Genomic DNA, 82,607 nt, shown 5'->3' with positions numbered 1-82,607 from the left:
TTCATTGCTGCCTGACCAAGTGTTTTGCGGCGTTGAGTTAATGCACTTGGTGCGACAAATGCTTTCCCTGTTCTATCAACAATATCAAGTTGATTAACTAGGTCTTTCATGGACTTATCATTATAAATAGCCATACCGACGAGTAACCATACCATGGATTCCAAAGTTAATTTGCGTTTACGCATGGTCACAGTGGCAGTCAGAGAATAGGCTTCATCAATAAGCTCTAGAGGAAGTAAGTCAGCCAACGTTTCAATATTATTCGGCTTCCAATCATTGATGATATTAAGTGCTTGAGATACGTCCATAAAAAAATCCGAGTGTTTAAAAACACTCGGATTTTGCCATCTTATAAAGATCGGTCAACCGATCAATAAACTGCTAAATGATCGGCATTACAGCCTATTGGCTGCTTTTTATAACGTTAATACAGGCGCTATACTTTTAGACCAACGAGCAGTTTATCTAATTGCTCGGCTGTCGCATGCAGTTCATCACAGCCTGAAACGGATTGATTGGCTGATTGCTCCACATCATGAGACTGATTGCGAATATCCATTAGATTGGTTGCGATTTCATTAGCGACCGCTGATTGCTCTTCAGCAGATGTCGCAATTAAAACGCTCATCTCATAAACTTTAGCGCTGTGATGAGCAATCCCTTGTAGATCTTTGCCTGTGTCAAGTACGTGCTTCTTGCCGTCCTCAGCCTTCTCTACGGTACGACTCATTACCTGTTTTAAGTCGCGGGCACCTGACTGAAGCGCTTCAATCATGGTTTTAATTTCAACCGTTGCAGCCTGAGTTCGACCAGCCAGAGTTCTGACTTCATCGGCAACGACAGCAAAGCCACGCCCTTGCTCTCCGGCTCGGGCAGCCTCAATGGCTGCGTTCAATGCGAGTAAATTAGTTTGCTCGGAAATGGCATTAATGGTGGTGACGACCTCGTCAATTTTAGCTGCGTTTTCATTGAGGTTATTAACAGCATCAGAGGCATCTGCAATTTCATTTGATAAGCTGCCTATCGCGTCAACAGTGATGGCTATATCACGAGAACCTGCATCAACTTGCACATTGGCTTCTTGGGTTTCACTTGATGAAAGCTCAGCATTACGTGAAACTTCTATGACGGCTGCGGTCATCTGCTCCATCGCGGTTGCTAAAGAATCAATGTGCTGGCGTTGATTCATGGCTAACGATTGGCCCTCTTCAGCAGTATTTCTAAAGGCTTGCACAATATTACGGATCTGTGAACTGGCGTTGGTCATCTCGCTTACAAGCTTATGCTGACGCTCAACTAGCGTATCTATGCTAATCGCAAGAATGCTAAATTCGTCTTTAACTTCAAAAAAGTTGAGTCGACCCGTTAAATCGCCATCAGCGGCTCTTTTAAGCGCCATCACATTGGTAAACAGTGCACCACCAACGAAGCTAGAGATATAGTAACTGGTGATTAAGATTATCGAGATTAATATCGCTAAGGCGATATAGGCGACATACTCGTTATGTATGTCGTTGATTTGTTCGCCATACAGGGTTGTAATCAGACCGTTTGGGCTCACCGGACTGACACTTTCTATTCTATTGCCATTAATCTTGATGTTGCCGCCGCTTTCTGCAAGCGAGACTAATTGGCTGGACCCCGTCTGCTGGTGGGTGACAGTGAGCTCACCTTCAATGGAGCTTAAGAATGCGCTTCTGTTTGCTTCGGGAATATATTGATAAGCGCTATCGAGTGCTTCATTGAGTGTCTGGTTGAATACTTGGGTTTGAGAGAGCTGAGCATCAAGTAGGTTTTGTTTGTATTCGCTATTTAACAAAACAGCCAAACCAACTAGCGTGATGATAGGAATTATCGCCATTAGAGCGAATTTGGTTTTTAGTGTCATATGGATAAGGTACTTATCTACCCAGCGGAACTTAACTTCTTTCATAATGTTCTCTTATTTATAAATCGCATACCTGACTATTTATCGGAAGATTATGCCGTTTCTTAACTCTTTTTTTGCTCATTATCGGTAATTTGCTTGTTTGTTGTTCACTATTATTTTTAAGTGATTGAATATTAATGTTTCTAATTTGTAGCGGCTTGGCAGTCAAATAGTGTGGCTATCATTAGGTTTTCAGTAGTTGTTGTGATTTAGGTTGTACTTTTACCGCTTCACTAAGTGGCAGTTAGATTAACAATTGATGGATTTAATGCTCATTGAGTAAAGCCTTGTATAAGGACTAAACAAAATAGACAGTTAGCAGGGGAAAAGGTGAATTAGTCCTAGTCAAATCATCCTGTCTAACGTAAAATTTTAGTCTTTTTCTATTTTCACTAAGAAAATACGTTAGCCCAAAAGTCGTAGGTCTAGCACTTACTTGCACTGGAAGAGATGATGTCACAGTTAACAGAGATCGTAGAACAGGCTTTAGCCGCCATCGAAGGAGCTACAGATTTAAAAGCTCTCGATGACCTCCGTGTCGATTACCTTGGTAAGAAAGGTAAAATCACCGACATGATGAAAATGATGGGGAAACTTCCTCCGGAAGAGAAGCCCGCTTTTGGTCAAGCCGTGAATCAAGCAAAACAAGCGGTTCAACAACAACTGTCAATTCGTATTGATGGTCTTAAAGCCGCTGAACTTGAAGCGCAATTAAAAGCTGAGAGTATCGATGTGAGCCTGCCGGGTCGTCGCATTGAGAACGGTGGACTGCACCCTGTAACTCGCACGATTGAGCGTATTGAAGCTTTCTTTGGTGAGCTAGGCTTTACGGTTAAAGACGGCCCAGAAATCGAAGATGACTTTCATAACTTCGATGCATTAAACATCTCTGAGCATCATCCTGCACGTGCAGATCACGACACTTTCTACTTTAATCCGAAAGTGATGTTGCGTACGCAAACATCTGGTGTACAGATCCGTACCATGGAGCATGAAAAGCCACCTTTACGCATTATCTCTCCTGGTCGTGTATATCGTAACGATTATGACCAAACGCATACGCCAATGTTCCACCAGGTAGAAGGTTTACTTGTCGCTGAGAACGTTAACTTTGCAGAACTAAAAGGCATTTTGCACGATTTCTTACGCAATTTCTTTGAAGAAGATTTAGAAGTGCGTTTCCGTCCTTCTTACTTCCCATTTACTGAACCGTCAGCAGAAGTTGATGTAATGGGTAAAAATGGTAAGTGGTTAGAAGTACTTGGTTGCGGAATGGTTCATCCAAATGTGCTTCGTAGTGTAGGCATCGATCCAGAGAGATATTCTGGTTTTGCGTTTGGTATGGGCGTTGAGCGTCTTTCTATGTTGCGCTATGGCGTTAACGATTTACGTTCATTCTTCGAAAACGATCTACGTTTCCTGAAGCAATTTAAATAAACGGAGCTGTAATAGCATGAAATTTAGTGAATCTTGGCTTCGTGAGTGGGTTAACCCGAGTGTCAATCGCGAAGAGTTATCACACCAAATTACTATGGCCGGTCTTGAAGTTGACGGTATTGAGCCTGTAGCTGCTGAGTTTAGCGGTGTTATCGTCGGTGAAGTTGTTGAGTGTGGTCAGCACCCAGATGCTGACAAACTACGTGTAACTAAAATCAATGTGGGTGGCGAAGAGCTAATCGACATCGTATGTGGCGCATCAAACTGCCGTCTAGGGCTTAAAGTTGCAGTTGCTATGGTTGGCGCTGTGCTACCTGGCGATTTCAAAATTAAAAAAGCTAAGCTACGCGGTCAACCGTCATTTGGTATGTTGTGTTCGTTTGGCGAGCTAGGCGTTGATATTGAAAGCGACGGCATTATTGAATTGCCACTTGATGCACCCATTGGCCAAGACGTACGTGAATACTTAGATCTTGATGACGCAGTTATCGATGTGGATTTAACGGCTAACCGCGCTGATTGTCTTGGTATGGCTGGTCTTGCTCGTGAAGTTGGCGTATTAAACCGCCAATCAGTAACTGAGCCGACTTGGGAAGCGGTTGCTGCGACTATCGCTGATGAAGTGAGCATTGACGTACAAGAGCCACAAGAGTGTGGACGTTACCTAGGCCGCGTTATCAAAAACGTTAACGTTAAAGCTGAAACGCCACTATGGATGCAAGAAAAGCTGCGTCGTAGTGGTATTCGCTCTATCGACCCGATCGTTGATATCACTAACTATGTATTAGTTGAGTTCGGTCAGCCAATGCACGCATTTGACTTAGCTAAGTTAGATGGCGGCATTCAAGTTCGTAAGCCTAAAGGCGAAGAGAAGCTGACACTACTTGATGGCAATGAAATTACTATTCCTGAAGGTATGTTGATTATTGCTGACCAGGCTAAGCCATTAGCACTTGCTGGTGTATTTGGTGGTGAGCAATCAGGTGTTACCACTGAAACTACCGACATTCTTTTAGAATGCGCATTCTTTGCTCCTTTAGCTATTTTAGGTAAAGCCCGTAAGATTGGTTTGCATACTGATGCATCGCACCGTTTTGAGCGTGGTGTTGACCCACAGCTGCAACAAAAAGTCATGGACCGTGCTAGCCGTCTAGTGCTAGACATCTGTGGTGGCGAAGCAGGCCCAGTCGTTGAAGCTAAATCTGAAGACAACTTACCAAAACCTGCACATATCGTATTGCGTCGAAGCAAACTAGATAAGACTTTAGGTCATCATATTGAAGATGCTGAAGTCAAAGAAATTCTAGAGCGCTTAGGCTTTAATGTTGAAGTGAGTGAAGGGCAGTGGAATGTAATCACAGCCACTTACCGTTTCGATATGGCGATTGAAGAAGACTTGATTGAAGAAGTTGCCCGTATTTACGGTTACAACAATATTCCAAATATTGCGCCTGTTGCGCAATTAAGCATGTCTGATCATAAAGAGTCTGATATCAGTCTTAAGCGTGTTCGTAGCATGTTGGTTGCCCGTGGTTTTCAAGAAGCGGTAACATACAGCTTCGTCGACCCTAAGCAGCAAGAGTTGCTCCACCCTGGTGCAGAGGCGATGATTTTACCGAACCCAATTTCGGTTGAAATGTCAGCAATGCGTCTGTCTATGTTCACCGGTCTTTTGACTGCGGTTGGTTACAACCAAAGCCGTCAACAAAACCGTGTAAGACTGTTTGAAACTGGTCTGCGTTTTGTTCCGAATGAAACCGCTGAGTCAGGTGTGTCACAGCAACCTATGCTTGCAGCTGTTATTGCCGGAAACCAAAACGATGAACATTGGTCAATGGAGTCAAAAACGGTTGATTTCTTCGACCTCAAAGGTGACTTAGAAGCGGTCATCGGTTTGACGGTTGCTGAAGCTGAATTTAGCTTTAGAGCGGCAAGCCACCCAGCGCTTCACCCGGGACAATGTGCTGAAATCTTAAGAGATGATCGCGTAATTGGCATTATAGGCACCGTTCATCCAAGCCTAGAGAAGCCATTTGGCCTAAACGGAAAGACAATTATTTTCGAACTAGAATTAGACGTGTTATTGCACGCTAATTTGCCGCTAGCCCAGACTGTATCTAAGTTTCCAGCTAACCGTCGTGATATCGCAATCGTAGTTGATGACGTTATTGCAGCAGATGATGTTGTAAAATTGATAAGAAAAGTTGGCGAAAATCAGTTGGTTGGCATAAACTTGTTCGATGTATACCGAGGTAAAGGTGTAGAGGAAGGCAAAAAGAGCCTTGCAATAGCACTCTTATTACAAGACAACGCTCGTACACTGGAAGAAAAAGAAATCGCTGAGATGGTAGACGTCGTGGTTTCTGCTCTGAAAGACGAGTTCAACGCATCGTTGAGGGACTAAAAGTATGGCACTTACCAAAGCTGAAATGGCAGAACATCTTTTTGAAACGCTAGGTATCAACAAGAGAGTAGCGAAAGAGATGGTTGAGACGTTTTTCGAAGAAATTCGTCTAGCTCTTGAAAGTGGTGAGCAGGTCAAGCTGTCTGGCTTTGGCAACTTTGACCTGAGGGACAAGAATCAAAGACCGGGAAGGAACCCAAAAACGGGAGAAGATATCCCAATTTCGGCACGTCGTGTAGTCACGTTCCGTCCGGGACAGAAGCTGAAAAGCCGCGTCGAAGAGGCTAACGCAAAGAAGTAATTGCTTTAGCGTTATAATGAAGAGGCCACTCAATCGAGTGGCTTTTTCTGTTATTCATTTGCAGTAGAGGTTTAATTCCTTGTCTAGAAAGCCAAAATATTTTGATCGACGTTTTAGCTTTAGCCTGTTACACCCTAAATATTGGCTAACCTGGGTCGCGATTTTAGTGTTGTTAATATTTGGTCTTATGCCTGCCTGGCTCAGAGATCCCATTGCACGCACACTTGCCAGACTAGTGATGAAAATTGCTAAGAAGCCGATTAATGTGGCAAGGGCGAATCTAACGACCTGCTTTCCTGAAAAATCCCATGATGAGATTGAAGCGTTAATAAAAGATAACGTGGAAAATTTTGTGATGATTTTACTTGCGCAATCCGAGTTGTTAGCGAAATCTCGCGCGAATATGAGACGCCGTGTACAACTTCATGGATTTGAACATGTAGAAAAAGCACGTGCTGCAGGTCAGCCTGTGATTTTTATCATGCCGCATGTGTGGGGTATTGAGTATGCAGGACTTAGGCTCAATCTTGAACTGCCTATGGTTTCGATGGCAAAAGCCCATAAAAATGGATTATTTAACTGGTTCAATAATCGTATGAGAAGCTCCCAAGGCGGCAATATCTACATGCGTGAAGCAGGGATCAGAGCTTTGCTGACAGAGCTAAAGCGAGACAATAGTTTTTTTTATCTACCCGATGAAGATCTTGGTCGTGAGAAGAGTGTCTTTGCGCCATTTTTGGGGACGACTAAAGCAACCTTGCCAGTAGTGGGGCGTTTAGCTCAGGCGGGGAACGCTCAAGTCATGCCGGTAAAGATTGGTTATGATCAACACAAGCGTCATTTTGATCTAACGGTTATGCCTGCCATTGATCCCGATACCATGCAAGGTAAAGAAAATGAGGCGATCGCCTTAAATAAGGCGGTTGAGCAAGTTATTTTAGCGTACCCTGAGCAATATATGTGGTTCCTTAAGGTGCTAAAAACCCGCCCCGAAGGCGAAGCATCGATCTATAATTAATCTGGTTGCTAAAAATAGCGCTGCAATTGTTATTAACCATGGCTATACAAAAAAGCCGCAATGGATATTGCGGCTTTTCTATATCTAGCGCTTAGCTTTATAGCTAGCGTTTAAGGGCAGTGTTTGATTGGCTGAGCTACTTATTCATTACGCGCTTGCATACATCTACCCATTTTTGCGCTAAATAAAGCACTTAACCAGCACTATAGCAGAGCGGATAACTAAACGATTAGCTGATATTCATCGCGTAAAATATCAATGATCTCTTGTTTAGGTGTGTCGCTGATATGTAGCTTCTTACCAATCACTTTCTCAGCAATTCCAACATAAGTGTTAGAGATATCCATCATGACAGATTCTGGTAGTTTATTATCTTTCGCTAGCGCAAAGCGCTCTTCCATGCGGTTCTTGTTGAGTAAGATATCAGCGTCTGGGAAGTGGTTAAGTAGCCACTGTCTGAAACCTTCTTTTGATTGCTCGATAATTTTGCCATCACGGTGAGCTGCACCATCCCAAATACGCGAGCTATCAGGCGTGCCGACCTCATCCATATAGATAAGTTTTTCATTACCAGCAGCATCGTTTACGTAGCCAAATTCAAATTTGGTATCAACAAAGATCTGATCATGCTCAGCGAGTGCGTCACTGATGACATCAAAGCCTTCTTTAAGCAGCTTCTCGTAAAGATCAACGTCTGCAAGCTTACTAAAGTTGAAACCTTGAACATGACGTTCAATATCGCTACGAGATACATTCACGTCATCAGCTTCAGGTACGCCTTCTAGGCCCGTTAATACACCTTTTGTCGACGGGGTGATTAATAGCTCAGGTAGCTTTTGATCTTTCTCTAAGCCTTCAGGGATAGTGATGCCACAAAACTCGCGCTCACCTTTAGTGTATGAACGCCACATAGAACCCGTAATGTATTGGCGTGCAATCGCTTCAATCATCACCGGACGTGCTTTTTGCACAATCCACACCAATGGGTGAGGGATGTCTAAGATGTGACTATCAGCAAGGCCTTTATCTTTAAAAAGTTTAAACCAATGATTTGAGATAGCATTTAGTGCCGTTCCTTTTCCTGGAACGCCATCTAAACCGTTCTCACCTTGCCATACGCAATCAAATGCTGAGATGCGATCGCTAATGACCATAATGGCTAGTGGTGCATCGGCAGGTACATCGTAACCTTTATCTTTAATTAACCGTGCGCTATCTTCCTCGGTTAACCAGTAAACACTGCGGACCTTACCTGAGTGAACAGGTTTGTTGGTACGAATTGGGAGGTTGTCATTTACGACTAAAACTTTATCTGCAAGATTCATAGGGCACACTTTTATTATTGAGAAGCTTAATTTTAGTGGCGCAGATTGTATCAGAAGTTACCTATTGCAACACCCTAGCAATAACGGATTTACTCTTTGTAAAAACAGTGTTTTCTATTGCGCAAAATCAGCAAGAATAAGATGGCAAAATTGAAGCAATGCGCTACTTTTGGTTTTAAATACCGATTGATTATCTTTTAAGTCGTCAATCCCTTTTATGATAATGCTTGCCCGTCAATTAAGCGTTTCATTGTTTCAGAGTGCAGTTATAAGCTCGTTTCATCTTTGCTGAAGAGTAAATTTTCAGCAGGAATAGCCGTGGCTAAACAGGAAATAAAATGGCCGCAGAGACTGCGACCATTTCCTACTCGTTAAGGCGGAGGTTATTTTTCTACTTTGCCTTATTGTGACGTTTCATCAAATTGAGATTGATGTCTTGCATGCTTAACTCTTGATCTTCAAGTAGCACTAACAAGTGATAGATCAGATCAGAGGCTTCATCAATCAATTCCGGTTTGTCATGGGTTGCAGCGGCTAATGCCGTTTCTAACCCCTCTTCTCCGACTTTTTGCGCGATACGTTTAGTGCCGCGCTCAAACAGGTGAGCGGTGTAGCTTGACTCTGGGTCTTGGCCTTTACGTGATGCGATTAAGCCTGACAAGTTGTCGATAAAACTGTGGGCGTTACCGTCTTTCCAGCAACTCTCTGTGCCCTTATGGCAGGTCGGTCCGTTGGGAATAACTTGCACGAGTAAACTGTCATCGTCACAGTCTTTATCAATCGATACTAAGTCGAGGGTGTTGCCTGAGGTTTCGCCCTTAGTCCAGAGTCTTTGTTTACTGCGGCTGAAAAAGGTGACTTTTCCTGTCGATAAGGTTTGATCTAATGCTGCCTTGTCCATATAACCGAGCATTAAGACTTTGGCAGTGAGGTGATTTTGCACTATCGCCGGAATTAAGCCGTCGGTTTTCTCCCAGTCCAATTGACTCAGTAAGTCGCTACCCAGTGGGTTTTGGTTAAAATTAGTCATGTTACATCCTTAATGTGAGTCAACGTCTAACTTATCTAAATGCGTACAGCAATTTGCTGGCTGTTGAGATAACGTTTTAGGGCCTGTATATCTATGATCCCTTTATGGAACACACTTGCGGCTAATGCCGCATCCACGTTTGCCTGGCTAAACACCTCTTTAAAATGCGCCATAGTGCCAGCGCCACCCGATGCAATTAACGGTACATCGCAGATAGCGCGGATCATCGACAATTGCTTAATGTCATAACCTTGTCTGACGCCATCTTGATTCATGACATTGAGTACGATTTCGCCGCAGCCCTGATTTTGCACTTCTTCAACCCAATCTTGTGTAAACCACTGAGTGTCTTTAGTTGCCGCTTCATCGCCAGTAAATTGCTTAACCATGTAGCTGTCGCTATTGGCGTCATAATAGGAATCGATACCTATCACGATACACTGACGTCCAAACTCATCTTGCAGTCTGGCAATCAAGCTTGGATCTGTTAATGCTGGTGAGTTAATTGAAATTTTGTCGGCGCCAAAGGCCAGCTTTTCTCGTGCTTGCTCTATGGTTCTTATCCCACCGGCAACACAAAAAGGAATATCAATTTTTTCGGCGACTCGACTTATCCATGACTTATCAATGACTCTATCGTGAGCGCTGGCCGTGATGTCATAGAAGACTAATTCATCAGCACCTTCTTCAGCGTAGCGCTTAGCGAGCGGCACAATATCGCCTACAATTTCATGGTTTCTAAATTGAACCCCTTTAACCACTTTGCCCTCTTTGACATCAAGGCAGGGGACTATGCGTTTGGCCAACATGCAATCGCCTCCTGGACGGTGAATTGGTTGATAAGTAGGGCTTTACCAATAATAATGCCATTGGCACCGCTGTCTTTTACTGCATTGACATCGGCTAATGTCGCGATGCCTCCAGAAGCTTGCCATTGGATCTCTGGGTAAGTAGCGGCAATCTCACGGTAAAGCTCGGTATTAGCGCCTTGCAGTGTGCCATCACGGCTAATGTCAGTGACTAATGCATGCTTAAGGCCAACAGCTTTAAACTCTTCTACCAGCGACTCCAAGCTCTTACCACCGCCACTTTGCCATCCCGATACGGCCACTATTTTTTCGCCTTGCTCATTGATATTGACATCGAGTGCGAGACAAATGGCTTCATTACCATATTTTTCAAACCAGCTTTTTACAAGCTCAGGCTCTTTTACGGCCAATGAACCGATAACCACACGGCTTACACCAATTTCCAGTAGTTCATTTAACTGGGCTTCAGTGCGAATACCACCGCCAACCTGGATCGGAGTGTCTAGGTGATTAACTAATTCTGAAATTAATGCCGTTTGACGCTTAGTTGGCTCTTTTGCTCCGGTTAAATCGACGATATGCAGTAAGTTAGCCCCTTGAGCCTTATAAGATTTAAGTTGATCTAATGGACTTAAATTAAAGGTTGTTTGCTGCTCGTAATCACCTTGATAGAGGCGAACAACTTGGCCGTCGATAAGATCGATTGCTGGAATAATCATTACAGTGCCTCCGGTTCATTACTTAGGTTAATCGTTAGCTTATTAGCGGGTTCATTGCCAGCTTGGCAAAAGGTATCTCTATTCATGTTGAGGAAGTTTGCCAGTATCTTAGCGCCGACCTCTGCACTTTTTTCTGGATGAAATTGCAGTCCAATAAAATTATCTTTTGCAATGGCAGCGCTAAAGTACTCACCATGCTGGGCAGTTGCAATGGTGAAGTCGCTAACGGGGGCGCGGTAGCTGTGGACGAAATATACGAAGCTACCGGCAGTCACTCCCTCGAAAATAGGGTGGTTTGAAGGCGTAATTTGATTCCAGCCCATATGCGGTAGCGGTAAGCCTTGAGTATTAAGCAGGTCGATATCGGTTGGAATGATATTAAGACATTGGCAGTCATCGCTTTGTGTGCCGCGCTCTTTTGAAGCACGTGTCAGCATCTGCATACCTAAGCACACGCCGAGTAATGGCTGGGTGAGCGAGGGGATAACCTGGAGTAAACCTTTGTCATTTAGCGCCGTCATTGCAGCCCTTGCAGTACCTACACCGGGTAAAATAACGCGTTCAGCCGAGTTAATCAGCTCAATATCATCGCTTACAAACAGGCACTCTCGCTCTGTATCAGTCATTAAACGCTCAAAAGCGTAGCGGACCGAGCTTAAATTGGCGCAACCGGTATCGATAATAACGGTATTACCTTTGATGCCGTTTTTGTTATCTAGATTGACTTGGCTCATAACACACCTTTACTTGAGGGCAGCGTGTCTCCTTCAACTGCCACAGCTTGTCTTAGGGTACGACCTAACACCTTGTATAAGCTTTCAACTTTGTGGTGGTCGTTATTGCCCTGGGTACTGATGTGTAAAGTACAGCGCAGACCATCGGCAAAGGAGCGGAAGAAGTGCGGCACCATCTCAGTTGACATTTGGCCAACAAGTTCACGGTCAAAGTCGCCGCGATACTTGATAAATGGACGCCCCGATAGATCTAACAAACACTCAGCACTGGCTTCATCCATAGGAATCGCTTGCTCAAAAACGTTACTGATTTGTGCATTGCCAAAGCGGGCTATGCCGCGTTTGTCACCTAGAGCTTGACGCAGGGCATCACCGATTGCCAGTGCGGTATCTTCAATGCTGTGGTGATCATCTATCTCCAAATCACCATCAACCTTGACATCCATTTTAAAGTTGCCGTGGGTTGAGATCTGCTCAAGCATATGGTCGAAAAAGCCAATACCTGTGTTGATTTCGCTTTTATCATTTGAATCTAAATCGACAGTGACGCGAATATCGGTTTCTTTAGTGGTACGAGTGACTGTGGCGCTGCGGTTCTTATTTAAAAGCTTATCGGCAATGGCGTTCCAGTTAAGATTTTCTGGGTGATATTGCAAACCTAATATGCCCATCGAGTCGGCAAGACCTAAGTCAGTTTCACGATCTCCTATGACAGCGGACTGGGTAAAATCAATTTTCCCAGAGGTGAGATAGTCTTTAACTAAGCCAAGCTTAGGTTTACGACAGCTACAGTTCTCATCATTAAAGTGAGGGCAGATAAGTACATCATCAAACAGCACGCCTTGGCTGTTTAAGATCTGCATCATCATATTTTGCGGTGCATCGAAATCATCTCTTGGGAACGAAGGCGTGCCCAGACCATCTTGGTTACTGACCATAACTAATCGATAACCGGCGTTTTGCAGTTTCAGTAGAGCAGGGATCACATTAGGCTCAAAAACGAGTTTGGCTAAGCTATCGACTTGCTTATCTGTAACTGGTTCTTCGATGAGCGTACCATCACGGTCGATAAATAAAATTTTCTGCTTCATAGCGGTTATACCTTTCAGATTCTGGCTTTACTGAGTTTAAACAAATCGGAACGCATTGAACATTCATTCAAATCTCAGCGCACTGTATATTTTTATTGTTGAAATAGTTGGATCAGATAGTCCGTTTGTTCCTGGTTTGTAAAGCTAAAACGAATCGCCTTACTAAGGCGGGGATCGTTGTAACTTCTGGCAATCACGCCAGCAGATATTAACTTTTGCTGCACTAGCGCTTTGTCCTCAAACTCTGCGAGTACATAGTTACCATGTGCTTTGATAACCTTAGCGCCATAGCCGCTCAATGCGTCCGCCAGTCTTAACCCTTGTTGCTTCATCAGACCCACTTGCTGCTGCATTGTTTCAAGGCCTTTTGTGTTGAGGGCTTTGATGGCAAGTTCGCTTACGGGAAGCGGCACGGGATAAGGGGCGATTACACGCATGCAGATTTCGATAATGTCAGGGTTTGCCAACAAAAAACCACAGCGTGCGCCAGCTAAGGCAAAGGCTTTTGATAAGGTGCGAAGCACCACTAGGTTTGCACAGCTATCGACTAAATCGGCGACACTGTATTCGGGACTAAATTCAATGTATGCCTCATCGATAACCACTATGGCTTCAGGGCAAGCGTTAATGATCTCAATGATTTTGTTTCTTGCGATGACACTGCCTGTGGGGTTATTCGGATTACAGATAAACACCAATTTTGCGCCACTGACACTGGAGATAGAGTCACTTGGCAGCTGAAAATCATCAGTTAAAGACAGCGCTTTTACCCCAACATTAAAGGTCTTGGCACTGATGGCATACATTCCATACGTAGGGCCAAAGGTTGCGATATTATCTAGACCTGGTACACAAAAGGCTCGAATTAACAGCTCAATCGCTTCGTCGGCGCCGCGACTAGTGATAATACTGTTCTCATTGACACCACTATATTGGCTATATGCGCTGATTAATGCAGGTGGCTGGCATTCTGGGTAACGGTTAAGGCCCATAAGCTCACTATTGTTAAAGGGGGACTCATTGGCATTGATCCAGATATCCCCTTGGCCGCCAATACGCCTTGCTGACTGATAAACCTGTAACGCTAACAGTTCTGGTCGAGCGAGGCGCTCGGCTAAATTTAGCTTGCTTGATGTTGTCATAAGGCCTCCGTAACTGAGCTATTGCTAGCTAACGCTTCATTACCTGCGTTAGCATCAAGGCTGGCCATTCGAACTGCAATTGCATTTTTGTGTGCATCAAGCTGCTCAGCTTCGGCAAGGATCATTACGCTATTGCTTAAGGCTCTAAGTCCTATTGCTGATAACTCTTGCACAGTGAATCGACGGCTAAAATCTGCAAGTGATAAGCTCGACACCGTTTTACTGTAACCGTAGGTCGGCAAGACGTGATTCGTGCCGCTGGCATAATCACCCACAGATTCAGGCGTATACGCCCCTAAAAATACAGAGCCCGCTGCTCGAATATTGGCTAGCACTTCTCGTGGCTGCTGAGTTTGAATGATCAAGTGCTCAGGTCCGTATTGATTAGAAACTGCCGCTGCGATGGTCATATCGTTAACGATAATAGTGCGGCTGCTTTTAAGGGCTTGATTGGCAATATCAGCACGTGGCAGCTGCGCCAGTTGCTTTGCTAAGGCTTGATTAACCTGCTTAGCTAACACGTTGCAATCGGTGACTAACATAACTTGTGAGTCAGCGCCGTGCTCGGCTTGTGATAACAGGTCTGCGGCAACAAACTCTGGATTAGCCTCAGTATCGGCAATGATGAGCACTTCTGATGGGCCGGCAGGCATATCGATGCTCACTGTGCAGCGGTTATCTTGACTAACGGAGCGTTTAGCTTCAGTCACAAATCGGTTACCTGGGCCAAAAATCTTATCGACTTGAGGTACAGAACCAGTGCCAAATGCAAGTGCAGCAATAGCTTGGGCGCCGCCAACTTGATAGATCTCTTCAATACCACATTCTTTTGCCGCATAAATGATGGCATCATTAATTGGTGGAGGGCTTACGAGAACCCGCTTATTACAACCGGCAATTTTAGCGGGTAGGGCTAACATCAGTACGGTTGAAATAAGTGGCGCGGTGCCTCCTGGAATATACAGGCCAACGCGCTCTATCGGCTCAGAGCGGAGTTCGCAGCGGATCCCTGCTTGAGTTTCTAGAACGATGTGTGGCTGGATCTGTGCCTTGTGAAAAGTCTCAATGTTGGCCTTTGCTTGAGCAATTGCTTGCTTTACCTCACTAGAAACTTTGGCGCAGCTCTGCTCAACTTGGGCGCTCGACAACCTTAAGTTATCGATATTGACCCCATCAAATTTTTGATTAAATTCAAATAACGCCTTATCGCCATCAGCGATGACGGCATTAATGATATCTGCCACACTTTGCTCAAGACTGTTATCACCTATTAGTGGTGAGCGCTCAAGCGTGTTAGCTTGAGCTTGAGAGTCGAGAGATTGCCAATTGAGGATCTGCATGACTCTACCCCATCATTTTTTCAATAGGCATAACAAGAATTGAGCTGGCGCCCAGCTGCGTTAATTGCTCCATAGTGTCCCAGAACAAGTCTTCAGTGCTAACGGCGTGGATAGCCACTCGGTTAGTATCGTCGTTGAGTGGCAAAACAGTCGGGTTTTCTGCGCCAGGAAGCAGTGCAACAATCTGCTCTAACGTTTCCGTTGGTGCGTGTAGTAAGATGTATTTACTCTCTTTGGCACGTACAACGCCATTAATTCGAGACAGTATTTTGTTTATTAGTGCTTGTTTATCATCAGGTTGCGATTGGGTTGATTGAATGATGCAGGCCATAGAACGGTAGATGACTTCCGTTTCATATAATCCATTTGCTTCAAGTGTTGCCCCTGTTGACACTAAGTCACAAATACCGTCTGATAAACCTGCACGTGGTGCAACTTCAACAGAACCCTTCAACATGCAGTCACGATAATTAATGCCTTTCTTTTGCATGTAGCGGCGTAGCAAGTTGGGGTAAGAGGTCGCAATGCGAAGCCCTTCTAATGAGCTTGCATCTTGGTAACTAAATTCAGTTGGCACGGCCAATGATAGGCGGCAAGCACCAAAGTCAAGTTCACGTAATTTGATGCATTCAGCTGGTTTGCCTAGGCTTTGGCGTTCGATCTGTTCTTCTTCCAGCACATTTTCGCCAATAATACCTAAGTCCACCACACCGTCCATGACAAGGCCTGGAATATCGTCATCACGTACACGTAATAGGTCGATTGGCATGTTGTCTGAGTGGGCGATTAGACGTTGTTCGTTGACATTAAATTTAACGCCACAGCTTTTAAGTAACTTCTGTGACTCTTTTGATAAGCGGCCAGATTTCTGGATGGCGATACGTAATCTTGTTGACTCTGACATGAGATACTTCCTATTAGTTAATTTAAAAATCTTATAAAACAATCTGTTAAGAAAAAAACAAAAAACCCTTGGAATTCCTTCCAAGGGTTTTGATATTTTTAAATCAACCGCCGGAAGGAAAATAGTCCTTCGGCAGTGAGCTTCCGAAGGCTACCGCATATGGTGATGATGATGCATAGTGTTCAAAAGCTGTGTCATATTCGTTTCTCTCAATCTGTTTCTGTGGGCCAAGTGGCCTGTCATGATCCAACGCTTGCTGCTGTGCTAAGCCATTGATGAATCATTTCGTGTTGTTGGTATTTAAATTAATCAGTTTTTAAAATGATTGCAACCTCTTATTTAAGCAGTTGAGTAAACTTCATCTAAATGTCATTATTTTTCATTTTTGGTTGCCTAAAGTCGATTTATACCGACATTTGAGAGTCTTGTGTTCTCAACTGAGAACAATTAACCGCACATGCGGGAGTGGCTTTTGTTAAGGCCGCTAGAGCGCATTTGTCCTGAACTTGCTCTCAGTCCGCCAACAAAAGCTAATCTTGTATATTTATTTAAGATAAACTGCCATGCATTTTTATATGCCCGTATCACATATTGAAGCTAATAACTGAATCTGGTAACCGAAGTCGATCACTGAGTCTTTCTCTGCACTCGCTTAAAAGGGAGTAACTATTCCTAATCTAAGCGCCTAGAATAGAGCTCACACAAGGCCTGTGAAACGCGCATTTCAAGTCGCTTGGGTATATGCATCATCAACATTTTTATTAAAGGTTTAATGACTCTTGAGCAGTAAACTCATACAGCAAGTCGCTGCTGCATTTTCAAATGATGGCGTACTGGCACATTCAATTAAGGGTTTTAGCTGCCGTGATGTGCAGGTGACTATGGCCAAGGCGGTGACTGAATCTATCAGTAGTTGCAATAACTTGGTGGTGGAAGCTGGGACGGGGGTGGGGAAGACTTTTGCTTACCTAATTCCTGCTTTATTGAGTGGCAAGCAAGTTATTGTCAGTACAGGCAGTAAAAATTTACAAGAGCAGCTATTTTACAAAGACCTTCCTGCATTATTATCCATGCTTAAGCTCACGCCTAAGGTTGCGCTGCTAAAGGGGCGTAATAACTACCTGTGCCAACACCTAATGGAAAAAGAGCTATCGGGAGCCAGCTCGATGGACACACAAGTATTAGATGACTTGCTGCGTATAAATCAGTGGGCAGGGCAGACTACTGACGGCGATATTGGAGGGTTAACCTCGGTTACGGAGAATTCTCAGGCTTTACCGCTGATCGTTAGCGCAAAAGAGACCTGTATTGGTCAACGCTGTGATTACTATGATGACTGTTTCACTCGCAAAGCCCGTAATAGAGCCATGGATGCACGGATCATTGTGGTTAATCATCACCTTTTTCTAGCCGACAGAATTTTAAAAGAGACTGGTTTTGCCGAATTACTGCCAGATTCTGATGTGGTTATTTTTGATGAAGCGCACCTATTGCCTGATATTGCTGTCACTTATTTTGGTCAGCAATGCTCTACACGACAGCTCATAGCGCTATTTGATAACTTGATTGAGATTTATAGACTCGAACTAAGAGATGCTAAACAGATAGAGTTGTTAAGTGCACGATGTTCATCAATGTTAAATGAGTGGCATCAAATACTGTTTAATATTGGCGAGTCTGACTGGCGTCGGCTATTGGCCAATAAAGACTTATCAGTCCTTTCATGGGGGCTGCTCAAAGAGATTAAGGTATTACAACAGCTATTATTAGGCCATGTTGGTCGCAGCAATAATCTAGATGATCAAATAGAAAAACTTGAGGTTTTAGCCAATAAACTAGAGCTGTTTTTCTTATGTGAGAACAATCAAGCCGCTTATAGTATCGACTTCGGCCATCGTTATTTGGTACTGCGCATTGCGCCAATAGACGTTGCTAAAGAGTGTCGTAAACTGTTTGATTCTAATGTGGCGTGGATATTTACCTCGGCAACATTACAAATCAACCGTGATTTAAGCTTGTTCACCCGACAACTAGGCTTACGTCAATGCCAAGAGATGTTACTGGAAAGCCCATTTGATTATCAAAATAATGCGCTTTTTTGTGTGCCAAGACATTTAGCGAGTGTCAATAATCATCATGTGGCATTAAATCAATTTGTTGATGTTTGCGTAAAAGCGGTGAATGCTGCTAAAGGGCGCACCTTTATTTTATTTACCAGTCATAGAATGCTTAATTTGGTGGCACCTGCACTTCAACGGCGCGTCGCTTATCCACTTCTTGTGCAAGGGCAGGCGAATAAGCAAAGCCTGCTTAAAAAATACCGCCAACTTGGTAATGCTGTATTACTCGGTACAGGCGCTTTTTGGGAAGGGGTCGATGTTCGTGGTCGACTGTTAAGTTGCGTCATCATCGATAAATTGCCATTTGTGTCACCCGATGACAATCTGTTTCGCGCGCGTAGCGAAAGTGTTGAGCGTGAGGGCAAAGATGCGTTTAGCGAGATCTCACTGCCGCAAGCGGTGATCAGCCTAAATCAAGGGGGAGGTCGGTTAATTCGAGATGAAAAAGATAAAGGCGTACTCATTTTATGCGACAACCGTATCGTCAATAAACCCTACGGACAGGCATTTTTAAATTCGTTACCGCCAATGTCTCGAACTCGTGATTTAGACAAGGCGATAGACTTCTTAGCGAAGATTAAGTAGCGTAAATTAAGTGATAAGTAAAATAACAAAATAAATACTGGTGAGTAAGATAAGGGCTAATAAGCAGCGGCGCCGGTAAAGTAAACCTTCAGAGTTCAGTAAGCTTGGAAACAATAAAAAGTTTAATGGGTTAAACAGGGTCTTATAGCTGATGATTGCGACGCCTGGGTTTCGTCCTCGATACAACATTTTGGAAAAGTAATAGAGGAAGCGAAAAAGTAGCACTGGAAAGCTAATATAGATGAGCAGGGTGAGTGTTAGCTCAGTAGTCATTTCAAGTTCTGCTAACGTCAACATTAAACCTTTTTGCCAAGCTTCCTCTAAACTGTTTGAAAACCATAGCAACATGAAAACTGTCATTAGCATAGAGAACACGATAAATAGCAAGGAGTAACGAAGTAGCCTAAACCAATCGATTCTGATTTGTTGCATCCCCCCCCTTGATTAGGACTTCAAAGCAAGCTTAAATTGAGTGCTTTAGAGTGAGTACAGTCACTGATATGTACTAAATTTATGTATAGTCACTTAATTTATAGTCACTTAATTTATCGTCACTTAATTTATAGCCACTTATAAATTTAGGACAAACCGCGATTTTTGTATCTATTTAACCTCATTTTATTGGGCTATGACTTGAGTGTGTCTGGATTACATCACACTCAGTAGTTCCGAACGTAAGTTGACGCTATTACTTAAGTCGCTATTTGCCTGTGGATCACTCATGAGGCCTGCAAAAGGCAAGTATTTTAACTATAAGACTTAATGCCAAAGCGTGACTTAGGGTATAATCATAAAAACAGTCTATTTACTCGGTTAAGCATTAAACTCCAGGCTTTTAAGGTGCACGTGGCCGATATTACCGCTTAAATAGTCTCCTAACATATACTGTCGTCGCCAAGTTTTTAATCGGCGGTAGTTGATTTAAATAACAAGTTTGGTAAGTAATTAATGACAGATAAATCTAACGATGCGACGCCGTTGAGCATTTTAGCACTCGATACTTGTACTGAGTCGTGTTCAGCAGCAGTTAGCCATAAAGGTGCAACGTACAGCGAGCAAGCCGATGCACCACGTGAACATAGTCAACGTTTGTTGCCTATGGTTAAGGCTGTTTTGTCTGAGGCAAACTTAGCACTGAAAGATGTCGACCTGATTGCTTATGGCAGAGGTCCAGGTAGCTTTACTGGCATTCGTATTTGTACCAGCATTACTCAAGGTTTGGCTCTTGGCCAAGAGTTGCCTGTTATCGGGATTTCTACATTAGCGGCTATGGCTCAATCAGCTATTGAGCAAGGCGCGAGTCAAGTTCTCGCTGCAATAGATGCTCGTATGGGAGAGGTTTACTGGGGCCAATATATTGCAGTCGATGGGTTAGCGACGTTAGTAAACGAAGAAGTGGTTAGTGCACCAGAAGCTATAGTGCTAAGTTTAGATTTAACTTTGCCTGTTATTGCTTGTGGTACTGGTTTTGACGCTTATCCGCAAATACTTGAATTGACTACGAATATGAGCATTTGTGAAAAGGCTAAGTTTCCTGAAGCTAAGTATATGCTAGCACTTGCTCAAGATGGAGTGAGTAAGGGCCATAGCACTTCGGTCGATGAGTTAACGCCGGTTTATCTTCGTGATACAGTAACCTGGCAAAAACTGCCGGGTAGAGAGTAATTTAAGACCGTACTCCAGCATTTTTTACGGACTGTAATCGCGGACTAGATATTTGTGAACTGGATATTTGCAAGCTAATATTCGCGAAAGGTATTAGTGCTCTGATATTAAGGTCTACGATAAAGCGAATGTATTAAGGACGATTTGATGCAGATTAATTCAAGCCCGCTTGCAACAACTCAAGCTGCAATTAATACAACAAGTAGGGGGGAAGTTAACAAGTCTGTTGCTTCAAACCTAACCAGTGCTTCAAATCATATTAGTGCTTTGGCTTCTGGCGGCGTTGAGCCGTCTCAGACAACCAAAGCGCCGCAATCGTTCGTGACTCATGATTACCAAGAAGATGAGTTTGCGTTACAGTCAAGGTTAGGTGCTCATGTTGAGTATGAGGATCATACGGGTGGACATCGCGGCGCGGTGGCTGAGTATTTAGTTAATCAACATGCTGCTAAGCGAGAAGAGATTAAGCAGATGGTGGGTATAGATACCTATGCATAAACCTCAATCCAATTCTCAACCTGGTGCTCAACACAATACGGCATCAGCCTCGCAATACAGTAATCACATATCATCTTCAGGAGTTCCGGGGCGGACCCGATTCTTAATTGAACTCTTCATTGCTTTTATGGTAACGAGATTGCCTTTTGTAAGCGTACCTTTCAAATGGTTAGAAAGTTATTTTCATGAACTCTCACATGGGTTAGCAACCATCGTTTCTGGTGGTGTTGTTAGCCATATCGAACTCTTTCCCAATGGTGCAGGTTTGTGTTTTAGCCAGGGAGGGTGGCCAATCCTAATCGGCTTTTCTGGTTACTTTGGTGCGGCTCTTTGGGGCTACTTGATCTTTATGTTTGCCACCTGGGCAAAAGGGATCCGCTTGAGTTTCGCACTACTTGGCGGCGTAGTGGTATTAACGATTATACTCTGGGCTCGGGATCTATTGACCGTGGCGATTTTAGCAAGCTTAGCAGTGCTATTTTTGTTGCCTTTAAAGCTTAAACAAAATCGTTTCTTAGCCAGTGGTCTGCGCGTGATGGCATTGATGATTATCTTAAATGCATTGGCGAGCCCGATGGTGTTGTTAGGGCTTGACGGCCAAGGCGATGCAAATATGCTCGCGGGAGAAAGTTGGTTGCCAGCTTGGTTTTGGGTATTCGGTTGGTTAGCAACGAGTGCCTTCATGCTATATTTATGTTGGCGTAGAGTCGATGCTGCGGCCTCGCGTTTGACTAAGATAACGTGATCGTTAAACTCGCCAGTTAACGCCATATTTGGCACCTTATTTTGTTTTAGTTAAATTATAAAATGTAAATCTCTGTTTATATGGGTTGGTTTTTTGTTAACCGACTGCTAGGTTGATGCCTGTCATCTTAGGGAGAATTACAATGAAAAAGAAAATCTTAGCAGCAAGCGTTTTGCTTGCAAGCACATGTAGCTTATCATTATTTAGCACAGCTGGAATTGCCCTTGAACACGAAAATAATGGGCTAGAAGCTGCCGTTAACAGTGATTTTAGGCCTGCTCAAAACACCGCTCGCGATGAGTATCGTCACCCAGAGCAAACCCTTTCTTTCTTTGATATCAAACCATCCGACACGGTTATTGAACTTTGGCCCGGTGGTGGTTGGTATGCTGAAATTCTCGCGCCATATTTAGCCAATGAAGGCCAATATATTGCGGGGAATTTTGATACACACCCTGAAGATGAGAAGGCGCGTAACAGCTATCGTCCTAAAGCGGGTAAGAGATTTGAGCAGTGGCTCGAAGATAATAGCGCCAAGCTAGGTAGTGCCAGTACCGTCACCTTTGATCCACCTGCTTACTATAAAATGGGGGCTGACAATAGCGTCGATGTGGTGCTCACTTTCAGAAACTTGCATAACTGGGCGATGAAAGGTTATCTCGAACCTGTATTTGACTCCGCTTATAAAGTGCTAAAACCAGGTGGAATATTTGGTATTGTTGAGCATAGAGCTAATCCTGGAATGGATGTGAAAACGGGCTATATGGAACAAGCTGAGGTGATTAAACTTGCTGAAAAAGCGGGGTTCACTTTTGTCGCAAGCTCAGAGGTCAATGCCAATGCAAAAGATACTAAGGATTACCCTAAAGGCGTTTGGACACTTCCTCCAAGACTTGCCCTTGATGAGCAAGACAAAGAAAAGTATCTCGCTATTGGTGAAAGCGATAGAATGACGCTGAAATTTATCAAAAAGTAAGAGTCTACATGCGCTTGGCCTGCGAACCCGATAATGAAATAACCTTGGTGCTACCCCATATCACGCTAGCTGGACGATTGTGGGGAGTACCAGATAAGCCCGTTATTTTAGCGTTACATGGCTGGTTAGATAATGCCAATAGCTTTGAGCCCTTGAGTCAATATTTAACGGATTATCAAATCTTAGCCATTGATTGGCCTGGGCACGGCGCATCGCAGCATCGACCTGGTCGCTATCCTCTGCATTGGGTCGATTACCTCTATGATTTAGATATCTTGCTTGAAACACTCCCTTTAACGTTGAAACCACATGCTATTTTAGGCCATTCTTTAGGCGGTATTATTGCGTCGGCTTATACTGCAGCATTTCCTGATAAAGTCAGTAATTTGCTGTTAATTGAAGCGCTCTCACCGTTATACGAAGGGGAGGGGAAATCAAAAAAACGCTTACAAAATAGCTTTGCAGATCATCGACGCTATCTTGCTAATTTGGCTAAACCTGCAAAGAGTCATCGAGATATCGCACTTGCTGCACATGCACGGCACAAATTTACGGCACTAGACCTGCAATGGTGCGAATTATTGACTCAGCGCAATATGCAAAACCTTGATTCTGGGGTATGCTGGCGCAGTGATCCTCGCTTAAAATTAGATTCCCCTTTAAGACTGACTTATTCTCAAGTCGATGCCTTAATGCAAGCCCATAAAGTCAATACGCTATTAATTTCAGGTAACCGAGGTTTCCCTCAGTTACGAGAAGCGATCCCAATGGCGAATCGCTGGTTTAATCAATTACAAACCATAGAGCTGGAGGGTGATCATCACCTTCATATGGGCAATGCTGAAAAGGTGTCAACAGCGATTAGTGCTTTCTTAAATAGTTAAGCAAAAAAAGGGGCTAGGTTTTTTGTTTCGTTTATGTGATGATAATCAAAATTTAAACGCTCGTATGATTTACGGGCGTGCCCAATAAATATAAAGAATAGACAGTGTTTTAGCTTGCTTATTGGCAAGCTGCTAACGACCATAGCGGTATAGTTCTTACCGCTGGTGGAGATATTAGGAGATTTTTGTGGACCAACTTTGGATTAATAATCTACCAGATGACGTACCTTCTGAAATTGATATAGAACAATATGCATCGCTTGTCGATCTGTTCGAAACTTCAGTGGCTAAATATGCGGATCAACCAGCGTTTGTGAATATGGGCGCGACCCTGACTTACCGTAAACTGGAAGAGCGAAGCCGAGCTTTTGCTGCCTATCTCCAAAACGAGTTAAAGCTGAATAAAGGCGACCGTGTCGCAATTATGATGCCTAACCTTTTACAATATCCTATCGCATTGTTTGGTATTTTACGTGCGGGCATGGTGGTGGTGAACGTTAACCCACTGTATACCCCACGTGAACTTAAGCATCAACTGACAGACTCTGGCGCTAAAGCCATCGTTGTGGTGTCAAACTTTGCACATACTTTAGAAAAAGTGGTTGATGATACACCTGTAGAGAGCGTTATTTTAACGGGTCTTGGCGATCTATTAAGTGCTCCTAAGCGTACCGTGGTTAACTTTGTCGTTAAGTACATTAAGAAAATGGTACCTAAGTATCATTTACCACATGCAATTTCTATGCGTAAGGCTTTGTCTAAAGGTCGACGTATGCAGTACGTGAAGCCTGTTGTTAAAAGAGAAGATTTAGCCTTTTTACAGTATACCGGTGGAACGACCGGGGTATCTAAAGGTGCTATGTTGAGCCACAGCAATGTCGTCAGTAACCTTTTGCAAGCTGATGCAGCTTATGGGCCTATGCTTGATCAAGGTAAAGAGTTCGTCGTTACTGCATTGCCGCTGTATCATATTTTTGCGTTAACAGTTAACTGTTTACTGTTTATCCATAAAGGCGCTAATAATTTACTTATCACTAATCCTAGAGATCTTCCTGCTTTCATCGCAGAGTTACAGAAGCATCCGTTTACGGTGTTAACTGGGGTTAATACGCTGTTTAATGCGTTAGTTAATAACGAAGATTTCGGTAAGTTGAATTTCTCAGATCTTAAGTTGTCGATTGGTGGCGGAATGGCTGTTCAGCGTGCTGTTGCCGATAAATGGCAGGGTTTAACTAAAACCCGCTTGCTAGAAGGCTATGGTTTGACTGAGGCGGCGCCACTTGTGACATGTTGTCCGTATAACCTTGATGGTTATAACGGCTCTATTGGCTTTCCTGTGGCTAATACCGATGTGCAAGTTCGTGATGATGACGGTAAGGTACTTGCTCAAGGCGAGACTGGCGAGTTGTTTGCTAAAGGACCACAGGTGATGGTGGGTTATTGGCAGCGCCCTGAAGAAACGAGTCAAGTTATCGATAAAGATGGCTATTTAGCGACTGGTGATATTGGCTATATGGATGAACAAGGTTACTTCTTTATTGTCGACCGTAAGAAAGACATGATCTTGGTCTCTGGCTTCAACGTTTTCCCAAATGAAGTTGAAGAAGTGGTAGCCTTACATCCTAAAGTGATTGAAGTTGCAGCCGTTGGTGTCCCTCATGAGGTATCTGGCGAGTTGGTTAAGGTATTTGTTGTCGCAAATGACAAATCTTTGACCAAAGAAGCAGTAATCAAGCACTGTCGTGTGCATTTGACGGGCTATAAAATTCCTAAGCTGGTAGAATTTAGAGATGAACTGCCTAAAACCAACGTAGGTAAAATCTTACGTAGGGAATTGAGAGATGAGGTTAAGCAAGCTTAACTTTATTAGTCATTAAGTGGTGATTGCCACTTTTGATTAAATTTAAAGCCGGCGATTGCCGGCTTTTGCATATTTATGGAGTAGACAACTTTGTTAGCGTTTCAATATATTGAAGATGATGCCAGTTTAGCGGCCCTTGTAGAGCAATACCAAGAAGCTGATTTATTGGTGCTAGACACAGAATTTGTTCGTACTCGCACCTACTATGCAAGACTAGGTCTGATCCAGGCTTATGACGGTAAGACGCTTGCATTGATTGATCCATTAGCCATCAGCAATCTTGACTTGTTTTGGCAATTGCTTAATAAAGAAAGTAGCGTAAAACTACTGCATTCTTGCAGTGAAGACTTAGAAGTCTTCGCGCGTTATGGTCAATGCCAGCCAACAAACTTGTTTGATAGTCAAATCGCCGCCGGTTTAGCGGGGATGGGGCATGGATTAGGGTATGCCAAGCTTGTTGAGCAAACCTTAGACGTGAGTCTAGATAAAGGTGAGTCACGCACCGATTGGTTAAAGCGACCGCTGACTGAAGCTCAGTTAAACTATGCTGCTAACGACGTGTATTACCTGTATAAACTGTATGCTCAATTAGTTGATAAGCTTGAAGAGCAAGGCAGGCTTGACTGGGTGTACGAAGAGGGCATTCGTATGACTCAGGGGCGTTTGGATATGCCGGACCCTGAACTTGCTTATTTAAAAGTTAAAAATGCCTTCCAGCTGACATCGAATCAACTTGCCATTTTACGAGATCTAGCTAAGTGGCGCCTACAGCGTGCTTTGCAAAAAGATCTGGCACTGGGTTTTGTTGTCAAAGATCACGCATTAATCGCGTTGGCAAAGAAACAGCCTAAAACGAGTAATGACCTCTATAAGCTGACAGAGCTGACCGAGCAAGAGAAGCGTATTCATGGTAAAGAGCTTATTAAGCTGATTGCCAATGTAAACTATGATAACCCACCTAAGCCTTTAGATGTGATTGCACTTAAAACGGGTTACAAAGTGGCATTTAAGAGCATCAAAAACTGTATTACAGAGCAGGCAGAAGCGAACGCTATTCCGATTGAACTGCTTGGCTCTAAAAAGTATATCCATGAATATTTGGAGTGGATATGGGCTAATAAGAAAGGTGATAAACCGCTTATTCTTACTGGTTGGAGAGAAGCGATTGTTGCAGAGGCTTTAGCCGCGCTGAAATTGTAGCTGCTCAGGTTTTAAATACCAATAAAAATGCCCGTATATGCGGGCATTTTTATTTAATATCGCTATTAGTTTTGCTCTGGTAGCGTCACATTTAGTTCTAACACTGAAAAATGGTCATCTGTCTGTTCAAGTTGCACCGATACTTGATCGGGGCCGACTTGCACATATTTACGGATCACTTCGATGATCTCTTGCTTCATCTGAGGAAAGTAATCTGGAGCGCCGCGCTCACCACGTTGGTGTGCGACGATAATCTGCAGTCGTTCTTTTGCTGTAACTGCAGTGCTTGGTTCCTTTTTCGTTTTGAAATAATCAAGAAGAGACATAATTAGCTACCAAATATTCGTTTTAAGAAACCTTTCTTCTCTTCCGTAAGAAATCGGAAAGGCAGTTCTTCACCTAATAACCTTGCTACAGCATCGCTATAGGCCATACCTGCATCGCTCTCTTGATCGATAATTACAGGTACACCAGAGTTAGAGGCTTTTAATACGGCTTGTGATTCAGGGATCACGCCGAGCAATGGGATCGCTAAGATCTCTTCAACATCTTGTACACTTAGCATCTCGCCTGTTGTTACACGGGCAGGAGAGTAGCGAGTCAGTAACAAGTACTCTTTAACTGGCTCTAAACCTTCTTCTGCACGCTTAGATTTACTTTGTAGCATGCCTAAAATACGGTCTGAATCGCGCACAGAGCTGACTTCAGGGTTGGTCGTTACAATCGCTGTATCGGCAAAATATAGCGCCATCATAGCGCCAGTTTCAATGCCCGCTGGTGAGTCACAAATAATATATTCGAAATCTTTGGCTAGATCTTCTAAGACTTTACCAACACCTTCTTTGGTTAAGGCATCTTTGTCGCGAGTTTGCGAAGCGGGTAATACGAAAAGCTGCGGGCAGCGCTTATCTTTAATCAGTGCTTGATTTAGATTTGCTTCACCATTAATAACATTAACAAAGTCATACACCACACGACGCTCACAACCCATGATTAAGTCTAAGTTGCGCAGACCAATATCAAAATCGATAACCACGGTTTTATGGCCTTTCATCGCAAGACCTGTGGCAATAGCAGCACTTGAGGTGGTTTTACCCACGCCACCTTTACCCGATGTGACAACAATAATTTGCGCCATTTATAATAATCCTTTCAATTTTGCGCTCTTACAGAGGCAATGATTCAACCGTAAGCGATTCGCCCTCTAGGCGAATACAACCGCTTGGAGCGGCTCCGTTTTGCTGAAGATTTTCAGTTAGCCAGTATTGACCTGCAATCGATACGAGCTCTGCTTCAATTTTTTGTGCCATGATTATCGCGTTTCTGTCGCCAGCAGCGCCAGCCATCGCCTTACCACGTAATGTGCCATATATATGGATACTGCCGTCGGCTATCACTTCTGCACCATTGCCCACCGCACCGACAATAATCAAATCTGCATTCTTGGCATAGATTTGTTGCCCTGAGCGGACATTTTGTTTAACGATTTTGGTCGTTTTAGGCATTTGAGGCTGTGAAGTGGCTTCTTTACCTGATTTGACTATGGCTAGACCAATCGATTTAGCTTGTTTAGTTAGCTCATTAGACGCACTGGTTATGCCAACAATAATCAATTGACGACTGGTTAAAATTTCTTTTAAACCCAGTATGTCAAAATCTGGAGCTTTTATAGCGCTAAGGTTGACCACTAAAGGCGCACCAATAAAAAATTGTGGTGCAATGGCAAGCTTAGCATCTAACTCTGCGGCAATAACTGCCATATCATTATTGTTGATATGCAGTACAGAAAGAGTAAAAGAAGAGCCTTTTAATTCGAGGCTAGGTGTTTGCATTCCTGAATCGCTCTCTAGAAAAAATTCAGCACAGGGCCGATATCCATTATATTCCTAACGGTCCATGTTATAGTGTGCATTCGTAGCTGGCAAGTTGAATAGTTTGGAATTTGAGTCGTATATGATCTGTGCAGTATATAAAAGCCGTAGAAAGGCTGAAAGTTATCTTTTCGTTGAAAAACGTAATGATTTTGAACGTGTTCCTGAAGCATTAATGGCCATGTTTGGCGAGCCGCAGTTAGTGATGATGCTACCCATCGAAAAGCGTGATCATTTAGGTTTTGCCGATATAAAAAAAGTAAGATCTGAACTGAAAGAAAAAGGATTTTATTTACAGTTACCACCTCCTGTTGTTAATTTATTAGAACAACATAAAAAAGACATCGGTTTTAATCCGGATTAAAAAGGGTTAATGCCATAAAAGATGTAACACAAGGGGTATTATGGTTTTTGGAAAACATGTTCTAGCACTGGCTTGCTGTTTAAGTTTGTCGCCTAACGTCGTCAGTGCGGCAAGTGAGCCTAAAGGTAGTTTTAGTGATTACGTTAACTCGCTACAACAAGATGCCATTGATAAAGGCATCAGTAAACAAACGATAGATGATGTTTTTCCAAAAATTAAATTGTTTAAAAAAGCGATGTTAACTGGACAAAACCAGACTGAAGTCCCTGTTACGCTTGAAACCTATCTCCCCAAAGCCGTGCCGCAATCAACTGTTGATGCGGCGCGTGCTTTGTATAAACAACATTATCCTGAACTTGAGAAAATGGGTCAACGTTATGGTGTGCAGCCACGCTTCATTGTGGCGTTATGGGGCGTAGAGTCTAACTTCGGTCAATTGCGCGGTGAGTTCCCTGTTTTATCGGTAACCGCATCGTTAGCCTATGAAGGGCACAAAGAAGACTTTTATCGTAAAGAGTTCTTTGCCGCATTAAAAATTGCACAGCGTGACGATATTGGATTTTCTGAATTAAAAGCCTCGTGGACTGGCGCAATGGGCAAAACTCAGTTTATGCCTAGCTCGTATCTTGCCTATGCTCAAGATGGTGATGGGGACGGTAAGAGGGATATATGGAATAACATCAGTGATGCATTTGCATCTACTGCTTATTATCTTCAGCAAGCTGGTTGGAAAGAGTCTGAAACCTGGGGTCGGCAAGTTCAGCTACCTAAGTCATTTGAAGCAAGTCTTGCAGACTTAAAGATAAAGAAAAGCTTTAATCAATGGCAGGAACTTGGCGTGCGCCGTTTTGATGGTAGTGATTTACCTAAGCGCGATGATATGCAGATATCACTGGTGATGCCTGATGGGGAAAAAGGGCGTAAGTACCTGGTTTATGATAACTATCGCGGTTTACTACGTTGGAATGACTCAGATTACTTTGCTATTACTGTCGCTTATCTTTCAGAGAGAATTAAGTACCCGGCGATCATTTAAGCATTCACTTAAACGGTAAAAGAGAGATTTTATCGTGGTTGTTTGTTATCACCTCCGCGCTAGGCCCATATTTACGCTAACTTTGCCGTTAACTCGGCAGCGTTAGCGCTAATAATCCTTTTAAGGATACGCAGTATCTTTTCTAATCATAATCACAGATTTTAATAATAAGCCCATCTAAAAGGTGTAAGTAGGGCAATGCCCTAGTGCGAATGACAGCCATAGCGTTGTATAATAGCCAGCTAACTGATTTGGATGAGTGAATGATTTAAGCATGGCGTTTTGGAATGAAAAAACCTTAGCACAGATGACGACCGAAGAGTGGGAGTCATTATGTGATGGTTGTGGTAAGTGTTGCCTAAATAAATTGATTGACGACGAAACTGAGCAACTTTATTACACGAATGCCGCTTGTCAGTTACTCGATAATAAAGTGGGCCATTGTCAGAATTACGATCAACGCTTTAGCTTTGTGCCATCGTGTACCAAAGTCACCGTTGACAATATCGCGTCGTTAACTTGGTTGCCCGATAGCTGTGCATATCGTCGCCTGTTTTTGGGGCGAGAATTGCCTACTTGGCATCCTTTAAAAACGGGCTCGAAAGAGGCGATGATTTTAGCGGGAATGTCGGTAGCTGGTAAGGTAACGTGTGAAACTAAGATCCGAGATATTGAAGATCACATAGTGCTTTGGCCAATGAAAGATGTTGATTAATACTCAGGTATCAATATCTATATAAATAACAAAAACGCTCTAATAGAGCGTTTTTGCTTTGTAAGCCTGCATTATACCAGTCAGTATAAAGAATTACTGATAGGAGCGCCTAGGTAGCTAGATTGACTTCTTTAATGATGGGATGATAAAAATCAGTAAAGCGAGCAGGTAGCAGCTAAATGCCACAATCATCCATTGCCCCATAGTGACGCCCATAAACTCCCATGGAATATCAGTACACATGCCTGTAGGCAAAAAGATAGCAGGTAACCATTCATGGAGTGGTAGCCAAGTTGGGAATTCAGGTAGATATGAGCAGGTTGCAAAAGGAGAGGGATTCATCTGCATATCGACAAGCTCCAGCGCTAACTTTAACCCCCAAGCCGCGCTAACCCCCCAAACAATAACTCCGAGCGCACGAGCGATACGTGAGCGATGACCGATAGTACCAATTAGGCCTGCAAAGACGACTCCAAATACTGCAACGCGCTGATAAATACACATAACACAGGGATCAAGTTTCATGACGTGTTGAAAAAAGAGCGCGGCAAGCTCAAGTGCAACAGCTGAGAGCATTAAGGTTAGCCAAGCTGTTCTTGAGTGGGAAAAACGAATTAGTGCATTCAACGATAAAGTCTCCATTGCAAATAAAAAAACGCCCTATTGAATAGGGCGTTTTATATGACTAACTATTTAAAAAATAGTTCAGATAATGCTTATCAATGTGCTGATATTACACCATCCGCCGCTGCTTGAGCAGAGTGGTGGATTAACATTTGACTGTCATAAAAATACTGAGTCATCTGTTCTAGGCCACCTAATTGAATTGCCAGCACACCTACGATAGACAATACGATAGTGTACGGCAATGCCATCCACACCATTCTGCCGTACGAAAGGCGAATAAGCGGTGCAATCGCAGAGGTCAGTAGGAATAGGAACGCAGCTTGACCATTTGGTGTTGCAACAGAAGGTAGGTTAGTACCGGTGTTAATAGCAACAGCAAGTAGATCGAACTGATCACGAGTGATTTGGCCGTTAAGTAGCGCAGCTTTCACTTCGTTAATGTAAACCGTACCAACGAATACGTTGTCACTTACCATCGACAATAGACCGTTAGCAATGTAGAAAATGACTAACTGAGTGTTGCCTTCATAGCTTAGTGCCCATTGGATTACTGGTGCGAACAGCTGCTGATCAATAATGACTGCAACGATAGCAAAGAAAACCGCTAATAGTGCTGTAAATGGCAGAGCTTCTTCGAATGCTTTACCCAGTGCGTGTTCATTAGTGATACCGTTAAATGCTGTTGCAAGAATGATAACAGATAGACCGATTAGACCAACAGAAGCTAAGTGCAGTGCAAGACCTGCGATTAACCACACACCAATAAGTGCCTGAATAAGTAATTTAACTTTATCGTGTTTAGTACGGTTAGCATCTTCATGAGCATCGTAATCAGATAAGATCTTATGAACTGCCTCAGGCAGCTGTTGACCGTAGCCAAAGACTTTGAACTTCTCAACTAAGAAACAAGTCGTAATACCAGCAAAGAATACAGGTACTGTCACTGGAGACATGCGGATAGCAAATTCAGCAAATTGCCAGTTTGCCTGGGCTGCAATGATCAGGTTTTGTGGCTCGCCAACCATAGTACAAACACCACCAAGAGCGGTACCCACACCAGCATGCATCAGCAAGTTACGTAAGAAACCTCGGAAAGACTCGAGTTCTTCTTGACATAGCTGCTCATGGCCATCAGATGTATGATCATGACTATCGCCAAAAGTTTTACCCGACGCTACCTTGTGGTAAATAGAGTAGAAACCGACAGCGACGGTAATGATAACTGCGATAACAGTTAATGCATCTAAGAAAGCAGACAAAAATGCCGATGCCATACAGAACATCATCGATACAGCAACTTTTGAGCGAACCTTAGTAATCATCTTGGTAAAGACAAAAAGTAGCAGCTGCTTCATGAAGTAAATACCGGCGACCATAAAGACCAGCAGTAACACTACTTCAAGGTTTGCTTCGATTTCATGTAGCACTTGGCTCGGCGAAGTCATGCCGATAGCCACAGCTTCAATCGCTAATAATCCACCCGGTTGTAATGGGTAGCACTTAAGGGCCATAGCTAAGGTGAAAATAAATTCAACAACTAACAGCCAGCCTGCAATAAACGGGTTAAAGTAAAATACGATTGGGTTGATCACCAAAAACGATATGATCGCGAGTTTGAACCACTTAGGTGAATTACCCAAGAAGTTGTCAAGAAACGCCCGACTCATTGTCACAGGCATGGAATCCTCTCTATTGATTTTTTATAGTTTCTAGTAGCCAAAATGGTTGAATTTTCTACTAGAGATAAATAAGCCAATGCTAAAGGTAAAACCTTTTCGATAACTTAAAAAGCCCCTAATGACGAAACAGCTATCTATATCAAAAAAATATCACTTAAACTGAACTGTTAGCGCAAAAAGTGAGCGGTTCGACAGCTTTATTTCGCTAGTCATCGTCTAATAAGCCTGTTTTAGTTTTCATTTCCTACCGCTCTGGTATGATCAGTCACAGAACAACACTAATAATCGGATAGAGTAGGCTTATGATCATCAATGCCAAAGGCCCTGCAAGCTTTGCAGAGAAGTATATTGTACGATCCATTTGGGAAAATAAGTTTCCTCCAGGCTCTATTCTGCCCGCTGAACGTGAGCTTTCAGAATTGATTGGTGTCACCCGTACGACATTGCGTGAAGTACTGCAGCGTTTGGCTCGAGACGGATGGCTTACGATTCAGCACGGTAAACCAACCCGTGTTAATAATTTCTGGGAAACGTCAGGACTAAACATTCTAGAGACGATTGCTGATCTTAACCCGGATGGTTTTCCTGAATTAGTAGACCAGTTGCTGTCTGCGAGAAGCAGTGTCAGTGCAATTTATTTTAGAGGTGCTATTCGCAATAGTCCTGATAAAGCAGTTGCAGCACTGGCAACGATTAATGAGCTTGAAGATACTGCTCAGGCCTATGCGGATTTCGATTACGAACTACAGCACACCTTAGCATTTTCGTCAGGTAATCCACTTTATGTTTTAATCCTAAATGGATTTAAAGGCTTATATAGCAGAGTGGGGCGTTACTATTTCTCAAGTGCTGAAGCACGAGCATTGGCGATGGATTTTTATAAGCAGTTGCAGCAACTTGCTATCGATAAAAACTACACTGATGTACCTGCGTTAATGCGCACTTATGGTATTAATAGTGGCGTTATGTGGCAGAGCCTACGTGATGACATGCCAAAAGAACTGGGTCAATCAGATACCTAGAATGTCACGTATATCAAATTAATTAAAAAGCCATCGTAACGATGGCTTTTTGCTTTTAGTATTAACTGGCAACAGATAGTGATTATTGGGCTACAGGTCAAAGCGGTAATAGAGATCGAGAGACTGCTCAATGGAGCCTGACACACTTTCTAGGTACAATTGAGATAACAGGTAGTATCTAACTGTCATTTCATAACCTGGGTTAAATACGCCAACACCATATTTGATCATCAGTTTGTCACCGATAAAGCCACTGATAGCGAAGCGACCATCATCATTTGCATCGAGTTGCACATTAGAGAAGCCAATCTTCTCAATAATGCTGGTGGCGGTATTACCTATGTTACCAATAGCGCCGCCGTCAATTTGACTGCTCAATGAAAGGGCGGCTCCCATCATTAAGCCGCTATTTTGATCTATGCTGTTGTCACTCAATCCAGTCCCTCTGACAATATAGTTGAGAATTTCAGCCTGCTCTTTGGCAGGATTTGAAAATAGATTAACAATGGGTTTCATCGGGGTGCCGGTGATGCGCACGCCTGCAACAACATCTTCATCCTTAATGACTCTAACCGCTTCAATATTAAGGTTTGGCACGTCAATAGGACCAACAAACTGCATTTCGCCTGCTCGTATTTGTAGAGTTTGCCCCATAAATTTGTAATTGCCGTCGACGACCTTGATTTCTCCAAATAGTAAAGGAGGTCTAAAAGGATCTTGTTTTAATTCTAACTGACCTTGCAGTTTACCTGTTAACCCCATGCCATCGACGCGTAGATTATTGCCAACATTCAAGTTTACTTGGGCTGACACGGCGAGCGGTGATACTTTTGCTTGCTCAGATGCTTGGCTGTCGGTAAAGACGACATCTTTTGAAAGGGCAACACCGCCTTCTGGCAGTTGTACTATGGTTATGTGCCCTGATGGCACATTGATATCACCACTAATATCGAAAGAATGATCGGTGAATTTTACTTGTAAATCCGTTCCTACATTTAAAATAGCAAGCGGCGGTTGGATCACGGCTAAGTCTTTACCCTTTAAACCGAAAGCACCTTTGAGCTTTTGTTGTGCCCAATCTAGCTGGCCGTCGACGTAGGCTTTTCCTTTGCCCATTTTGAGTTCGCCATCAATTTTTGCTTTTTTGCCCGAAAAGATAAAATCGAGATCGATATCTTCTAATAATGTCGGGTTTGCTGTAGCCATGATTGACCCCTTATTGAGTGATACTTCACCTGATACTTGAGGTTCGTTTAAGCTACCGCTTATTTGCAATTTACTTGAGATTTGTCCTTCGAGGACTTCAAGCTCAGGTAGTAATTCAGCTAAAGCTTGTAAGTTAATTTGTTGTAGCGACAGTTGTCCTTGCATTTTTCTATCAGGGCTGACATTAATCGCCAGATTGGCATCCATACTGGCGATGTCGTGGGATTCCAGAGACAGTGAGCTAACCAGCTGCTTTTCATCTAACCGGCTACGTAGCAGTAGCGACTTATAGCCAATAGCGACATCACTATTATTGGTTGCTTTAAAGTCGATATGGCCTTGTGATAGCGATAATTCTACATTGCCGGTGGGCTTTTTATCTTCAAACCATTGTAAGTTTGAGGTTAATGTCGCTGGGCCTTTCCAATCAAGGCTTTCAGGTAACCAAGGTTCGACTAAGACGCCTAGATCACCAACAAATTCGATTCCAGCCTGGCCAGTTAGGCCGAGTTGAATTGGCATCTTTGCACATAATTGCCCACCGATGTGGGACAGGCAAAATGGTGCGATGTTGCCTTCATTTTTATCTAAACTATATTCAGCAGTCATCGGTGCTTCAAGGCTAATATCACCGAGTTTAGAATTTAGTGAAAGCCGATTAACCCGCGCGTTAATACGTTGTTTAAGCTCGTTGTACTGACTGCTAATATCCGTTGTCAGTTTAACATCGCCATCTGATTTGAGAGTGAGTGACTGTTGGATTAAATCCCCCTCTGTGTTTACCACGATACTGGAGAGGTCGAGATCTTGGTAGCTAAACTCTTGCAAGTTGAGTGCAGCCTTAAAAGCTTGTTTATCGAATGGTTTGTAGTGTCCAGCTAGCGACAAATTTGCAAGCTCTAGCGCTAAAAACTGCAGTTCGTTAGCATTGAGCGAGACCGCAATATCGGGATGTTCGTTTTCACCCGATACATTAATATCTGCGTTAATGGTCCCTTTGGCGTCAGGCTGCCATAGACTTAAATTGGGCACATTAAGCTCTCCAGTCAACGCCCAGCGCTTATCGACTTCTCCTTGGATAAATAGTCGGCTCTGTAAAGCAGTAACATTGAGGCCATCAGAGCTTAAATACCATTTATTGTTAATGGCGATCCCGCCGTCAACATTGAGCGGGTAATGCATAACATGCCCACTAAGGTTAGCTTGTTCAATATCGATAGACCAAGTCTTGTCGGCGAGGCTGAACTTACCGCTAGTATTTAAAGGGCCAGTAATATCACTGTTAGGCAAGACTTGGCTCTGTGTTACTTTTAGCTGACTAATATCGAAGTTTTGCGCAGCAACTTTGGCGTCCCAACTTAATTGCTCACCATATTTAAATTGGCCTTGTAGGATGACTGAGCCAAGGGCGTCGTTATAAGCGTGTAGTTTTTCAATATCAACACGACTATTAGCGTGTTTCAGTACAGCGTCAATCTCGAGCGTTGGTTGGTAGTTTGAGGAGAATAAACTTCTCATCGTTACACTTTGAGTGCCTAAGTCGCCTTGGCTGGTGAGCGTAATATTGGCGGCACTATACTCAGCGTCTTTTAGTGGCCATTGTAACTTTTTAGCGTTCAAACTTAGTTGGTAGGGAATATTTGGCTTAGTGAGGTCGATTGTCGAGTTGATGTCGAAACTGAATTGACCGCTACCGACGATATGGCTTGTAAGATCCTTAAAGCCTTGCTTGACGGTAATGTTGACGTTTTGTTTTTCAAGTCCTGGCAATTCAGTGACTTGGTGAAGTGATATGGAGGACTTTATATCCATTGGATAATCGTCAATAAGCGACATTTGTCCTATAAGGCTAACGTCACCGTAACTGTGGCTAGCTTTAAAATCATCAATATTGATCAAAAACTGTTGGTAGCTGCCACTTAAGTGCAGGTGGCTAAAATGATCTTTACGCGGCCCAAGCACCAAGTCACCATTGTCGATATTTAAGGCTTCAACAAAGACTGGAATAGGCATAAATACTGGTGGAAGATTTGCCATAGCCCAATCTTCAGTCGCTTTATTTATATCTGGATTTGTCTGTTTTGCTTTGGTTTTGTTGCTCTCTTTCGGCGAGATAGTCGTGGTCAGTGCTTGTTCCGGTGTGGTCTCTTCGAAAGGAATAGAGACAAGTAAGCCTTCAGAATAAATGGAGCTTGCACGGATCCCCGTTGCAAGCCACTCGGCACTTAAATTGAGCTGATTGGCGTTAAAGTCCATATCATTCACGCGAACAGTGACGTTTTGTAGGGCTCCGCTGACTAAGGTAATCGCAAATGGCAGAGTGATCTCTTGGTTTTCTGTTTCATCACTCTTAGTTTTATCGGGTTCAGTTTCATTGCTCTTAGTGTTACTGCGCTCAGTTGAATCACTCTGTGTTGAACCAGTAGTAAGGGCGTTATTATTGACGTTGCTGGCAAGGGTATTAGGGGCTACGGTTAACGATGAGTTCTGGATATGGTCATTGTTAAGTGCGAGCTCTGTCTTAGCTTGTGTTGGGGATTCTTCACCAAGAAGTGCAGTGTCTATTTCAACATTGACTTTTGAGCTAGTTAACTGCTCTACGCAAAGTTGTTTTTGCATTAAGCACATGGGATTCCAAGCAAGCACCAGATCTGAGATCTCTACTTTAATGCCATGCATTTGCCAAGCGGCATAATTGAGTTCAAGTTGGCGGTTAATTTGACCTGACTTGTAATCAAGTTCCAAATCAGGCACCAAGGTGTCGGCCAACTTTACCGCAATATGACTGCCAAACTGTGTACCAATTAATATTGCGGCGCAGACTAAAATAAGCAGTGGCGTGTAAATAATCACCCGACTTATTCGTTTAAACCAACGCCATACTCTAGCTTTCAAACTGAGTTTATTTGCTGCTGGTTGCTGGGGGAATGTGGTTTGTGACTGTTGTTCAGAAGTCGTCATAACACCGACCCCATAGTGATATGAATTCGCCAAGGGCGACTAATAGTATCAGTCTCTTTCAAACCGATACCGATATCGAGTTTAACGGGGCCGATAGGTGAGATCCAATGAATACCTGCACCGACGGAAGTCACAAGTTCTACTTGGTTAACGTCAAAAGCATTACCGGCATCGATAAATGTTGCAACCCGCCAATGTGGCGTTAAATAGTATTGATATTCCAAGCTGCCGACCATCAAGTAACGCCCACCAACAACCTCCCTGACAACTTCTCCTTCGGCATTAACACTGTCAATATAAGGGCCTAGCTCATTGTAACTATAACCACGAATACTTTGGTCTCCACCTGCAAAGTAACGTAATGAAGGCGGGATCTCTGCCAGTGAATTGTTACTGGTTAAGTTGGCTGCCATATCTAAGCGGGAAACTATCCTGTGCTTTTCAAAAAATGTATCTATCCATATGAACTTGGACTGTAAACGTGCAAGCCTAACTTCCGAACCTAAATTAGGGTCGGCATATTCGAGACTATAGAATTGGAAGAAACCTGATTTCGGATCGAGAGAATTATCACCACGAACCGTTTTAGAGAGGCTAGTGCCAAATAAAACGTATCTAGGATCATAGTCAACCCCCGATTGAGTGTAGTTCTCGCTCATCACTTCGGCTGAATAGTTAAACAGCCATTTACTTTCAAGGCGTTGATGTCTTATCACCGCTAATACTGTTTTGGTCGATTCAAGTTGCCCGGTATTATTAAATTGGCGCTCGTCGGCATTGTATACCTGTGTAACACCGTACTTGTCCCGTAGCATTCCAACTCGGATCTTTAACTGATCGTCAATGGGATGGGTGAGGGGGATAGTATAAGTCGTTAAAAACTTAGGTTTATCCGGTGACCACTCGGCAGTCGTTTCCTGTGAGTGACCATATTTATTAATTTGTGGGGTACGCCAAGTGACTCGTACTCTAGGTTCAAGATTGTTATCGACAGTGTTACCGATATCTGCACCTAGACCTAACTCTATTGAATGATAAGGTCGAGAGCTCAGTTCGACACGAATCGGAACTTGTAAGTCTTTTACTTGATCAACAAGAGGCAACACCTTGATATTAGAAAAGTAACCGGTATCTAACAGTTGTCTGTTTAATTGACCTAAATTAGCGGTGCTATAGGGGGCATCAAGTTTAAAAGGGATCAGCTGTTCTAAAATTTGTGGCTCTAAGGTAGAGCCTGTAAAACTGACTTTACCAATGTGATATCGCTTACCTGAGTCATAATAAAGTGAGATTTCTGCAGTGTTAAAGTCACGATTGACGGCGATTTGAGCTAAATCAAACTTACCATCAAAGTAGCCTCTAGCCAGAGCGAGAGTCAGTAGTTGAGACTTGATATCGTCGTAAGTACCTTGATTGAGTTTATCTCCAGGACGGATCGTTAATTGACTGAGCCATTTTTCAAAAATGGGGTCATTACGCATTTCACCTTTAACTTGAATATCAACCCAACTGATTAATGTCGGTGGTCCCGCATCAATATTAATCTTGAGCACCCAGGCTTTCTTTTCATTGTTGATGATCTGCTGGGATATTTTACTGTGGTAATAGCCCATAGAGTGCATCGCGGCGTTAATGTTATCTTCGGCGTTAAAGATATAGGCTCGGCGTTGTACGCTGGAGTCGGGTAAGGTGCCTAAGTGAGCTTGAACATTACGTGCAAGGCTTCCCTCAACACCTTTTATGTTAAGTGTTAACCAGTCATTTGCCTGGGCGGAAAACGTTGTTACTGTCAGAGTGACAAGTATCAAGATTAAGCTCAGCATTCGGATTAAACTTATCAACAAAATTAGACTCTTATTATTAGGACAGCCTATTGTCACTAGAATAGTGCACTCAAGCAAGTTGCTGATTGTAATTATGGCCGAAAATAGTTACAAAGAGAGCAAATAAATATAATTGGGTGCGGTTTGTGAAGTATCAGTCGTTCAGTTCTACAATGTTGGTTGTTTTATCGTCATTCTTGTCTGTAAATGTGGTGGCCAGTGATAAACCATTCTCAATTGCGATTCATGGTGGTGCGGGCACTATTTCCAAGGCCAATTTAACCGCTGAGCAGCAAACTGCGTATCGGGAAAAATTACAACAAGCTGTGGATGCTGGCTATGATATTCTCGCTAAAGGTGGCGACAGTTTAGTTGCTGTTCGAGCGTCAATAAATATCCTAGAGAATAGCCCACTTTTTAATGCTGGACTTGGCGCTGTGTACACTTATGATGGCAGCCACGAAATGGATGCCTCTATCATGGACGGTAAAACCATGAATGCTGGGGCTGTCGCAGGGGTAAGACACATTAAAAACCCTATCGATTTGGCTGTAACCGTCATGGAGAAATCTCCCCATGTGATGCTTGCGGGTCAGGGCGCTGAAGAGTTTGCCTTAACTCAAGGCTTCACGTTAGTACCGGCTAATCACTTTGACACAGAAAGTCGTTATCAACAGTTAAAAACTGCCAAAGGAAAAATCCAAAAAGCGGAGTCGAATCCAGATTATCAAGCCAGTACTGGCGCTAATATGCACCATAATTATCAGCAAAGCGCCCTTGATTACAGTGAGTTTGACTATAAATTTGGCACGGTAGGCGCAGTAGCCTTAGATCAAGACGGTAACCTTGCAGCCGGCACCTCTACGGGCGGTATGACGGCTAAACGCTTTGGCCGTATTGGTGATTCGCCTGTGATAGGTGCGGGAACTTATGCTGAGAACGGTGTTTGCGCAGTCTCGGCAACGGGCCATGGTGAGTATTTTATACGTTACCACGTGGCAGGCGATATTTGTGCAAAAGTGAAATACCAAAACAAGTCCATTATTCAAGCGGCCGATGAAGTGATAAATCAACGTTTGATCACGGCTGGTGGCACAGGCGGTGTGATTGCAATCGATCAACGAGGTAATATCGCAACCCCTTTTAATACCGAAGGCATGTACCGAGCGACTCGAAAAAACAACGAACCTGCGCAAGTGATGATTTGGTCAGATCTTTAATGTGAAGTGATGTGCACGGAAGGTAAACGATTTCCTATCGTGCACCTCTATTTACGATATTTTAAAGCGAAGCAATATTATTCCTATAGAGGGTTAAACCTAGAGAAAATGGCTAGAACAAGGAAGCTAGAAAAAGGGATTTAGGTAAAGGGAAAAACGCGACGACTCACTTAAGAAACTCGCTCATAAATACCTACGTAAATAAGTGACTGCTAAAGTGAGTGTTTGCTTAAACGAGTACGAGCTCAGATAAGCGAGTGTTTTAGTAAATAAGTACTTAAATAAATATTCACTAATGTAAAGAGCCACTAGCTTATATAATGTAGCTAGATTTTGACTGTTTAAGCATTTTATGACGAAGCAAACTATAGCTGTTGAAACCGCTCCTAAAACAGCTCCTACTCCTAATAAAGAGACTAAGCCCGATCGTGCCACGGCTATGCTAAACATTATTGAGCAGGTTAAGCAGCAGCTCCCATTATATGAACCTGAAACTTTTGTCTGCGGCCCAGATGGCAGCTGTATAGGTTGTCCGAAGAAACTCATAGAGTTAGTGGATAGCGAATTAAGCTACTGGGAGTCAGCAATATCAAATGGCAGAACCCCCCAATTTGATGAAATACGCCGCTTTGGAAAATTGTGCAGCAGTGTAAAGCGTGGCCTGGCCCGTAATGGTGTATTAGACAAATATCAACAATTAAAAAGTGCTGATCTAAAATAGCTTACCCATGCCTAGCAATTTTTAGCGCAAAATACTCATTTCCTAAACCTCGGCTCAACGTGTTTATAATCATGGCACCAACAAATTGATTAACAAATATCTATACAATGAGACCGATAGATTAACGCTTTGGCATTAACGCGAGTCGTTAGCTGATGTCCAATGACCCGTTAGTTAAAATATGTGAATTGGGTCACGAACTTATATTTGTATGGTTTTGAATAAAAAGCCAAAATGCCGCGCAATCTCTTTCCCCTAAAATAGCGTATTCGCATAAAAAGGTTGCACATGAGCAAGAAATTTCTGATCACTTGGGATCAAATGCAAGGTTATACCCGTGAGTTGGCTGAGCGCCTGTTACCTGCACAGCAGTGGAAAGGCATTATTGCAGTTAGCCGCGGTGGTTTAGTACCTGCAGCCATTTTGGCTCGTGAATTGGGCATTCGCCATGTCGATACGATCTGTATTTCAAGTTACGATCACGACCACCAAAGAGAAACGAAGATCATTAAGCAAGCGCCTGGCGATGGCGAAGGCTTTATTGTAATCGATGATCTTGTTGATAGTGGCTCAACGGCTAGAATCGTACGTGATATCTACCCTAAGGCTAAGTTTGTCACCGTTTGTGCAAAGCCTGCGGGTAAACCTTTGGTCGATGACTATATTGTCGATATCGCTCAAGATACCTGGATTGAGCAACCGTGGGACACTGGCGTAAGTTTCAGAGAGCCACTTTGTAAATAGCTCAAGCTTATCGTTATTTTAAAACCGAGTTGATAACAACTCGGTTTTTTATTGCCCAAATCTTAGCTCACTAAGCATTCGTTTGTTTTTAATCAGTTACGTTTAAGTTCATTACAGTAATGCTTTCTATGGATAGTTTATTAATCGTTTTCTTTGTTATTCCTATGGAATTGCTTGCAACTGTTAATCTTATCTGTTTGATCCTGCCCTGAATTGGCAAATGTTAGCTAAACTAAAAAAGAGTAGCTAAATAGGGGACTGAAATGGATTCAATCAATGTAGAAGAACATATGGATCGCCAGCCAGTGTTGTTATCGCCTTCCATGTCACTAGCAACAGCAGTAGAACGTCTTTTGGATAACAAGAAACTGGGCGCCGCAGTGGTCGAAGATGATGGTCGGTTAGTGGGTTTTTTATCGCAGCAGGATTGCCTTGCTGTGATGCTCAAAAGTAGTTATCACTGCGATTTAACTGCAATCGTCAAAGATTGTATGCGTACCGATGTATTATCTGTGACTCCAAGCACCAGTGTATTGCAGTTAGCGGAGCAGATGTTAGGCCCTAAGCCAAAAGTATACCCGGTAATTGAAGATGGCAAAGTGGTTGGCACCATTAATCGGACCAATGTATTGCAGGCGATTAATACCTACATGCAGCAGTGTTATCTAACGCCAGCTTAAAAACTTTAGCACCGAGTTTATGGGTCTGTGATATTGAGAGTTGGCGGCATTGCGGACTCTCTTTTCGTTTTAGCGACAGATCATACCTCATTAGCTCAAAATCTGCCGAGTTAGCCTTACTAAGACAAAGTATTTTTAAGCCAGCTATACCAACATCCTGCGTTCCTTGCTAGGATCACTCTCCTTCGTCCTGGCTATGGAATTTGCACTTGAGTTCGCAACAGCATCCTTTATCTAACGCATTCTTAAAACACTGTTATGAAGCTGACGCCGCCAAAATTAGGCGTCGTCTTTTTAGGCTTAGAAAAGAGCCTGACTCAGAGGCAAAAACAGCCACTCTTGAACAGCTCGAGCTGTTAGCACTAGAGTCGCGTCAAAAAGTCGAACTGCGTTTGGCTAATCGCCCAAAAATCAGCTACCCAGATAGTTTACCTGTATCGCAAAAACGTGATGAGATCAGCAATGCGATTTCAGGCAATCAAGTGGTGATTGTCGCGGGCGAAACGGGCTCAGGTAAAACCACTCAGCTGCCTAAAATTTGTTTAGAACTGGGTTTAGGGTCTCGTGGCCTTATTGGTCACACCCAGCCGCGTCGATTGGCTGCGCGAAGTGTTGCTACGCGAATAGCTGAAGAGATGAATACACCTCTTGGTGAGGCGGTGGGCTTTAAAGTACGTTTTGCCGATGCGATTAATAATGACTCATATATTAAGTTAATGACTGACGGTATTTTGTTGGCTGAATTAACCAATGATAAATACCTCAACCAATATGACGCCATCATTATCGATGAGGCTCACGAGCGAAGCCTTAACATCGACTTTATCTTGGGCTATTTGAAAAACGTCTTAAGTAAACGTCCCGATCTTAAAGTGATTATTACCTCTGCAACCATCGATGTTGAGCGTTTTTCAAAGCACTTTAACAATGCCCCCGTGATTGAAGTCTCAGGACGTACTTATCCTGTTGAAACGCGATATCGCCCGTTGGTGCAAGACCAAGATGAGGATCTTGATCTTATTGAAGGTATTTTTGCCGCCACCGATGAACTGATAAATGAGGGTCTAGGCGATATCTTGATCTTTATGAACGGTGAGCGAGAAATTCGTGATGTTGCCGAGCAGCTAAACCGGCGTCAGTATCGCGATACAGAAATTTTGCCACTGTATGCGCGTTTGTCTTATGGCGAGCAATCAAAAGTCTTTAAGAGCCATGTGGGCCGTCGCATTGTACTTGCAACGAACGTCGCCGAAACCTCGTTAACGGTTCCGGGTATTCGTTATGTCATTGACCCGGGTACAGCGCGTATTAGCCGATATAGTTACCGCACCAAAGTACAGCGACTACCGATTGAACCTATCTCGCAAGCAAGTGCCAACCAACGACAGGGGCGTTGTGGTCGTGTCGCGCCAGGTATTTGTATTCGATTATATAGTGAAGATGATTTCATCTCACGCCCAGGCTTTACCGATCCTGAGATCCTACGGACCAACTTAGCCTCTGTTATTTTAAAGATGCTGTCGATTGGCCTTGGCGATATCGAGGGGTTCCCGTTTATTCAGCCACCTGATGCGCGCTACATTCGTGACGGCTTTATGTTGCTTGAAGAGTTACAGGCGGTAGTTAAGAAGAAAGATCAGCTAAGTTTAACACCACTTGGGCGTCAGCTTGCTCATATCCCTGTGGATCCGCGTCTTGCACGTATGGTGATTGAAGCGCAGCAAAATGGTTGCTTGCATGAATCACTGGTGATCACTGCGGGCCTATCTATTCAAGATCCACGCGAACGGCCAATGGACAAGAAGCAAGCGGCAGATCAGGCCCATAATCGCTTTAGTGATAAAGACTCAGACTTTGTTTCATGGCTAAACCTGTGGGATTACCTAAAGCAAAGCCAGAAAGAGTTGTCGAGTAGCCAGTTTAGAAAGCAGTGTAAGAGTGAGTTCCTCGCCTATTTACGCGTTCGTGAGTGGCAAGACCTTTACACCCAGCTCAGGCAAGCGACCCATGAGCTGAAATGGAAGCTAAATGCGCCGACTGAAGAGCTCAATTACGAAGCGTTGCATCGCTCATTACTGACAGGGTTACTGAGTCACATCGGCTTTAAAGATAAAGATAAAGAGTATTTAGGTGCGCGCAATCGTAAGTTTTTTGTGTTTCCAGGATCGCCGTTAGCGAAAAAAGGCCCTAAATGGATAATGGCAGCAGAGCTGACTGAAACCTCACGTTTATTTGCCCGTTGCTGCGCTAAAATTCAACCTGAGTGGGTTGAGCCTTTGGCTACGCACTTGGTGAAGAAGAACTATGTCGAGCCGCATTTTGAATCCAAGCTTGGCTCCGTAGTCGCGCTAGAAAACCAAGTGCTCTATGGCCTGCAAATAGTGAACCGTCGTAAGGTGCAATATGGCCCTGTGGAGCCGGTTGAAGCGCGCGAGATTTTTGTGCGCTCGGCACTTGCTGATGGTGAACTCAGAACTAACGAAGCTTTTTTCATAAAAAATCAAAAGTTGTTGTTAGATATTGAATCGCTAGAGCACAAATCACGTCGGCGTGACATTTTGGTAGACGAACAAGCTTTGTATGCGTTTTATGAGCCGAAAATCCCTGATGGCATTTACAATGCGCCTAAGTTTTTAAAGTGGTGGAAAGACGCTAAAAAGACTACGCCCGATCTATTGGATTTCGAACGTGAAACCTTGATGCAGCGTAGTAGTGATCATATCTCGCTATTGGATTTTCCTGAGAAATGGCATAAAGGTAATTTAATCCTCAAGGTGAGTTACCACTTTGAACCATCGACAGCCGATGATGGTGTCTCTGTGCATATTCCTGTCGCGTTGATCAACCAAGTCGATGAGACGGATTTTGACTGGATTGTACCAGGGCTGCGTGAAGAGAAATGCATCGCGCTAATTAAGTCTTTGCCTAAGGCGCTTCGACGTAACTTTGTGCCAGCACCTGACTATGCAAAGGCGTGTTTACAAGCGATGACGCCGTTTGAGTTGCCATTAATCGAGGCTATGTGTAAGCAACTGCTGCGAATGAGTGGTACCCGTATTTCGCCCGATGATTTTGACTCGACTCAGTTTGCTAAACACCTTTTAGTTAACTTTAAGGTTGAAGGTGACAAGGGGAAGTTGCTCGCTGAAGGGCGAGATTTAGAGACGTTAAAAGCGAGCATGCAGGGCCAAGTTGTAGAGGCTATTCGTCAAGTTGCTGACTCAGGTATTGAGAAAAAAGGACTTGAGCTATGGAGCTTTGGCGATCTACCTAAACAGTTTGAACAAAAGAAAGGTAACTTTGAAGTTAAAGCGTTTCCGGCACTGGTGGACGATAAAACATCGGTATCGATCAAATTATTTGATGACGAATTTGAAGCACAAAAACAGCATCGAATTGGTTTGCAACGTTTACTGTTACTCAATATTCCATCACCGGTAAAACATCTGCAGAAATCACTGCCAAATAAAGCCAAACTGGCGATGTATTTCAATCCCTTTGGCCAAGTGAATATCTTAATTGATGATATCTTGTCGGCAGCTGTGCAGCAGTTACTGGATGAGAAGGGCATTGATGTGCGCTCACAATCCGCCTTTACCGAGGCTAAGGATTGGGTTAGGCAAGAACTGAACCCGACAGCAGAAAAGATAGCGTTAAAAGTTGAAGAGATCTTAACGATTTTCAACCGCATCAAAAAGCGCCTTAAAGGTAAAATCAGCTTGGATATCGCTTTTGCGATGAGTGATATTCAAAGCCAATTAGACCAACTGGTGTTTAAAGGGTTTGTTGAGCAGTCTGGCTGGCAGCGTCTTGGTGATCTTAATCGTTACTTGAAAGGGATTGAAAATCGCTTAGAGAAGTTGCCGGTTGACCCAAATCGCGACAGGATCCACATGCACAGCATCAATAAGGTGCAAGAGGTACTTAAGGCGCAAATGGCAAAGTTGCCTAAATCTATGCCGGTACCAGATGAGCTGATAGAAGCGAGATGGATGATTGAAGAGTATCGAGTATCTTGTTTTGCACAGGTTTTAGGTACGGCTTATCCTATTTCGGAGAAGCGTATTTTGAACCAGATAGCGCAGGTATAAGTTAACTCAGTAGCACCTGATTAGCACTGAAAAACGCACGGCTCATAGTCGTGCGTTTTTTTATAGATAAAAGTCCGCTTCCCCATCGTTTTTGCCCCAGCTTTATTTTCTTGCTTCAACTCTGCTGCAATACGGTTGTCCATTCGCCTTTAACCACATCCCCTAATAGTCACCTGTACGTTTTTTGCCCATTATTAAAATATGCTTAATACCTCTTAGTGAATACTTTGTTAAAAAACTAAGTGGTTTGTTCGATATTCAACCTGGTTTGCATCGTTATTTAGAATCTTATGAATAGCTTAATGAGTGGTTTTGTTGGTTAATTAATCGGTTTATGTGCTTAGGAAGGGTGTTCTTGATAATTCTGGTTTAAAAATGATGATCTAGATCAACTCGGGTATGGTTTTACCGAATTGTGGGTATACATAACATTGTTAACTTATTGATATCATTTTAAGCAAGATGAAAGTACATAGTGAATGGCTGTGATAGGTCGTTAATTTTCTAGCTTTAACCTAAATCAGTGCCCAATAAAAATGTTAAATAGCCCCACTTGCTGGAGGATTTATGAGTTCCACACCAAATGATGAGAAAAAACTAGAGTTTAGAATATTCATTTTTCTAACTGTGTTTCTCGCCCCACTTTTATCTGTTTTGCTTGTATCAGGCTTAGGCTTTGCGATTTGGTTTAGCCAAATTCTAACCGGTCCACCGGGTGCTGGTTAAACCCATAAAATTAAATATATAAATAAATGAGTGATATTGATGAGCATTGAACTTCACGTAACAAGCTTGGTACTCCAAGTGCAACCAGAGCAGATGTCCGAGGTTAGGCAAGCCATTATAAAAATGGCAAATGCAGAACTATCGGTTAATAACGAAGTTAAATTGGTCGTAGTGCTAGAAGGTGCAAGCCAGAAGTCATTAATGACAGATATCGAAACGATTAATGCTATCCCAGGTGTGCTATCGGCTGCAATGGTTTATCACCAAAGTGAAGTGCTTGAAGAGGGGAAACAATGAAAATGAACAGACGTGAATTTATGAAAGCTAACGCCGCATTAACAGCTGCGAGCGTAGCAGGTTTAGCTTTACCCGCAACGGCGAGTAACCTGATCACAAGTTCTGAAGAAACAAAACTCGAATGGAACAAGGCACCGTGTCGTTTTTGTGGTACGGGCTGCTCGGTGATTGTCGCGACACGTGACGGCAAAGTGGTTGCAACACACGGTGATGCAGAAAGTGAAGTGAATAAAGGCCTGAACTGTATTAAGGGCTACTTCCTATCTAAGATCATGTACGGTAAAGATAGACTTCAAACGCCGATGCTGCGTATGACAGATGGTAAGTACGATAAAAACGGCGAGTTTACGCCAGTTTCTTGGGATACTGCGTTTGATACCATGGCACAAAAGTGGAAAAAAACCATTAAAGATAAAGGGCCAACAGCTATCGGTATGTTTGGCTCAGGTCAATGGACTGTCTGGGAAGGTTATGCCGCTTCAAAATTAATGAAAGCGGGCTTTGGCTCAAACAACATCGACCCTAACGCACGTCACTGTATGGCATCTGCGGTAGGCGGTTTCATGCGTACCTTCGGTATCGATGAGCCAATGGGTTGTTATGATGACATGGAAGCTGCCGATGCATTTGTGCTTTGGGGCTCTAATATGGCTGAAATGCATCCTATCTTATGGAGCCGAGTGACCGATCGTCGCTTAAGCGCGCCACATGTGAAAGTTTCAGTGCTATCGACCTTCGAGCATCGCTCATTTGATTTAGCCGATTTGGGAATTGTATTTACGCCGCAAACTGATTTAGCCATGCTGAATTTTATTGCCAACTATATTATTCAAAACGATAAAGTTAACTGGGACTTTGTTAATAAGCACGTTAACTTCCGCAAAGGCGAGACCGATATTGGTTATGGATTGCGCCCATCTCATCCACTGCAACAAGCGGCTAAAAACGTTAAAACCGCGGGCGACTCAACGCCAATCGACTTTGAGGCATTTAAAGAGTTTGTAGCAGATTATGATGTGAAATCTGTCAGTAAACTTTCTGGTGTACCAGAGCATAAATTGATTGAACTGGCTGAGCTGTACGCCGACCCTAATACAAAAGTCACCTCATTTTGGACCATGGGCTTTAACCAGCATACGCGGGGAGTGTGGTGTAATAACCTTATCTACAATATTCACCTATTAACGGGCAAAATCTCAACGCCGGGTAACAGCCCATTCTCGCTAACCGGTCAACCATCAGCATGTGGTACAGCGCGTGAGGTTGGTACGTTCTCACACCGGCTACCTGCTGACATGGTTGTTAAAAACCCAAAGCACAGAGCGATTGCTGAGAAGATTTGGCGGATCCCAAGTGGCATTATTCCGCCAAAGCCGGGCTATCATGCTGTCGAGCAAAATCGTCGCTTAAAAGATGGCGATATCAATGCTTATTGGGTGCAGGTAAATAACAATATGCAGGCAGGCCCTAATATTAACGAAGAAGGTTTACCGGGTTATCGTAACCCTGAAAACTTCATTGTGGTGTCTGATGCTTATCCAACTGTGACCACGCAGGCTGCCGACTTAATTTTACCAACAGCGATGTGGGTAGAAAAAGAGGGCGCTTACGGTAACGCTGAACGCCGTACTCAGTTCTGGCATCAGATGGTTAAAGCGCCTGGTGAGTCTCGTTCAGATCTTTGGCAGTTAATGGAGTTCTCGAAGCGTTTTACCACTGATGAAGTGTGGCCAGCAGATGTGCTTGCCGCTAATCCTGAGTTTAAAGGCAAAACGCTATTTGAAGTGCTTTATCAAAATGGCAATGTTGAGAAGTTCCCATTGTCTGATCGTGATAGCAAATACATGAATGATGAAGCTGAAGACTTTGGCTTCTATGTGCAAAAAGGCCTATTTGAAGAATATGCCACCTTTGGACGAGGTCATGCTCATGACCTAGCCCCATTTGATACCTACCATGAAGTGCATGGTCTGCGCTGGCCGGTAGTGAATGGCAAAGAAACTAAATGGCGCTTTAGAGAAGGAAGCGATCCGTATGTGAAGCCAGGTTCTGGTTTTGAGTTCTACGGTAAGCCAGACGGAAAAGCGGTTATCTTCGCATTGCCATACGAACCCGCAGCAGAGTCGCCAGATGAAGAGTTTGATATCTGGCTATCAACCGGTCGAGTGCTTGAGCATTGGCACTCAGGTTCAATGACTCAGCGAGTCCCAGAACTGTATCGTGCTTTCCCTGATGCGGTTTGTTTTATGCACCCACAAGATGCTAAGAAGCGAGGGTTACGCCGTGGCGATGAAGTTAGAGTCATCTCTCGCCGTGGTGAGATTAAGACCCGGGTTGAAACACGTGGCCGTAATAAGCCACCAGTTGGATTAGTTTTTGTGCCTTGGTTTGATGCAAGTCAGTTGATTAACAAAGTGACCTTAGATGCTACGGATCCTTTGTCAAAGCAAACAGACTTTAAGAAGTGCGCAGTGAAAATCATCAAGGCATAAGGAGAAAGATCATGAAAACATTAACACAAGTCTCTGTCGCTGCTTTGATGAGTTTCTCTTTAGCGAGTGGATTTAGCGTAGCTGAGCAGGCAATTCCAGCCGATAAAATAGCAACATTACGTGATGCACCGCTCAATGCTGAGCCTACACCACCGGCAATGCAAAAAGTGATTAACTCAGATGTTAAGGAAGTGCGTAACTATCCAATGCAGCCGCCTGTCATCCCCCATAAGATTGATGGTTATCAGGTCAACTTAAAGGTGAATAAGTGTATGTCTTGTCATGCTCGCAGCCGAACGGGTGACTCACAAGCGCCTATGGTCAGCGTGACCCACTATATGGATAGAGAGAATAATTTTCTCGCGACATTATCACCAAGACGATACTTTTGTACTCAGTGCCACGTACCACAACTGGACGCTAAGATTTTAGTGCCGAATGAGTTTGTGGATATGGACCAGTTGATGAAAGCCGATTCTAATAAAAAAGCGCACTAGGAGCCGTTATGCTAGCAAAATTACGTTCCTCCCTTAATCAGGTTTGGACAGTGCTTAGAAAGCCTAGTGTTCATTATAGTTTAGGCTTTTTAACACTCGGTGGGTTTGTTGCTGGGGTGATTTTCTGGGGGGGATTTAACACAGCCCTAGAAGTGACCAACCAAGAAGCGTTTTGTATTGGTTGCCATGAGATGGAAAACAACGTTTACCAAGAGATGCAATCTACAATTCACTTTACTAACCGAAGCGGAGTACGTGCAACCTGTCCTGATTGTCACGTGCCTCACAACTGGACCGATAAGATAGCCCGTAAGATGCAGGCGTCTAAAGAAGTTTGGGGCAAGGTGTTTGGTACGATCAGTACCCGCGAAAAGTTTGAAGAGAAACGCCGTGAACTTGCAGAGCATGAGTGGGCGCGTTTAAAAGCAAATGACTCGCTAGAGTGTCGAAATTGCCACAACTTTGACTACATGGACTTCACTCGTCAATCACCGCGAGCGGCTAAGATGCACTCCACCTCTTTAGCCAGTGGTGAGAAGACCTGTATCGATTGCCATAAAGGCATCGCCCATCACCTTCCTGATATGCAGGGGATACAAGGCTGGTAAGCTTTGTATGAAGGGGATGGTCTGAAAGTAAAAAGCCAGCGCAAATTGCGCTGGCTTTTTACTTATTTTCCTTTACTTTATTAAGTTATCATCGGATGACTTTGTTTTTTAACAATAGACAAAACAATTCATTTCAAATCACTATCAGGGAGCAGATAGGTGATTCAACAGTGCTTATTACGCAATTCTTTATTCAGTCTGTCTTTATTTTTAGGCCCCGCTTTTGCCAGTGACAATCAAGATGCCGCTGAAGGTTGGGTTGCTAAATCGTTTCAGCCATCGACTCTGACGAAAGCTGAGCAGATGCAAGAGATGCAGTGGTTTATTGATGCTGCTGAACCTTATCGACACCTCACTATCAGAGTGACCTCTGAGCGGATAGCTACGCATATTTATGAATCAGAAGTCTTAGCAAAAGCATTTTATGAGATAACTGGGATCCATGTTATTCATGAAGTGACTGGGGAGGCTGATGTTTTGCAAAAAATGTCGATACAAAATACCACTAATCAAAATTTGTATGATGGCTATATCAGTGACAGTGACCTCATTGGTACCCATTTCAGGCAAAACTATGTAGTGCCTTTAAGTGACTTTATTATTGGTTCGGGTAAAAAAGTCACCTCTCCCACAATTGATTTATCAGACTTCATTGGTTTGAGCTTTACAGCCAGTCCGGGTGGTAAGTTATATCAGTTACCCGATCAGCAATTTGTGAACCTGTATTGGTACCGAAAAGATTGGTTTGCTAGACCAGAACTTAAAAACTTATTTAGCAGCTTGTACGGCTATGAGCTAGCAGTGCCTCAAAATTGGCAAGCCTACGAAGACATTGCCGAGTTTTTTAGTGAAAAAGTTAAAGTTATCGACGGCAAGCGAATTTATGGCCATATGGATTATGCTAAAAAACATCCTTCCTTAGGCTGGCGAATATCTGATGCTTGGCTTTCCATGGCGGGGGTAGGTGATAAGGGACTCCCTAATGGTAAACCAGTCGATGAGTGGGGGATCCGTGTTGAAGACTGTCACCCCATTGGCGCGAGTACCTCAAGAGGTGGCGCGCTCAATAGCCCAGCAGCTGTTTATGCGGTTGAAAAATATGTCGATTGGCTTAAATATGCGCCACCAGAGGCGAAGGAGTTGTACTTTTCACAATCTCTTGGCTGGGCTGCGAAAGGGGTGATTGCCCAGCAAATATTTTGGTATAGCGCTGGCATTGAAAATTTTGTCATACCGGGCTCAACGCTCATAAATGAAGATGGTACGCCAAAGTGGCGCGTAGCCCCCTCGCCAGTAGGAAAATACTGGCAAGAGGGGATGAAGTCGGGTTATCAAGATGCAGGTGCTTGGACTTTTTTAAAATCGACACCATTAGAAAGGCGGCAAGCTGCTTGGCTCTACGCCCAATTTGTTGTTTCAAAAACCGTGAGTTTAAAGAAGTTTCTTAAGGGCTACACTCCAGTAAGGTTATCGGATCTTGAGTCGAAGCAAGTTACTGAACTCGCTCCCTATTTAGGTGGCTTAATTGAGTTTTATCGCAGTCGTGGGCGCCAAGTCTGGACTCCTACAGGTAATAATGTTCCCGATTACCCTGGTATTGCTAAATATTGGTGGCGCCATATCGCAATGGTTGTCGAGGGCGATAAGACCGCTCAGCAAGCGTTAGATCAAATGGCGCAGGTCGTTGACGAGCATTTAGCCAGTCTTGAGCATAGTGATATGCAACGGTGTGAACCTAAATTAAATCCCATCACAAGTATTGAAGCTTGGCTTGAAAGTCCAGGCGCACCTAAAATGATAAACAATGACAAACCAAAGGGACGGACATTACCTTATGAGGAGGCTATACGTGTTTGGCAATAATATTTGCTGGCCAGTCTTATTGCTGATGGCTTTCTCTGTGCAGGCCCATAGTGTGGTGACACCAAGCGATAGTTTCACGGTTAGCACTACGCAGCAAATGACCTTGCCATTTGATGCAGAACAGGGGGCGAAACAGTTTAGTTTGCAGGTATTAACCTATCAAGCACAGCCATTTGCTTATATAGAACTCGGGGCGCAAAAAGGCTTATTGGTCGAGTTACTCGCAGAGTTATTTGAGCGTGCGCAGTTAGATTACCAATTGACGTTTGTCCCGTTAAAGCGGGCATTATTGACGACGCTACAACATGATAATTACTGCGTTACTCCGGTTGAGCGGAGCCAAGAACGAGAAGCAAAATATCAATGGATAAGCCCTATGCTGATCTCTCGATACGGGCTTTTTAGTTCAGACAGTCAAAAACTTTCGTTGGCTAATTTAAGTGATGCAAAATCGTTGACCATAGGTTCTTACTTAGGCAGTGGCATTGCTGAATATTTATTGGATTTAGGTTATAACGTCGAATTGGCATCGTTACGAAGGCAAAATATTAAAAAACTGCAATATAACCGTATTGACTTAATGGCGTCGGAGTTAATGAGTGCTCGAGAAGATATGCGAGTGATGAATGTCGAACTGGGTGAGCCGGAGTTGGTATTTTATACTTCAATACAAGCAATGGCGTGTAATATAGGTTTAACTCCTAGGGTAAAAAACCACCTCGACGCAGCCTTATTGGCAATGTATCAAGATGGTTTTATTGATGCTTTATACTTACGCTATGGTGTCAGAATTAGTTTATAGCGGTCTTACTGCCAGCGTGACTATTTAAGCTGCGCCATGATGTTACCTGATAGATATTCTGCAAAGTTATGACCGTGGTTTTGCAACATCTTAGGGAACATAGAGATCTGTGTTTGCCCTGGAAAGGTATTGATCTCGTTTAACAAGATCTCATTGTCATCAGTTAAGAAGAAGTCAATTCTCGACAGGTGTCTTAACTTCATGCCTTTAAAGACTTTTATTGCATAGTCTTGAATTTGCTTAGCAATAACCTCATCAACATCGGCTTCAATCACTGTTTGTGCTTGGCTATTTTCAGCATACTTTTCATCGAAGCTATAGAAAGTGTTACTGGCACAAATGATCTCACCCGGTTTAGTGGCGATGATTTCACCGTTCACTTCATAGGTGGCGACTTCTAGCTCACGAGCGTTAATGGTTTTTTCAACCACAACATAAGGTGAATACTTAAATGCCTCTTCTAAAGAGCTTGATAGTTGCTCTTTATTATCAACGCGATAGCAACCAACCGATGAACCTTGTGATGCAGCTTTGATGAAAATAGAACCCCACTTTTCTAGTGCAAGTTCAGTCTCTTCAATGGCTTGTTGATTAAACTCGTTTAGGAAAATATACGGCGTATTAGGGATCCCCAGCGCAGTGAACCACATTTTGGCGGTGACTTTATTGAAGCAGTTACTGCTCGCCTCTGAGTCACAGCCAAAGTAAGGAAGGTTGATTAACTCAAAATAAGATTGAATATCTCCCGTTTCGCCTGGATAGCCGTGAATGCAAGGAATTACGTAATCAACATCCCAAGGTGTTTTGCTCTCATCGTTGAAGCGAATTTGTTTACTGTTAGTCAACTCGCAAAGCTCACCCGATTGAGTGTGGTATTGGCCTTTGGCATTGAGCTCGACTCGCAGCACATTGAAGTGTGGTTGAGTCGCTAATTGAGCTTCGAAAAAATTGGCTGATAAGAGTGAGATACTGTGCTCATCGCCACCGCCGCCACACAATAGTAATAAATTCTTTTGGATCATTTTGTCTCCACCTGTGACCTCTATTTAATTACTCGCTCACTATGGCCTAATCACTTTTTAATGCAAGTTTTGCCGAGCCGATTTCGCTTAAATGCTGCTTTTGTATTCGAGTATTTATCATAATTTACATGCTAATTCTATTAATACTCAGCATGTCGTCTATTTGGCTTATTCATCGCGCCATAATCGCTGAGCTAAGCCCGATGCTCGCTGGGTTAGGCAGGTGCTTGCGTGTTCAAAAACCTTTTGGGTGCCTAGGCAGGTAAAGTGGTGCTTAGCGCGAGTAATGGCCGTATAAATTAACTCTTTAGATAGTAACTGTTGCTGGGCAATACTGGGTCTTATCGGCAATACCAATGAGACATGGCTAAACTCACTGCCCTGGCTTTTATGTACCGTCATGGCATAGCAGGTTTCGTGGCTTGGCAGTCTTGCGGGTAATACTTTCAGTAAGCTACCGTCCGCTTGAATGAAATGTGCCATTAAGCGGCCCGTTGCACTGTTACTATCGGGTAAAATAAGCCCAATATCACCGTTAAATAGCCCAAGATTGTAATCGTTACTTTGAATAATAATTGGCCGTCCGGCGTAAAACTCCTGTTCTGGATTGATTAGACCTTGCGCGGCGAGTGCCGTGGTCACACCTTGATTGATCCCCTCGACGCCATATTCACCCGCTCGCATAGCACATAAAATACGGTATTGATTAAAGCGGTCAATAGTCGCTTCAGCATCACTATCAGTTTGATTCGCTTGTGTTTGACCGCTAATTGTTTGGCGTATAGCAGCTAAATAAACACCATATTGTTCAACAGCCTGAGCCAATAGGCTCTCAAGTCCAATGTTGCTCTGGGAACTGGCATTTTGTGGGTTGACTAATCCATGCTCTATCCACAGTAACTCCTGATAGCCTGTTTGCCATACCTGCGCAATACGAGCAATATTAGAGTGATTCACCGCTGCTGCGAGTTGGCCAATGCCGGCGTCGCCTTTGAAACGATGACTGTGCATTAACATACAAAGGCTGTCGCCAATCTGGGGGTTAGGGTTGATAAACTCAGATAACCCCGTGTGAGTTAATTGACTCAGTAGCGTTGCCTGGGATGGTGAATAGCGCATATGCCAGCGGCTCTGCTTAGTCGTTTTAGACACTTGCTTCAAACCTTGGCAAATATCAGCGAGTACCGCACCGGCTTCTACCGAGGCCAGCTGATCTTGATCGCCAAGTAAAATGAGTCTGGCGTGCTCTGGTAGTGCAGATAACACTTTGTGCATCATAGGTAAGTCGACCATAGAAGCTTCATCGATAACCAAGAGATCGAGCCTTAACTTATTATCTTTATGGTGCCTAAACTGGTGTGAATTAGGAATAACGCCTAATAAGCGGTGTAAGGTGGCCGCTTCTTCAGGAATATTGGCAATATTTTTATCTAGATCAGCAACATTAGCTTGGCTTAAATCATTAGCAAGTCGCTGTTTTGAGGCCTTAATAGACTCACTTAACCGCGCAGCCGCTTTACCGGTTGGCGCGACGAGTCGAATGGTTAGCTCTTGCCTTGAGCACAACAAATACAGCAGCTTAGTGACCGTGGTTGTTTTACCTGTACCGGGGCCGCCGGTTATGACCGCTAATTTCTTGGTCATTGCTGTCGCAGTCGCAATTTTCTGCCAGTCATATTGTAACTCGGTCTGGGGGAACAGCTTAGACAGTAACTCGCTGGCTTGCTCAATATTACTGTTGCTGTTCTCACTAGATTGCGGTGAATGGGCTAAACGTTTGAGCGCGCCTGCGACCTCTTTTTCGTAGTAATAATACCGCTGTAGATAAAGGTTACCTTTATCAATAATAAGCGGCTTAAGATTGTCATCTTCTGGGGTGCCGATAGCATCGAATGCTAATAACGTTTGCTCAAGCAGGCTTTGCTCTATGTTAATTTGGCACTGGCTCGTTTGTTCTTTAAACGGATTGGTTAAATCGATCTGTTTAAGCGGCAAGCAAGTATGTTGGCTCGATAGGTGTTGGCTAACAAGCGCACAGATAAGTGTAAACAGTGGTGATGACTCATGATGCAGCTTGGTCATCTCAAGCGCAAAATGGCGATCCAGAGAAGTGAGCAGTCGTTCATTTTGCCACAGTTTCAAAAGTTCATTAATTGGCTGAGTCGTAACTATCATTTGAGCTCCGCAGAGGTATTATCTTGTGCCATTGAGTCAGTCTTATTGTGTTCTGTTACCGTGTTTGCAAATAACGCATCAAGTTTTTCGATAAGTAATTTTGGCGGCTTGTCGTAATACACCCCCGATTGCGGGCTATTAACAGACATACCTCTTAAAAACAGATAGAAACTGCCACCCATATGCAGATCGTAATCGTAGTTTGCCATACGCAGAGAAAGATAGCGGTGTAGGGCAAGCGTGTAGATAATATATTGCAGATCATAGCGGTGAGAGCGAATGGCTTGCTGCATATTGGCGAAATGGTATTGGCTTAAGTCATCGCCTAGGTGGTTCGATTTGTAATCGGCAATAAAGTACTGATTGTTATGCTCAAAGGTTAAATCTATAAAGCCTTTTAACATGCCTTGTAAATCATCAAAACTCAGGCCTGCGCTATAACCAAATTCAGTCAACAGGCTATTGAGCTTATCGGCATTAAGCGCAGATATTGGCAGATAAAACTCCATTTCAACCAGTTTATGCTGTGATGATAACTGCGCTAGCTTCAAAGAGTCATCGGCGGCGAGGGGAGCGCTCAATAAGTCGAGATACCATTGTTTAAGCACCTCACTCCAAGTTTCGTCTATGCCATATTTACTCATGGCAATAGGTAATTGCTCATCTAAGTCGGTTTCGGCCTGCGTAAAATCAATTAGCTCTAACACTAAGTGCATAAAGCTACCTGCATTTGCCCCGCGCTCAAAGGTAAAACGAGAAGGGGTGTTATCGACTTCATCGATAATGACATCCACCTCAGGAAAGACTTCATCATCTGCACCTGGTAACACTTTCTCATGAGCTAAGTGTTTTACAAGGCCAGAGTAACTGCCTACTCGCCAAGGGGTAAGATGTGGGCGCTTGAGCACTTTAGGGGCAAAGTTAGCCTCTACAGACTCCTCTTTAGCCAGAATAATGGGCTCAGCAGTGAGCTCATCTTCGCTGCCTGCAGCGGCGAGTTCCTGTAAGCTGATGGCATCGGGTTTTGAGGCTTGCAATCGTTTAGCTTGAGCAAGTAGCCTGTCATAATCACAGGCTTTATCTTCAATCCCAAGTAGGTAGCCGATAGCGGTTTCATGCAATTGACTGCTCATACCTGACTTTTTAGTAAAGCGGCTGTGATTGGCAATATACAGATAGCACTTAAGCACCGGGCGAGTTAGCGCGACATAGAGCAAGCGCAGATCTTCGGCCAAGGTTTCACGTTTTTGATGTTCCCAGCCAGCCTCGCTCTGCTCAATATCCCAGATAAGTTTATTGTTATCGTGATACAGCATAGGCGATGGTTTTTTTCGATTATCACGGCTTAAGCTGACAAACGGTACAAAACAGATAGGGTACTCAAGCCCTTTACTCTTATGGATTGTCACAATCTGTACGAGGTTTTGTTCACTCTCTAAACGTAACTGGGCGTCTTCGTTTGGTTGATTTTCGATCAACGCTTGTTCGAACCAATTAATGAGTGCGCTGCTGCCATCGAGTTCGGTGGCTTTTTGCTGTAGTAGCTCACCGAGATGCCTAAAATCTGTTAAGCGTCGCTCACCTTCTTCTGCATTTAGCAAACGCTCGATGATCTGAGTTTGGCTAGCCAAGGTCAATAACGCGGGCATAATGCCGCGCTTTAGCCACACTTGATGCAGCTGCGCAAATTGCTCGAGCAATGTTTGGCGCTTATCTTCGTCTTGATTGAAGTGATGAATCGCCTCGGCACTGTAACCTAATAGTGATGTAGCTAGTGCACTTCTTAATGCGCGCTCATCTTTGGGATCAGCCATAGCATAAAGCACTAACGCCATTTCTCGGGCTTCTAAGGTATTAAAAACGCTGTCACGACTTAAAAATACCGCACCAATTTGGCGTAAGTTTAATGCTGACTTTATAACATTCGCTTCATGTCGGTCTCTGACCAATACGGCGATATCTTTGGCTTTGAGCGGTTTATCGCCAATGGTGCAAATGTTTTGCTGTGCATCTGTGAGCAATAAAGCAATTTCATTGGCGACGTCATCGGCTAATAGCTGTCGAGCCGTGGTTTTATTGAGGCCTTTTTCGCTCTCTTCGCTTAATAGTCTAAGTCTTAATGCGCTGTTATCCGCTAGTTGCTCTTTGAGGATTTTTTTATCAGCAAAACTGGATGCTTTGACGGGTTCGAACGGAATAGACTGACTAATAAAAGGGTCTGCTCTGTGGCTAAAAATCCCATTAACGGCATCAACCATCTGCTTATTCGAGCGATAGTTAGTGTCTAAGTTGTAATGCTTGGCTGTTTGTTCTCGCGCCTGAATATAGGTGTGGATATCGGCGCCGCGAAATGCGTAAATCGCTTGTTTTGGATCGCCAATCATCAATAAACTAAGTTTCTCCTGTTGCGCCGAGGCGCTATCAGGATCCGTGCTTTGATAGATGGAGTTAAAGATCTCAAACTGTAACGGATCGGTATCTTGAAACTCATCGATTAATGCCACCGGAAAGCGCTGGCTAATACAGCGGGCTAAGATATTGTCTTTTGATACACTAAGCGCACCAGCAAGGGTTAGCAACAAATCATCAGGTGTAAGCAAGTTGCGCTCAAGTTTTTGCTTGGCAAAACGCTTGGCAATGCCATCTCTGGCGCAATAAAGAAAGCTTGGAATTAAACTGGCGATTAACTGAGTGAGCCGCTCTATATGATCCAGCATAGGTGCTTGCTGAGCGGTGGGGATCTCTCCGCCCTTATTCAATTTCAGGCTGTTAAGTGATAACGCTTCAAGTGCCTTTGCCGGTGGGAGACCCTGGCCAAAGGCTACCCAGTTATCGAGTTCATCGAGCATCTTTGCAAGCTTTGGATAGCCGTCTGCTTTTTTACCGAAACGTGCCCCGTTCAGTGGCAATGCGTGTAACAGGGTTTCAGTTTGTTCGCGATCCTTTGGCCAACTCAGTTTAAAGCGGCTGAGACTTTGAGTGAGGTTGGCTTCTAGCTTATCAAAGGCTTCAGGTTGAGGCTGGGCAATGGCATTGCTGGCTCCCAGTAGTGGCCTGAGTTGACGTGATAATACATCCGGCTCACTAAATTTTGACTGGATAACATGGGCTAAACTGCCATTTAGTGGATAGCACTTTTCACGCCAAAAATCTCTCACCGCATGGTGTAAAAACTCGCTATCATCTAGGGTAAATTCAGACTCAAATAATAAAGAAGATTCAAAGGCCATATCAGCTAAAATACGCTGACAAAAACCGTGAATAGTAAAGATAGCGGCCTCATCGAGAGATTTAAGCGCCAAGTCCAAGCGTTTACGGGCGATCGGGAGCGCAGTTTCATCTGTTGCAACGTAAAGCGCATTGATTAACTCATCATCGACCTCTAGGCCGATAAAGCGACGATAGGCGAGTTGGATCTTTTTACGAATACGATCCCTTAGCTCACCTGTGGCGGCATTCGTAAAGGTGACCACCAAGATTTGCTCACAGGTTAGCGGTGACTCAATACCATGACCAAGCAGTAAGCGCACGTACAAACCTGCAATGGTAAAGGTTTTACCTGTCCCCGCACTGGCCTCAATTAAGCGGCTGCCGCCAAAAGGCAGTGTCAGGGTATTTAAAGGTTCTGTCACGATAGTGGCTGTAATGGACTGCTCTATTGTACAAGTCATATATTCTACTTGATTATTACTCATCTTAATTTGCCTCGCTTTGGCTATTTAGCGAAGAGGCAGCTTGCAAATTTACGGTATCGTTACCGGATTCTGCAAAAGTGGCTAGCTCACTGAGTTTATCTTTGTAATACAAGCTTAATAGTGGCGAAAGTAGTGTATTGGCTGTTTTTGCGAAGCTCTGTTCAGTAAAGTCTTCAGGGAAGCTAAATAAACGTTGGAAGTGGGGCTCTAGCCCTTCACCTAACTGACTTTGCTCATCTAACCACTGTGACTGCGCTTCGAGTAGTTTCTGTCTGTGGCTGCCTTCAGCCTCTACGTAGGCCAGGGCTGTTCGCGGCATAAACATCAGGGGGTGTGCTTGACCTTGTTTAAAACAGTGTAACCATTGGCTCAACTGCGCTTTTGCTTGTTCTGCTGTAATGGGGGCAAACGCATGAAAATGGCCAATATCGAGTAAGTAGCTGGTTATTGGCGTGCTTCTTAGCTCTTGGTTTAGTTCTGGTTTGAGTTCCTGTTCTAGCTCAGCTTTAAGCCCAGGCTGACTTTGCATGGCACAAAGGCAGAGGTGTCTTAAATAGACACGAATTAAGTCGCGGCCATTGGCGGTGCCGGGTCGGTAATTCACAAGTCCTTTTACACTCAAATCATCAATGCGTCCCACCAAGTGCAAGCCAATATCTTCAAATAAAAGGTCGATATTAACCGATTGGGAGTGTTCACCTTTTAAGTATAAGCTTCGTCCAATTAAAGGGTTAATATCATGCAGATATTGATTTAAAATCAAGTCGTCGAAGGGCTTTAGCGGCAGGTTTCCCTGAGCTTTTAAGCGTTCTAATAATTCAGCTGCTGGCTGCTGTTCACCACTTTCTATGGCGTCGTCTAACAGTATGGCTTGCAGTTTGTAGCGTTCAAGCGCGTTTAAGCTAAAAGGTTCGTCATTATCATCGGCTTGAATATCAAGTCCGAGATCGACTTTTAAAGTACGGTTAAAAAAGTACTGCGCCGGATTCCTAAAAAAGCGGATAAGGGCGGAAAGCTCAAGTTCAGTGTTAGTTAAATCTGTTTCATCATTAACCTGTTGCAGCTGTGTGGTTTGTCCAATGAAACGTTTGTAGTGACGCAGCGTTTCTGCTGACAGACTATCAACGGGCTTGATAGGGGCTGGGCACCACTGAGCCGAATAGCTCTGCTGAATGTGTCCGTTTAGTTGCTCAACACTTTGAGTTTCAGCATTAGCCACTGGATTTTGCGCAGTATAAAGTCGGTTATCAAACGGCTGCAGTGGTTGCTTTTTAATAAGGTGCGCGCGGATCTGTTTTTCGATGTTATCGATCAATGCGGGGGACACTTGCTCCGCCGAAGTTTGTTCGTTCTTTAAACTTTTAGGCAAGTAGACCAGTTGGCAATACTCGATTAACTCAGAGACCAACATAGAGGGGATCCGCTCAGAGTCATCACGCTCGCTGTTACCGATATAGCTGATATAAAGTTGCTCACGCGCCGATAAAATGGCTTCTAAAAATAGATATCTATCGTCTAATCGACGAGAGCGGTCGCCTTTTCTTGGCCCCATTTGCGCCACAAGATCGAAACCAACAGGATGCTGTACTCTCGGATAGACGCCGTCGTTCATTCCGAGTAAGCAAACCAGTTTGAATGGAATAGATCGCATTGGCATTAAGGTACAGAAATTAACACTTCCGGCAAGATAGCGCTGACCTACGCGAGATTCAGATAAACGGCTATTAAACCAGTTTTGTAGCACTTCTATGGTTAACGGCGTTGTGTGTCCAGCTTCGGTCAACTCTTCATTGAGTTTAACGATGGCGTCTCTGATCTCTTGCTGCTGCACCATCTCATCGTCATCAACCTCATAGAAGTTTTCGAGTATGGCTTCTAGCTGCGCCATCCGTTCACTGAGGCTGCAAACCTGTGCAAGTGCTTGATGCACGTCATCGAGCGCTTCGATAAAGTCGAGTAATTTTCCTAGCGCCTGCGCTGTTTGTCCCTCAACACCATTAACCGATAAGCTGTGTTGATAGAGTGGCGAGTCATCACTGAAGCTATAACCTAAGATTAAGCGTTTAATGCCAAAAGCCCATGAGTTTTGTTCAAATGCTGGCAGTTGATATTCGGTGCGACTGGTTTCATCACGTCCCCAGCGCACGCCGGCTTGATCTAGCCAGCGCTTAATCACGGCGAGTCCGTCATCGTCTAGTTCGAAGCGGCGCAGTACGGCTGGCACTTCTAAAATACTGAGAATATCGGTAAGCCCAAAACGACTCTGATTAATTTTCAATAGGTGTAAAAAGCTTGAAATAAGAGGAGATTCTTGGGCGGCGCCGCGATCCGCTATCGCATAAGGGATAAAGTGGCTGCCTTGTTTAGCACCAAATACGGCATCGATGTAAGGCGCGTAGGCCGCAACATCGGGCATCATGATCACGATATCTTTTGCCGCAAGTGGAGATTGTCCGTCAGAAAGAGGGCGAGACAGCATCTCGAGCAGATGGTCGTGCAGGGTCTCGACTTCTCTAAGCGGGCTGTGGCAACTGCGAACGGTTATTGAGTTATCGCTTGGGTCGATAACGCGTCTGCCATCTAAGCTTAAATAAAGCGCGGCATCTGGCCCCAAGCTTTGACCACGGGTACTGAGCTCCAGAACGTCATATTGCACGCCGCTGAGCATGGTGTCGGTGTTAGGCTCTTGGTAGCAATCAAAATTGAATGCGGTATGCTCTTCTGGCAACTCTAACAGTAAGTCAAGTAACTCACGGCCCATTTTGCCATTATTGGCTAAGATTGGATTACCAACCTCAAGCTTATCTTCCCACTCCAATTCTAGCTTTTGTTTATCGGCGTACTGCAGTGCCATACGTGCGCGCAAACGCGGGTCGACAATGTCTCCCCAATAATGCTGACACGGGCTGAGATTAAGCATGATCACATCGATGCGCTTGGCTAAATAGTGCAATACATCGAGGGTTTGCGGCGCCATGGACGAGATCCCAAAGACGAATAGTCGTCTAGGTAAGGCGTCTAAACAGGTATTCGGATCATCCAATGCATCGAATAAAGATTGATGCAAGTTAGCACGGTGGTAGCGACTCTTATTTAAGCCATTGGCATTAAAGTCAATAAGGGCGCGCCATAGAATAGGCTGCCAAGCTTGAGCTGGGCTGAGCTTGTCACCTTTTGGAGGCAACCTTGGTTCATTAGCTTCCCATGCGGTGATCCAGTCGGGACGGTAAACTAAATATTGGTCGAAGATATCGGCAATTTGACCACAGAGTTGATATAACTTAAGTGGGTTTTGTTCTGTTTGCTCAATAATCGCGTCGGCCATTTCACTTGCAGCGTCACTGCCACTTATCACAGTGCTTTCAGTCGCTTCACCATTACCATTATTAAGATAATTGGCCAAGGGTAAAAAATCTTCATGGTCGATAAGTGTGGGCAGCAATTCCATCAGTTTCCAGGTCATTGCCGCTTTGGTGAAAGCATTCTCTTTAGGCACATCATCAAGCAAGGTATGGCATAGCTGCCAGATAAAGCTTGATGGCAGTGGAAACTCAAGCCCAGCTGCAATGTTGTTTTGCCTTGCTATTTCGAGTCTTAACCATGTGGACATCCCCGGGCTTTGTACCAAAATATGCTCAGGCATTAACAAAGGGGTATGAGGTAATGGGGTACGCAGCTCTGTAGCTAATATCTGTGACAGCGCTTCCATTTGGTTCGATTGGACTAGGTATAGCATGGCGTTCCTTTAACAAGAATGCAGTTTGGTGAGCAGGTTACTGCTGGATTAATCCATTCTATGTGTTTGTTTTATTAAGTGCCAATCTCTGTTTGATGATATTGATTTTTAACCATCTCGATTGCTTGATAAGTAATCGAGAAAAACGTTTCAGGGCTCTTTTACTGACTTTTTGATATTTAATCGCCACAAAATATTGGGTTAATTTATCAAAGTCCTCGGCGATGGCGGGGAAGGCTGCAGCCACTCGAAGATTGTAATCTTGAGGGCCCTCATGATATTCCCTAGATAGCCCTCGCTGGCGGAGCATTTTACATACAGAGTAATAGGCGTTGAGGTGTTTATCACTTGAGCGATGAAATTGGATTAACCCAGCACTGTATGCGATGGCTAAGCCAATGACACAAAGGCTAATAAGGATAAAAATAGCCAGTTTAGTTTGAGTGACTTCACCCAAAATCTCCTCTAATACGCGTTGCTGCTTTTGGCTATTAAACCCAAGCACCCACACACTCCAAAAATAATCGACACTGGCAACATGCATCCGTAATTGATTAAGAGCGGCGTTGTCACGATAGCCAAGTGCGCTAAAGGGGTTATCCAGTAGATAGGTTGTTTCGGGATCAAAAAAAGCATCAAAGCCTAGTTCGACTCGCTCAGGTGCAATCATTGCGGTTGGGTCGAAGCGCACCCAGCCAAGATTGGGCAACCAAACCTCAACCCAAGCATGTGCCATGTATTGATAAATACTGTAATAACCTGCTGCTGGGTTGAACTCAGCCCCTTGGTAGCCTGTGACTAATCGTGCAGGGATCCCAGTCGCTCTGGCCATAAATGCAAATGCACTGGCGTAATGCACACAAAACCCCGCCTTGTTATAGATAAGAAAGTCATCAATTTGCTGCTTGCCAACCCGCGGGGGACGCAATGTATAAAAGTAGGGCTGCTGCGTGAAGTAGCGCATCATGGCGTTGAGCCTATCTTCTTGTACCGGATAGCTTATGGCAAACTTATCCGCTAATTCACGGGTTTGAGGGTTAACAGCCTTAGGTAGCGCGAGGTTAATCGCGCGACTCTCAGCGCTAAGCAGAGGATCCATAATGCGGTTATCAAAACTGGTGACTTGATATATACGTCTTTGATCGATTGGCTTATTGGCATAAAGAGTATGGTCAGCACGCTGGCGAATGGTTTTATCATTGCTGGTGGCGACATCAAGACCAAATAACCACTGCTGCGCGCTGGGCTCAGCAATGACGCTATAGGTGATGGCGGTTGAAGTTGGGTTAGCGGCCTCAGTCTGAGTGAGGGGAAAAGCGGGCGGGTTTACCGATTGCGCTGAAGCTTGCTCGGCGAATATAGCGGGCTGATTTTTGGGGAGGCCATCATAGGAATTGGTGAACCTTGGGTTTTGCGTCCAATTTTGTCCATTGTAATCTTCCATTACTATGGCACGCCAATATAGTTTGTCATTGCTCGGCGCACCCGTCTCAAAAGTGGCCCTAAAAGCCAGTTCACTAGAGCGCGTAAGCTGGCTAATATCCCCAAAACTGACGTTATCTGAGAGTCCTGTTTGGGCTCCATTTTGTGGTGGTACCATCCACAAAGGAGGAAGGCGGGGCAAGACGAGAAATAAAATAATCGCAAGCGGGAGGCTTTGAAAAATAATTTTACTGCCTAGAGTGGCGGCATATTTAAAGTTGCCTTCATCGTGATATAGGCTGATTAGCACGCAGGTATTAATGGCGGTTACCACTAATAAGTGCAGGGTAGAAAGTAAGGTTTGCTGCTGAATAAAAGTAAATGCGATAAGAAAGTAGCCAACCAGTACAACGGCCCTCACATCACGGCGGTTTCGCATCTCAATGTACTTAAGGGCGTAACCTAAGATGAGTAGATTGACCATTGCGGTGAGGACACCAATCTGTGCTGCAACCATCGCAAGTGTTGTTGCAGAAGCAAAAGCTAGGCTGGTCACTAACCATTTGGGTGGTTTAGCGACTTTACCGAGATAGATCCCGATGCGCCAAAATATACAGATGGCACAAATAGACAGTGACCACAGCGTGACCTGTCCATATAACGGTGTCAAGATCGCGATATTGGTGATCAGTAACCACATTAATGTATGACGGGAGATCCTCTGGCTCTCTTTTGCCGTCATAGCTTGACCTGTTGTGGTGCTTCTTGGGGGGTAGGATGAGCCCTTTGTTGTCGTTTGCTTTGCGAGGTATTGTGTAAGTTGGGCAAATCCGTCGGGTGCTCAGGACTGACTCGATTGCTTGAAAATAACGCTAATTGAGTTTGAACCTCAATTCGGTGTTGTTCACCGTTAGACGGTGGGATTGAGATCCCGTCGATTGCAAGGCCAAAGGTCTGATTGTTTGAACTTAGCTGCTCGGTATGCCAGGAAAGATAACTTAATGCGAGTTCTATATCTTTAGTTGTTGGCTCTAAGGATAACCACATAGGTGCACCTTGTGGCTCTTCAAACTCTTTGGTTAACATGCCGCGTCCTTGAGCCCACTGTTTCCAAGCGACTTGTTTTAATGGCTCACCAACCACGTACTCTTTTAGCCCTTTATATTCATCAACGCCAGCCACATACTTGCCGTTATCTTGTGGAACATCACTTTGATGGACACTTAATTGAATGGGGTTCGGGTCAATTACCGGCTGTGTGAATGCCAACTGAGCTAAGGTTAAATCGACATGTGACCAGGCTCGGCAAAGTCCAAGGGGGTATCGAGTTTCTACTTTCATTCTGCCGGGGCGATTATAGCCGCGATGAGAGTGCTTAAAGGTTACTAAGGTTTGCGTTTGGTGCCGATTGACTGTTTTTACAACTTCTAAAGGTTGATTTTGAAAGTTAAGCTGGATCTCATAGGCAATATTTGGTGAGCTTAAATTAATAGGGAAATAGAGGGCTTGACCAGCAAAACTGTTGCTACTTTTACTACTTGATAGGGTGAGTCCGGCTAAATTTTTATAACTATAGATAATGCAGGTATTAAAGATACTTAACAGTAAAAAGCTTAAGCCCATTACAAGGTTATTTTGGTAATTTGTCCCAAATAAAAAGAGTAACACGAATAGAAAAATCCACGCCAGTCCAAACCCTGTAGGCAGGATAAAAATGCTCTTATGGCTGAGGGTTATTTGCTCTGTTGCTGGAATTCTGCGGGAGACCCATCGCTGCCATTTTTGCTTGATCTTTGTGTTTAGTTTGTGACGGTTTCGCATAAACTCCTATTATAAAAACTTGCCTAAAAATTGGTGCGCTTTCAATAAGATTCTCTTTGAACTTGCATACATGTTTCTTAAAGTATTGGATTGATCCTGTTGATTATTTTTGCCGATAACGCTTCACCTTGCTGTTTTGAATGTGAGCTAATTCGATGCTCTGCAACGTGAGGAAATATCGACTGAACGTCTTCAGGAACTAAGTACGTTCTACCATGAATAAATGCCCAAGCTTTTGCGGCTTGTAGTATCGCTTTACTGGCTCTTGGCGAGAGCCCTGAGCCTTGGGGCTCATTTCTGGATGCGTTTACTAAGGCAAGGATGTATTGCAGTAAGGCATCTGATGCACTGACATTATCTGTACAGACTTGCAATTCTTGTAGGGTTAACGCAGTGAGGCATTGGGGTAAAATTTCCGTTTGGGCGCGACTATCTTGACCTTTTAACATCGCTAGCTCAGCGTCGGGGGCAGGATAACCAATGCATATCCTCATCATGAATCTGTCTAGCTGGGATTCGGGAAGTGGAAATGTACCCGATTGCTCACTGGGGTTTTGGGTCGCGATAACGAAAAAGGGCTGCGGCAAAAGGTAAGTACTGCCATCTACGGTGATCTGTTGCTCAGCCATGGCCTCTAACAGTGCACTTTGAGTTTTAGGACTGGCCCGGTTAATTTCATCCGCGAGGATCATCTGTTTAAAAATAGGCCCAGGATGAAACACAAATTCAGTTTGCTGTTTATCGAAGATTGAGACGCCGAGAATATCGGCTGGGAGCATATCACTGGTAAATTGGATCCTTTGATAGCTCAGCCCTAAGGTTTGTGCCAAGCCGTGAGATAGACTGGTTTTTCCCATTCCAGGTAGATCTTCTATCAGTAAGTGGCCACGAGCCAAGATACAGGTCAAAGCCTGCTTTATTTGGTGAGGTTTACCGAGTAGCACGGTTTCAAGTTGTTTTAGAATGATGGCTATATGGTCATTGTGCATACGGATCCTTGCTGCCAATTATATTTTAGTTATCAATTCGGCGTGCCTTTACTATGGTGGAAAATGTGTTGGCTTGCCAGTGATAATAAAGGATTGTTTTGTAACATAACCGGCATCATCGAATTACTTTACAGTATTATTCCAACTCGTTTTTTTGTTATCACCAGAATTCGTTGATGTGGATAGCTCCTCTGCGTTGATCTTTTTCAGTAGCGCATAGGGGCGGGGTAACTGATGTAACACTGATAAAACGAGCGCGCTGCCCAGAAAGGGGAAGCAAGACTGTTGAAGAGGCCTGAAATGGTGTAAATGCTGAAAATGATATAAATGCTAGCAAAATGATGGACCGCTCTAGTTCTCTAGTTAATGGGGACTGCTAGAGCGGTTTTAGATTGATGGTTTTACTGAGTTATCTTGCGCAATAATAGGCTAGATTAATGCTTAGTTGCAGTAGCCTAGTTGTAATGGCTAGTTGTAATGGATTAGTATCCTGTTAACTGTGCAAAAGATTAAGCTCATGTGGCAAAGGTAGCCATTAATAATGGGACTAAATGCTAGTAGCTAAATTTGAGCTCCTGCTCAGATAATAACTCAGCGTGTTTATCTTGTTTAATCTGATAGATCACCCGATAACTGAGAACCGCTTGTACGTATTCCCGAGTTTCTCTGTAGGGGATAGATTCGATAAAACTTACGACATCAAGTTTACCATCACTCTTTTTAAGCCAGTTATTAATACGGTGGGGACCAGCATTATAAGAAGCCGTTGCCAATACTCGATTTTGATCAAATTGTTTGAGTAAACCGCCATAGTAGGCACTGCCTAGCGAGATATTGAGCTTTTCATCATAGAGACTTTTAGTTCCGCTGTAGGGGAGTTTGGTTTTCTGCGCTGTTTGCTTAGCAGTGGCTGGCATCAACTGCATATATCCTCGAGCTCCCACTCCGGATGTGGCATTTGGGTAATAGGCACTTTCTCTTCGTGAAATGGATCGGATTTCATCAATATCCACGGCATACTTTTTACTGGCATGAGTAAAAGAGGTTTGTGCGGCATAAGGAAAGCGCATCTGCATATCATTCCAGAGTTTAGCTTGTATGCTGGCTTGAACTCCTAGGCTATGCCACTTTTGCTCAACAGCATAGACAGCATATTCTTTTTGCATCGCTTTATCATGACGGTTAAGTAACATGACCCACTCAGCTCTTGCATCAGACTGTTTATCAATCCCGAGTAACTCTTGTACCCGAGCTAACCCTCTGTCGTTAAATATCTTTTGCTTTAGCGCATTATCGCTCAGAGTTTTCTGATCTTGTAGTTGATAAGGCTGTTTTAATTTAGCGGCAGCAAGGTAACCATAAAAATTGCGCTCTAAACGTAGCGCTTCAAACAGCGCCATAGATTGCTTCTGGCTTTGCTTGCTATTTTCTTTTGCAAGTACAGTCGCACGCCAATATTTCCAGCGGGCAGTATTTTGTTTTTGTTCACTGAGTTGGGGTAAAAATTGGGCAAAACTTTTTTGGTCATTATCTCTAAGTGCCCAACGCAAACGCATCTCAACAAGATCGTCGCTATCAAGCAAGGGTAAAATGGTATCTACGTAGCTTTGAAGTTCAATCGTTTGATAAATTAACGCTCTTCTGACCAAGTAACGGCTCAGTTTTCTGCCTTGATAATCACTGAACCTGTCAGCTTTCTGATATGTCGCGAACAGTTTTACCGCTTGCTTGAGATCTTTCTTGGCTAATTTTCTCAGGCCTAAATCCACAATGGTTGCATTAATCTTGGCTTTGCCACTGAATTTTGATGTATGGCGAAGACTGCGCGGATCTTTATAGACAGCAAGCAAACGCTTCGCGTCATTTTTATGCGTGGTAAGTTGTCGTGAAAGGTACGATAACAGTCCGTACTGGCCTTGCTCGAAACTGAGTAACATACGTGACCAGATGAGCTCTTGGCTACGCAGCCCGGCTTTTTGCCACTCTTTGAATAAGGGATCGCACTCTTTCGGACGAGAGCGGCCGTATAACCAAAGGGTTTTAGCCCCGTTATAGGCGATCTGTTTATCGCCTTGTTGTAATTGGGCACGGTAGTAATAACATTGTAGGGTAATGTTATTAGGGCTGTTTGGACTGACGATGAGGAAATCTTGCCAACGTTTTTGACTACCACTGCGCTTGAGGTAACGGTAACGTCCCGTGTTATACAATGGACTGGCCTCAAAGGGGGCTAGCGCTGTCATTGCCTGCTTTGCGGGAAGCTTGAGGATATTATTGATGTTATTGTGAAAGTCTAAATAGATGGCTAAAGGGTAGTCATCTAATTTATCGCGCATCGGCTGGTACTTATCCAATTGCTGTTTACTTAGCGCGCTTCTCGCCTCTACATAAAGCTGCTGCTCTTTGGTCAATGTAGAAGCATAGACTGAGGAGCATGCAAGCATTGCTATCATCCCCGTTAAAATGCGACGTAACTGCTTGTGCATTTGCAACAATCCTCTTAACTATCCCTATTGAGACTGGTTGTGTCAGCTGTTAACTAATTTTAAGTAGCTGCTCTTTAGTAACTACTCTTTGTAACTAAGCTTTGCATGTCAGCCTTGTTCATTCGTCTTGATGATAATCATCATCTGATAAGCTTAGCGCTTTATCTAGAAGTTGGGCGTCCACTTTTTTACTGGTTTGTACGCCTAATTGTTGCATTTGATGCGCTTGACGGATGACGTTGCCTTTTCCTGTCGATAACTTGTTCATGGCATTAGTAAAGTTTTTATCTGCAGATTCAAGTGAACGACCCAACTTTTCCATATCGTCTAAATAACCGCATAACTTGTCGTAAATCCTGCCAGCTTGTTTAGCGATCATCTGTGCATTTTGGTTTTGGTATTCATAACGCCAAATATTGTTAATAGTGCGCAATGCGACCAGCAAGTTAGTCGGACTAACCAGCATGATATTACTTTCAAGTGCATAGTTAACTAAGCTTGGGTCATGCTCAAGTGCCAGTAAAAAGGCAGGCTCAAGTGGAATGAACATCAATACGTAATCTAAGCTTTTAACACCGTGAAGTTTTTGATAATCCTTTTGGCTTAAGCCTTTTATGTGACCACGAACAGAGATGATATGTTCTTTAATTGCTTGTGCGCGAATATCGTCATCGTCACTGTTAAAGTATCGCTCGTAAGCAACAAGAGACATTTTCGCATCGATAACAACATCTTTGTTCTCAGGTAAGTGCACGATGACATCGGGCTTAAAACGCTTACCGCTGTCACTTTTAAGATCTGTTTGTGTATCGTACTCATGACCTTCTCGCAGACCACTCTCTTGTAAAACGCGCTCAAGGATCACTTCTCCCCAATTGCCTTGCTGTTTGTTATCACCCTTAAGTGCTTTGGTGAGGTTAACAGCATCTTGGCTCATCTTTAAGTTAAGTTCAGTTAATGAGTCAAGTTGGTGTTTAAGGGCACTGCGCTGAGTTTGTTCATGAGAATATGATGCCTGAACCTGTGCCCTAAATCCTTCAATTTGCTGTTTAAACGGCGCTAGTACGCTATCTAATTGTTGATTGTTCTGTGATTGTAGTTTTTCACTGCGTGCTTCAAAAATCTTAGTCGCTAGGTTTTCAAATTGGGCTGTTAAACGTACTTCAGAATCTTCTAGTAACTGTATTTTGTCGTTGAGAGCTTGTTGTTTTGCATCAAAACTGGCCGCTAGGGTTTGCTGCATGGCATTAGATTTGGAAAGGGCAAGTTGAGTTTCCATCTGCTTTCGTTGGTTATCGACCAGTGACTGCTCCAGCTCTTGGGTTCTTTCTGCTTGTGCTTGTGCTTTGCCTAATTGCTCTAGGCGAAACTCCAGCTTGTCTTGATATTGATCTATCACCAATTCTTTCTGATGAATGGTTTCTTTTAATTCAAGAATTTCAGTATTGAGCTCAAGTTTTGTTTGTTCCATCTCATCTAAAAGCTGGTTTCGTACGTATTCCCATTTAATACGAGTTTTTCGTTGATTAAATAACGCACCAATCAGCATAGATAGAAAAGCGATTGCGGCAATGATAACAATTTGTGCGGTTGAAAATGCAAGCTCTAATGGCATGTGAGAAGGCTCTTGACATGGTTAATGAGACGCTAGAGTGGCACGGCGATTTAAACACTGCAAGCTTAAGCAAGTGATTAGTCAGGCAAGTGGTGCAGACATAGCCAGCTGTTAATGATATGTAATAACAAAACGTGGATGAAACCTTTCATCGACTTTGTCGGTCTGATTAGTTAACAATACTAATTGATATAAAAATAGGATGGGTGCGGCTAATGAATATAAAAAAAACTGCTGCTTGGGATAAGTTTAAAGAGTGCGATATTACCCCAGAAGAGGTGTACCAAGACCGTCGTAGGATCCTTAAACAGATGGGCTTTATAGGTGCTGGTGCGCTGTTATCTTCTCACGCTAATGCTGGTGTGTTTGACCTGTTTTCTAGCGATGAGCAAAAGGCGGCATTTATGACTAAATCCCTACCTTTTGCTAAACAGGCCGAATATGACCACCTGCTTTATGGCGCATTAACCCCTGAGTCTAAAATTATTTCTCACAATAATTTTTATGAATTTGGTACTAGCAAGACAGATCCACAAGACAATGCCCAAGAGCTTAAGGTTGAACCTTGGAAACTGGTCATCGACGGTGAGGTCGATAAACCTGTGACACTTGATTACGATGACCTACTTACTCTTTTCCCATTAGAGGAACGAGCTTACAATTTCCGCTGCGTAGAAGCATGGTCCATGGTCATCCCTTGGGTTGGCTTTTCATTAGCTAACTTACTTAAGAAAGTGGGCGTAAACAGCAACGCTAAGTATGTTGCCTTTGAGACCTTATATGATCCTGAACAGATGCTGGGTCAAAGGAGTCGTTATGCAGGAGGAGGGATTAACTACCCTTATGTAGAAGGCTTAACGTTAGCCGAAGCGATGAACGACTTAACTTTTCTGTCAGTGGGCCTTTATGGAAAAACATTGCCGCCACAAAATGGTGCGCCTATCCGCCTTGTCGTGCCGTGGAAATATGGCTTTAAGAGTATTAAATCGATTGTTCGTATTCGCTTAACAGACAAACAGCCGCCCACATCTTGGAATCAACTCGCCGCCAGTGAGTATGGGTTTTATGCCAATGTTAACCCAGAGGTTGACCACCCTAGATGGTCGCAAGCATCAGAACGTCGGATCGCAGAAGGTGGGCTTTTTTCGGCAAAACGGATCCCAACTCTACCTTTTAACGGTTATGGCGACATTGTGTCAGATCTGTATAACGGTATGGATTTAAATAAGTTTTATTAGCTAGCTTAAATCACTGTTTACACGTTTAGTGTTGGCGGATTAGTAGGAGATGTTTATGCGTGTTAATCGCCGCTCAGTATTTCGGCTAAAAGGGCTATTTCACTTGATAGGCCTGCTGCCTATCGTCTATTTAGTGCTAAAAGTGATGAGTGATAATGCAGGTGGCGATCCGGTACAGTACATCATTCACTTTACTGGAATAGGGGCTCTCAATGCACTGGCAGCAACCTTACTTATCTCACCCGTTGCCAAGAAGTTTAAACTCGGGATCCTACTGCAAACTCGGCGATTAGTTGGCCTGTATGTCTTCGCTTATGCCAGTTTGCATGTGTTGGCATTCTTTAGTTTAGATTTAGTGTTTGCCTGGTCACTGTTTTTTGAAGAGGTTGTTAAACGTCCCTATATACTCGTGGGGGCGATGGCGTATATTTTACTCGCAGCGTTGGCATTAACTTCGTTCAAAGTTGTTGTACGCAAAATGGGTAAGAGCTGGCAAAAATTACATAATTGGATTTATGTTATTGCTATTTTGGTTCCGATACATTTTTACTGGTCAGTTAAATCTGAAATCATTGAACCAAGCCTATACATTTTATTGTTTTTGGTTTTGTTAGGATTAAGGTTAAAGCAAAATAAGTGGTGTAAACAAGTGTTTATAAAATGCTTTCGTATACTGACGGGTAATAAAGAAACTCAACCATTTAATTAATTCGATGTAAATCAAAAGGTGTGCTGTTATTTTTATCTCCATATTTGATGTTTTATAAACTGGAGTTAACTTAATGCATTAATGTTAGAACGATGTCTGTAACTAGTCAGGTGTCATGTCCTAAGTGACAAGCGCTAATGCAAGGGTGATATGTGTAAGCATGGTATTTATTAGTATGTCATCGATGATGCGGCCATCTGAACAATGGGGTTTAGTGTGCTCAGCGTGTCTGTTAGGCAGGCTTGTTTATGTGAACTGTTGATGTAAATTGTTTATGGGGCCTGTTTAAGAGAATTGTTACATTGGAGAGATAAGTTTCATGCTGTGTATTGCAAGCCCATCCATAGGCTTGAGGTCGATAACTGAAACCATTTAGCTTTCTACAAGTCGCAGTCTAACGTTATCGCTAATTTAATGACTAAAATAAGCTGATAAAGCAAATAACGTGTTTAGTCACTGTCTTAGTGACAGCTTTAGTCAAAGCCTTACGCGTTAAGTTGATTAAGTTTGTTGCTGATTGAGTTTAAACTTAATTATAAACCTGATTTTTTTAGAAAATAACTTTGAATAGCTCGTTATTATTAATTGTTTTCTTGCTGTTTCATTACTTGAATGACTTCATCGTATGACATGTTAAATTGACGAGAAAGATTGATGATTTTAGTTTTATAGGTCTGAATACTTTCTTGTTGAGCGAGCAGTCTTTTTTCATTATCAACTAATTCATTGACCGCTTCTTGTAATATTAATAAACGGCGAAGATTAAAATCTAGCGAGTCAATGTACTTTAGCATTTGAGTTTTATTACGAGCCTGCTCTAAATCACTAGAGTGTTTTTTATCATAACCATATTGGTCTAGAGCGGCGATGGCACTTTCTAATTCGATATTGTTGTTCATTTTTACCTACGACTAACGAAAGGGTCTGTGTACAGACATTGAACAAGATTATAGTTTGTATTCTGGCTGGGGAACAGTCTGGATTTGATTAATTATCAGTTAATTCGTGCGTTAGCACTTGGGTTTCGGCTCTTGACCTGTCAATCTAGAGTAAATTGATACTCATTTTTGCACGGAGGCCTAATGTTGGATCTGTTACCCGATCTGTTTGATACCTATGCTGACAAGCTTACCCTATTACCCCCCATGTTTATCTCTTACGGTAAACGAGAGTGTTTTTGGGGCGAAGTAGTGACGGTAAAATGTTTTCGAGATAACTCAAAAGTTAAAGATGTTCTCGCCAAAGACGGTAAAGGTAAAGTGTTAGTGGTTGATGGGCAAGGGGTGACTGATTGCGCCTTGTTAGGTGACATGATCGCACAAAGCGCAGAAGATAATGGTTGGCAAGGCGTGGTTGTTTTTGGCTGCGTGAGAGACATTGGTACACTCAAAACGATTGACTTAGGTGTACAAGCGATTGGTGCCAACCCGATAAAAACAGTGAAGAAAGGGATAGGTGAAGTGAATATTGCAGTTGAAATTTATGGTGTCATCATTTCGCCTCAATCATTTATCTATGCTGATGGCAACGGAGTAGCGATATCTAATGAAGCGCTTGATATATCCGTGCTAAATTTAGAGTAATTCTTGATATTCACTCTAAAATTGAATTTCTATATTAGTCTCTTATATTAGTTAGTTACTGATATTGTTTTCTTAGTTTTAACAGATGGAACCTGCTATGAAATTTTTAAAATGGTTTTTTATTTCAATCCTAGGATTAGTTCTTGCTTTAGTGCTCTATGTCACTTTGATTTTTGACCCGAACGATTTTAAACCACAAATCGTCGACTTGGTGAAAGAAGAGACCGGTAGAGAACTGATTATCGGTAGTGATTTGTCGTGGACGTTTTTCCCGACCTTAGGCATTAAGCTTGGGCAAATTACCTTATCAAATCCAGATGGGTTTCAAAATCCATCAATGCTTGCCGTAAATGAAGTGGTTGCAGAGGTGGCATTAATGCCACTATTTAAAAAAGAAGTAGAGATTTCACAGCTTAACCTCGACGGCTTGACCTTGATGTTAGAGACTCAAAAAAATGGTCGCACTAGCTTTGACGGTTTAAGTGGTGAGGCCGGTAAAAACGCCAATGCAGATAAATCTACTGCGAATGCAACTAGTGGCTCGAGTCTAGCGCGCCTTGATATTGGTGGTATTACGATAACCAATACTAAGATAGTCAATATTAACCATGCTGCTCAGACTGAACAAGTCTTCGCCCTAAAAGAGCTAACATTAGGCCGTTTTCAACTGGGTGAGTTTGCCCCGCTAAAGTATGAGTTTTCTGCAACTTTGCCCGATATGAACCTGGTTAGCCAAGGTGAAGGCCAAATTAAAGTCGCACACGATCTTAAAACTATAACCATTAACGATTTTGTCATCGGTAATCAAGTGACTGGCGAAGGACTTCCTAATGGCAAGTTGAAGGTCGATCTTAATACCTCTTTAGTTGTCGCTTTGGAAAAACAAACGCTTAGCTTAGTACTGTCTAGCTTGAACGCGGCCAATATTGATGCATCTGGTTCACTTGATGTGGCTTATGGTCATACTGTCCCAAGTGTCGTTGCTAAGCTTGAGGTTGGTGATGTTGATCTTGATGCGCTGCGACCTAAAGGTGAAGCTCAGCAAACCAAAGACAGTAAGCCATCACCAAGCTCAGCTAAAGCTGTTGAACCCGATTTAACCGCGATGAAAAAGGTTAATCTTGATGTCGACGTGAGAGTCAAGTCGGTTAAGGTCGCTAATTTAAAAACTCAAAACTGGGTGATGCAATTAGTGATGAAAGGTGGCGTAGCAGATATGAAGCAATTATCAGCGGATCTGTATGGGGGTAAAGTTAACGCATCAGCGAAAATCGATGGTCGAAATAAAGTCGCTCAATATCAATTTAATGAACGTCTGACAGGGGTCGACATTCGTGCCTTATTAATCGATATGGCCGACATTGATATGTTAGATGGTAAAGCTAACTTCAATGTAACTGGTAAAGGTAAGAGCTTAATTCCAGATAACTTGAAAAAGAACTTGATTGCAAACGGGCAGTTTGAAATTGCTGATGGAGCTATTCATGGGGTTAACATCCCGCAAATGATCCGTGAAGCAAAGGCAAAGTTAGGTGGAGACCTATCAGCTGGTTCAGGTTCTACTGAGCAAAAGACTGATTTCACCAGCATGACTGGCTCATTTAATATCGCTAATGGTGTGATAACGAATCCCGATCTTGATATGGCTTCTCCACTTATCCGACTTAAGGGCAAGGGTACTGCTAATATTCTCAATGAAGCGTTAGATTATAAGTTAACAACATCAGTTGTTGGCTCGTTAGAAGGTCAGGGCGGTGATAAGCGAGATGCTCTCTATGGTGTTGAGATCCCATTTTTGATCACTGGCACCATGTCAGAGCCTAAGTTTGCCTTAGATACTAAAGCGCTACTGGACTCAAAACTGAAAGATGAAACAAATAAATTGAAAGATAGCTTATTTAAGAAGTTTGGAGGCCTGTAATGCTAAAAATATTAATGTTCCCGCTGCTGGCTTTTAGTTTGGTGGCCTGCTCAGAGCAGCAAACTGAGACCGCAAATGTTGACACTGCCGTAGAAAATACTCAGGAGTCTCAATCAGCAGTTCAGCCTAGCGCTAAAACATCAGTACAGCCTGTTGCAGCATCACCGAGTGCTAGCACCAATATTGTTGCTGGCGGTGTCGTTGATGCAGGGAGTGCGAAAGACAGAGTGCCTACAAAGGAAAAGTCGATGAGCAAGGGATTGTTAGATGCGAAGCTATTGGTGAATGATAAAGCAAATGTGACTCTGCAATATACTAACAACCAACGCTATGGCGTGCCATTAATGTTTATCTCTGGAATGACAGCCGATTTATGGTTACTCGATCCTTCTGGACACCGAGTTTGGGCTTGGTCTAACGAGATGATGTTTACCCAAGCCTTGAGAGAAACGGTAATGCCAGCAGGTAAGACGCAAAATGTTAAATTTACTATCCCAGCGAGCGTCGCGGCCAAAATCACTAAAGGCTATAGTCTAAAGGCGCTGTTTGCAGGCAAAGCGACAGAATCGCAGACTCCTGCAATGTTGCCTGTGACTTATCAATACACAATGTAATTGTTAAACGACAAGCATTAAAAAAGGCGACTATTGGTCGCCTTTTTTATGTTTATCAGCCAGTAAAACCTATTATGGTTTTACGCTCTGACTTTAGTCATATCAACATACAGCTTAAGCATTTGCCCTGGCTGAATGTATTTAGTCTTCTCGAGTGAGTTCCAGCGAACTAATTCGTTCACACTGACATTGAACTTACTCGCGATACGAGCTAAAGAGTCGCCATTACGCACCTTGTAGTTCACGGTACGCGTTACTTCACTTAAGCTCCCCTTGTTTGACTTGCTACCTGACCAAATAACCAGTTTTTGGCCTATTTGTAACGGATCTTTTGGCGCCATGCTATTCCAGCTAGCAAGCTGAGCCGTTTTAACGCTATGTTGTTTAGCTATTTTCCACAGTGAATCACCCGATTTTACTTTGTAGGTAACTTTACTTGCACCATGATTTTTATTCTGCTGGCGATTTAGACGTTGATCTGCTGATAACAGATATTCATCTAAATTCTTAGCCGCTACAGGGATCAGTAAAAACTTACCTGCAACAATAGTATTGCCATTAATATCATTCACCGACTTTAACGCTGAGATGGTTGTGTTATAGCGTTTTGCTATTAAGCCTAAGCTATCGCCAGACTTAACTTTATAACGTTCCCAATTTAAGCGCTCTTTAGTATCAGTATTGTTTAACGCAAGTTTAAATGCGTCAGCTTTATCAACGGGTAATACAAGCAAATGTGGTCCGTCAGGCGCTGTCGCCCAGCGGTTATAACCAGGATTGAGCTTATGTAGTTCAGAAGTGGTCATATTGGCAATGTCTGCTGCAAGCGCTAAGTCAATCTGGCTTCCAATATCCACGACTTCAATCTGTGGTTGATTACTTATAGGCGTAAGTTTAATACCATATTTATCGGCATTTTTAATTACGTCAGCTAAAGCGAGTAGCTGAGGTACATAGCGCTCAGTTTCTCTGGGTAAGTTCAGGCTGAAAAAATCAGTTGGTAGACCTTTCTTCTTATTACGTTTAGCTGCGTTGATCACTCGACCTTCGCCAGTGTTGTACGCGGCAATCGCATATAACCAGTTTTGACCTGTCTTACCATGAAGATACTCAAGCATGTCAAGAGCTGCAGTTGTTGCAGCCGGTACATCGCGTCGACCGTCATACCACCAGTTCATTTCAAGCCCGAAGTGACGAGCCATAGGGGATGTGAACTGCCACAGACCAGATGCGGCGCCATGAGAATAGGCAAATGGATCGAAAGCGCTCTCAACGATGGGGAGCAAAGCAAGCTCTATCGGTAAGTTACGCTTCTCAATTTCTTCAACAATGAGATACATAAATGGCGTAGCACGCTCAGATACACGTTCTAAATGCTGTGGATGTTTGATGTACCAATCGCGATATTGGCGAACGAGTTTTTCATCGGGTACTTCCATCTGCATGTCTAGACGAATACGTTGCCAGATATCAGTGATCTCAACGGTCTCTACGACTTCAGGTACAATGGGTGCTACGGTGACTTTTTCTACTACGACAGGTGTAGTGGGAATCCTTTCTACAGTCTGCTGGTCGCCGAAATTTTGACAACCTGTCAACAGGGCAATCCCCCCCGCGACGAATAAAAGTGGTACGCGCATGTAAAATGTGTGTCCTTAAATTAGGCTCAAAAAAGCCAGATAACCCTTGCTTAGTTCTGGCTTAGTGGCACTGAAATAGCGGGCTATTGTAGATTATTTTTTAGAAATTGTCTTTCCATTGACGCAGAAGTGCGAAGCTTTGCAAGGGATTGCTGATAGGTTGTTGGAATTGAACGGCTAAAATTTGCTGGATTTCTGTACTACCTGCTCTTAAAAATGGGTTAATGGCTTTTTCTAAGCCAATTGATGAAGGCAAGGTCGGTTTATTTTGCGCTCTCAGGGTGCGAGCTTTTGCTGTGTATTCGATAAGCGCTGGATTTGTCGGTTCAACTCTTGCAGCAAATTTAAGGTTTGCTAATGTGTATTCATGAGCACAAAATACACGAGTATTGTCTGGCAGGTGGCTTAATTGCATTAATGACTGATACATCTGCTCTGCGGTACCTTCAAATAATCGCCCACACCCGCCACTAAATAGGGTGTCACCGCAAAATAGGGCATCTTCGATTAAATAACTAATATGGCCCAATGTGTGACCGGGTACCTGAATAACCCTTGCATTTAATTCGCAATTTTCTAGCGCAAGAGTAACGCCTGCAGTGATAGGACGATTGACACCTTTTATATTTTCACTCTGTGGGCCATATACAGGTACGTTTTGGCCAAAATGGTTGAGCAATGGTTCGATACCATCTGTATGATCATAGTGGTGATGGGTTATTAAAATCCCTAGCAGGGGCTGTTTTCTGAGAGTTAAATAATCAATAACCACTTGCCCATCACTGGGGTCGACGACATAGACACCAGTACTTTGCTGTGATTGAAGCAGCCAGATATAATTATCGTTTAACGCGGGCAATGGAGTTATCTGTAACATATCGAGGCTCTCTATTTGAAGAAATTAACAGCTCAACAAAATTAATTTGAGCGCTTAAACAAGTTTACTGACCAAAGCTATTGCTTGTATACCGCTTTCGTTATTAAAGTAGACAAGAGTGATTTTGGAGGTCGATTTGTCACAGTCTCAATTACCGTTAAAACCTTATCATTGGTCGGAACTTCCGAGTGGGGCTGTTATTCGCGAAAGTGTTGAGCAGGCTTTATCCCCATGGTGGCCAAGAATTTTTGGTTACTATATGTTAAATCTTGGCCCTTTGAGCCATAAAATAGACAAACCA

65 protein-coding genes and 1 other annotated feature (1 of these 66 only partly in view) are annotated in these 82,607 nt (G+C 43.4%); of the genes, 34 read left to right on the top strand and 31 right to left on the bottom strand.

The genetic code is table 11. The features are described from left to right. Together ACVBIK_RS06310 and ACVBIK_RS06305 are read right to left on the bottom strand one after the other, a co-directional pair. On the bottom strand, window positions 1-308 hold a 308-nt coding region (locus ACVBIK_RS06310), incomplete at its 3' end, for a transposase domain-containing protein (RefSeq protein WP_447169312.1). 128 nt (window positions 309-436) lie between these two features. Continuing rightward, a complete protein-coding gene (locus ACVBIK_RS06305) occupies window positions 437-1,933 on the bottom strand; it encodes a methyl-accepting chemotaxis protein (protein WP_447159932.1) in 1,497 nt (498 codons plus the stop codon). Window positions 1,934-2,383: 450 nt separating this feature from the next. On the opposite strand from ACVBIK_RS06305, the gene pheS reads away from it, so the two are divergent. The 4 genes from pheS (at window position 2,384) to lpxM (ending at window position 7,090) form a co-directional block, all read left to right on the top strand. Further along, the gene (gene pheS, locus ACVBIK_RS06300; RefSeq protein WP_447159931.1) at window positions 2,384-3,367 is read left to right on the top strand and encodes a phenylalanine--tRNA ligase subunit alpha; all 984 of its coding nucleotides are present in this window, start codon (window positions 2,384-2,386) and stop codon (window positions 3,365-3,367) included. Between the two features lie 16 nt (window positions 3,368-3,383). Next, window positions 3,384-5,771 (top strand): phenylalanine--tRNA ligase subunit beta, encoded by a 2,388-nt coding sequence (gene pheT / locus ACVBIK_RS06295; RefSeq protein WP_447159930.1) that lies wholly within the window; start codon window positions 3,384-3,386, stop codon window positions 5,769-5,771. Between the two features lie 4 nt (window positions 5,772-5,775). Continuing rightward, window positions 5,776-6,072 (top strand): integration host factor subunit alpha, encoded by a 297-nt coding sequence (gene ihfA, locus ACVBIK_RS06290; RefSeq protein WP_142870772.1) that lies wholly within the window; start codon window positions 5,776-5,778, stop codon window positions 6,070-6,072. Window positions 6,073-6,151: 79 nt separating this feature from the next. After that, on the top strand, window positions 6,152-7,090 hold the full coding sequence (gene lpxM, locus ACVBIK_RS06285; RefSeq protein WP_447159929.1) for a lauroyl-Kdo(2)-lipid IV(A) myristoyltransferase: 939 nt from the start codon (window positions 6,152-6,154) through the stop codon (window positions 7,088-7,090). Between the two features lie 221 nt (window positions 7,091-7,311). Here the strand turns inward: lpxM and ACVBIK_RS06280 are convergent, their stop codons facing one another. The 9 genes from ACVBIK_RS06280 to hisG form a co-directional block, all read right to left on the bottom strand. Then, window positions 7,312-8,415: a phosphoribosylaminoimidazolesuccinocarboxamide synthase gene (locus ACVBIK_RS06280; protein ID WP_447159928.1), complete on the bottom strand. Its 1,104-nt coding sequence runs from the start codon at window positions 8,413-8,415 to the stop codon at window positions 7,312-7,314. 391 nt (window positions 8,416-8,806) lie between these two features. Next, window positions 8,807-9,445 carry a bifunctional phosphoribosyl-AMP cyclohydrolase/phosphoribosyl-ATP diphosphatase HisIE gene (gene hisIE / locus ACVBIK_RS06275; protein WP_447164057.1) on the bottom strand — a complete coding sequence of 213 codons (639 nt, stop codon included), beginning with the start codon at window positions 9,443-9,445 and terminating at the stop codon, window positions 8,807-8,809. Between the two features lie 35 nt (window positions 9,446-9,480). Beyond that, window positions 9,481-10,254, bottom strand: a complete 774-nt coding sequence (gene hisF / locus ACVBIK_RS06270) for an imidazole glycerol phosphate synthase subunit HisF (protein WP_447164058.1) — start codon at window positions 10,252-10,254, stop codon at window positions 9,481-9,483. Continuing rightward, window positions 10,236-10,973 carry a 1-(5-phosphoribosyl)-5-[(5-phosphoribosylamino)methylideneamino]imidazole-4-carboxamide isomerase gene (hisA, locus tag ACVBIK_RS06265; protein ID WP_447169311.1) on the bottom strand — a complete coding sequence of 246 codons (738 nt, stop codon included), beginning with the start codon at window positions 10,971-10,973 and terminating at the stop codon, window positions 10,236-10,238. Before hisA ends, hisF begins: the two co-directional genes overlap by 19 nt. After that, window positions 10,973-11,707, bottom strand: coding sequence for an imidazole glycerol phosphate synthase subunit HisH (hisH, locus tag ACVBIK_RS06260; protein WP_447159924.1), 735 nt, complete (start codon window positions 11,705-11,707; stop codon window positions 10,973-10,975). The genes hisA and hisH overlap by 1 nt, the downstream gene beginning before the upstream one ends. After that, window positions 11,704-12,798: a bifunctional histidinol-phosphatase/imidazoleglycerol-phosphate dehydratase HisB gene (gene hisB / locus ACVBIK_RS06255; RefSeq protein ID WP_447169310.1), complete on the bottom strand. Its 1,095-nt coding sequence runs from the start codon at window positions 12,796-12,798 to the stop codon at window positions 11,704-11,706. The genes hisH and hisB overlap by 4 nt, the downstream gene beginning before the upstream one ends. Window positions 12,799-12,890: 92 nt before the next feature. Beyond that, window positions 12,891-13,940: a histidinol-phosphate transaminase gene (gene hisC, locus ACVBIK_RS06250; RefSeq protein ID WP_447169309.1), complete on the bottom strand. Its 1,050-nt coding sequence runs from the start codon at window positions 13,938-13,940 to the stop codon at window positions 12,891-12,893. Further along, window positions 13,937-15,280 (bottom strand): histidinol dehydrogenase, encoded by a 1,344-nt coding sequence (hisD, locus tag ACVBIK_RS06245; RefSeq protein ID WP_447169308.1) that lies wholly within the window; start codon window positions 15,278-15,280, stop codon window positions 13,937-13,939. The genes hisC and hisD overlap by 4 nt, the downstream gene beginning before the upstream one ends. Before the next feature lie 4 nt (window positions 15,281-15,284). After that, complete coding sequence (gene hisG / locus ACVBIK_RS06240; protein WP_447159920.1) at window positions 15,285-16,184, bottom strand: ATP phosphoribosyltransferase; 900 nt, start codon at window positions 16,182-16,184, stop codon at window positions 15,285-15,287. Between the two features lie 56 nt (window positions 16,185-16,240). Continuing rightward, window positions 16,241-16,359, bottom strand: a sequence feature (His leader region). Between the two features lie 604 nt (window positions 16,360-16,963). Here hisG and ACVBIK_RS06235 point away from each other — a divergent pair. Further along, window positions 16,964-18,889 carry an ATP-dependent DNA helicase gene (locus tag ACVBIK_RS06235; protein WP_447169307.1) on the top strand — a complete coding sequence of 642 codons (1,926 nt, stop codon included), beginning with the start codon at window positions 16,964-16,966 and terminating at the stop codon, window positions 18,887-18,889. A gap of 6 nt (window positions 18,890-18,895) precedes the next feature. Here the strand turns inward: ACVBIK_RS06235 and ACVBIK_RS06230 are convergent, their stop codons facing one another. Further along, a complete protein-coding gene (locus tag ACVBIK_RS06230) occupies window positions 18,896-19,321 on the bottom strand; it encodes a hypothetical protein (RefSeq protein WP_447164062.1) in 426 nt (141 codons plus the stop codon). Between the two features lie 516 nt (window positions 19,322-19,837). Here ACVBIK_RS06230 and tsaB point away from each other — a divergent pair. The 7 genes from tsaB (at window position 19,838) to rnd (ending at window position 26,718) form a co-directional block, all read left to right on the top strand. Continuing rightward, on the top strand, window positions 19,838-20,554 hold the full coding sequence (tsaB, locus tag ACVBIK_RS06225) for a tRNA (adenosine(37)-N6)-threonylcarbamoyltransferase complex dimerization subunit type 1 TsaB (RefSeq protein WP_447159917.1): 717 nt from the start codon (window positions 19,838-19,840) through the stop codon (window positions 20,552-20,554). 147 nt (window positions 20,555-20,701) lie between these two features. Further along, on the top strand, window positions 20,702-21,052 hold the full coding sequence (locus ACVBIK_RS06220; RefSeq protein ID WP_447159916.1) for a hypothetical protein: 351 nt from the start codon (window positions 20,702-20,704) through the stop codon (window positions 21,050-21,052). Continuing rightward, a complete protein-coding gene (locus tag ACVBIK_RS06215; RefSeq protein ID WP_447159915.1) occupies window positions 21,045-21,797 on the top strand; it encodes a M50 family metallopeptidase in 753 nt (250 codons plus the stop codon). The genes ACVBIK_RS06220 and ACVBIK_RS06215 overlap by 8 nt, the downstream gene beginning before the upstream one ends. Before the next feature lie 142 nt (window positions 21,798-21,939). Then, complete coding sequence (locus tag ACVBIK_RS06210) at window positions 21,940-22,773, top strand: class I SAM-dependent methyltransferase (protein WP_447169306.1); 834 nt, start codon at window positions 21,940-21,942, stop codon at window positions 22,771-22,773. Window positions 22,774-22,781: 8 nt separating this feature from the next. After that, a complete protein-coding gene (locus tag ACVBIK_RS06205) occupies window positions 22,782-23,657 on the top strand; it encodes an alpha/beta fold hydrolase (protein ID WP_447164065.1) in 876 nt (291 codons plus the stop codon). A 187-nt stretch (window positions 23,658-23,844) separates the two neighbouring features. Further along, entirely contained in the window at window positions 23,845-25,518 is a 1,674-nt protein-coding gene (fadD, locus tag ACVBIK_RS06200) for a long-chain-fatty-acid--CoA ligase FadD (protein ID WP_447159912.1), read from the top strand. 90 nt (window positions 25,519-25,608) lie between these two features. Then, window positions 25,609-26,718, top strand: coding sequence for a ribonuclease D (gene rnd, locus ACVBIK_RS06195; RefSeq protein WP_447159911.1), 1,110 nt, complete (start codon window positions 25,609-25,611; stop codon window positions 26,716-26,718). A gap of 65 nt (window positions 26,719-26,783) precedes the next feature. Here rnd and minE read toward each other — a convergent pair whose 3' ends face one another. The 3 genes from minE to minC are packed head-to-tail and all read right to left on the bottom strand — an operon-like array spanning window position 26,784 to window position 28,550. Continuing rightward, entirely contained in the window at window positions 26,784-27,044 is a 261-nt protein-coding gene (gene minE, locus ACVBIK_RS06190) for a cell division topological specificity factor MinE (protein ID WP_447159910.1), read from the bottom strand. Between the two features lie 2 nt (window positions 27,045-27,046). Next, window positions 27,047-27,856: a septum site-determining protein MinD gene (gene minD, locus ACVBIK_RS06185; RefSeq protein WP_447159909.1), complete on the bottom strand. Its 810-nt coding sequence runs from the start codon at window positions 27,854-27,856 to the stop codon at window positions 27,047-27,049. Between the two features lie 28 nt (window positions 27,857-27,884). After that, window positions 27,885-28,550: a septum site-determining protein MinC gene (gene minC, locus ACVBIK_RS06180; protein ID WP_447159908.1), complete on the bottom strand. Its 666-nt coding sequence runs from the start codon at window positions 28,548-28,550 to the stop codon at window positions 27,885-27,887. Between the two features lie 121 nt (window positions 28,551-28,671). On the opposite strand from minC, the gene ACVBIK_RS06175 reads away from it, so the two are divergent. From ACVBIK_RS06175 to ACVBIK_RS06165, 3 genes are all read left to right on the top strand, one after another. Next, window positions 28,672-28,953 (top strand): YcgL domain-containing protein, encoded by a 282-nt coding sequence (locus tag ACVBIK_RS06175; protein ID WP_447159907.1) that lies wholly within the window; start codon window positions 28,672-28,674, stop codon window positions 28,951-28,953. Between the two features lie 40 nt (window positions 28,954-28,993). Continuing rightward, the gene (locus ACVBIK_RS06170) at window positions 28,994-29,989 is read left to right on the top strand and encodes a lytic murein transglycosylase (RefSeq protein WP_447169305.1); all 996 of its coding nucleotides are present in this window, start codon (window positions 28,994-28,996) and stop codon (window positions 29,987-29,989) included. A gap of 274 nt (window positions 29,990-30,263) precedes the next feature. After that, window positions 30,264-30,704 (top strand): YcgN family cysteine cluster protein, encoded by a 441-nt coding sequence (locus ACVBIK_RS06165; RefSeq protein ID WP_447159905.1) that lies wholly within the window; start codon window positions 30,264-30,266, stop codon window positions 30,702-30,704. Between the two features lie 117 nt (window positions 30,705-30,821). On the opposite strand, the gene dsbB is transcribed toward ACVBIK_RS06165, so the two are convergent. Both dsbB and nhaB read right to left on the bottom strand, forming a co-directional pair. Continuing rightward, window positions 30,822-31,331, bottom strand: coding sequence for a disulfide bond formation protein DsbB (gene dsbB, locus ACVBIK_RS06160; protein WP_447169304.1), 510 nt, complete (start codon window positions 31,329-31,331; stop codon window positions 30,822-30,824). 92 nt (window positions 31,332-31,423) lie between these two features. Next, on the bottom strand, window positions 31,424-33,010 hold the full coding sequence (nhaB, locus tag ACVBIK_RS06155; RefSeq protein ID WP_447159903.1) for a sodium/proton antiporter NhaB: 1,587 nt from the start codon (window positions 33,008-33,010) through the stop codon (window positions 31,424-31,426). 302 nt (window positions 33,011-33,312) lie between these two features. On the opposite strand from nhaB, the gene fadR reads away from it, so the two are divergent. Next, window positions 33,313-34,032, top strand: coding sequence for a fatty acid metabolism transcriptional regulator FadR (fadR, locus tag ACVBIK_RS06150; protein ID WP_447159902.1), 720 nt, complete (start codon window positions 33,313-33,315; stop codon window positions 34,030-34,032). 90 nt (window positions 34,033-34,122) lie between these two features. Here fadR and ACVBIK_RS06145 read toward each other — a convergent pair whose 3' ends face one another. Both ACVBIK_RS06145 and ACVBIK_RS06140 read right to left on the bottom strand, forming a co-directional pair. Further along, window positions 34,123-38,199 (bottom strand): translocation/assembly module TamB domain-containing protein, encoded by a 4,077-nt coding sequence (locus ACVBIK_RS06145; RefSeq protein WP_447169303.1) that lies wholly within the window; start codon window positions 38,197-38,199, stop codon window positions 34,123-34,125. Continuing rightward, complete coding sequence (locus ACVBIK_RS06140) at window positions 38,196-40,022, bottom strand: autotransporter assembly complex protein TamA (RefSeq protein WP_447160016.1); 1,827 nt, start codon at window positions 40,020-40,022, stop codon at window positions 38,196-38,198. Before ACVBIK_RS06140 ends, ACVBIK_RS06145 begins: the two co-directional genes overlap by 4 nt. 173 nt (window positions 40,023-40,195) lie before the next feature. Between ACVBIK_RS06140 and ACVBIK_RS06135 the strand changes: the two genes are divergently transcribed. The 12 genes from ACVBIK_RS06135 to ACVBIK_RS06080 all read left to right on the top strand — a co-directional run bounded on the left by ACVBIK_RS06135 (window position 40,196) and on the right by ACVBIK_RS06080 (window position 54,763). Further along, window positions 40,196-41,242, top strand: coding sequence for an isoaspartyl peptidase/L-asparaginase family protein (locus tag ACVBIK_RS06135; protein WP_447164069.1), 1,047 nt, complete (start codon window positions 40,196-40,198; stop codon window positions 41,240-41,242). 352 nt (window positions 41,243-41,594) lie between these two features. Then, window positions 41,595-41,963 (top strand): hypothetical protein, encoded by a 369-nt coding sequence (locus tag ACVBIK_RS06130; protein ID WP_447169302.1) that lies wholly within the window; start codon window positions 41,595-41,597, stop codon window positions 41,961-41,963. A 288-nt stretch (window positions 41,964-42,251) separates the two neighbouring features. After that, window positions 42,252-42,707, top strand: a complete 456-nt coding sequence (gene gpt, locus ACVBIK_RS06125; RefSeq protein WP_447164070.1) for a xanthine phosphoribosyltransferase — start codon at window positions 42,252-42,254, stop codon at window positions 42,705-42,707. 263 nt (window positions 42,708-42,970) lie between these two features. Then, a complete protein-coding gene (locus tag ACVBIK_RS06120; RefSeq protein WP_447159897.1) occupies window positions 42,971-43,387 on the top strand; it encodes a CBS domain-containing protein in 417 nt (138 codons plus the stop codon). A gap of 209 nt (window positions 43,388-43,596) precedes the next feature. Further along, window positions 43,597-47,478, top strand: a complete 3,882-nt coding sequence (gene hrpA / locus ACVBIK_RS06115) for an ATP-dependent RNA helicase HrpA (RefSeq protein WP_447164071.1) — start codon at window positions 43,597-43,599, stop codon at window positions 47,476-47,478. Window positions 47,479-48,045: 567 nt separating this feature from the next. Next, entirely contained in the window at window positions 48,046-48,204 is a 159-nt protein-coding gene (locus ACVBIK_RS06110) for a periplasmic nitrate reductase, NapE protein (protein WP_012155661.1), read from the top strand. Window positions 48,205-48,243: 39 nt separating this feature from the next. After that, window positions 48,244-48,501, top strand: a complete 258-nt coding sequence (locus tag ACVBIK_RS06105; RefSeq protein ID WP_447169301.1) for a chaperone NapD — start codon at window positions 48,244-48,246, stop codon at window positions 48,499-48,501. Window positions 48,502-48,503: 2 nt separating this feature from the next. Continuing rightward, the gene (gene napA / locus ACVBIK_RS06100) at window positions 48,504-50,993 is read left to right on the top strand and encodes a nitrate reductase catalytic subunit NapA (protein WP_447169314.1); all 2,490 of its coding nucleotides are present in this window, start codon (window positions 48,504-48,506) and stop codon (window positions 50,991-50,993) included. 11 nt (window positions 50,994-51,004) lie between these two features. Further along, window positions 51,005-51,490 carry a nitrate reductase cytochrome c-type subunit gene (locus tag ACVBIK_RS06095; RefSeq protein ID WP_447164072.1) on the top strand — a complete coding sequence of 162 codons (486 nt, stop codon included), beginning with the start codon at window positions 51,005-51,007 and terminating at the stop codon, window positions 51,488-51,490. A gap of 8 nt (window positions 51,491-51,498) precedes the next feature. Then, entirely contained in the window at window positions 51,499-52,098 is a 600-nt protein-coding gene (locus ACVBIK_RS06090) for a cytochrome c3 family protein (RefSeq protein ID WP_447159893.1), read from the top strand. A gap of 159 nt (window positions 52,099-52,257) precedes the next feature. Beyond that, on the top strand, window positions 52,258-53,961 hold the full coding sequence (locus ACVBIK_RS06085) for an ABC transporter substrate-binding protein (protein ID WP_447159892.1): 1,704 nt from the start codon (window positions 52,258-52,260) through the stop codon (window positions 53,959-53,961). Next, entirely contained in the window at window positions 53,948-54,763 is an 816-nt protein-coding gene (locus ACVBIK_RS06080; protein WP_447159891.1) for a substrate-binding periplasmic protein, read from the top strand. Before ACVBIK_RS06085 ends, ACVBIK_RS06080 begins: the two co-directional genes overlap by 14 nt. A 20-nt stretch (window positions 54,764-54,783) precedes the next feature. Here the strand turns inward: ACVBIK_RS06080 and ACVBIK_RS06075 are convergent, their stop codons facing one another. From ACVBIK_RS06075 to rmuC, 9 genes are all read right to left on the bottom strand, one after another. Next, the gene (locus tag ACVBIK_RS06075; RefSeq protein WP_447164075.1) at window positions 54,784-55,785 is read right to left on the bottom strand and encodes a D-alanine--D-alanine ligase; all 1,002 of its coding nucleotides are present in this window, start codon (window positions 55,783-55,785) and stop codon (window positions 54,784-54,786) included. Window positions 55,786-55,953: 168 nt separating this feature from the next. Next, window positions 55,954-57,960: an exodeoxyribonuclease V subunit alpha gene (recD, locus tag ACVBIK_RS06070; protein WP_447159889.1), complete on the bottom strand. Its 2,007-nt coding sequence runs from the start codon at window positions 57,958-57,960 to the stop codon at window positions 55,954-55,956. Further along, window positions 57,957-61,631 carry an exodeoxyribonuclease V subunit beta gene (gene recB, locus ACVBIK_RS06065; protein ID WP_447169313.1) on the bottom strand — a complete coding sequence of 1,225 codons (3,675 nt, stop codon included), beginning with the start codon at window positions 61,629-61,631 and terminating at the stop codon, window positions 57,957-57,959. Before recB ends, recD begins: the two co-directional genes overlap by 4 nt. Window positions 61,632-61,656: 25 nt before the next feature. Beyond that, entirely contained in the window at window positions 61,657-65,391 is a 3,735-nt protein-coding gene (recC, locus tag ACVBIK_RS06060) for an exodeoxyribonuclease V subunit gamma (RefSeq protein WP_447169300.1), read from the bottom strand. Window positions 65,392-65,449: 58 nt separating this feature from the next. Next, a complete protein-coding gene (locus ACVBIK_RS06055) occupies window positions 65,450-67,555 on the bottom strand; it encodes a transglutaminase TgpA family protein (protein WP_447169299.1) in 2,106 nt (701 codons plus the stop codon). Further along, window positions 67,552-68,634, bottom strand: coding sequence for a DUF58 domain-containing protein (locus tag ACVBIK_RS06050; protein WP_447169298.1), 1,083 nt, complete (start codon window positions 68,632-68,634; stop codon window positions 67,552-67,554). Before ACVBIK_RS06050 ends, ACVBIK_RS06055 begins: the two co-directional genes overlap by 4 nt. 77 nt (window positions 68,635-68,711) lie before the next feature. Beyond that, window positions 68,712-69,623 carry an AAA family ATPase gene (locus ACVBIK_RS06045; protein WP_447169297.1) on the bottom strand — a complete coding sequence of 304 codons (912 nt, stop codon included), beginning with the start codon at window positions 69,621-69,623 and terminating at the stop codon, window positions 68,712-68,714. A 554-nt stretch (window positions 69,624-70,177) separates the two neighbouring features. Then, window positions 70,178-72,109: a transglycosylase SLT domain-containing protein gene (locus ACVBIK_RS06040; RefSeq protein WP_447159884.1), complete on the bottom strand. Its 1,932-nt coding sequence runs from the start codon at window positions 72,107-72,109 to the stop codon at window positions 70,178-70,180. Window positions 72,110-72,227: 118 nt separating this feature from the next. After that, complete coding sequence (rmuC, locus tag ACVBIK_RS06035; protein WP_447159883.1) at window positions 72,228-73,724, bottom strand: DNA recombination protein RmuC; 1,497 nt, start codon at window positions 73,722-73,724, stop codon at window positions 72,228-72,230. Between the two features lie 215 nt (window positions 73,725-73,939). Between rmuC and msrP the strand changes: the two genes are divergently transcribed. Both msrP and msrQ read left to right on the top strand, forming a co-directional pair. Beyond that, window positions 73,940-74,962, top strand: coding sequence for a protein-methionine-sulfoxide reductase catalytic subunit MsrP (msrP, locus tag ACVBIK_RS06030; RefSeq protein ID WP_447169296.1), 1,023 nt, complete (start codon window positions 73,940-73,942; stop codon window positions 74,960-74,962). A 55-nt stretch (window positions 74,963-75,017) separates the two neighbouring features. Next, on the top strand, window positions 75,018-75,671 hold the full coding sequence (gene msrQ / locus ACVBIK_RS06025) for a protein-methionine-sulfoxide reductase heme-binding subunit MsrQ (protein ID WP_447169295.1): 654 nt from the start codon (window positions 75,018-75,020) through the stop codon (window positions 75,669-75,671). A gap of 581 nt (window positions 75,672-76,252) precedes the next feature. Here msrQ and ACVBIK_RS06020 read toward each other — a convergent pair. After that, a complete protein-coding gene (locus ACVBIK_RS06020; RefSeq protein WP_447159880.1) occupies window positions 76,253-76,570 on the bottom strand; it encodes a hypothetical protein in 318 nt (105 codons plus the stop codon). A gap of 183 nt (window positions 76,571-76,753) precedes the next feature. Between ACVBIK_RS06020 and ACVBIK_RS06015 the strand changes: the two genes are divergently transcribed. The 3 genes from ACVBIK_RS06015 to ACVBIK_RS06005 all read left to right on the top strand — a co-directional run bounded on the left by ACVBIK_RS06015 (window position 76,754) and on the right by ACVBIK_RS06005 (window position 79,789). Next, entirely contained in the window at window positions 76,754-77,254 is a 501-nt protein-coding gene (locus tag ACVBIK_RS06015) for a putative 4-hydroxy-4-methyl-2-oxoglutarate aldolase (protein WP_447159879.1), read from the top strand. 97 nt (window positions 77,255-77,351) lie between these two features. Further along, complete coding sequence (locus ACVBIK_RS06010) at window positions 77,352-79,175, top strand: AsmA family protein (RefSeq protein WP_447159878.1); 1,824 nt, start codon at window positions 77,352-77,354, stop codon at window positions 79,173-79,175. Further along, window positions 79,175-79,789, top strand: coding sequence for a BsuPI-related putative proteinase inhibitor (locus ACVBIK_RS06005; protein ID WP_447159877.1), 615 nt, complete (start codon window positions 79,175-79,177; stop codon window positions 79,787-79,789). The genes ACVBIK_RS06010 and ACVBIK_RS06005 overlap by 1 nt, the downstream gene beginning before the upstream one ends. Window positions 79,790-79,869: 80 nt before the next feature. Here the strand turns inward: ACVBIK_RS06005 and ACVBIK_RS06000 are convergent, their stop codons facing one another. Beyond that, on the bottom strand, window positions 79,870-81,429 hold the full coding sequence (locus ACVBIK_RS06000; protein WP_447159876.1) for a LysM peptidoglycan-binding domain-containing protein: 1,560 nt from the start codon (window positions 81,427-81,429) through the stop codon (window positions 79,870-79,872). Between the two features lie 100 nt (window positions 81,430-81,529). Further along, complete coding sequence (gloB, locus tag ACVBIK_RS05995) at window positions 81,530-82,306, bottom strand: hydroxyacylglutathione hydrolase (RefSeq protein ID WP_447164083.1); 777 nt, start codon at window positions 82,304-82,306, stop codon at window positions 81,530-81,532. 136 nt (window positions 82,307-82,442) lie between these two features. Here gloB and ACVBIK_RS05990 point away from each other — a divergent pair, with 136 nt between their 5' ends. Next, window positions 82,443-82,607 carry the beginning of a class I SAM-dependent methyltransferase gene (locus ACVBIK_RS05990; RefSeq protein WP_447169294.1) on the top strand. It continues 576 nt past the right edge of the window, so only the first 165 of its 741 coding nucleotides appear in the window; the start codon lies at window positions 82,443-82,445; its stop codon lies beyond the right edge, outside the window.

Source organism: Shewanella sp. 125m-1 (assembly GCF_052977065.1).
This window is presented reverse-complemented; position numbering and strand designations above follow the sequence as displayed.

Coding starts and splice junctions, on each gene's coding strand:
- ACVBIK_RS06305 (WP_447159932.1), bottom strand. CDS start 1,933: ATGAAAGAAGTTAAGTTCCGCTGGGTAGATAAGTACCTTATCCATATG.
- pheS (WP_447159931.1), top strand. CDS start 2,384: ATGTCACAGTTAACAGAGATCGTAGAACAGGCTTTAGCCGCCATCGAA.
- pheT (WP_447159930.1), top strand. CDS start 3,384: ATGAAATTTAGTGAATCTTGGCTTCGTGAGTGGGTTAACCCGAGTGTC.
- ihfA (WP_142870772.1), top strand. CDS start 5,776: ATGGCACTTACCAAAGCTGAAATGGCAGAACATCTTTTTGAAACGCTA.
- ACVBIK_RS06280 (WP_447159928.1), bottom strand. CDS start 8,415: ATGAATCTTGCAGATAAAGTTTTAGTCGTAAATGACAACCTCCCAATT.
- hisIE (WP_447164057.1), bottom strand. CDS start 9,445: ATGACTAATTTTAACCAAAACCCACTGGGTAGCGACTTACTGAGTCAA.
- hisF (WP_447164058.1), bottom strand. CDS start 10,254: ATGTTGGCCAAACGCATAGTCCCCTGCCTTGATGTCAAAGAGGGCAAA.
- hisA (WP_447169311.1), bottom strand. CDS start 10,973: ATGATTATTCCAGCAATCGATCTTATCGACGGCCAAGTTGTTCGCCTC.
- hisH (WP_447159924.1), bottom strand. CDS start 11,707: ATGAGCCAAGTCAATCTAGATAACAAAAACGGCATCAAAGGTAATACC.
- hisB (WP_447169310.1), bottom strand. CDS start 12,798: ATGAAGCAGAAAATTTTATTTATCGACCGTGATGGTACGCTCATCGAA.
- hisC (WP_447169309.1), bottom strand. CDS start 13,940: ATGACAACATCAAGCAAGCTAAATTTAGCCGAGCGCCTCGCTCGACCA.
- hisD (WP_447169308.1), bottom strand. CDS start 15,280: ATGCAGATCCTCAATTGGCAATCTCTCGACTCTCAAGCTCAAGCTAAC.
- hisG (WP_447159920.1), bottom strand. CDS start 16,184: ATGTCAGAGTCAACAAGATTACGTATCGCCATCCAGAAATCTGGCCGC.
- ACVBIK_RS06230 (WP_447164062.1), bottom strand. CDS start 19,321: ATGCAACAAATCAGAATCGATTGGTTTAGGCTACTTCGTTACTCCTTG.
- tsaB (WP_447159917.1), top strand. CDS start 19,838: ATGACAGATAAATCTAACGATGCGACGCCGTTGAGCATTTTAGCACTC.
- ACVBIK_RS06220 (WP_447159916.1), top strand. CDS start 20,702: ATGCAGATTAATTCAAGCCCGCTTGCAACAACTCAAGCTGCAATTAAT.
- ACVBIK_RS06215 (WP_447159915.1), top strand. CDS start 21,045: ATGCATAAACCTCAATCCAATTCTCAACCTGGTGCTCAACACAATACG.
- ACVBIK_RS06210 (WP_447169306.1), top strand. CDS start 21,940: ATGAAAAAGAAAATCTTAGCAGCAAGCGTTTTGCTTGCAAGCACATGT.
- ACVBIK_RS06205 (WP_447164065.1), top strand. CDS start 22,782: ATGCGCTTGGCCTGCGAACCCGATAATGAAATAACCTTGGTGCTACCC.
- minE (WP_447159910.1), bottom strand. CDS start 27,044: ATGTCTCTTCTTGATTATTTCAAAACGAAAAAGGAACCAAGCACTGCA.
- minD (WP_447159909.1), bottom strand. CDS start 27,856: ATGGCGCAAATTATTGTTGTCACATCGGGTAAAGGTGGCGTGGGTAAA.
- minC (WP_447159908.1), bottom strand. CDS start 28,550: ATGCAAACACCTAGCCTCGAATTAAAAGGCTCTTCTTTTACTCTTTCT.
- ACVBIK_RS06175 (WP_447159907.1), top strand. CDS start 28,672: ATGATCTGTGCAGTATATAAAAGCCGTAGAAAGGCTGAAAGTTATCTT.
- ACVBIK_RS06170 (WP_447169305.1), top strand. CDS start 28,994: ATGGTTTTTGGAAAACATGTTCTAGCACTGGCTTGCTGTTTAAGTTTG.
- ACVBIK_RS06165 (WP_447159905.1), top strand. CDS start 30,264: ATGGCGTTTTGGAATGAAAAAACCTTAGCACAGATGACGACCGAAGAG.
- nhaB (WP_447159903.1), bottom strand. CDS start 33,010: ATGCCTGTGACAATGAGTCGGGCGTTTCTTGACAACTTCTTGGGTAAT.
- fadR (WP_447159902.1), top strand. CDS start 33,313: ATGATCATCAATGCCAAAGGCCCTGCAAGCTTTGCAGAGAAGTATATT.
- ACVBIK_RS06145 (WP_447169303.1), bottom strand. CDS start 38,199: ATGACGACTTCTGAACAACAGTCACAAACCACATTCCCCCAGCAACCA.
- ACVBIK_RS06140 (WP_447160016.1), bottom strand. CDS start 40,022: ATGCTGAGCTTAATCTTGATACTTGTCACTCTGACAGTAACAACGTTT.
- ACVBIK_RS06135 (WP_447164069.1), top strand. CDS start 40,196: ATGTTGGTTGTTTTATCGTCATTCTTGTCTGTAAATGTGGTGGCCAGT.
- ACVBIK_RS06130 (WP_447169302.1), top strand. CDS start 41,595: ATGACGAAGCAAACTATAGCTGTTGAAACCGCTCCTAAAACAGCTCCT.
- gpt (WP_447164070.1), top strand. CDS start 42,252: ATGAGCAAGAAATTTCTGATCACTTGGGATCAAATGCAAGGTTATACC.
- ACVBIK_RS06120 (WP_447159897.1), top strand. CDS start 42,971: ATGGATTCAATCAATGTAGAAGAACATATGGATCGCCAGCCAGTGTTG.
- ACVBIK_RS06110 (WP_012155661.1), top strand. CDS start 48,046: ATGAGTTCCACACCAAATGATGAGAAAAAACTAGAGTTTAGAATATTC.
- ACVBIK_RS06105 (WP_447169301.1), top strand. CDS start 48,244: ATGAGCATTGAACTTCACGTAACAAGCTTGGTACTCCAAGTGCAACCA.
- napA (WP_447169314.1), top strand. CDS start 48,504: ATGAACAGACGTGAATTTATGAAAGCTAACGCCGCATTAACAGCTGCG.
- ACVBIK_RS06095 (WP_447164072.1), top strand. CDS start 51,005: ATGAAAACATTAACACAAGTCTCTGTCGCTGCTTTGATGAGTTTCTCT.
- ACVBIK_RS06090 (WP_447159893.1), top strand. CDS start 51,499: ATGCTAGCAAAATTACGTTCCTCCCTTAATCAGGTTTGGACAGTGCTT.
- ACVBIK_RS06075 (WP_447164075.1), bottom strand. CDS start 55,785: ATGATCCAAAAGAATTTATTACTATTGTGTGGCGGCGGTGGCGATGAG.
- recD (WP_447159889.1), bottom strand. CDS start 57,960: ATGATAGTTACGACTCAGCCAATTAATGAACTTTTGAAACTGTGGCAA.
- recB (WP_447169313.1), bottom strand. CDS start 61,631: ATGACTTGTACAATAGAGCAGTCCATTACAGCCACTATCGTGACAGAA.
- recC (WP_447169300.1), bottom strand. CDS start 65,391: ATGCTATACCTAGTCCAATCGAACCAAATGGAAGCGCTGTCACAGATA.
- ACVBIK_RS06055 (WP_447169299.1), bottom strand. CDS start 67,555: ATGACGGCAAAAGAGAGCCAGAGGATCTCCCGTCATACATTAATGTGG.
- ACVBIK_RS06050 (WP_447169298.1), bottom strand. CDS start 68,634: ATGCGAAACCGTCACAAACTAAACACAAAGATCAAGCAAAAATGGCAG.
- ACVBIK_RS06045 (WP_447169297.1), bottom strand. CDS start 69,623: ATGCACAATGACCATATAGCCATCATTCTAAAACAACTTGAAACCGTG.
- ACVBIK_RS06040 (WP_447159884.1), bottom strand. CDS start 72,109: ATGCACAAGCAGTTACGTCGCATTTTAACGGGGATGATAGCAATGCTT.
- rmuC (WP_447159883.1), bottom strand. CDS start 73,724: ATGCCATTAGAGCTTGCATTTTCAACCGCACAAATTGTTATCATTGCC.
- msrP (WP_447169296.1), top strand. CDS start 73,940: ATGAATATAAAAAAAACTGCTGCTTGGGATAAGTTTAAAGAGTGCGAT.
- msrQ (WP_447169295.1), top strand. CDS start 75,018: ATGCGTGTTAATCGCCGCTCAGTATTTCGGCTAAAAGGGCTATTTCAC.
- ACVBIK_RS06020 (WP_447159880.1), bottom strand. CDS start 76,570: ATGAACAACAATATCGAATTAGAAAGTGCCATCGCCGCTCTAGACCAA.
- ACVBIK_RS06015 (WP_447159879.1), top strand. CDS start 76,754: ATGTTGGATCTGTTACCCGATCTGTTTGATACCTATGCTGACAAGCTT.
- ACVBIK_RS06010 (WP_447159878.1), top strand. CDS start 77,352: ATGAAATTTTTAAAATGGTTTTTTATTTCAATCCTAGGATTAGTTCTT.
- ACVBIK_RS06005 (WP_447159877.1), top strand. CDS start 79,175: ATGCTAAAAATATTAATGTTCCCGCTGCTGGCTTTTAGTTTGGTGGCC.
- ACVBIK_RS06000 (WP_447159876.1), bottom strand. CDS start 81,429: ATGCGCGTACCACTTTTATTCGTCGCGGGGGGGATTGCCCTGTTGACA.
- gloB (WP_447164083.1), bottom strand. CDS start 82,306: ATGTTACAGATAACTCCATTGCCCGCGTTAAACGATAATTATATCTGG.